The organism is Mycobacterium syngnathidarum (assembly GCF_001942625.1).
Lineage (GTDB): Bacteria > Actinomycetota > Actinomycetes > Mycobacteriales > Mycobacteriaceae > Mycobacterium > Mycobacterium syngnathidarum.
The window spans coordinates 54,923-167,573 of record NZ_MLCL01000001.1 but is presented as its reverse complement, the minus strand read 5'-3'; the positions used below and the strand labels follow the sequence as shown (position 1 = coordinate 167,573).

The window sequence follows — 112,651 nt, the reverse complement described above, 5'->3', positions numbered from 1 at the left end:
TCACCGAAGCGCTGTAACCCTTTTCGACCAGCTCACGCCTGCGCTCGACCTGAGCGCGGGCCGCCGACAACCGGCACAGTGCCACGATCTCGTCGGCCAACTGCGCAGGCGGCTTCTGCAACTCGACGGGGTCGAGGCGGAGCGCGACGGGCAGACCGCGTTCGGTGGTGCGCACCGAAATCGTTCCGCCAGCTGACTGCACCGGCTGTGCCATTCTGCTCAACTTAGTACACTCGCGGGCGAATCGCGGCTGACCGTGTAGTGAGGAGATGTGTCACCTCCGATGAGTGGATCCACCGATGCGCAGCGGGTTTTCGATGCCGGAGTGCTGTCGCTCGGCATTCCCATCGACGGGCTGGAGACTGAGCGCGACCTGCCGTACGCCGCGCTGGCGTTCCGGCGGGCCACAGAATACGACCCGGATATGTGCGACGCGTGGCTCGGCCGCGCAGCCACCGGCGACACCAGCCCCGAGGTCGTCTACCACCTGTACCGAACCAGCACACTCTCGTTGTTCCGCGAGCAGCGCCGACTCGGCCTACCGCAACGAGCGCTGAGCGGGCGCTTCCAGACCGGGCTGTACCTCGACTATCCGTTGAGTACCAAGACCGAGATGTGGCTTGCCTACGCGGCCAGCATGATTGGCGCCAAAGATTTCGACGAGGCTGAGCAGGTGCTCGACAAGCTGGAACAGGTCACGACGGCGCACGACGGCGACACCGGTGAGATCCGGGCCTACATTCGCGGCGTACTGCACTTCACCACCCAGCGCTGGCCGGACGTCCTCAGCGCGCTGAGCAAGTCGGGATCGTTCACCGACAGCTACATCGGCGCAGGCGCCGATCTGATGGTCGGATCGGCCTGCGCGCAGATGGGCCTGTTCGGGGAGGGCATCCGCCGGCTCGACCGGGCAATCGAAGGTCCGGTCCCCGGAGCGCGACGGGCAGCGGAGTTCTGCAAAGGGCTGACCCTGCGGGAGATGGGCGAAGAGCAGGACGCCCGGGTGATCTTCGAACGGATCTACAGCGAGGATCCCGGATTCGAGGCGAACGCAGCGGCCCTGGCCGATCCGAAGTACCGCCTGGTGATCACGTCGAAAGAGATCGTCGACTCGCGCTCCGAGCGCTGGGACCCGGCCAGCGTGCCGTCCGCGGAAGACCTGATGGCCGAGGACCTGTCAGAGCGTGGCAACGAATACCTGCGGGCAGCGCAAGAGGAACTGGACCGGCAGATCGGCTTGTCGGAGGTCAAACTTCAAGTCGCCAAACTGAAATCGGCGGCGATGCTGGCAAAGGTCCGTGGTGACAAGGGTCTCAGTTCCGCAGCGCGCAGCCTGCACCTGGCATTCACCGGACCGCCCGGAACCGGCAAGACCACGATCGCCCGGGTGGTGGCGCAGACGTACTGCGGGCTGGGATTGCTGCGCACGCCGAACATCGTGGAGGCCAAACGGCACGACTTCGTCGGCCAGCATCTCGGCAGCACCGCGATCAAGACGACCGCGCTGATCGACTCGGCGATGGACGGGGTGCTGTTCATCGACGAGGCCTACACATTGATCCAGACCGGGCTGTCCGGCGGCGACGCCTTCGGCCGGGAAGCGGTCGACACCCTGCTGGCCCGGATGGAGAACGACCGTGACCGCCTGGTCGTGATCATCGCCGGTTATGACGCCGAGATCGATCGCTTCCTGGCTTCCAACGACGGTCTGGCGTCACGGTTCACCAAGCGAATCCGGTTCGGCTCGTACGGTCCTCATGAACTCGGAGACATCGGAAAGCTGGTCGCCCGCACCAGGGACTCGGAACTTTCGGAGGCCGCCTACGACGAGCTGGTCAGTTCGTGTGTCGCGCTGTGCCAGAGCGAGGCCCTCGACCAATCGGGGCAGCTGCGCCCCGGGATCGATCTGGCCGGCAACGGCCGCTTCGTGCGCAACGTGATCGAGGCGGCCGAAGAGGAACGCGAATACCGGCTCAGCGAGGTCCACGGTACGAACCTGTCGGAGCTGGACGAGGCGCAGTTGATGCGGATCGAATTGCCCGATATGCAGGCGGCGCTCAAACAGGTACTCGGCATGACGGCATCGAGCTGACGGAGGGAAGTAGCCATGAACGACCGCGATGACGAGCGGCTCACGCTCGGCCCGCCGGAGCAGACCCCGTTCACATCCATCACGCCGGAAAGCGCCGCCGGCCAACGACCCTCGGTGGTGGTGAGCAATGGCGACCTCGGCCTGATCCGTGCGGCACCCACCCCGAAGTCGGGTTGGCGTAAGGCCGTGTACCGGGCCACCGGCATCAACCCGGGAGTATCCGAGCAGGAAGCCAGCCGGAAGTCACTCATCGACCGGGTCAACCAGCCGGTGGTCGGCGGGCCGTTCAACATCGCCCTGCTGTCCCAGAAGGGTGGGGTGGGCAAGACCACCACCACGGTCGGGCTGGGGGCCACCCTGGCGGCGACCCGCGGCGATCGGGTGATCGCCGTGGACGCCAACCCCGATTTCGGCACCCTCGCCCAGCGCGGACCCAATGAATGCGAGTCCACGGTGCGGGACGTGCTTCTCGACGACGGAATCTCGCGATACTCCGACATTCGGCGCCACACCTCGCAAAGCACGAGCCGGTTGGAGATTTTGGCGTCCGAGCGCGACCCGGCCACCTCGGAAGCCTTCTCGGAGTACGACTATCGCGGAGTGCTGAGCGTGTTGCAGCGCTTCTACAACATCATTCTGACCGACTGCGGCACCGGGCTGGTGCACTCGGCGATGGCGGGAGTGCTCGACGCCGCGGACGCCATCGTGATCGTGGCCTCGCCTGCCATCGATTCGGCACGCAGTGCCCTCGCCACATTGGATTGGCTTGAGCGCAATGGCTATTCACACCTGGTGCCCAAGGCGGTGGTGGTGGTCAGCGCCTCACGACCGGGTGCGCTCGGTCTCGACATGGGGCAGTTGTCGAGCCATTTCCTGCCAAGGGTGCGCGCCCTGCACGTGATCCCGTTCGACGATCACCTGGCCGAAGGTGCCGAGGTGGACCTCGGTTTCCTCAGTGGCCCGACCCGCCAGGCCTTCCTGGAGCTGGCTTCCAGCGTGGCCGACCTGTTCTCGGTGGCGCCGCAGGTCAAAAAGCGCGCCTGACCCGATTCACCTTGCGCGCCTGGCGATCACGATCTGCGGCAGGCTCAGCCCGTTGCGCAGGGTGACTTCGATCGACGGATCGGCGTGGCGGGCCAGGGCACGCAATGCCGACGGGCTGTAGCTGCGCAGCGAGCTGATGACGCCGTCGTGGGCGAACGGAAGCACCAGGGCCGCGGGCAACATCGTGGCCAGGCGCAGCAGGTGCAGTGGCGCCGGCGGTCGCGGTAGGTCGATGATCAGCAGGGTGTCGGCGACCCGCGTGCCCTCGGCGAACACCTGCGCGGCCTGCGCCGGGGGCAGGTGATGGAAGGACAAGGCGAACAACACCAGGTCGTAACTGCCGTCGGCGGCGTCGATCGCGGTGGCGTCCATCTGGCGGACCTCGGCCCGGGGATGGCTGCCGAGGTCGCCCGCAGCGATCCGGGCCACCGATTCCGGGTCGAGGTCGGTGACGGTGACATGCGCGGACGGATGGTCGGCCAGCAGTTGGCGCGACACTCCGCCGTGCCCGGCTCCCAACTCCAGGATCCGCGGATCGGGCACATCGGCCACCAGATCGAGCGCGATCGCCGCGAACCGCTGATGGTTCTTGAAGAACCGGCCGGTCCAGTCCAGGGCGCCGATCACCTGTCGTTTGGTCGAATCATCGACATCGTCGCGGTCGAGATACTCCAGCCGGTCGGTCTCCAACAGCCGGTCAAGGCACGAGGCGTCCGGCCCGCCACGGGGCATGCGATCGATATCGGTGGAGTCGGTGGCCATGTAAGCCATGATGGACGTTTCGGCGGGCAGGAGCGACAGCGACCCGGGAAAGGGGAACAGTGGCCGACTTCGTAGCTGCAATCGACCAGGGCACCACCAGCACTCGGTGCATGATCTTCGACCACGACGGCGCCGAGGTGGGTCGCCACCAGCTCGAACATCAGCAGATCATGCCGAGGGCCGGCTGGGTGGAACACAATCCGGTCGAGATCTGGGAACGCACCGCCTCGGTGATCATGACCGCGCTGAACAGGACGAACCTGGTGGCCGGGGATCTGGCCGCGCTCGGCATCACCAACCAGCGCGAGACCACGCTGGTGTGGAACAAACACACCGGCCGGCCGTACCACAACGCCATCGTCTGGCAGGACACCCGCACCGACCGGATCGCGGCCGCTCTCGACCGTGACGGGCGGGGCGACGTGATCCGGCGCAAGGCCGGGCTGCCCCCGGCGACCTATTTCTCGGCCGGCAAGATCCAGTGGATCTTGGAGAACGTCGACGGGGTGCGGCGCGACGCGGAGAACGGCGACGCGATCTTCGGCACCGCCGATTCCTGGGTGACGTGGAACCTCACCGGCGGCTATCGCGGCGGTAGCCACGTCACCGACGTCACCAACGCCAGTCGCACCATGTTGATGAACCTGGAGACCCTGGACTGGGACGACGAACTGCTGTCCTTCTTCTCGATTCCGCGGCAGATGCTTCCCGAGATCAAACCGTCGTCGTATCCGGAGTCCTTCGGGATCACCCGCGACGATGGGCCGCTGGCCGGACAGGTGCCGGTGACGGGGGTGCTCGGTGATCAACAGGCCGCCATGGTCGGTCAGGTGTGTCTGGAGCCAGGTGAGGCCAAGAACACGTACGGCACAGGAAATTTTCTGCTTCTCAATACCGGCGAGAAGATCGTGCGCTCGGACAACGGGCTGCTGACCACGGTCTGCTACCAGTTCGGCGACGCGAAACCCGTTTATGCGCTTGAGGGTTCGATTGCGGTGACCGGGTCGGCGGTGCAGTGGCTGCGCGATCAGCTGGGCATCATCAGCGGTGCGGCGCAGAGCGAGGCGCTGGCCCGGCAGGTGACCGACAACGGTGGCGTCTACTTCGTCCCGGCGTTCTCCGGCCTGTTCGCGCCGTACTGGCGTTCGGATGCCCGAGGCGCGATCGTCGGGCTGTCGCGCTACAACACCAACGCGCACCTGGCGCGGGCGACACTGGAGGCGATCTGTTACCAGAGCCGCGATGTGGTCGACGCCATGGACGCCGATTCCGGTGTGCACCTTGAGGTTCTGAAGGTCGACGGCGGCATCACCGCCAATGCGCTGTGCATGCAGATCCAGGCCGACGTGCTCGGGGTCGATGTGGTCAAACCCGTCGTCGCCGAGACCACCGCCCTGGGTGCGGCCTATGCCGCCGGTTTGGCGGTCGGGTTCTGGGAGAACGCCGACGACCTACGGGCCAACTGGCAGGAAGGGCAACGCTGGAGCCCGCAGTGGGATGACGAGGCGCGACAGTCCGGTTACGCGGGTTGGCGCAAAGCCGTTGAGCGCACGTTGAACTGGGTCGACGTCTAGCGACCCACTGAGATCTCGCACTTCTTGAGGATGGGCCGAAGTTCGTCTTCGTACTGCTTGCCGAGCAACACGTGCTGGGCCTTGTCGTTGTTGCGGACGGATTCGGCGATCTGCCCGGCCAGCTCACCCATTCGGTGCGCGTGCTGAGCGACCTCGCCGTCGGTCACCTGATCGGCCTGCTCGCGGATGATCTTGGCCCAGTCGGCGAAATCGCCCACTGTCGGTCCCTGGTTGCCCTGCATGGTCGGCATGAGTGCGCCCCAGCTGTCGAGGCTGGCCTGGACCAGCGGGTCGACCTGACGGCAGCCCTTGTTGCCGGTGTAGGTCAGCGCGGTCATCCCGACGATCACCAAGACCGAGCAGGCGGCCGCGGCAGTCGCGATGGCCTGGATCCGGGGCTCGGCGTCGGGGACGCGTCGGCGCCACATCACATGGGCGAGCACCACGGCGGCCACGCCGACCACCGTCATCACGGTGGCTTCCACCCAGCTGCCGACACCGGACGCCGAGCCGATGGCGCCCAGCGTCGCGGCGGCGGCGAGCAGGACCAGAAGCCACTGCCAGATGCCGCGCCGACGCTCGTAGGCGTCGGCGTCACGGAATTCGAGTCCGATCACCGCGCCGGCCGCGGTCAACACTGCAACGACGGCCGGCGCGAGGGTTGTGACGAGGCTGCTCACGAGGGCAGCCTACGGGCTGCTAATCCTCGCCGAGGATCTGGTAGATCTCGCGGCGGGCGTTGTTGACCACGTCGAGGATGCGTTGCTGCTGGTCCTCGCCGGCGGCGAAGGCGGACTGGCCGACCGCAGCCATCAACTGGCTGACGGCGGTGTGCAGGTTGACCGCGGCGGGATCGGCGTCATCGGTGATCTGCGCCCACGGCGGGGTCTGGATCTGTTCTGCGGCCTGCCGACCCTCTTCGGTCAGCTCGAACGTCTTTTTGCTGCCCTCGGATTCGGTCGGGACGATCAGGCCCTCGTCGACCAGCAATTGCAGCGTCGGATACACCGAGCCGGGGCTGGGCTTCCACAGGTTGTTGCTGCGGCTCGCGATTTCCTGCGTCATCTCGTAGCCGTGCATGGGCCGTTCGGCCAGCAGGGTCAGGATGGCGGCACGGACGTCGCCGCGTCGCCCGCGTCGTCCGCCGCGGCCACGATGGCCGCCGAACGGTCCGCCCATGGGGCCGCCGAGCGGTCCCGGTCCGAAACCGAAGCCGAATCCTCGCGCGCCGCGCGGATCGAAGTTGAAGCCGGTCTGGCAATTGGGGTCGATGCTCTGCTCGCGGACCGCTTCTGCCTGTGCGCGCATCTGCTCGCGCAGGTCGCGGCGCGCGGCGCGGGCCTGGCGGAACATCGTGCGGGCTTCTTCGCGTCCGAGAGGTACGAAACCGAAGCCGCTTGGTGAATTGAATGGGTTGGTCATCGGGGTGATTCCTTCGTTGTCGTAGAGGTGCGCTGTCCGCGTTTCCGATGCGTCAACGATATATCGGAATCTATCGCTTGTCGATAGTCTGCCCACCGCTAGAGCGGCGCTGCGGTCGTTGTGCGTTGCCAATCGCGACCGCAGCGTCACTTTCGCGATCAAACCGCCCGATGCTCATTCGGGCTGATCCCATATGAGCGTTTGAACGCGCTGCTCAACGCAAACGGTGTGGAGTAGCCGACCTGCCGGGCCACGGCGGCGATCGTTGCCCCGCTGTCGCGCAACAGGTCGGCCGCCAGCGCCAGGCGCCACCCGGTGAGAAACGCGATCGGCGGCTCGCCGACCTGCTCGGTGAACCGCCGCGCGAACACCGCGCGCGAACAGCCCACTGCTGCCGCCAGATTCGAAACCGTCCACGGGTGGGACGGATTGTTGTAGATCAACTTGAGCGCGGGGCCGACCACCGGATCCCGCTCGGCCTGCCACCACGCGGGCGCATTGCCGTCCCGGTCGAACCATGTCCGCAGCACGCCCATCAGCAGCAGGTCGAGTAGGCGATCGAGGTAGGCCTCCTGCCCGGCGCCGTCGCGACCGGCCTCGATCGACAGCACATCGATCAGGGGCGTGTCCCACTCGGCGGCGCGCAGCACCAGCACGGCGGGCAAGGCATCGAGTAGGCGCGCGCTGACCTCGCTGCGGCCCTCGTAGGCGCAGACGATCGACTCCGATGATCCGATCGCGCTGTTGCCCCAGCTGCGCAGGCCCAGCGACATCTCGAAATGCAGGTCTTCACCGGACCGGGTGGTGCAGCGCTGACCGGGATTGATGACGATGCTCGGGGGAGTGGCCGGATCGTCTGCGAACACATAGTTTTCGGTACCGCGCGTGAGTGCTACGTCGCCCTCGCCCAACCGGAAGGTGCCGCTGCGCTCGGCGACGATGACGGCTTCACCACGGGTTTGGCAGATCAGCGCCAGCGGTGCCTCGTCGCGGATGGCGAGCGACCACGGTGGATCCATGCGCAGCCGCAACACGAACGCGCCGCGCGCGCGTACGCCGTCGAGCAGTCCGACGAGGGCGTCCACGACCGTAGGGTAACGCTCAGCCCGGTTTGCGGGCCTCGATCAGGTGCCGCGATGAGTGCGCGACGAACACGCCGTCGGCCTGGATCTGGCGATGCAACGCGGCGAGTTGGTCTCGATAGGCCGCGACGGTGAACCCGGGCACGATCCAGATCACCTTGCGCAGGAAATACACCACGGCGCCGATGTCGAAGAACTCCATCCGCAGCCGCTCGGCACGCAGGTCGACGATGTCGAGGCCGGCATCACGGGCGGCGGCGCACTCGACATCGGGGTCGCGAGCCCGCCGCGCCTGCGGCTGCGGGCCGAGAAAGAACTCGGTGAGCTCGAAAACGCTTGCCGGACCCACATGTTGGGCCAGGTAGGTGCCGCCGGGGGATAGCACTCGGGCGATCTCGCCCCACCACACGGTGGCCGGGTGCCGACTGAGGACCAGTTCGAACGCCGCATCGGCAAAGGGCAGCGGAGGCTCGTCGGGGTCGGCGACCACGACGACACCGCGTGACCCCAGCAGCCGTGTCGCACGCGCGAGGTTGGGCGGCCAGGACTCGGTGGCCGCCATGGTCGGTGGAAACACCGCGGCTCCGGCGAGCACCTCACCGCCACCGGTCTGGATGTCCAGCGCCGAGGACACCGTCGCCAACCGATCGCTCATCAACCGCTGATAACCCCAGGACGGCCGGGCTTCGGTGGCTCGGCCGTCCAGCCACGAGAAGTCCCAGCCGTCCACGCAGGCCGCGTCGGCCTCGGTCACCAACTCGTCGAACGTCATCAGCCCATCCTGGCAGGGGTGACCGGGCGAGACGCTCACGTATGAGATCGGGAGTCTCGACCATGGAACGTCTCGCCCCAGCGTCGTTGACTCAAGCCATGACCATCAACCCAGTCGTCGTCCTCGCCGCCGCAGCAGCCATCGGCAGCGCCGCCGCCGGTGGAGTCGTCTACGCGTTCTCCACCTTCGTGATGCGCGGCCTCGACCGCGCCGGTCCGGTTGACGCCGTCACCGCCATGCGCGGCATGAACGCCGAAGCGAATGCCAACGCGCCCTTCCTGCTATTCCTGCTCGGTTCGGCGCTGCTGTCGCTGATCGTCGGGGTGACCGCGGTCGCCCAGATCGGCCGGCCGGGCAGTTGGCTCTTGTTAGCCGGCGCGATCTTCGGCGTCCTCGGCGTACTCGTCACGATGTTGTTCAACGTGCCGCTCAACAACCACCTCGACCAGATCGATCTGGCCGACGCGGCCGCCGAATGGCAGACCTACTTCACCAACTGGACCGCCTGGAACCACGTGCGCACCGCTTCGGGGTTCATCAGCGCTGTGCTGTTGCTCGGCGGGCTGGTTCACCGTTGAACGCTGGTCAACCCGCGCAAGCCGTATGGCCAGTTTTCACACGCAATTTTGCCGATCACGCGTCATAACTGGCCGCCGGGCGTCAACTCCGGTGAGCCTGCCTGCGGAACGCCGCCGCCACGATCGCGGCCGCCGTCAGCGCCAGTGTCGCCGCGATGACCGCGGTCGGGGCGATGCCGGAGTCGAACGCCGTGCGGGCCGAATCCAGCAGGTGCTGCCCGATTTCCGCGGGAAGATCCGCGGCCACCGAGGTGGCACCGCCGATGCTCTCTCCGGCGTCGGCGGCCTGCGTGGGAGTCAACCCGACGGGCACCCGGATGTTGTTGCGGTAGAACGCCGTGAAGATCGTACCCAGCGTGGCGGTACCCACCACTGCGCCCAACTCATACGCGGTCTCCGAAACCGCCGACGCTGCACCGGCTTTCGCCGCGGGCACCGAAGCGACGATGGTGTCGTTGGACACCGTCTGCGAGACGCCGACACCGAGCTCGAGCACCACGAACGATGCGATCACCGCGGCCACCGACAAATCGTGACGGAAAGCCAGGATCAAGACGAATCCGGCCGCGACGAACACCAGGCCGAAGATCATCAGCTTGTCCGGGGCAAACCGCCTGGCGGCCTTGACCACCGCCAGACCGGCGATCATCGACACCACCGCACCGGGCAGCGTCACCAGACCCGCCGCCAGCGGCGACAGGCCGAGCACCAACTGCAGATGCTGCGAGATGAAGAAGATGAACCCGATCAAGCCGACGATCGACAGGAAGTTCGCCAGGATCGAGGCGCTGAACGGAGCATACGAGAACAGCCCCATGTCGAGCATCGGCGTGGCACTGCGGTTCTGCCGGCGCACGAAGAGCACGCCGGAGACGATGCCGATCACGAACGCCGCCACGACGCCGCCCGAGAACCCGTCGTGGGCCGCGGTCTTGATCGCCCATACGAACGGCAGCATCGCGGCGAACGAGAGCGTGACGCTCAGCAGGTCCAGCGGGCCCGGATTCGGGTCACGAGATTCCGGCACCAGCCGCGGCCCCAACACGAGCAGCGGCAACAGAATCGGCACCGCCACGAGGAACACTGAGCCCCAATGGAAATGCTGCAGCAGTGCGCCGCCGACGATCGGCCCCAGCGTCGAGCCTGCCGTGAAGCACGAGGCCCAGATCGCGATCGCGAGCCGGCGTGACGACGCCTCGGTGAAGATGTTGCGGATCAGCGACAGTGTCGAGGGCATCAGCATCGCGCCGAAGACGCCGAGCGCCGCGCGGGCCGCGACGAGGTAGGCCGCGCTGGGAGCGAAAGCCGCGGCGGCCGATACGACGGCGAAACCGCTGGCGCCGATGAGCAGCAGGCGGCGCCGTCCGAACCGGTCACCGAGGCCGCCCATGGCGACCAGCAGCGCGGCCAGCACCAGCGAGTAGACGTCGACGATCCACAGCTGGGTGGATGCCGCGGGACGGAAATCTTCGGCGATCGCCGGCAGCGCGAACGCCAGCACGGTGTTGTCGATCGCGATCAGCAGCACCGGCAGCATCAAGACCGCGAGCGCCATCCAGGCACGTTTCGGGGTCGGCGTCACAGCCGGGCCGCCGTCGAGGCAGGTAGACATTTGGGGTTCTCCAGGCGAGAGAGGGATCAGCCGCGCGGGAGTTGGATGGTGCCCGCGGTCAGGCTGGTCATGATGGCGTCGACGATTTGGTGGCGGGGGGTGCCGTCCTGCTTGGCAGCTTCATAGCCGGCCAGCAGCAGCGCCCAGAACACCCGCCGGGCCCATCCTGGGGGGTATTCGGGCCTGTCGACCGAGGCTCGGTTGAGCACCTCGACTATCGCCTCATCGCCGGTGTCCAGGTAGGCAGCCAGCTCGGGGTCGGCCAGGATCGTCGGCTCGCTGTAGACGAACAGCACGATCGGGCCGAGGTCGAGCTGGCTTTCCACCACCCGGCGCAGTGCCGCATCGACGGGACCGTGCATCGGGTCCGCGCGGTCGATTTCGGCATTGCTGAGCTCGTGGACGTGCCGGGCCAGGGCGCGCAACAGGTCGGTGCGCTCCGGGTAGTACCGGTGCACGGTGCTGCGGCCGACATCGGCGGCGGTCGCGATATCGCTGAGCGAGGCCGTTGCATTGTCGGCCAGGACCGTCATCGCGGCATCGAGGATCGCCTTGCGGGTGCGCTCACGCGGCCCGCTGTGCGTCGATGCCGAACTGGTCATGGATCAAAATGTAGCACGGACGGGCCAAAATGAGACAGTGATGTCCCACACGCTAGCTGGGTGGAGTGAACCCACTGCTCGGAGGTGGTGGTGAGTAGCTCGGGTGGGGCGCCGGATACGCCACAGTGGCGGCGTGTGGCATCAGCCGGGCCAACGCGCGACGGTGCCGTTCGGCCAACACCGCGGCCAACACATATTCGGCCGGCGCGCCGGGCGGAGGTGGGGGTGAGATGCACGAGACGACCTCACCGAAGATCCGCTGCCCCATCTCCTGGCGTATCCGCGGATCGAGCTGCGCCGACCGCGACAGGAATTGCCTGGCCAGCTCGGCCCGGTCCGGGCCGAGGCCAGACAACTCCAGCGACGCGGCCCACCACGCCAGCGCCGGCGGCATGACCGGCGGCGGTTTCAGCTTGGGTCCGCGCTCACTGATCACCACGGTGCCGGCGAAGATGTCGCCGAGCCGCTTGCCCTTGGCCGACAACAGGCTGCAGATCACCGCGGGGCCACCGGTGAGCATCCAGATCTCGACGAATCCGGCCAGCCCGCGAAACAGGGCCTGGCGAAATCGTTCCGGCCCGCCGTCGTCGGCCACCACCCGCAGGCCCAACGCCATCTTGCCCAGCGACCGGCCCCGGGTGGCGGTCTCCATCACCACCGGATAGCCCACCAGGGTCAGCACCGTGAAGATGATCAGGATCGCCGCCGACAGCGCGTCGTCGAACTGGGTCAGGGTGATCGACCACAACAGCACCCCGACCACGTACCCGACGGCGATCACCACGATGTCGATCAGGGCGGCCAGCGTGCGTACCGGCAACTGGGCGATCGCCACATCGAGGACGACGGCGTCCCCGGTGACCACCGGCGCGGGTTGCCAAACCATACCGACACACGCTACCCACTACGCTTTGCCAGGTGGATGTCGATGCGTTCGTCGTGGCCCATCGCCCCACCTGGGACCGGTTGGAGCAGTTGGTGAAACGGCGCCGACGGTTGACCGGCGCCGAGGTCGACGAGCTCGTCGACCTCTATCAAAGGGTCTCCACCCATCTGTCCATGGTGCGATCGGCCTCCCAGGATTCGGTCCTGGTCGGGCGCCTGTCGGGGCTGGTGGCCCGGGCTCGCGCCGCGGTGACCGGTGCGCACGCCCCGCTGTGGCGGGAATTCGTCCGCTTCTGGACGGTGTCCTTCCCCGTGGTGGCCTACCGTTCCTGGCGCTGGTGGCTCGGCTCGGCGGTGGCCTTCTTCATCGTCGCCGTGGCGGTGGCGTTGTGGATATCGGGCAACCCCGCCGTGCATTCCGCCATCGGAACCCCCAGCGAGATCGACGAATTGGTCAACCACGACTTCGAGTCGTATTACAGCGAGCACCCGGCCGCGTCGTTTGCCTTGCAGGTCTGGGTGAACAACTCCTGGGTGGCTGCGCAGTGCATCGCCTTCGCGATCCTGCTCGGACTACCCATTCCCTACGTGTTGTTCCAGAACGCGGCCAACCTCGGGGTGAACGCAGGGCTGATGTTCAGCGCGGGCAAGGGCGATCTGTTCCTCGGCCTGATCACCCCGCACGGTCTGCTCGAGCTGACCGCGGTGTTCCTGGCCGGCGCGGTGGGGATGCGGCTCGGCTGGACGGTGATCGCCCCCGGCGACCGGCCACGCGGGCAGGTGCTGGCCGAACAGGGCCGGGCAGTGGTCGCGGCCGCGATCGGACTGGCCGTGGTGCTGCTGGTGTCCGGTCTGATCGAGGCATTGGTGACGCCGTCGCCGCTGCCGACCTGGATGCGGATCGGCATCGGCATCCTCGCCGAACTGGCCTTCCTGGGCTACGTGATCCATTTCGGACGCAAGGCCGTGCGGGCCGGCGAGACCGGCGACCTCGACGACGCCCCCGACGTGCTCCCCGTGGCGTAGCCCGTTAGTTCGCGAACGACTCCACGTGGTCGATGGCCGCGGTCAAGGCGTTCTTCAGTGGGGTGACGTCTCGCCGGGCCTGAGTGAGCAGCATTCCGCCCTGGAACGCGGCCAGTAGGAGATCCGCCAGCTGCGTGGGGTCCGCGTCCGCGTTGATGCGACCGAGGTCCCGCATGCGTTGCAGTCCATCACGGAAGATGTCGCGCCACCGATCGAACGCGCGGGACAACTCATCGTGAACGTCCAAGTCCGACTTGATGATTTGGCTTGCGAGGGATCCCAGCGTGCAGCCGTCCCGATAGGCGCCTTCATGGCCGACGTAATAGTCCACCCAGGCGCGAAGTGCGTCGATGTTGTCGAAGCCGGCGAACTGTTCACTGCCGTAGAAATTCATCACCCGCTCGGCCTGCCATTCGATCACAGCCAGGACGAGGCTCTCCTTGGTCGGGAAATAGTGATTGAGCTGTGAGCCGCTGATGCCCGAGATGCGGCGAAGTTGTTCGTTGTTGGTCGCAGCGACCCCGTTGGCGTGGATGAGTTCCGCAGCGTTCTCGAGGATGCGCGCCCGGGTCGCCAGCCCCTTGCTGGTGAGTTTTTTCGGCTCCTGCGCTGCGGTTTCCGCTCTCATGGGCACGATCATATCAAAAATGGGCTTGACAGCCCACTATTGCATGCTGTTCACTTCGGAAGTGGGCTGCGCAGCCCAAAAAATACATCCATTGGAGGTTGATCTGCCATGACACGCCTGACCACTCCCGCCCCCGAAGACATCACCGCTGCCGCGCAGAGCACCCTGGACAGGGTCGGCAAGCAGTTCGGCTTCGTCCCGAACATGTTCGAGATGCTGGCGTCGAATCCCGCGGTCCTGGAGATCGTCACCACGCTGCAGGGTGCTCTGGGGCGGGTTCTGGACGCCAAGACCCGGCACACCATCGCGCTGGCCGTGTCCGAGGCCAACGGCTGCGAGTACTGCCTGGCCGTGCACTCGTACATGTCCGCCGAACTCGGCGGACTGTCGAGCGACGACATCGCTCTGGCTCGCTCCGGCGGCTCGGTCGATCCCAACCGTGCCGCCGTCGCCCGGTTCGCACAGCGGCTGATCGAGACCCGCGGTCGGGTTGCCGACATCGACCTGACCGCCGTGCGAGGTGCCGGGTACAGCGACTCCCAGATTCTGGCAATCGTGGCCGTGACCGTGCAGACCCTGCTGACCAACTACATCAACAACGTCAACCAGACCGTCATCGACATCCCGACAGCCGCCGCCTGACTCCCAAACCCTGTGCGCAGAAAGCGAATAAACATGAACCTCGACAACCTGATGGGCAAGCACCTCACGCGGTACTTCGACAACAGCAGGACCATCCCCGACGAATCACTGCAACAGCTGCTGAAGTTCCTGCGCTCTACGCCGTCATCGGTGAACATCCAGGCCAGCCGGTACCTGGTACTGGCCACGTCCGAGGCCAAGGAGTTGCTCGCGAACAATCTCGGTGAGCGATTCAAGGACAACGGCGAGAAGATCACCAGCGCTTCGCACGTCATCGTCTTCACCACCAAGGCCGACACCTCCGACGGCCACCTGGAGGAAGTGTTCGCCAAAGAGAAGGCCGACGGCCGATTCGCCGACCCGGCAAAGCAGGCGCAGTGGGAATCGATGACCCGCGACTTCCTCAACCTACGCACCTACGGCTACAAGGATCTGAGCCACTGGATGGAGAAACAGGCCTACCTGGCGCTGGGTATGACGATGATGGCGGCCGCCGAACTCGGCTTCGACGCGACGCCGATGGAAGGGTTCGATCCGGCCAGCGTGGACACCGCATTCAAGATCCGCGAATCCGGATACACCACCACGGTACTGCTGGCGCTGGGCTACCCGGACCCGGCGAAGACGTACTCCAATGCGATATCGCGCCTTGGTGCCGACCGCATCTTCACCTTCCTCTGAGCCATACCCCTTCCCCCGAAAGGAATCTGAAATGACCGCCAAAACCGACGCCTTGACCACCTTGTGCCAGAACAACGTCCCGATCGTCAGGGCGACCGCACACATCGTCGCCCGCTACGGACTGGCCATCGTCATCGGCTGGATCGGAATCTTCAAATTCTGTTCGTACGAAGCACTCAACATCCAACCGCTGGTCGCCAACAGTCCCTTCATGGGTTGGCTCTACAACGTGTTCAGTGTTCAGACATTCTCATCCATCCTCGGTGTCGTGGAGATTGCCACCGCCATCCTGCTGATCGTCAAACCGTGGTATCCGAGGATTTCCCTGCTGGGGAGCGCGCTGGCGATTGTGCTCTTCGTGACTACGTTGTCGTTCGTACTCACCACGCCGGGCGTGGGCGAAGGGTCGGCCGGAGGCTTCCCGCTGTTGTCCATGACCGGGCAGTTTCTGATCAAGGACATTGTGCTGCTGGGAGTTTCGATCTTCACCCTGGCAGATACCATGGAGGCGATATCCCGGCGTGCGGTACGCGCCGGACGGTGAGAAATCGAGCGATGAGGGCGTCCCGGCAAGCCTAGAGCTTGCCGGCCGCTTTCATCGCCAGATAGTGGTCGGCCAGGGCCGGCGCCAGATCCTCGGGACGGGCATCGACCACGTCGACGCCGTGTCCGCGAAGCCGCGACGCGATCGCCCTGCGGTCATTGCGGGCCCGCTCGGCAGCGGCGGCGTCATACACCTGCGCGGCGTCGGAACGGCCGGCCGCCAACTGATCCACCCGCGGATCGGCGACCGCGGCCAGCAGCACCTGATGACGCGCCGACAGTTGTGGCAGCACCGTCATCAACCCCTCATCGAGAGCCGAGGCATTGAGATCGGTCAGCAGCACCACCAGCGCCCGGCCCCGCACCCGTCGCAACAACGTCGAAACCATCGCGGTGGCATCGGATTCCACCAGCGCCGGCTGCAACGGTGCCATCGCCGCGACGAGCGAGGCCAGCAGCTCGGTGCGTGACGCGCCCCAGACCCCGGCGCGGGCCGCCCGGTCGATGGCCAGGAAATCGACATGGTCCCCCGCCCGCGAGGCCAGCGCCGCCAACAGCAGCGCCGCGTCCATCGACCAGTCCAGTCGCGGCCACCCGCCCGGATCCAGTGCCGTCGGGTCCACCCCGACCCGGCCGGCCGAGGTACGGCCGGTGTCGAGCACGATCACCACGCGCCGGTCGCGTTCCGGGCGCCAGGTGCGTACCACCACGTCGGCACGCCGCGCGGTAGCCCTCCAGTCAATCGATCGGACGTCGTCGCCGACGACATACTCACGCAGCGAATCGAATTCAGTGCCCTGGCCACGGATCAGCACCGGGATCGCCCCGTCCAGCTGCCGCAGCCTGGCCAGCCGCGACGGCAGATGCTTACGCGACAGGAACGGCGGCAGGATACGTATCTGCGCGGGCAGCGGCTGCGAACGTTGACGGCCGGCCAGGCCCAGCGGGCCGACCGAACGCACCGTGACCAGCTCGCTGCGTTGGTCGCCGCGGCGGGCCGGGCGCAGCCGGGTGGACAGGGAAAGCTGCTGCCCGGCACCGATGTCCACCTGATGCGCGCGGGGCTGCGCCGTCGCGCTGGGCGGCCAGCCGTCGCGAATCGCGCCGCGCAGTGTCCGCCGTCCGGTGTTGTGCACGGTGAGCACGGCATCGACGGTCTGCCCCAGGCGTGCGGTCGAATCACCGCCACGGGCCAGCTGCAATCCCCCGATCCGGCCGGCCAGCGCCACATCGGCAGCCACGGCTGCGGCCAACAGTGCCGCCAGCGCCGCGAAAGCCGTTGCCGGCCAGGGGGCCAACCCGATCGGCAGCACACAGATCAGTGCCACCAGACCAGCGCGGCCGGTGAGAACCATCAGCGCGGCACCGGAACGGCGGCCAGGATGCCGTCCAGCACCCCGTCGGCGGTAGCGCCCTCCAACTCGGCCTCCGGGCGCAGCGCCACCCGGTGGCGCAGCGTGGACCGCGCCATGGCCTTGACGTCATCGGGGGTGACGTAGTTGCGTCCGGACAGCCACGCCCACGACCGTGATGTGCCCAGCAGCGCGGTCGCGCCGCGCGGTGACACACCGAGCTGCAGCGACGGGGAATGCCGGGTGGCCCCGACGATGTCGACGATGTAGCCCAGCACCTCGTCGCCGGCCAGCACCTGGCGTACCGCATCGCGACCGGCCGCCAGTTCGGCGGCGCCGGCCACCGGCTGAACGGCCGACAGGTCACGCGGATCGAAGCCGTGCGCGTGCCGGCCCAGGATCGCGATCTCCTGATCCCGCGGCGGCAGCGGCACCGTGAGTTTGAGCAGGAAGCGGTCGAGCTGCGCCTCGGGCAACTGGTAGGTGCCCTCGTACTCGATCGGGTTCTGGGTGGCCGCCACGATGAACGGGTCGGGCAGCGGCCGCGGGGCGCCGTCGACGCTGACCTGACGTTCCTCCATGGCCTCCAGAAGCGCCGCTTGGGTTTTCGGTGGCGTCCGGTTGATCTCGTCGGCCAGCAGCAGGTTGGTGAACACCGGCCCGGAGCGGAATTCGAACTCCGCGGTCCGCGCGTCGTACACCAGCGACCCCGTGACGTCGCCGGGCATCAGGTCCGGGGTGAACTGCACCCGCTTGAACTCCAGCTGCAGGGCCGCGGCCAACGTGCGCACCAGCAGGGTCTTGGCCACACCGGGCACCCCCTCCAACAACACGTGCCCGCGGCACAGCAACGCCACCACCAGGCCGCTGATCACCGCGTCCTGGCCGACCACCACCTTGGCGATCTCGTTGCGCAGGGCCAGCAGGGCTTCACGGGCATTCTCGGAGGTGGGCTGAGTCACGAGTGGGCGACCTGCCTTTCGATGTCGTCGAGTTGGTTTGCGAGATGGACGAGTTCGGCATCGGTCGCCGGTGGCGGGCCGAACAGGATGTGGCCGGCCGAGCCGGCAGACGTACCGGAGCCGGCTGAGCCGGCGGGCGTGCCGCAGCGCGCGGCGACGGCAGCTGCGACGGCGTGCGGCGGCGCCGCCGTGTTCAAGCCGAGCCTCGGCAGCAGTCGGCCCAGCGTCGCGGTGCGCAGCGCGTCGGCGGCCCGGCCACGTGCCCGCCGTGAGCGGTACAGCCGCCCACGGCCCTCGACAGTCTCCGAGGCGCGGACCACGACCGGCAGGGATTCGGCGACCAGCGGACCGAGGCGCCGGGACTGCGCCACCGCCAGCAACGCCACCACCAGACACAGCTGCAGGACGATCCACCTGACCTGCGGCGGAACCAGATCCGACAGCGTGCCGTCACTGCTTGAGCTGGACTCGAAATGCTGGGGTGCGTACCAGACCACCCGCGGCGCGGCGCCGGCCAGATTCATCGCCAGAGCGGCATTGCCCTCTTTGAGCAGGCGCGAGTTCGTCATGAAATCACCCGTGCCGACCACCGTGACGGTCCGGGACCCATCGTGGTAGCGGGCCAGCGCGCCGCCGTAGCAGAGGGTCACCGGGGTATCGCCGGCCGCTTCGTAGGTATCGGTGGTGCCCAGCTGCGTCCTGCCGGCCCGGTTTGCCTCGGGCAGTTCACAATCCGGCTCGCCGCCGCCGAATTGCGATGGCGTGCCTGCCCGCAGTCGCGGGGCCAGTTTCTCCCGAGTGAGTCCGATGGGCGCCACGAGCAGCAGGTCACCGGGCAGATGAGTCAACCTGCTGACGGTCTTGTCGCTGGCCAAAAACATCGTCTGCACCACCACCAGCAGGGTGTCGGGCCGGGCGGCACGCTGCACCTCGTCGACGTCGTCGGCGACGATCACGTCGACACCCTGGTCGCGCAACAGGCTGACCAACGCGTGCGTCCCCTCCGGTGAGGTGGACTCGGGATCCATCGCCCCGCCCGGGCGCGGTGCGGTCAGGTACACCGTCGCAACGGCCACCGCGACGACCACGGCCAAGGCCAGCAGCACCCAGCGCACGGTGCGGAAGTGCCCCCTCATGCGGGTACGACCTCGTCAAGGGTCGCGATCGCCCGATAGGCCGATTCGGTTCCCGGCTGCTCACCGTACGTGACGTCGTTGAAAGTGGTTGCCGCGCTGTGCAGTTCGGACGACAGAGCAGGTAGCGCGGTCGCGGCGTCGCGGGCGAGTTCGGTGGCGGTGCGACCCGGAACCGCGTTGAGTACTCCGGTCTCCTCAAGGTGGCGGGCCAGCGCACGGACCCGGTGCCGAATCGCGGCGGACCAATCACCTTGTGCGGCATGTCGTTCAGCGATCGCACGATGCTGTGCAGCGCTGAGTTCCTGGTCGCCGAACAATGCGGGATCCGCGGTGCGGGAGGTATGCATCGTGCGCCGAGCGATCCGCACCGCGGCCACCACGGCCACCACGGCCAGGATCACCAATACTGAGATGGTGAACCAGCCACCGGGAATCGTGGAGCCGGCGGCCGTGATCCGGTACAGCAAGTCGTTGAGCCACTCACCGATCTGATCGGTCGGTGAAGCCCGAGGGTAGATCGGCTTGGCCAATTCGTTCTGCGCGGCGTCGTGCGCGGCGTCACGGTCGATGTCGATGCTCGTCACCTCAGATGTACCGCGGTAGCCACAGTTGATCGGCGGTCTCGACCGGTGCATCCGCGCCCGTCTGCAGCATCAGATCGAACGCCTCGGCCCGGAACCGGCGGTCGGTGTACAGCAGCACCACCACGCCCGCGCTGAACGGTGCGGTGACGATCTGACCGATCGCGGCGCCGACGGCACTCAGGATCAGGGCCGGCAGCGTTGGGCCATCGGCGACCATCGTGACGATCTGCCCCGCCACGTTGAACGGCGCGCCGACTCCCCACCCGATCACCGCGGCCACGATCGTGGCCAGCACCCAGATGCCGAACACTCGCCAGAAATCCTTGTTCACCAACGTGAACGAGCGCTTGATCGCCGCGACGATACCGAGATGCTCCAACACGATCACCGCTGGGGCGAACAGCAGAACCGTCGACACATAGAGCACGCCGAGCAACGCCAGTGGCAGCGACACCGCGCCCACCGCGAACGCGGCGAGGCCACCGACGAGGGTGCCCGCCCCGGCGATCGCGATGACGACGCCGGTGATGACGACGCCCAACGCCAGGGCCTGCAACGCGGTCAGCCCGATCAGTGTGGGTAACCGGCCGCGCAGCCGGCGCCAGGCCTCACCCACGGTGATGCTCGCACCGAACACCGAACGGCCGATCACCACCGTGAGCATGCCGCTGAGCAGCAATGAGGCCAGCGTCGTCACCACGATGCCGCTGAACGCAGCGGCGGCGAACACCGCGATGCTTCCGGCCGACGGGGACTCACCCTGCAACGTGGAGTCGAATTCGCCGAGCGCCGACAGTGGCCCGACTTGCAATGCGAGCGTGACGATCTGCGAAGCGAGCACGACCACGGTCGCCAGCCCCAGCGTGGCCTTTGGGTTGGTGCGGATATAGGCGACCGCGCCGTTGAAGATGTCGGTCAGGCTCAACGGACGTAGCGGGATGACGCTCCCTGCCGAAAAGTGCGCAAGGTGTGGCCGACCGCTCGTCATGCGCTCCATCCTGTCCTCCCACGTCGCCGGTCAGCAACTACGGTGAGGACATGCCGACCGAGATCATCGTGCGTGGATCGTTCTCCGCCTACCGGCCCCCCGAGCGTGCCACGGTCCACGCCACCCTCGGCTACGAAGGGCCGGCCATCGAGCCGGTGTACGAGCGGGTGGTCCGCGACCTGGACACGGTGAAATCCTCGATCACCCCGCTGCACGACCCCGACGCCGGCCCGGTCACCAGATGGTCGACCGGCCAGGTGCGCACCTGGGCCAACCGGCCCTGGAACAACGAGGGCAAGCAGCTGCCGCTGGTGCACCACGCCAGCGTCGACATCGAGGTCAGATTCAGCGATTTCACCGCGCTGTCGCAGTGGGTCGGCGGCCATGTCACCGAGACCGGTGGGTTTTCGTTGTCACGGATCGAGTGGGCACTCACGGCCAAACACCGAGACGAACTCGTCGTCGAGGTCCACACGGCGGCCGTGGCCGACGCCGTGATCCGCGCCCAGCGCTACTCCGATGCACTGGGCCTCGGACAGGTCCGGCCGGTGGCGATCGGCGATGCCGGCATGCTGGCCCGCCCACCCGAGGATGCGTCGTCCCCGCGGGCCCTGCATGCGATGGCAACCCGGGGCGGCGGCGCCCCCGAACTCGACTTCGCACCCGCCGATATCGAGGTCGCGATGTCGGTCGACGCGAAATTCGTGGCGGGCGAGGGCTGATCACGGCGTAGGTTGACGCTATGGCCGAGCTCAAGGACAAGCTGCGCGCGGATCTGACCGGCGCGATGAAGTCGCAGGACAAGTTGCGTACCGCGACGCTGCGGATGCTGTTGGCCGCGATCCAGGCCGAGGAGGTCTCGGGTAAGCAGGCCCGAGAGCTGTCCGACGCCGAGGTGATCGCGGTACTGGCTCGCGAATCGAAGAAGCGCGGCGACGCGGCCGAGATCTACACCCAGAACGGTCGAGGCGAGCTTGCGGCCAACGAGCACGCGGAAGCCCGTGTCATCGACGAGTACCTGCCCACCCCGCTGACCGACGCCGAACTCGCCGATGTCGCCGACACTGCCATCGCACAGGTCGCCGAACAGCTCGGGGAGCGCCCGGGCATGCGTCAGATGGGCCAGGTGATGAAGGCCGCCACGGCCATTGCGGCGGGCAAGGCCGACGGCGCGCGGTTGTCGGCCGCGGTAAAAGCGCGCCTCTGACGGACTCCGGGGAGTTTGAGGCGGTCGGCGGCGGGTATCTCAGGCGTATGCCAACCGGTAAGGGGATCTACGACGAAGAGCACCGCAAGAACAGCGGTGACGGCACCGACAAGCATGATCGGGTCAAGAACGTGCCGGAAGACACCCCGGACGTCGACGCCACCGAGAGCACCACCCAGGAACCGCCCGATTGAGCGCTACACACCGGCCGGGTCACTCGGCATCGCGCCCGACGCGGCTGCTGTGATAGGCGGCGCGGCGGACGTCGGCCAGCCAATGAGGTGCCAGCTGTACCCCGTCAGCCTCGTGCAGCGCGGGGTCGAAGGACACGTCGCGACCGTGCGGCAGCCTCTGGCGAAGCGACAGTCGAGCCAGAGGTTCGAATTCGCCGGTGGCGGGGGACTGTTCGATGTCGAACTGCAGCCCGCCACGCTCCAGTTGCCGGTTCACACTGTCCAGCGAAAGCCCGGCGCCGTCGAACTCGGTGGTGAGGCGGGCCCGCAGCCACCACAATTGGCCCTCGAATCGCAGTGGCATCACGCTCGAGAACGTGATCCCTGTCCAGGAATTGGCCGGCCACAACACAAACCGGTTCCCGGCCAGGGTCGAGGCCAACAGCACATCCCATGGCGTACCGGACAGTTGCGGTGGCATCCGCCAGGCCAGGCCGGCGATGTCCGGCACTGAATCCGGCGTCCCGATTCCTTTCGACAATCTCCCGACGATGTCGCAGGAGTAGAGCGGCAGGCCCCAGCCGGCGGGGGCGGTGCGCTCGAGACTGCCTCGCGCCAGCACGCCACTCGGGTGGAACAGGCGCCGGTGCCGAACCGCGGCACCGAGCTCGACCGGCAAGGACGCAATATCGGAGAATCTCATGCCACCGGCTGCCCGCGATGGCGGAGTTGCAAACGCGGCGGACTAGATTCGCCAGAGCGCTTCCTGGGTGACGCTGGCGATCAACGTGCCCGCGGCGTCGTAGAGCGAGCCACGCGCCAGGCCGCGGGAATCGTTGTGGTTCGCCGACTGCAATTCGTAGCGGTGCCAGCCATGGGGTGAGAACGGCCGGTGGAACCAGATCGAGTGGTCCAGGCTGGCGGCGAAACCGAGATCGGACCGCAGCGCCACCGTGGGCGGAAGCGCCGAGGGAACCGGCCCGAGATCGGACAGGAACGTCAGGGTGCAGGCCCGGATCAGCGGGTCGTCCTCGATCTCGGCCTGCGTGCGGATCCAGAACGGTGAGATCGCGAACTCGGAGTCATCGGAGGGCATGGTGCGCAGGTCGAACTTGTCACCGAAATCCATGATGTCGTGCTTGGGGGCGGCGGCGTCGAACTCCAGGACCGGCGGGGCGTCGGGGGACCAGTCCAGGCCGGGCTCGGGCTGATGGAATGACGCCATCATCTCCAGGATGACCTTGCCGTCCTGGCTGGCGGTGACGTGGCGGGTGGCGAACGCGCGGCCGTCGCGGGTGCGGTCGACGTGGAACTCGACGTCGGCGTCGTAGCTGCCGCCCCGGACGAAGTACGCGTGCAGCGACTGCGGCAGCTTGCCGTCGTCCACGGTGGCGCCGGCCACCGCCAGCGACTGCGCCGCGATCAGGCCGCCGAACAGCCGCCCAGTCGCGCCTCTGCGCGGTTCCCGAATGCAGAAGTCATCGCCGTCACGTTTGTACTGCAACAGTTCGGCGATCCAGCTCAGCGCGGCCATCGGCCGACGCTATCAACTGCTTGGTTGGGAGCTCGATCACACTCGGGCAAAATAGCGTTGGCCGTCGGATGCGAGCCGCCCGAACGCTGCCCTGACCACCGGCGCCAGGCCCTTGAACGGGATCGCGAACAGCGGCTTCGGCTCGATCGCCACGATCCAGGTGAACTGCGTCTGCCCGTCACCGGCGGGCTCCACCAGGTAGTCCTCGGCGAACCGGCGCAGCGACGGAATGTTCGCGTGATCAACGGCGAACGAATAACGACGGCCCTCCTCCCAGCGGAAAAAGGTCTCATGCACCCGGACCAGGCCGGGCGCCAGCGTCACCTCACGGGAGCTGCCGACGCCGAACGGCCTCGGGGTCACCCAGTTCACCTTGGTGACCGACGGACCCCACGCGGCCAGGGACTCGTCGGATACCAGCGACTCCCACACCTTCTCCGGCGGTGCGGCGAAGCGCTTGTGATAGGTGAAGATGTGCGGGGCAGTCGTGAAGAAATCGGCGTCGGCGGTTTCCAACGTGAACCGGGGCATGGTGACAGCATGCCTCAGCACGGCACTGCGGGATACTAGGTTGCAAGCCCATTCCGGAGAGGGGACCTATGACGGCGGCGCTCGGCGGCCGCTACGAGCTACGCGGCGTGCTCGGCCGCGGCGGCATGGCCGAGGTGCACGATGGCTGGGACACCCGGCTGTCGCGTCCGGTCGCGGTCAAGTTGCTCAATCCGGCGCTGGCCGCCGACGAGGTGACCCGTCGGCGCTTCGAGAACGAGGCGCGGGCCGCCGCGTCACTGAACCACCCGAACATCGTCGCGATCCACGACAGCGGCGAAGACCGCGGCACGCCCTACATCGTCATGGAGCGACTGCCCGGCCCCACCCTCGCCGAGGAGATCGCTGCCGGACCGCTCTCGGCCGAGCGCGTGCGCTGGGTGCTGAACGACCTGCTCAGTGCATTGTCGGCCGCGCACGGCGCAGGCATCCTGCACCGCGACATCAAGCCCGGCAATGTCCTGATCACCACGTCCGGCGCCGCCAAACTCGCCGACTTCGGCATCGCCAAGACCGACGGCGCCGCCCACACTCGCGTCGGGATGGTCTTCGGCACCGCGAATTATCTGAGCCCACAACGGATCACCGGCCGGCCGGCGTCGCCGTCAGACGATCTGTACGCCCTCGGTGTCCTGGGATACGAGGCACTGACCAGGCGGCTTCCCTTCGAGCGCGACAACCCGGTGGCCACCATGCGGGCAGTACTCGACGAACCGCTGACACCGATCAGCGTGCTGCGACCCGATGTCGATCCGGTGCTGATCCACGTGATCGAACGCGCGATGGCGCGGGACCCGGCGTACCGCTTCGCCACCGCCGCCCAGATACGGGCCGCGTTGCAGGCGGCGCAGCCAGTGCCGGCCGTGCCGCCACCGCCGCCGACACGACCGGCGACCCTGATGCTGCCCCCGCCACCAGAGCCCCGGCGGTCCCGCGCCCGGATGGCACTGCTGACCGGAGGCCTGCTGGCCGGTGTCGTCTTGGCCGCATTGCTGTTGATCTCCGATCCGCCGCCGCAGCACACCCCCGTCACCCCGGTGATCACCTCGGTCGAGCCCACGGCGCCGGCCACCAGTGTCCCGACCTTCTCACCGCCGACCGTGCCCGAGGACGAATGGGCCGAGGGCCCCGGCAAAGGGAACGGCAACGGCAAGGGAAACGGCAAGGGCCATGGGAAGAAAGCCCATCCACATGAGTGACGGCGGGGCTACCCCGATAAGAGACAAGGCCCAAACCGGATTTCTCTGGTCTGGGCCTTGCTTGCACTGTCGGGGTGGCGGGATTCGAACCCACGACCTCTTCGTCCCGAACGAAGCGCGCTACCAAGCTGCGCCACACCCCGCGTGAAGCTTCGACAGCCTATCGCACCGGGTACCTCGAAAGCCAAACGGCCACCTCTGCGCCAGCGGCGGCTTAGACCTGTACCGCTTTCTACCGCAGGGTCGTGCGCAGTCGCGAACCACAGCCCAGGTGTGCAAAACGGCGCACTGGTTTGGCGCGCCGAAAACGCCACCGCGGGAAGCAATCGGTGCGTCGGTGGCGTTATACGACGCATGACCGTACTGGGCGCCTCCGTCTACTTGGGCTTCTTCGCCCTCGCGGCGTTGTGGCTGTTCCTGACGGCCGAGACAGATGCCGAAGCGGATCAGGACCAGCTGCCCGAGCACTCGAACTCCGAGAGCACCTCCGCGGATGCCGAGGTGTCCAGCCCCTGGGCGTTGAGCCAGTCGGTATCGAAGTAGGTGTCTGCGTAGCGGTCACCGCTGTCGGCCAGCAGGGTCACCACCGACCCGCTGCGGCCGTGCGCGATCATCTCGGCCAGTAACTGGAACGCGCCCCACAGATTGGTTCCGGTCGACGGCCCGACCCGACGGCCCAGCACCCGGCTCGCGTGATGGGCGGCGGCCACCGACCCGCAGTCGGGCACGGCGATCATGCGATCGACCACACCGGGCAGGAACGACGGCTCCACCCGCGGCCTGCCGATGCCCTCGATACGTGAGGACGCGGCGGTGACGACGTCATCGCGACCCTGCTCGTAGCCCGGGAAGAACGCCGAATTCTCCGGGTCGACGACGCACAGCTGAGTGGCATGCCTGCGGTAGCGGATGTAGCGGCCGATCGTCGCGCTGGTACCCCCGGTGCCCGCCCCCACCACGATCCACTCCGGCACCGGATGCGGTTCCAGTCGCATCTGTTCATAGATCGACTCGGCGATGTTGTTGTTGCCACGCCAGTCGGTGGCCCGCTCGGCGTTGGTGAACTGGTCCAGATAGTGCCCGCCGGTCTCCTCGGCCAACCGGTGCGCCTCGGCGTACACCTGCGACGACTCGGCGACGAAATGGCAACGGCCACCCTGGGCTTCGATCAGCGCGATCTTCGAACCGCTGGTCGAGGCCGGCATCACCGCGATGAACGGCAGACCCAGCAGCGCCGCGAAGTAGGCCTCGGACACCGCTGTCGAGCCCGACGACGCCTCGATGATCGTGGTGCCCTCACCGATCCAGCCGTTGCACAAGCCGTACAGGAACAGCGAACGGGCCAGCCGGTGTTTGAGGCTGCCGGTGATGTGGGTGGACTCGTCTTTGAGATACAGCTGCACGTCGATGTCGCTGCACCAGGCCGTCGGCAGCGGATAGCGCAACAAATGCGTGTCGGCGCTGCGTTTGGAATCGGCCTCGATCAGCCGCACCGCATTGTCGACCCACCGGCGCGGCCGGGGATGCGCGGCAGTGCCGGCAGTACTGGCCGGCCGGCTCACCGGGCCGAGACGGCCGGGCTGGATTGTCCGGCCCTCGTCCCGACGTGCCCGCCACCGGTCGGTGCCGCGACGAGCGTGAGCAGGGTGGCTTCCGGGCGGCAGCAGAACCGCACGGGCGCGAACGGCGACGTGCCGATACCGGCCGACACATGCAGCTGCATGTGCGAACCCCACTTCGAGGCGCCCTTGGCGCGGGACCGGTCCAGCTCGCAGTTGGTCACGATGGCCCCGTAGAACGGCAGGCACAACTGCCCGCCGTGGGTGTGCCCGGCCAACACCAGCTGATAGCCGTCGGCGGCGAAACGGTCCAGCACCCGGGGTTCGGGGGAGTGGGTGAGTCCCAGCGTCAGATTCGCCGCGCCGTTGGCCCGCCCGGCGACAGTGTCGTAGCGATCGCGCTTGAGATGCGGATCGTCGACGCCGGCCACGGCGATGTGAAGCCCGGCCACCTCGACGTCGCGACGGATGTGGGTCATGTCCAGCCAGCCGCGCTCGGTGAATGCCGCGCGCAGGTCCTGCCAGGGCAGCGGCTCACCGTGTGTCCGGTGCTGCGGGTTGGTGATGTAGTTCAGCGGGTTCTTCAGCCGCGGCGCGAAATAGTCGTTGCTGCCGAACACGAACAGGCCGGGTGCCGAGAGCAGGTCACTCAGGGACTGCACGACGGCGGGCACGGCCTTCGGATGAGCCAGATTGTCGCCGGTGTTGACCACCAGATCTGGCTCGAGGCGTGCCAGATCCCGTAGCCAGGCCTGCTTGCGGCGCTGGTTGGGGCGCATGTGCAGATCGGACAGGTGCAGCACCCGCAGGGGTGAGGAACCCGGGGCGAGCACCGGCATCGTCGCCTCCCGCAGCACGAACGCATTGCGCTCGATCAGGGACGCGTAGCCGATCCCGGCAACCAACGAACCGGCGGTGACGGCAGCTGCCTTGTTCACTGACATGCAGGCAAGCCTACTGCGAACCGGTTCTCACGGGGGTGGTGGAGGCCCGAGCACCGGGACGGTGATCGGCGGGAGGCCCGGGATCTCGACCACAGTCTGGCCGATCTCGGGCGGTGGCCCACCCGGCATCGGGAACGCGACGGGGGGCGGCGGCGGGGCCGGCGGGATCCCGTTGCTCACCTGGATCGTGATGATCGAGCCCGGAATCGTCTGGCCGCTGGGCGTGGTGCCTACCACGGTGCCGGCACGCGAGCTGCTGTTGACCGAGGCGGCGCCGTCGGCCACCTGGAATCCGGACTCCTTGAGTCGCAGGCGCGCGGCTTGCTCATCGAGTCCGTTGACAGTCGGCACCACCGAGCCGGGGCCGCCGTCGACGTAACGCGGATCGGTCGGGGGCAACACGACCGGACCGAAGTTGTTGGCGATCGGCTTCAGCGCGGTGAACCAGGTGCGCGCCGGTTCGTTGCCGCCGAACAGGTCGCCGTCTCCGCATTGGCGCAGGGGGAACGAGCACAGCTCACCGGGGCTGCTCGAATCGTCATAGATGTAGTTGGCCGCGGCGTACTGGTTGGTGAAGCCCAGGAAACCCGACGAACGGTGCGCCTCGGTGGTGCCGGTCTTACCCGACATCGGCAGATCCCAGCCCACCGAACCGGCCGATCCGGAGGCGGTACCGCCGGCCTGGTCGTCCTTGCTCATCGCATTGGCCAGGGTGTTGGCCAGGCCTTCGGGCACTGCCTGATCGCAGGTCTCGGTGGTCACCGACACCTCGTTGCCGTTCCGGTCGAGTACCTGTGCGATCGGGTTGGGTGGGCACCAGGTGCCGCCCGAGGCCAGCGTGGCCGCCACATTCGACAACTCCAGCGCGTTGACCTCGATGGGGCCCAGGGTGAAGGAGCCGATGTTCTGGCGCTTGATGAAGTCGGCCAGGCTCTCGTTGCTGTCCGGGTCATAGTCGCGGGCGGTGCCGGGCAACGCGTAGGACCGCAGCCCCAGCTTGACCGCCATGTCCACCGACCGCTGCACACCGATCTGCGAAATCAGCTTGGCGAACGCGGTATTGGGCGAGGTGGCCAACGCGTCGGTCACGCTCATCGACCCCCGGTAGCCACCGGCGTTCTTCACACACCAGGTCTCCTTCGGGCATCCCGGGGTGTCGCTGCTGCCCAGCCCCTTGGCCTGGAAGAACCCAGGCACCGGCAGCTGGGTGTTGATGCCCATGCCCATGTCCATGGCCGCGGCCGTGGTGAAGATCTTGAAGATCGACCCGGCGCCGTCACCGACGAGGGAGAACGGCTGCGGCTGCATGGTTTCACCGGCGTCGGTGTTCAGGCCGTAGGTGCGGTTGCTGCCCATGGCCAGGACAGGATGAGATTCCTTACCTGGTTTGATCACGCTCATCACACTGGCGATCCCGGGTGCGTCCGGACGGGCGATGCTGTCGATCGCCGACTTCACCGAGCCCTGCACGTCCGGATCCAGTGTGGTCTTGATCAGATAACCGCCCTTGGCCACTTGATCCTTGGACAGTCCAGCGCGGGCCAGGTACTCCAGCGCGTAATCGCAGAAGAACGCCCGGTCGCCGGCGGCGATGCAGCCTCGGGGCAGCTCGTTGGGCTGCGGCAGGACGCCCAGCGGCTGTTGTTTGGCGGCCCGCAGCGCCTCGGCCTCCTGCGGGATGTTGTCGATCATGGTGTCCAGCACCAGGTTCCGCCGCGCCAGCGCACCGTCGGGGTTGGTGTAGGGATTGAGCGCGCTGGTCGACTGCACCATGCCGGCCAGAAGGGCGGACTGCTGCCAGTTCAGCTCCGAGGCGTTGATGCCGAAATATGTCTGGGCGGCGTCCTGAACGCCGAACGCGCCGTTGCCGAACGACACCAGGTTCAGATAACGGGTCAGGATCTCAGGCTTGGTGAATGTCTTGTCCAGCGTGAGCGCCATCCGGATCTCACGCAGCTTGCGGGCCGGTGTGGTCTCGATCGCGGCGCGGCGCTCGGCATCGGTCTGTGCGACCACCAGCAGCTGGTAGTTCTTCACATACTGCTGCTCGATCGTCGAACCGCCGCGGGTGTCCGTGTCGCCGCGCATGTAGCCGGTCAACCCGGTGAGGGTGCCCTGCCAGTCCACGCCGTTGTGTTCGGCGAACCGCTTGTCCTCGATCGAGACGAGAGCGAGCTTCATGGTGTTGGCGATCTGATCGCTGGGCACCTCGAAGCGGCGCTGCGAATACAGCCAGGCGATGGTGTTGCCCTTGGCGTCGACCATGGTCGAGACCTGTGGAACCTCGCCCTCCACCAGGGCGGCCGAGCCGTTGGCCACCACGTCGGAGGCCCGGTTGGACATCAACCCGAATCCACCCACGACCGGGAACATGAAGGTGGCCACCAACACGCTGGCCAGCAGGCAGCACCAGGCGAGTTTGATGATGGTGACCGCTTGGGGTGGCTGCGCGGGCGGTCGAGTCGGCTGCTCCGGCATGGGTACAGAGTAGCTATCTCGTTCTTGCCCGCTTCCTGCGAGCGGGGCTCACCGGCACAACCCGCTTGCCTGCAGAAATACCGCATTGCGTCAATAAGACGGCCAGACGGCACGGCCGTCCCAAAAAAGTGGATCGCAAACTGTTGCGTTAATACCCTCTGACCACCTAGCTTGGACACACAGTGCGATCCAGGTAACACCCGCTGGCGCAATGTGGCGTAGATCGCAACGGCGTTCTACACCGGAAGGTTTCAACGCCCGCCATCTGGGGAGATGGCTGGAACGAAGGGATCGCTGGTGTCAGGTACACGAACTGTCGCAGACAAGATGAACGCTTCCGCCCCAGCCACCAACTTGGTCCACCGAGGCGAGGGCGAAGCCCGGATCGCCTGGGTTTCCCAGGCGCGATGCCGTCAGACGGATCCGGACGAGCTGTTCGTCCGCGGCGCTGCGCAACGCAAGGCCGCCGTGATCTGCAGGCACTGCCCGGTGATCCTCGAATGCGGCGCCGACGCTCTCGACAATCGCGTGGAGTTCGGGGTGTGGGGCGGAATGACCGAACGTCAGCGTCGTGCGCTGCTCAAGCAGCATCCGGAAGTCATCTCCTGGGCTGAGTTCTTCGCCGCCCAGCGCAAGCACCATCGCAGCGCCGTCTGAGCCTGCGCTCATCATCCGGCCTGGCTAGACAGGCTCCCCGACGCCGGTGATCTGATCGGCGATCGCGCGCAACGCTTCCAGGTCGGATACGTCGAACGGCAGCGACGGCACGCCGACGATCGCCACATGCGGGTTGGCGCCCGTGAATCGGGACAGCAGCCGTACCTCGCGCTTGGCGGTTTGTGCCCGGTCAGCATGGACGCGCAGCACCGCAGCGGTCAGCGAATCCGGGTCCTCGGCCGCCAGCTCATCGGCGGCCTCCTCGGCCTTCTCGGCGTGCAGATCGCACAGCGTGGGATGGGTGCGGTTCAGGATCAGCCCGGCCAGCGGCATGTGCTCGTTCGACAGCCGGTCGACGAAGAACGAAGCCTCACGCAAGGCATCGGGCTCGGCCGCCGAGACCACCACGAACTGGGTGCCGCGCCGCTTGAGCAATTCGTACGTCCGGTCGGCCTTCTCGCGGAACCCGCCGAAGGTGGCATCCAGTGACTGCACGAAACCTGCTGCGTCGGAAAGCATTTGCGATCCCAACACGGTGGACAGGGCCTTCATCGCCAACCCGACGGCGCCGGTGACCAACCGTCCGATGCCGCGGCCCGGCGCCAGCAGCATCCGCCACAGCCGGCTGTCCATAAAGCTTCCCAACCGCTTTGGCGCGTCGAGGAAGTCCAGGGCGTTGCGCGACGGCGGGGTGTCCACCACCACCAGATCCCACTTGTCCTCGGCCAGCAGCTGGCCGAGTTTCTCCATGGCCATGTACTCCTGCGTGCCCGCCAACGAGGTGGCCACTGTTTGGTAGAACTGGTTCTCCAGGATGGCGTCGGCGCGGTCTTCCCCGGAGTACTGCAGCACCATCTCGTCGAACGTGCGGCGCATGTCCAGCATCATCGCGTGCAGTTCACCGGTGACCTCGGGGGCCAAGGGAACCCGCTGCGGGGTGTTGCCCAGATCTTTGATGCCCAGCGCCTGGGCCAGTCGTTTGGCCGGGTCGATGGTGAGCACCACGACGGTGCGGCCGTATTCGGCGGCCCGCAGTGCCATCGCAGCCGCGGTGGTGGTCTTGCCGACTCCGCCTGCGCCGCAGCAGACTACGACGCGGTTGGCGGTGTCGGACAGGATCGCTTCCATGTCGAGGGCGGGCGGTTTGGCGCTCATGATTGTCTCCTCTTCGCGCAAGCGCTCATCGCTAACGCACCCCTTGCGCTTCGAGTGCTTCGGCAAGTTCATACAGGCTGCCCAGATCGACACCGTCGGTCAACGCCGGCAACTCGAGGCGGGGGATGTCGATGGCGTCGAGCAGTTCGGCGCTTTCGGCGCGGGCCGCGATTCGGGTGGCGTGCTGGATCGACTCGGTGAGTAAACCGGCGAAATCGTTGTCCGTCAACGTGATTCCAACCTTGGCCAGGCCCGCGCGGACGGTGTCGGCGTCGATGTCGCCCTCGGCGGCCTTGGACAGATCCTCGGCGGGCAGGTACGCCGGGATGTTGCGGTTGACGATGACGCTTCCGATCGGCAGCCCCATCTCGGTGAGCTCGTCGATCGCCTCCAGCGTCTCCTGGATCGGCAGGGCTTCCAGCAGCGTCACCAGGTGGATGGCGGTCTGCTCGGAATGCAGCAGCTTGACCACGCCATCGGCCTGCGAGTGCACCGGCCCGCCCTTGGCCAGGTCGGAGACCGCCTTGGTGACATCCAGAAAACGCGGAATACGGCCCGTGGGAGGAGAATCCACCACCACGGCGTCGTAGACACCACGCTTGCCCTTGGCGTCCTTTTTCTCGCGGGTCACGATCTCTTTGATCTTGCCGGTGAGCAACACGTCACGCAGACCGGGTGCGATGGTGGTGGCGAACTCGATGGCGCCGATGCGGCGCATGGCCCGACCGGCGATGCCGAGGTTGTAGAACATGTCGAGGTATTCCAGGAACGCGGCCTCGATGTCGATCGCGAGCGCGTTGACCTGACCGCCACCGTCGGCGGTGGCGACCTTGACTTCTTCGTACGGCAGTGGCGGCACGTCGAACAGCTGGGCGATGCCCTGGCGTTCCTCCACTTCGACCAGCAGCACCTTGCGGCCCCCGGCGGCCAGGGCCAGGGCCAGTGCTGCGGCGACGGTGGACTTGCCGGTGCCGCCCTTTCCGGAAACGAAGTGCAGCCGGGCTTTGGTCAGCCGCGACGGCCAGCCGACGTGTTTGGCGCCGCTCTCAGTGGTTGCCACCAGTGCATGCTAACCAAGCCTGAGTGTTCGACCGATAGGCTCGGGCCATGAGTGAACCAACCCGGTGGGAATACGCCACGGTGCCGTTGTTGACCCACGCCACCAAACAGATTCTCGACCAGTGGGGACAGGACGGCTGGGAGCTGGTCTCCGTGCTTCCCGGGCCGACCGGCGAGCAGCACGTCGCGTACCTGAAGCGGCCGAAATGACCGTAGGCGCACGGCTGACCGAACTCGGCATCGAATTGCCCGACGTGGTCGCGCCGCTGGCGGCCTACGTGCCCGCGGTCCGGACCGGCAACTTGGTTTATACCGCTGGTCAACTGCCGATCCAGGGCGGCGAGTTGCAGGCCGCGGGCAAGGTCGGCGCCGAGATCAGCCCGGAGCAGGGCAAGGAACTCGCCCGGATCTGCGGTCTCAACGCGCTGGCCGCAGTGCACGCGTTGGTGGGCATCGACTCCGTGGTCAGGGTGGTCAAGGTGGTCGGGTTCGTGGCGTCGGCCTCCGGATTCAGCGGGCAACCCGGCGTCATCAACGGCGCCTCGGAATTGTTCGGTGAGATCTTCGGTGACGCGGGTGCGCACGCCCGTTCGGCCGTGGGCGTGTCGGAGCTGCCGCGCAACGCGCCGGTCGAAGTCGAGATCATCGTCGAGGTTTCGTGACCTCTGGGGCGAGCCTGCAGCACCCGGCGTACGGGCTGCTGCGGCCCGTCGTCGAAACCGACACGGTTTCGGCCTCGGTGCTCCTGTGCGACAACCCGGGGCTGATGACGCTCGAGGGCACCAACACCTGGATCCTGCGCGCCCCGAACAGCGACGAGATCGTCGTCGTGGACCCCGGACCCGATGACGAGGCGCACATCGCCCGCATCGCCGACCTGGGCACCGTGGCGTTGGTCTTGATCAGCCACAAGCACGAGGACCACACCGGCGGAATCGACAAGCTGGTCGATGCCACCGGCGCGGTGGTGCGGTCGGTCGGCAGCGGATTCCTGCGCGGCCTCGGCGGCCCGTTGACCGACGGCGAGGTGATCGATGCCGCCGGCTTACGGATCAAGGTGATGGCCACTCCAGGGCACACCGTCGATTCGTTGTCGTTCGTGGTCGACGATGCGGTACTGACCGCAGACACCGTGCTGGGCCGCGGTACCACCGTCATCGACACCGAGGACGGCAGCCTGCGTGACTATCTGGAATCGCTGCGCCGGCTGCAAGGCCTCGGCCCCCGTGTGGTGCTTCCCGGGCACGGACCGGACCTTCCCGATCTGCGCGCAGTGACCGCGATGTATCTGGCCCACCGCGAGGAGCGGTTGGATCAGGTGCGGGCGGCGCTGGCCGAACTAGGGGACGACGCCGGGGCGCGGCAGGTGGTCGAGCATGTCTATACCGACGTCGACCAGAAACTCTGGGATGCCGCCGAAAAGAGCGTTCAAGCTCAACTGGACTACCTGCGGGCCTGACCCGAAAACGCCGAAACGGCATTCCGACAGCTGGTTACTCGAACAACCGCTGTCGGAATGCCGTTTCGGCGTAGTTGGCGGGCGCTATCGTGCGCGGCGCGCCAGACGCTCCGAGTCGCTGATCAACACGCTCTTGCCCTCCAGCCGGATCCAGCCGCGGTGGGCGAAATCGGCCAGCGCCTTGTTGACGGTCTCGCGGGACGCGCCGACGAGCTGGGCGATCTCTTCCTGCGTCAGATCGTGCGTGACCCGCAGCGCCCCGCCCTCCTGGGTTCCGAACCGCTGGGCCAGCTGCAGCAGCTGCTTGGCAACCCGGCCTGGAACGTCGGTGAAGATCAGGTCGGCCAGGTTGTTGTTGGTGCGACGCAGACGGCGAGCGAGCACGCGCAGCAGCTGTTCGGCGATCTCCGGACGGTCGGCGATCCACGCGCGCAACGCGTCACGGTCCATCGACACCGCGCGCACCTCGGTGATGGTGGTGGCGCTCGAGGTGCGGGGCCCCGGGTCGAAGATCGACAGCTCGCCGAACATGTCCGACGGACCCATGATGGTCAGCAGGTTCTCCCGGCCGTCAGGCGAACGGCGGCCGATCTTCACCTTGCCGGAAATGATGATGTACAGGCGGTCGCCGGGCTCGCCTTCGGCGAAGACCGTATGCCCGCGCGGGAAGTCGACGGGCTGCAACTGCTTCGTCAGCGCCGAAACGGCGGTCGGTTCGACGCCCTGGAAGATTCCGGCCCTGGCCAGGATCTCGTCCACGTTGCCCCTTAAGCTATTGGGTGGTGTTGTCCTCTTACTGATACTTCCTGCTCAGTCTAGAGGTACGCGGTTTCGCGACTAGCTCACGCTACACACGATTGACAGGTCGAGACGCAGGAAACCCGGTATTTATGGCCTGCGGTTCGTAGTAGCGCGTCGGCAAACGCTCAGTATCGAGGTCGATCGTCACCGGCTTGACCCTCGGCGGGAGGGCGGCCGGGGCGGGCTCTCGGGCCAAACCCGATTCGAGTCGCTCGAGCCCAACCGCCGCCAGCATGAGCAACCCCGGGATGAGTGCTACCAGCAACCACGACACAACGCAGTAGTTAACACGGCGTAGGTCTCAGTGGGGTCACGAATCATCACCGGTCCGCGCAGGAGATTGTCTGTCGAGGTCAGTACGCTGATTGTCGTGACTGAGGCTGCCGCCCCGACAGGGAAGACGCGCCGGTCCAAGAAGTGGGACTCCGAAACCCACCTGGGCCTGGTCCGTCGGGCTCGACGGATGAATCGTGAACTGGCCCGGGCTTTTCCGCACGTGTACTGCGAACTCGACTTCACCAACCCGCTGGAGCTCACGGTGGCGACCATCCTGTCGGCGCAGAGCACCGACAAGCGGGTGAACCTGACCACGCCCGCGCTGTTTCTCAAATACCGCACCGCGCTGGACTACGCGCAGGCCGATCGCACCGAGATGGAGGAGCTGATCCGGCCGACCGGGTTCTACCGGAACAAGACCAACTCGCTGATCCGGCTGGGCCAGGAACTGGTCGCCCGGTTCGACGGCGAGGTGCCCGCCACCCTCGATGACCTGGTCACGCTTCCCGGGGTGGGGCGCAAGACCGCCAATGTCATCCTCGGCAATGCCTTCGACATCCCGGGAATCACCGTCGACACGCACTTCGGGCGGCTGGTGCGGCGCTGGCGGTGGACGGCCGAGGAGGATCCGGTCAAGGTCGAGTTCGCCGTCGGCGAGCTGATCGAACGCAAAGAGTGGACCCTGCTCAGCCACCGGGTGATCTTCCACGGCCGCCGCGTCTGCCATGCCCGCAAGCCCGCCTGCGGGGTGTGTGTGTTGGCCAAGGACTGCCCGTCGTTCGGGCTCGGACCCACCGACCCGGAGACCGCTGCCGCCCTGGTCAAAGGCCCCGAGACCGAGCATCTGCTGGCGCTGGCCGGCCTGTGAAGGTGAGCGTTTCCGCGCGCTGGACCGTGGTGGTCCTGGTGATCCTGGTGGCGCTGGGCACCGCATTCTGGATGGAGCTGCGCGACGAGCCGGCACCGCAGGCCGAGGCGGGGCAGTCCACATCGCGCGACCACCGCGACGCCGACACCCCCGAGGCCTTGGCCGGCCCCCGGGCCCGGGCCGATCTGCCGCCGTGCCCCGCGCCCGGGAAAGGAGAAGGTCCCGCGGCGTTGCGTGGCATCACCCTGGACTGCGCGGGCGACGGAAAACCCGTCGACGTGGCATCCGCACTCGCCGGCCGGACCGTCGTGCTCAACCTCTGGGCATACTGGTGTGGGCCGTGCGCCGACGAGCTGCCGGCGATGGCCGAGTACCAACGCCGGGTCGGTGACGATGTGCTGGTGGTGACCGTGCATCAGGACGAGAACGAGACGGCGGCGCTCGTGCGGCTGGCCGAACTCGGAGTGCGGCTGCCGACGCTGCAGGACGGCCGGCGGCTGGTCGCGGCCGCGCTCAAGGTGCCCAACGTCATGCCTGCGACGGTGGTCCTGCGCGCGGACGGTAGCGTGGCCGGGACCCTGCCCCGCTCGTTCGTCAGCGCCGACGAGATCGCGGCGGCGGTCGACGAGAAGATCCGCTCTAGCCGATAGGAGCATCCGGGGTGAGATCGACGCGCGACGGGCTGTTCCCGGATGCCGCCCCGGCCTGGCTCAAGCCACTGGTCGACAACCTAGACCGGGTACCGGACGCTTACCGTCGGCGGGTACCCCCCGAGGTGCTGGCCGGCATCGTCGAAGCCAACAATCAGGCCGCCCTCGCGGGTGCCCGGCGCGACGCCGCAGTCCTCGTGTTGTTCTCGGGTCCGACCGACGGTGCACCCCCGACCCCGCCCGAGGAGACCGACCTGCTGGTGACGGTCCGCGCCTCGTCCCTGCGCCACCATGCCGGCCAGGCCGCGTTCCCCGGCGGCGCCGCCGATCCCGGTGACGAAGGGCCGGTCGGCACGGCCTTCCGCGAGGCGTGGGAGGAGACCGGTATCGACACCAGCCGGCTGTACCCGCTGGCCACCATGGAGAAGATGTTCATCCCGCCCTCGGGGTTCCACGTCGTCCCCGTGCTGGCGTATTCGCCGGACCCGGGCCCGGTGGCCGTCGTCAACGAATCCGAGACCGCCGTCGTGGCGCGAGTTCCGGTGCGGGCCTTCATCAACCCGGAGAACCGCCTCATGGTCTACCGGGAGGCCAACACCAGCCGATTCGCCGGCCCGGCCTTCTTGCTCAACGAGATGCTGGTGTGGGGTTTCACCGGCCAGGTCATCTCGGCGATCCTCGACGTCGCGGGCTGGGCCAAGCCGTGGAACACCGAGGACGTCCGCGGACTCGATGACGCAATGGCCCTCGTCGGGCATGACAACGGTTACGGTGAAGCCCCATGTTGAAGTGGATATAGATGACACCCTCGGTCTGGCTCGATTTCGCAATCCTCGGCATCGGCTTCGTCGCAGCCATCTCAGGCTGGCGCTCGGGCGCGCTCGGCTCCCTGCTGTCGTTCATCGGTGTGGTGCTCGGCGCTGTCGCGGGCGTGCTGTTGGCGCCGCACGTCATCCCGCACATCAGTGGTGACCGCACCAAGCTGTTCGCGACGCTGTTCCTGATCCTCGCGCTCGTGGTGATCGGTGAGATCGCCGGTGTGGTGCTGGGCCGTGCCGTCCGCGGCACCATCCGCAACCCGCTGTTCCGCGCGCTGGACTCGGTGGTCGGAGTCAGCCTGATGCTGGTCGCCGTGCTGGTCGCGTCCTGGCTGTTGGGCAGCCTGCTGACCTCCGCTGATCAGCCGAACCTTGCTGCCGCAGTAAAGAATTCGCGTGTATTGACCGAAGTCGACAAGGTGGCGCCGGACTGGATGCGCTCGGTGCCCAACCGGTTGTCGACCCTGCTGGACACCTCGGGGCTGCCCGATGTGCTCGAACCCTTCGGTCGCACCCCGATCGTCAACGTCGACGCCCCGGATGCCTCGCTGGCCATCGATCCCGTGGTGACGACGAGCCGCGCGAGCGTGGTCAAGATCCGTGGCGTCGCGCCGAGCTGCCAGAAGGTGTTGGAGGGCAGCGGGTTCGTGATCGCGCCCAACCGCGTGATGTCCAATGCCCACGTGGTGGCCGGTGCAGACAGCGTGACCATCGAAGCCGACGGCCAGACCTACGACGCGGGCGTGGTGTCGTACGACCCCAACGCCGACATCTCGATCCTCGACGTGCCGGACCTGCCGATCACCCCTCTGCAGTTTGCCGAACAACCGGCGCCGAAGGGCACCGACGCGGTGGTGATGGGCTACCCGGGCGGCGGTGACTTCCTTGCCACCCCGGCGCGCGTGCGCGAGATCATCGAGCTCAACGGGCCTGACATCTACCGGACCGCCACCGTCACCCGCGAGGTTTACACGGTGAGGGGCACGGTGCGGCAAGGCAATTCCGGTGGGCCGATGATCAACCGGGCCGGCAAGGTGCTCGGCGTGGTGTTCGGCGCGGCAGTCGACGACGCCGATACCGGGTTCGTGCTGACCGCCAAGGAAGTCGAGCACCAGTTGGCCAAGGTCGGCAACACCCAGCGGGTGGCGACCGGAACCTGCATCAACTCCTGATCAGCTAGGCATTCAGCTGGGCCAAGAACCGGTTCAGCTGCTCATTGACCGCTCCGGGCTGTTCTTCGTGGCCGAAATGCCCTGCACCCGTGATCGATACGTAGCGGCCGTGCGGCACATAGCGTTGGGTCCGGTGCACCGGATCGGTGAGCACATAAGGGTCGGCGTCGCCACGCATGTGTAACACCGGCACGCTGATCGGACGCTTCATCGAACGCATGAACCGCAGGCCCTCACTGCGTAGCTGGCTGCGCACCGCCCACCGCTGGTATTCGAGGGCGCAGTGCGCGGCTCCGGGAATCTGGATGGCCTGACGCAGATGGCTCATGGTTTCGGAGAAGTCGTGAGTGCCCTGCCATTCGGCCCCCGCCCGGCTCCGGACCAGGCGTTCCAACTCGGCGCCGTCGTGGCGGGTCAGCGCGTGCTCGGGCCAGACGGGCAACTGGTAGCGCAACATCGACGGCAACAAGGCTCGACCCTGGTCACGGCGGCTCAAGGTGGCGGTCCGCAGCGCCACCGGGTGCGGTGAGCTGACTAGGGCGATCGCGTTGACCACACGAGGGTGCAGGACCGCAGTCGCCCAACACACCAGGCCGCCGTCGGCATGACCGACCAGCGTCGCGGTCTTGTGGCCCAACGCGCGCACCAGTCCGGCGGTGTCCCCGGCCAGGGTCCAGCCGTCATAACCTCGCGGTGGTTTGTCGCTGTCGCCATAGCCGCGCAGGTCGACTGCCACGACCCGGGCACCGGTCAGCGCGGTGAGTTGGTGACGCCACGACCACCAGAACGAGCCGAACCCGTGCAGCAGGATGACCAGCGGCCGATCCGCCGGGTCGGGCTGCGAGCTCTCGCCCTCGGTCCCATGGTCGGGCTGCGAGCTCTCGCCCTCGGTCCCATGGTCGGGCTGCGAGCTCTCGCCCTCCACGACATGGAAGCGGATGCCGTTGGCATGCACCTGCAGATGCCGCCATGGCCCCTCGATCCTGGTGATCGACGGGGCGGGTGGGGGCATTACCAGCCTGACGGATCGGTGGCCGGCCGGACCGGGACCGCAGGCATGGCGCCCTTGTCGTGGCCGGGTGTCAGCGCCTCGCGGGTCTCCTTGACCGATTCGATGGTCTGCTGCGGACCCTTGATGCGTCGCACCTTCAGGAAGCCGAACAACGCCAGCGCCCCCGTGGTCAGCACCATGAGGCCGAACACGATCAGGAAGGCCACCCACCGCCAGAGCCAGGTGTCGAGCAGCTCGGCCAGGAAGAAGAAGAAAAAGAAGGTCGAGTAGAACAGGACCACCAGCGCGGCGATGAAGAACACGCTGCCGGTCAAGCCCTTCTTCACATCCCGGGTGATCTCGGCCTTGGCCAGCTCCACCTCGGCCCGCAGCAGCGTGGAGACCTGCGCGGTGGCGTCCTTGACCAGGTCGCCGATCGAGGGGTCCGGCTTGGGGGCATGCGGGTCGACGAGCGGAATCGAGGTCACCGTCGTCGGAACGCCGTCCCTGCGGTCGCCTGTGCTCATGGCGTTCATGTTGCCATGCGGCGAACCCGTTAACGATCCCGGCCGACATCCGCGTCTTAGTAGACTGACCGCATTCTTGAGTTGCGCGGGTCGGGCGCGTCGATTGGAGGACACTTGACGAGCAGACACCGCTGGCAGTGGCTCATCGGCGCACCGGTCATCGCCCTGGCGGCGATGCTGACTCCGGCTCCGGCGCATGCCGATCCACCGGTGGTACTCGGCGGCGGGTCAGGCATCGTGGTCAACGGCGATGCGTTCTGCACGCTCACCACGATCGGGCACGACAATGCCGGCCGCCTGATCGGATTCACCTCGGCGCACTGCGGCGGGCCAGGTGCCACGGTGTCGGCTGAAGGCGCCAACGGTGCCGGGGTGCTGGGCAAGATGGTGGCCGGCAACGACAACCTCGACTACGCCGTGATCCAGTTCGACCCGGCCAAGGTGACTCCGACCAACAACGTCAACGGGTTTCAGATCGACGGGCTCGGCCCGGACCCGGCATTCGGCGAGATCGCCTGCAAGCTGGGGCGCACCACAGGCTATTCGTGCGGCGTCACCTGGGGGCCCGGACAAGACCCCGGCACCATCGTCAACCAGGTCTGCGGTCAGCCCGGCGACTCCGGGGCGCCGGTCACCGTGAACAACCGGCTGGTCGGCATGATCCACGGCGCGTACACCGAGGAACTGCCGACCTGTGTGGTCAAGTTCGTGCCGCTGCACACCCCGGCCGTGACGATGTCGTTCAACACGCAGTTGGCCGACATCACCGCCAAGAACCGACCGGGAACGGGTTTCGTCCCGATTTCCTAGCCCGAGCAGACACAAACCTGCCCCTCTTCCGAAGAAAAGGGGCACGTTTGCGTCTGCACGGCGGAACTACTTGCTGGCGCGGATCGCCTCGAACACGCTGGGGTCGACCAGGGTTGAGGTGTCACCGAGCTCGCGGCCCTCGGCCACGTCGCGCAGCAACCGGCGCATGATCTTGCCGCTGCGGGTCTTGGGCAGCTCGGGCACCACGTGGATCTCGCGCGGCTTGGCGATCGGGGAGATCTCGGTGGCCACCTGGGCGCGCAGTTCGTCGATCATGGTGGCGGCACCGCCGTGCGCGCTGGCCTTGAGGATGACGAATGCGCAGATGGCCTGACCCGTGGTGTCGTCGCTGGCGCCGACCACGGCCGCCTCGGCCACCCCGGAGTGCCCGACCAGGGCGGACTCCACCTCGGCGGTGGAAATGCGGTGTCCGGAGATGTTCATGACGTCGTCGATGCGACCCAGCACCCAGATGTTGCCGTCCGAGTCGTAGCGGGCGCCGTCACCGGCGAAGTACCAGCCCTGCTCGGCGAAGCGCGACCAGTAAGTGTCCTTGAACCGCTGCGGGTCGCCCCAGATGCCGCGCAGCATCGACGGCCACGGCTGGTCCAGCACCAGGTAACCGGTGACGTGCTCGGCCTCATCGGCACCGGGCACCAGCTCGTTGCCGTCGTCGTCGACGATCTTGGCCGAGATGCCGGGCAGCGGGGTCATCGCCGAGCCCGGCTTGGCCGCGGTGACACCGGGCAGCGGGGAAATCATGATGGCCCCGGTCTCGGTCTGCCACCAGGTGTCCACGATCGGAGTCTTGCCCGCGCCGATGGCTTCCCGGTACCAGCGCCAGGCCTCGGGGTTGATCGGCTCGCCGACCGAGCCCAACAGCCGCAGGCTGGACAGGTTGTGCTCGGCGGGGATCTGCCGGCCCAGCTTCATGAAGGTGCGGATCAGCGTGGGCGCCGTGTAATAGATTGTGACACCGTACTTTTCGATGATATCGAAGTGTCGATGTTCGGTCGGCGAGGTGGGGGTGCCTTCGTAGACCACCTGGGTGGCGCCGTTGGCCAGCGGGCCGTAGACGATGTAGGTGTGCCCGGTCACCCAGCCGATGTCGGCGGTGCACCAGTACACGTCGGTCTCGGGCTTGAGGTCGAAGACGTTGTAGTGCGTGTAGGCCGACTGAGTGAGGTAGCCGCCCGAGGTGTGCACGATGCCCTTGGGCTTTCCGGTGGTGCCCGAGGTGTACAGGAGGAACAGCGGCTGCTCGGAGTCGAACGCCTGCGGGGTGTGCTCGGTCGACGCCTTGTCGACGGTCTCGTGCCACCACAGGTCGCGGCCGTCGGTCCAGTTCACGTCGATTCCGGTGCGCCGGACCACCATCACATGCTCGACCGAGGGCTGATCGGAGACGGCCTCGTCGACGGCGTCCTTGAGGGAGGCGGCCTTGCCGCGGCGGTACTGGCCGTCGGTGGTGATGACGAGCTTGGCCTGGGCATCCTCCACGCGGGCCTTGAGTGCGCTGGCCGAGAACCCCGCAAAAACAACACTGTGCATGGCGCCCAAACGGGCGCAGGCCAGCATCGCCACGATGGCCTCGGGCACCATGGGCATGTAGATGGCGACCCGATCGCCGGCGGTCAGGCCGAGTGCGCTCAGCGCGTTGGCGGCTTGGGAGACCTCGTCTTTGAGCTGGGCATAGGTGATGTCGCGGGCGTCGCCGACGGGCTCGCCCTCCCAGTGAATCGCGACCCGGTCGCCGTTGCCGGCCTCGACGTGGCGGTCGACGCAGTTGTAGGCGACGTTGAGCTTGCCGCCCACGAACCACTTCGCGAACGGTGCCTCCGACCAGTCGAGTACCTCGGTGAACGGGGCCTGCCAGCTCAGGCGGTCGGCCTGGGCGGACCAGAACGCCAGCCGGTCTTTCTCGGCCTCGGCGTACAACTCGCCCGTCGCGTTGGCGTTGGCCGCGAAATCGGCAGGCGGCGGATAGGCTGACGGAACTTCGGTAGGCGTCGATGGCGCGTTTGACATGGGTGTGAGCCTAGTCACCAAAGGTTGCAGCGGCGTTGGGAGCTCACAAGAGGTTGTCGGGCGGCGGTCCAGATGCGCCCAACGGTCGGCGAGAAGACGTTCAGCGGTCGGCTAGCGTTCTGGGGTATGACGACCGATCCACTCGCACCGCTGGTCGATCTGCCCGGTGTTTCCGCGGCCAGCGACGAGGCGCGTGAAGCCCTGGGCCGGGCGCATCGACACAAGTTCAATCTGCGGGGCTGGCCGCAGACCGCGGCCGAAGCCGCCCTGCGTGCGGCACGGGCCTCGGCGGTGCTCGACGGCGGCGCCGTGCAGTGGTCTGCCGACGGTGAACCGGATCCGGTGACCGCCGGTGCCATCCGGGTGGCCGAGGCGCTCGACGGCGGCGCCACCGCGCTGGTCGGGGTATGGCAGCGAGCCCCGATGCAGGCATTGGCCCGGCTGCACGCTCTGGCCGCTGCCGATCTCACCGACGATGAGCACCTGGGCCGGCCACGCACCGATCCCGACGTCGGTCGCCGCCTCGAGCTGCTGACCGAGATCTTGGCCGGGGGCTCCAAGGTTCCGGCCCCGGTACTGGCCGCCGTCGGGCACGGCGAACTACTCAGCCTGGCTCCGTTCGGCACTGCCGACGGCGTCGTCGCCCGCGCGGTCTCGCGTCTCGTGACGATCGCCAGCGGCCTGGACCCGCACGGCCTCGGGGTTCCCGAGGTGCATTGGATGCGCAAGTCGGGGGAGTACCGGGCTGCGGCACGGGGATTCGCCTCGGGCACGCCCGACGGGCTCACCGCATGGCTGCTGCTCAGCAGTGAAGGACTCAAGGGCGGCGCGCGGGAAGCGCTGCAGATCGCCCAGTCCGCAGCAGGTTGAGGTTCCCGGTCGAAACGCTTTCAGCAAACGAAAGCGGGCGACGGTCCGAAACGTGTTCGGCTCGTCGCCCGCTAGCACGGATACCGGTTACCAAGCGTGCCAATGTGGGTTGCGTGGGTGGCCTCGGCGTCCTTGCGATGCGCTTCGGCTGCAACCCCACCCAAAGGGCCGTCGTGGCCGTCCGCTCTTCGCAATCACGCAGGCCCGCAACACTTTTGCCTATTCCGCGGCATGTGCTCCGCGTGGGTGCCGGGACCCGTGCTGGGGAGCCTGGTTCGGGAGATTTAGCCTTCTCTTCCGGCTAAGCCTTGGCCTCATCCAAGCTTCCGTGGTTCCTTTGTACTACGTGACCACGGTCACAGCAAGGGTGAAATATGCCCCGACTTCTGATCGTTACGCCGCGGTGTCAGCTACTACGTGCGGTAGGTCAGGAAGTAAAGCGGCGCAGGAGTGAATACGTCAGTGCACCCGCCGCCAACGCGCTGATTCCGACGGCTGCGGTGGTGGCCACCGCGGCCCCGGAGGGCGCGGGAATCCGGTCCCGCAGCGACACCGGCCTGGTGAAGGTCAACACGGGCCAGCCGCGGGAGGCGGCTTCCTTGCGGAGTCCGCGATCAGGGTTGACCGCGGTGGGGTGCCCCACGGATTCGAGCATCGGAATGTCGGTGATCGAGTCCGAATAGGCGTAGCAGTGGTCCAGGGCGTAGCCCTCACGTGCGGCCAGGGCGCGGATCGCGGCGACCTTGCCCTCGCCGTAGCAGTAGAAGGCGATCTCGCCGGTGTAGCGGCCCTGTTCGACCACCATCCGGGTGGCCATGGCGTGGGTGGCTCCCAGCGCTCTGGCGATCGGCGCCACGATCTCCTCGCCCGAGGCCGACACCACCACGACGTCGCGGCCGCACAGCTTGTGGTCGGCGATCAGCTCGGCCGCCTCGGCGAACACGAGCGGGTCGACGATGTCGTGCAAGGTCTCGCCGACGATCGACTTGACCTGTTCGACATCCCAGCCGGTGCACATGTTGGTGATATAGCTGCGCATCCGGTCCATCTGGTCGTGGTCGGCACCTGACATCAAGAACAAGAACTGGGCATAGGTCGACTTGAGGACGGTGCGCCGGTTCAGCAATCCCTGGTCGAAGAAGGGTTTGCTGAAAGCGAGGGTGCTGGACTTGGCGATGACGGTTTTGTCGAGGTCGAAGAAGGCCGCGGTGCGCACTGGCCGACCGTCCTGCGGCCCGGATTGCTGTGCGCTCAACTCCCCGGCAGCCTGATCGGATGCGGTCACAAGCGCCAGCATAGAGGCAGGTGCATCGCCATATCCGACTGCCAACCCAAAATGGCAGTTCAAGACACATTCGTCCGGACATCGCTCCCGGCCTCCCGCTTGGTAGCCCGCACAGGTGTCTCTTGCATGTTTTGGCAGTTCCGTGTGTATAGTGAGCATTACTCGGCTTATGCCGAGGGTGTATCAGCCCGACCCCCCGGGGCTGATACACGACGACCTCCGCCTCCTCCCCCCCTGGCGGGGGTCGTCCCTTTTCTGGGGGAAGAATCCTCGGCGGCCCGACCTCGTTGGTTGCGGAACCGTATTTTCACTCGATCTGTGCGGTACGTTCGCGGACCGCCGTTCATCCACAGCGCGCGGTTCATCCACAATCTGCGAATTGGTGATGGCGGGGGCCCAGCGGTTGCCCGCAGGGTGAAGACATGGCCCCGAACTCCACCGCGACCGGCACGGTGCTGGCGCTGATCGGTGATCCACTGCTGCGTGAAGACGTGTCGCGGGTGGCTGCCGCGGCCGGGGCCGGCCTCGTCATCGTCGACGACTCCGCTGGGCGGAAAGCGTGGATCGCGGCGTCGGCGGTGCTGCTCGATGCCGCGGCCGCACAGCGCTGCGCCGCCCGGGCGCTACCCCGGCGCCCCCGGGTCATCCTGGTCGGTCACCAGGACCCGCGACCCCGCGATTGGCAGGCCGCGATCTCCGTCGGCGCGCAACATGTCGTGACTCTTCCCGCCCAGGACGCCGATCTGGTGGCGGCCCTGTCCGAAGCCGCCTGGCACGACGACGCCGGCCGTGGTCCGGTAGTGGCGGTGGTCGGTGCCCGTGGGGGAGCGGGCGCATCGGTGTTCGCGGTGGCGCTGGCGCAATCGGCACCGACCGCGCTGTTGGTCGAGGCGGATCCGTGGAGCGGCGGGATCGACCTGGTCGCGGGCAGTGAGGACCTGCCCGGCTTGCGCTGGCCGGACTTGGCGCTGCAGGGCGGCCGGCTGGGTTACCCGGCGCTGCGCGACGCGCTGCCCCGTCGGGACGGGGTCAGCGTGCTCTCCAGCGGGCGTTCGGGCACCGATATCGAAGCGGGGCCGCTGGGTGCCGTCATCGACGCCGGGTGCCGCGGGGGTGTCACGGTCGTGTGCGATGTCCCGCGTCGCAGTACCCCGGCAGCCGAAACCGCTTTGGATGCAGCCGATCTGGTGGTCTTGGTGACACCCGCCGATGTGCGGTCATGTACCGCGGCGGCGGCCGCACGGCCATGGGTGCTGGCCTGCAACCCGAATGCCGGTGTCGTGGTGCGAGGCCCGTCACCCGGTGGTCTGCGGGCAACCGAGGTGGCCCGCATCGTCGACCTGCCGCTGCTCGCCGCGATGCGACCGCAGGCCGGCATCGCCGAGGTGTTGGAGCGCGGCGGGTTGCGGGTGCGGTCCCGGTCACCACTGGGTTCGGCGGCGCGGCGGGTGCTTTCGGTGCTGGCGGCCCATCCTGCGCAGGACGCGGGGGCCGCATGAGCGCATCGCTGATCGACCGGGTACGGGAACGTCTCGTGGCCGAGATATCGGCGTCCACCCACGGTGCCCTGAGTCCCGGTGTGGTGGCCGCGGCGATCCGCGCCGAGTCCGGCGGCCTGCTCGGCGACACCGAGGTGCTGAGCAATCTGCGGCTGCTGGAGACCGAACTGACCGGAGCGGGCCTCCTCGAGCCGCTGCTGTGTGCGCCGACCACTACTGACGTTCTGGTGACCGCCCCTGACGCGGTGTGGGTGGACGACGCCAGTGGGTTACACCGCAGCACAGTGTGTTTCCCCGATGAAGGCGCGGTCCGCCGGCTGGCCCAGCGGTTGGCGCTGCTGGCCGGACGCCGGCTGGACGAGGCGCAGCCGTGGGTGGATGGTCAGCTCACCGGCGTCGGACCGTGCGCCGTCCGATTGCACGCCGTGCTGCCGCCGGTCGCGGCCGCGGGTACCTGCCTGTCCCTGCGGGTCTTGCGTCCGGCCACCCAGAATCTCGATACCCTCACGCGGTCCGGGGCCATTCCACCGCCAGCTGCCGACCTCGTGCACGCGATCATCCGGGCTCGGCTGGCGTTCCTGATCTCAGGCGGCACAGGGTGCGGGAAAACCACCCTGCTGGCTGCGGCGCTGGGCGCGGTCCCGGGACATGAACGCATCGTGTGCGTCGAGGACGCCGCCGAACTGGCGCCGCCGCACCCACATCTGGTCAAGCTCGTGGCTCGGGGTGCCAACGTCGAAGGCGTCGGCGAGGTGACTGTGCGCGATCTGGTGCGTCAGGCATTGCGGATGCGTCCGGACCGGATCGTCGTCGGTGAGGTTCGTGGGGCCGAGGTGGTGGACCTGCTGGCGGCGCTGAACACCGGGCACGACGGCGGGGCCGGTACCGTGCACGCCAACAGCCCGGCGGAGGTGCCAGCCCGGCTGGAGGCCCTCGGCGCGCTCGGCGGCTTGGACCGCGCCGCGCTGGTCAGCCAACTGGCCGCGGCCGTGCAGGTCCTGTTGCACGTGGGCCGTGACGGCGCCGGGCGGCGCAGGCTCGCTGAGATCGCCGTGCTGCGCCGGGACGACCGCGGGGATCTGGAGGTCGTGACGGCCTGGCATGCCGATACCGGATTTGGTTGTGGCGCAGACGCTCTCAATGCGCTCGTCGACCGGCGCGGGGCATCGTGACCGTGAGCGCCCTGGCATTGGCAGCCGCACTTGTGCTCTGGCCGGCCACACCCAGGCGGACCGCAGCACTGCGGCGGGTGGATTCACCGGTCCGGCGGCGGGCGCGGGCGGCACCGGCGGTGGTGCTCGTTGGTGTCGTTCTGGCCTGGTTGATGCCGCTGCCGGTCGCGCTGGCGGGGGTGGTCGTGGCGGGCACCGTGGCGATAAGCCGCCGGCGCCGTGTCGCCCGGCGGCTACGGCAGCGGGAATCCGCGGCACTACAGGCCGCCCTCGACGTGTTGGTCGGTGAGTTGCGTACCGGAGTGCACCCGGTCACAGCTTTCGCGACCGCCGCCGGTGAAGTTTCCGGCCCGGTGCGTCAGGGCATGGGCGCGGTGGCGGCCCGGGCCCGTCTGGGAGCCGACGTCGCTGCCGGTTTGGACGACGTCGCGCAATCCTCACAACTTCCGGTGCACTGGGAACGGCTCGCTGCCTGCTGGCGCTTGGCGCACGCGCACGGACTCTCGATCGCCACCCTGATGCGCACGGCCCAGCGCGACATCGTCGAGCGCGAACGCTTTTCCGCACACGTCGACGCGGCGATGGCCGGGCCACGGGCAACGGCGGCGGTGCTCGCCGGACTGCCGGTCGCCGGGATGGCGCTGGGCCAGCTGATCGGTGCGCGGCCCCTGGCGTTCCTCTTCGGCACGGATGTCGGCGGCACGCTTTTGGTGGTTGGAGTCCTGCTGGCCTGCGCCGGTTTGATGTGGTCGGACCGGATCACCGAACGGGCGCTGAGATGAGTTGGGCAGCATTGTTTCTCGCCGCTGCTCTGTTGGTCGGATCCGATCCCGTCCGGGTGCGCAACCGTGCTGCGCCAACGCCACGTCGGCGCTCTGACCTCCAGCGGGTACCGGCAGACGGGCCGCTCGCGGCCGCCTCGACGTTCGATCTGTTCGCTGCGTGTCTGTCCGCGGGCCTGGCTGTGTCCACGGCAGCTGCGGCGGTCACCGCGTCGGCTCCGCAGTCGCTGGCGCCGTTGTTGCGCCGGGCGGCTGAACTGCTGGCGCTCGGGGCCGATCCGGCACGAGCGTGGGCCGGCGGTCAAGACGGGAATGCTGTTGTGCCCCAGGATAAGAACGCCGAGGCGCTGTTGCGTCTGGCCCGCCGGTCCGCCGCTTCCGGCAGCGCCTTGGCCGACGGTGTGGCGGAGCTGGCCGCCCAGACGCGACACGAGGCCGCCACGTCCGCCGATGCGGTGGCAGAACGTGCCTCGGTTCTGGTCGCCGGCCCGCTCGGGCTGTGCTACCTGCCGGCATTTCTGTGTCTGGGTGTCATACCTGTGGTCGTCGGTCTGGCCGGCGACGTACTGGGCTCAGGACTGTTGTGAACACACACCGCAAAGGAAGGAAAGATCATGGCAGGAAACATGATTCAGCGTGCGAACGCCAGGGCGGCACTGCTGATGCTCGACGAATCAGGGATGAGTACCGTCGAGTACGCGATCGGCACCATCGCCGCCGCGGCGTTCGGTGCGATCCTGTACACCGTGGTCACCGGGGACTCGATCGTCACGGCGCTGACCAACATCATCAGCCGGGCGTTGAACACCAACGTCTAGATGACCGGGGTGCGGTCACGGTCGAGGCTGCGATTGCGCTCGCATCGCTGGTGGCGGTCCTGGTGTTGTGTGTCGGCGGCCTCAGCGCGGTGGGCACGCAGATTCGCTGTATCGACGCGGCACGTGAAGCGGCCCGGCTGGCCGCACGTGGGGAGGGCGAGGCGGCCACCGCCGCGGCTCGCCGGGTCGCACCATCGGGTGCGGTGGTGCATGTCGGCCGGGACGGCGATTTGGTGGTGGCCCGGGTCAGCGCAGGCACGATGTTGCCGAGGCTCACGCTGTCCGCCGAGGCGGCAGCGGTTCGCGAGCCCGGCGTCGGGTGAGCGAGGATCGGCCACCGTGCTGGCCGCGGCCATGATCGCGATGCTGATCGCGTTCGCCACGGGCGCTGCATACCTGGGCGCCGCGGTGACGGCCCGGCACCGGGCTCAGGCCGCGGCGGACCTGGCCGCCCTGGGTGCTGCAGGTGCTGTGGTTTCCGGCCCGGATGCGGCGTGCCGGCAGGCCACCGAAATCGCGGCTCGAATGCGGTCGGTCGTCGCGAGCTGCCGGATCGAGGGGCTGGATGTGGTGCTCGAGGTGACGATCCCGGTGCGCCTCGGGCGCTGGGGAGCCGGGCCGGCCCGAGCATCGGCCCGGGCTGGGCCGGTGGACGCCGCGATCTAGTCGATGGGGTCGAGGGCCGCCGCGGCAACCTCGTCGTCGGTGGGCAGCCGCATCGATATCAGCCCCGCGAAGACGTTCTCGTCGAGCTCGACCCGGTTGATCGTCATGTGTACGGGTCGCCAGTCGCCACCCTCGGCACGCATCCGCAACACGGCGGTGGTGGTACCGCCCGAGAACTCCGTGGTCATCCGGGCCATGTGGCGGGCGTCGGCCGGGTGGACGCGGGCCTGCCCGCCGTCGCGGTTACGCCAGTCGAAGAACGGTGCGGGCTCGTCGAGCCACTTCAACAATTTCCAGTTGGCCAGATCGACCAGGGCCCGGTGTACGCCGGGTTGCGCCAGCCCGTTGAGAATGCGCTGGGCCAGGCTGTCGGGCTGTTCGACGGGCGCTTCCCGTTCACTGCGCCAGTTCATCGCCCGGGAGAGCAGTTTCTCGGAGCCGTCTTCCTGTGGTTCCAGCAGGACGCGGGCCACGAATCCGACGGTGATGGGTTCTCCGTGGTGGTCGGTGACGTCCCAGGTGGTGCACAAGGTGTGGCCGACGACGGGCTTGATCGTCATCGCCAGGACCCTGGCCTCGGTGCCGTTGAGGTACTTCGCCGGTAGGTCGTCGGCGAACGTCCGGTCGTGGGTGGCTTCGGTTTCCGGATTCATGCCGCTGTTGAGCAGCGATTCAGGGGTATCGGTGGCCACGCCTGCGGTCAGATCCCAGACCAGCGGGCCCGGAACGGGGCGTTGCGGCGGTTCGGCGTCGCGCGGCCCGATCCAGATGTGCACGCCGTGGATGTGTCCGTCGGACATCCGCACCACCTCGGTGCGGATTACGCGGTCATTCTTGGGTGTGATGGTGCTGAGGCCCTGGCCGGCCTGCACGGTTTCCCTGATGGCGCTCTGTATTGCCATCAGGTGCGGATTTCGGCGCAGAAACACACTGATCGGGACGAGGTTCTTTGTCTGAAGACCTCGTGCGACGACCACAGGCTCGCTCCCCAGTGTCTCCACGAGCAGCCAGTCGTGGTTCATGTGCGGCATTTTACCGGCGGAGTGCCCACCTACCTGCACACCCGACTGCGCAGCCGACGACGAGCTGACGACGACGGAATCCGTACCGCAAACTGCGGATCGCGGTCGCGGGTGGGCGAACCCTGCGGCCGTCGGGTTGCAAACATGGGTGAGTTCACGTAATTTGCCACTGCGCCCGGCCTCCGGGATTGGGAACGGATCGCGTTGTCCGACCGTTCGTCGCAACGTCTGTGTGTTCGGCGTGGCCGAATGCAGCCACGTGGTTGTCGATCCGCGGAGTCGGCCGTCGAGGGGTCGGTCGTCAACGCGGTCGGGGGATGGACGCTGAGGACGTACTCAGCGCGCCGAGCACCAGGCGGAGCACCTTCACCGCGCCCGATTTGTCCAATGGATCATTGCCGTTGCCGCACTTCGGTGACTGCACACACGAGGGGCAGCCCTGTGGGCAGTCGCACGCCTCGATCGCATCGGCTGTCGCGCCCCACCAGGTACTGAGATTGCGGAATCCGCGGTCGGCGAAGCCGGCACCACCCGGATATCCGTCGTAGACGAAGATCGACGGTAAACCGTCCACCGGGCCGACGGCCGTAGACACCCCGCCGATGTCGCCGCGGTCGCAGCTGGCCACCAGCGGCAACAGCCCGATCGACGCGTGTTCGGCGGCATGCAGGCTCCCCGGCACCGAAAGTGGGTCAATACCGCTGTCCTGTAAGGCTTCCGGAGTGATCGTGCACATCACGGCCATGGTGTCCAGGGTGCTCGGCGGCATGTCCAGTTCCACGAAATCGATCACCTCACCGTCGAGGCGGCGGCGCAGGTAGCCGACCACGGTGTTGGTGACCGTCACCGGAACCAGGCCGACGGTGACCGGACCGAACGTGGCGCGCTCGCCGGGACCGGTGACCGATATGTCGGTGAGCTCCCTGGCGAATGTGCTGTAGCCGGGGTCCGCGGCGTACACGAACGCGACACCGTCCTCGAACGACAACGAGTCGACCAGATATGTCTCGCCCTGGTGCAGGTACACCGCACCGGGGTGCAGCGAGGCTGCCGCCCGGCCGGCGCCGGTGCTTCCCAGCATCCGTCCGGTGTCGACTTCCAGGATCGCGATCTGGCCGCCGCTGGAGCCGCGGATGTCGACCGCGGGATGCGGATCCACCCCGGGGGCGGGGAAGTAGCCGCCCGGACGTTTGCGCAACAATCCGTCGTCGACGAGGGTGGCGGCCACCGACTCGGCGTCCCACAGCCGCACCTCGGCCTCGGTGAGCGGCAGCTCTGCTGCGGCACAAAGCAATTGCGGGCCGAGCACGTGCGGATTCGTCGGGTCGATCACCACCCGCTCGATCGGCTTGTCCAACAACGCCGCCGGGTGGTGCACCAGGTAGGTGTCCAGCGGATCGTCCCGGGCGATCAACACGATCAGCGCACCCTGCCCGCGCCGGCCAGACCGGCCCGCCTGCTGCCAGAACGAGGTGACGGTGCCGGGAAACCCGGCCAGCACCACCGCATCCAGCCCGGCGATGTCGATGCCGAGTTCGAGCGCATTGGTGGTGGCCAGCCCGCGCAGCTGTCCGTCGGTCAGGGCGTGTTCCAGCTCGCGGCGGTCCTCGGCAAGATAGCCGGCTCGGTAGGAGGCCACCTGGTGGGCGATTTCGGGTGCGGTGTCCTCCAGCCGGGCTCGGGTCCCCAGCGCGGTCAGTTCTGCGCCGCGCCGGGACCGGACGAACGTCAAAGTGCGTGCGCCCTCGGTCATCAGGTCGGCCATCACCCGGGCCGCTTCGGAACCGGCCGAACGGCGCACCGGCGCCCCGTTCTCCCCGGTGAGATCCTCCAGCAGCGCCGGCTCCCACAGCGCGATGGTCCGCGCCCCCTGCGGGGAGCCGTCTTCGGTCACCTCGGCCACGGTCTGCCCGATCAACTCGGCCGCGGTCTCGGCCGGCGATGCCGTGGTGGCACTGGCGAAGATCACCGTCGGCGTGGACGGGTCAGCGCCGTCGGCCGAATATCTTGCACACAGCCGCAGCAGCCGGCGCAGCACCATCGCCACGTTGGAACCGAAAATGCCGCGGTAGTAATGGCATTCGTCGACCACGATGTACCGCAGGTGGCGCAGGAACACCGCCCAGCGGGCATGGTTGCGCAGCAGCGACAGATGGATCATGTCGGGGTTGGAGAAGATCCAGCGGGAGCGCTCCCTGGCGAACCGGCGCACCTCGGTGGCGCTGTCACCGTCGTACGGTGCGGGTGCCACATCGCGCAGCGCGGCCACGGTCTCGGTCAGATTCTGTGCCGTGCGCAACTGGTCGTGGCCAAGCGCTTTCGTCGGCGACAGGTAGAGCACCCGGGCCTGCCGGTCCTCGGCCAACGCCGACAGGATGGGTAGTTGGTAGGCCAGAGACTTGCCCGAGGCGGTTCCGGTGGAGACGACCACGTGGCGTCCGTCGTGGGCCAGCTCGGCGGCGGCCAGTTGATGTGACCACGGTGCGGTGATTCCGCGGTCGGTCAACGCCTGAACGACCTCCGGATGGGCCCATTGTGGCCACTGTTGCGGTTTGCCGTGTCGCGGAGGGATATCCGCAACATGGCGTAGCGGATCTTCGCCGGCCGGGGTGCCCTCGACAGCGCAAGCGAGCAGCTCACGGCCGAAATCTGACCCCTGATCCAGCACTGTTTGTCCTCCTGCGATCTACCCCGCCGACGTCGGCCCGGATTTATAAACGAATTGTTCACCACGCGCCGCACGCCAAGACTGTCGCAGTCGACCCGAACATGGTTGACTGATCACGGTCGCAGCTTCTGTGTTTGTACTCGCACTCGCAGGATCGTCGTTGCGATCGCGGTTCCTGCGAGGGTTGTAGGTCGGGTCAGTTCCGGGCGACTCCACGAAGGATGGCGGTCGGAACGGGCCCGGTACATCGGAAGTCGGTGGACCGCACCCGGTTGAAAGAGAAGGAAAGAACAAAAGATGCCACAGGGAACTGTGAAGTGGTTCAACGCGGAGAAGGGCTTCGGCTTCATTGCTCCGGAGGACGGCTCTGCCGACGTGTTTGTCCACTACACGGAAATTCAGGGCAGCGGATTCCGCACCCTGGAGGAGAACCAGAAGGTTGAGTTCGAGGTCGGCCAGAGCCCCAAGGGGCCGCAGGCCACGGGTGTACGGGCCATCTGAGCCAAGCAAACCCAACGGGACACCCCCGCGTGAGTCCACATCGGACACCGCGGGGGTGTTCTCGTTTTTGCGGCTCGAGCTGGCCTAGTGTCGATTTGTGAGCCAGCTGTCCTTCTTCTCGGCTGAGTCGGTGCCGCCCGCGGTGGCCGACCTGACCGGGGTTCTCGCCGGCCCGGGGCAGGTGGTGCTGGCGAGCGTCGGCGGCCGGCAAGCGGCCCGGATTTCGGTAGTCGTCGACGAGCTCTGGCGCGCCCACGGCCTGGCCGAGATGATCAGCGATGCCGGGCTGGTACCAGAAATCTCCCGGACCGACGAGGACAACCCGCTGGTGCGAACCGCACTGGATCCGCAGTTGATGCTGATCGCACGGGCGTGGACCAGGGGCGCGGTCAAAACAGTCCCGGCCGACTGGCTACCCGGTTCCCGCGAGCTGCGGGCCTGGACGCTGGCCGCCGGCACGTTCGAGGCGGACGACCGCTATCTGCTCGGATTGGACCCGCACGCGCCTGACACCCACGCGGCGCTGGCCGAGGCGATGATGCGGGTGGGGATTGCGCCGACATTGATCGGGACCAGAGGCTCGCATCCCGCGCTGCGGATCAGTGGGCGCCGACGCCTATCGCGCCTGGTGGAGAACGTCGGGGAGCCGCCTGGGGATGCCGCGGCGGTGGCGCACTGGCCTCGTATTTAATGATGCACACGCGGAGAGCCGGTTTGCGTAGGCTCGCGCGTAATGCGAAATTGTCAGTTGCCGGGCTTGGCGCGGCGACTAAAGAAGTGGAGCGTAGGCACAGTTGGCTGGCGATAGCGGCAGCGGTAGCAAGGGCAATGTCCGGCGACTCGTGATTGTGGAGTCGCCGACGAAAGCGCGCAAGATTGCCGGCTACCTGGGCTCCGATTATGTGGTGGAATCTTCCCGCGGGCACATTCGTGACCTGCCGCGCAATGCCGCTGACGTGCCCGCGAAGTACAAATCCGAGCCGTGGGCGCGCCTCGGGGTCAACGTCGACGACAACTTCGAACCGCTCTACATCGTCAGCCCTGACAAGAAGAGCACCGTCACCGAACTCAAAGACCTGCTCAAAGGTGTCGACGAGCTCTATCTCGCGACGGACGGTGACCGCGAGGGTGAGGCGATCGCCTGGCATCTGCTGGAGACCCTGAAGCCGAAGGTGCCGGTGCGGCGGATGGTGTTCCACGAGATCACCGAGCCGGCCATCCGGGCCGCCGCAGAAAACCCGCGTGACCTGGACATCGCTCTGGTCGACGCGCAGGAAACCCGCCGCATCCTCGACAGGCTCTACGGCTACGAGGTGTCGCCGGTGCTGTGGAAGAAGGTGGCACCGAAGCTGTCGGCGGGCCGGGTGCAGTCGGTGGCCACGCGCATCATCGTGCAGCGCGAGCGGGAGCGCATGGCGTTCCGCAGCGCCGGCTACTGGGATGTCAGCGCCGAGCTGGACGCATCGGTGTCCGATCCGCAGGCCACTCCGCCGCGGTTCACCGCCAAGCTCAACACCGTCGACGGCCGCCGGGTCGCCGCCGGTCGTGATTTCGACTCGCTGGGGCAGCTGAAGAAGCCCGACGAGGTGCTGGTGCTCGACGAGGCCAGTGCCGGAGCGCTGGCTGCCGGGCTGCGCGGCGCCCAGTTGGCCGTCAGCTCCGTCGAGCAGAAGCCGTACACGCGCCGCCCCTACGCGCCCTTCATGACGTCGACGCTGCAGCAGGAGGCCGCTCGCAAGCTGCGGTTCTCCTCGGAGCGCACCATGAGCATCGCGCAGCGGCTGTACGAGAACGGCTACATCACCTACATGCGTACCGACTCGACGACGCTGTCGGAGTCGGCGATCAACGCCGCGCGTAACCAGGCGCGGCAGCTCTACGGCGACGAGTACGTGCATCCGTCGCCGCGGCAGTACACCCGCAAGGTCAAGAACGCCCAGGAGGCGCACGAGGCGATTCGCCCCTCTGGTGACGTGTTCCAGACCCCGGGCCAGCTGCATGCCCAGCTCGACACCGACGAGTTCCGGCTCTACGAGCTGATCTGGCAGCGCACCGTGGCCTCACAGATGGCCGACGCCCGCGGCACGACGCTCTCGTTGCGGATCGCCGGAGCCGCTGCCGGTGGCGAGCAGGTTGTGTTCAACGCGTCCGGCCGCACGATCACCTTCCCCGGCTTCCTCAAGGCCTACGTCGAGAGCATCGACGAGCTGGCCGGCGGTGAGTCCGACGATGCCGAGAGCCGGCTGCCGAACCTGACCCAGGGGCAGCGCGTCGACGCCGCCGACCTGACCGCCGACGGCCACCAGACCAGCCCGCCGGCCCGCTACACCGAGGCCTCGCTGATCAAGGCCCTCGAAGAGCTGGGTATCGGCCGCCCCTCGACGTACAGCTCGATCATCAAGACCATCCAGGACCGCGGCTATGTGGCCAAGAAGGGCAGCGCACTGGTGCCGTCCTGGGTTGCCTTCGCCGTCGTCGGCCTGCTGGAGCAGCATTTCGGCCGGCTGGTCGACTACGACTTCACCGCGGCCATGGAGGACGAACTCGACGAGATCGCCACGGGTCAGGAGCAGCGCACCAACTGGCTGTCGAACTTCTACTTCGGTGGTGAGCACGGTGTCGAGGGCTCGATCGCCCGTTCCGGTGGGCTCAAGCATCTCGTGGGTGGCAACCTCGAAGGCATCGACGCACGAGAAGTCAACTCCATCAAGCTTTTCGACGATGACGAGGGTCGCGCGATCGTGGTTCGGGTGGGCCGCAACGGGCCGTACCTGGAGCGCATGATCATTGATCCTGAAGCTCCGGACGGCGCCTTGAAGCCGCAGCGCGCCAACCTCAAGGATGCTCTGACACCCGATGAGCTGACCCTTGAGCTGGCTGAAAAGGCTTTCGCCACACCGCAAGAGGGACGGGTGCTCGGTGTCGACCCGGCAACCGGACACGAAATCGTCGCCAAGGACGGGCGATTCGGCCCCTACGTCACCGAGATCCTCCCGGCGCCTGAGGAGGGCCCCGACGACGGCACAGCGGGGACTCCGGCCAAGAAGGGCAAGAAGCCGACCGGGCCCAAGCCGCGCACCGGATCGCTTTTGCGCACAATGGATCTGGAGACGGTGACGCTCGACGACGCGCTCAAGCTGCTGTCGTTGCCCCGGGTGGTGGGGGTGGACCCGTCGAACAACGAGGAGATCACCGCACAGAACGGGCGCTACGGCCCATATCTCAAGCGCGGCACCGACTCTCGCTCACTGGCCACCGAGGAACAGATGTTCACCATCACCCTCGATGAGGCGCTGAAGATCTACGCCGAGCCGAAACGCCGTGGGCGCCAGGCCGCTGCGGCCCCGCCGCTGCGTGAGCTGGGCACCGACCCGGCCTCGGGCAAGCCGATGGTGATCAAGGACGGTCGATTCGGCCCGTACGTCACCGACGGTGAGACCAACGCCAGCCTGCGTAAGGGCGACGACGTGCAGTCGATCACCGACGAGCGGGCTTCGGAACTGCTGGCCGATCGCCGGGCCCGCGGGCCGGCGAAGAAGGCCGCCAAGAAGGCACCTGCGAAAAAGGCTGCCGCCAAAAAGACCGCAGCCAAGAAGGCCCCGGCGAAGAAGGCTGCCGCCAAGAAGGCGTGAGCCCGCTAGCTGGAGACGTCGCTTTCGGTTTCGCGTTCCAGATCACGCGGCAGCACCAGGTTCATCGGGCGGGCCAACTGAGTGGGCACGGTGCGTCCGCGTAGTTCGACGATCTCGCCGACGTCCCAGCTCAGCGCCTCGGCGTCGAGTGCGCCGCTCACCGCGATGGCGGAGGCCAGCACATGGCCTTCCTCGAGTTTGGCCAGCTCGGTCAGGCGGGCGGCCTCGTTCACCGGGTCACCGATCACGGTGTATTCGAAGCGGGCCTGAGCGCCGATGTGCCCGGCGATCGCACGCCCGGCTGAGACACCGATACCGAACTCGATATCGCTGCCCAGCACGCTGAGCAGCTCATCGTGCAGCTCGCGGGACGCGGCCAGCGCGCCACCGGAGGCGTCGGGATGCTCGATGGGGGCACCGAAGATGGCCAGCGCCGCGTCGCCCTGGAACTTGTTGACGAACCCGCCGTGACGGTTGACGGTGTCGACGATGACGCGGAAGAACTCGTTGAGCAGGTTCACCACGTCGCCGGCCGGGATCGTCGATGCCAGGTGTGTCGAACCGACCAGGTCCACGAACAGCACCGCCACGTCGCGTTCCTGTCCGCCCAGCTCGGTGCCGCGCTCCAAGGCGCGACGGGCCACGTCCTCGCCGACGTAGCGGCCGAACAGGTCACGAAGGCGTTGCCGCTCGGCCAGCTCGCGCACCATGTCGTTGAAGCCGGCCTGCAACAGACCGAGCTCGCTGGCGTCGTAGATCTGCATGTGGGCGTTGTAGTTGCCGCGCTGCACCTCGCCCAGCGCCCAGCGCAGCTGGCGCAGCGGGTCGGCGATCGACATCGCGACCAGCACCGTGCTGGACAATCCGATCACCAATGCGGCGATGGCGAGCAGCAGCAGCGGCGTGATCAGCCGGTCCGCCGATGCGGTGAGGATCGAAAACTTGCTGGCCACCAGGGCCAGCACGATGGCCAGGACCGGAACACCCGTCGACAGCACCCAGGTGAGCACCTGGCGCAGGATCACCCCGGGGGCGCGGAAGTTCTCCGGCACCCCGCCGCGCAGTGCGGCCACCGCGACCGGCCGCAGCACCCGCTCGGACTGCAGGTAGCCGATGATCGCGGTGGCGGTCGCGCCCAGTGCGGTGGCGACCAGGACAACGGGCGCGGACTTACTGGCCACCGGCCAGCTGGCCACGATGAACACGATCGAGCCGAGGAACCAGTTGGTGACGCTGATCAGGGTGCGGTAGAAGGGCATCTTCAGCGCGCGCACGCGGGCCAACTCGGTGATGGCCGGGTCCGACTTGGACAGCAGGGTGTCGCGGCGCTGCCAGCGGATCACCGGGATGAGCAGCCGCAGCGCCAGGTAGGCGCCGATGGTGAACGAGATGAACAGGTAGCCCAGGAAGATCGCCAGGTTGAACACCGGCAGGTCCTGGAGCTGGATGCGGTCCTCGGGCGGCAGGCCGAAGCGCAGGAAGCCCAGCACGAACAACGCGCCGATGATGTCGGCCTGCAGCATGCCCAGCGTGAACACCGGCCACGGGGTGCGCGCCACCCATCGCGCGAATGCACCGATTCGCGCGATGGGGATGGGCTCCGTGGTCACCCGTTCACCGTATCGGGCCGCGGGGACGTTCAGCGCCTGCTGTGACGTGGTTGTGTCGGCTTGACCACTACTGTTGGGGACGATGAGCGGGGTGTTTTCGCGGCTGGTGGGTCAGCATGCGGTGGAACAGGAGCTGGTGGCGGCCGCATTGGCGGCCCGGGGTGATTCGCCACACAGTGGTACCACCGTCGGGACCATGACGCATGCCTGGCTGGTCACCGGTCCGCCGGGCTCCGGGCGTTCGGTGGCGGCGCTGTGTTTCGCGGCGGCCCTGCAGTGCACGTCAGGGGGGACACCGGGGTGCGGTGAATGCCGCGCGTGTACGACGACGATGGCCGGTACCCATGCCGATGTACGCCGCATCGTGCCCGAGGGCCTGTCGATCGCGGTCAAGGAGATGCGCGAGATCGTTCAGATCGCGTCTCGGCGGCCCGGGACCGGGCGTTGGCAGGTGGTGGTGATCGAGGACGCCGACCGGCTCACCGAAGGCGCCGCGAATGCCCTGCTCAAGGTGGTGGAGGAACCGCCGGCCTCGACGGTGTTCCTGCTGTGCGCGCCGTCGGTGGATCCCGAGGACATCGCCATCACCCTGCGCTCGCGCTGCCGGCACATCGCGTTGACCACGCCGTCGGTGGATGCGATCGCCGACGTGCTGATTTCCGGCGACGGGCTGCCCGCCGACGAGGCCCGCTGGGCAGCGTCCGTCAGCGGCGGCCATGTGGGCCGGGCCCGACGACTGGCCACCGACCCTGAGGCCCGGGAGCGCCGTAAACGCGCGTTGGGGCTGGCCCGGGATGCCGCGACACCAGCGCGGGCCTTTGCGGCCGCCGAGGAGATGGTCGCGGTCGCCGAGGCCGAAGCGCTGGCCTTGACCGCCGGACGCAACGAGACCGAGACCGAGGAACTCAAGACCGCGCTGGGGGCCGGTGGCACCGGGAAAGGCACCGCGGCCACCACCCGCGGGACCGCCGGCGCGCTCAAAGAGCTGGAGCGGCGGCAGAAGTCCCGTCAGACCCGGGCCTCACGTGACGCGCTGGACCGGGCGCTGATCGACCTGGCCACCTATTTCCGTGATGCGCTTTTGGTGTCATCCGGAGCGTCGTCGGTGACCGCGAATCACCCGGACATGGCCGAGAAAGTGCAGGCCATGGCCGACCACGTGCCGCCGGACCGGCTGTTGCGCTGCATCGAGGCAGTGCTGGAATGCCGTGAAGCGCTGGCCATCAACGTCAAACCGAAGTTCGCGGTCGACGCCATGGTGGCCACCGTCGGGCAGGCGCTGCGAGGGTGACTTTGGAGGCTCGGGCACGGCTGTCGTAGACTCGTGCCGCCCGGTTCGCCGAGCGTGCCACCTTAGCTCAGTCGGTAGAGCAATTCACTCGTAATGAATAGGTCAGGAGTTCGATTCTCCTAGGTGGCTCTCTTTTTTGGCGTACGTCTGTGCCCGCTACGCCAGCAGGCCGACGGCAAGAGTCATGCCGACGAACAGCACCAGCTGATACGCGCTGTTGATCACGGTGAGCTGAGCCGGCTTCAACTCGAACGCGTTGTGCTGTGCCAGCGTGGACAGCGACAACCCGAGCCAGGCCGCAACTCCGACGGCCACCGCGAGCCAGAGCGAATCACTGCCGAAGAATGCGAACGTGATCGAGCAGGTGACGGCGAGCGCGAGCGCCGTGACGACCAGTGACGCCAGCAGAATTGCGAAGGGGCGCTTGCCGACTCGCTCCGAGTCAGCCTTGGTCACCCCGGTCAATTTCCGCCAGGCGCTGCCGGCCAGGCCCCAGTCGCTGTACCAGACGAACGCTATCGCCATTCCGACTGCGGTTGCGACGACCACTGCCAACCAATCGATGCTCAATTCCATGCGGATCGCTCTCCTTGTTCGGCATTCACGAGGTAAGTTGATAAAATCAAGTATGGTTGAAAATATCAATCAACGCGGCAAGAATCCCCGTTCCTACGGGCAGTTCTGTGCTCTCGCTCGGTCGCTCGACGTTGTGGGCGACCGTTGGACGCTCCTGATCGTGCGAGAACTCCTTCCTGGGCCGATGCGCTACGGCGAGTTGAAGACCTCGCTCGCCGGGATTGCCACCAACCTCCTGGCGGACCGGCTTCGCACCATGGAGGCGAACGGTGTCGTCGAACGGCGCCTTGACGACACCGGGGTCGTTTACGGACTCACGCCTTGGGGGGCAGCCCTCCGTGAGCCGATGGAAGCTCTGGGACGGTGGGGCGTTCCACTGCTGGAGTCGGGGCGCGGCGACGACGCGTTCCGGCCTCGCTGGCTCACGCTCGCTCTGCCTGCGCTGCTTCGCGGTGTCACGGCCGCACCGGCCGTCGAGCTCGGGATCGAGACCGACGGCTTCCTCATGACCTTGCGCATCGATGAAGACGGCCCGAGCGCGTATGTCCCAATGGAGCGGCCCGGCACGGTCCTGACCGCCTCGCCCGATGGCGTCGTCGCACTCGCAGTCGGAGCGATCACCGTGGACCAAGTGCTCGCCGACGGCGCCTTCCATGGGGACGTGAAAATCCTGCGTTCGGCGTTCCCGCCGGGCCGTTAGGCTCACCGCTATGGCGCGGATCGTGGTGGGCGCGGCCCTCGTGGCAGCGGTTTCGCTGACATCCCCGGCGGCGGCGGCCGACCCGGGGCACATCCCGGATCTGAGCGGCTACACCGCCGTCGATGTCCACGACTACAACACGTACTACAACTACCCGACGACGAACGGCGCGCAGTTCGTCACTCCGGGCGGGTACCGATGCCGGATCACCTATACCGGCCGTGCCAATCCGCCCATGAAGCAAGCCTTTTGCTGGGGTGAGCTGCCCGGTACTTCAAGCAACTCGGTCAACGTATTCGCGGCCATGGACCTCGATCCGGCGACCTTTTCCACCGTCGATCTCGCGGCCATGGAGAAGTACACGGACTACAAAGAGCCGCGGGACCGCACGGTCGACCCCGCCGATTACAAGTTGCTTTCCGCCGGCAGCAAGCTCGACCACCCCGATACTGGGACGTGCGCGGTCACCGAAGTGAGCACAGTGTGCGTGATCGGTGACCACGGCTTCGAGCTCTCGGCGAAGGGCAGCCGCGTCTTCTAGCTAGTCCTTGCTCAGCGCTTCACGCGCCACGTTGCGGGCGGTGTTCGCGGCAGGGAATCCCGCATACCCGCTGGCGTGGTAGATCACCTCGGCGATCTCGTCCTCGGTGAGGCCGTTTCGGAGGCCGATCCTGACGTGCGACTCGAACTCATCGGTGGCCCGCAGGGCGATCAGAATGCCCATGGTCACCAGGCTGCGATCACGTCGGCTCAGCCCGTCACGGCTCCACAACCGGCCGAAGACATTGTCGACGCCGATGGCCATCAGCTCGTCGCCGAATCTTCCGTCGGGTTCGACAACATTCGACGGCAGGTGCGGCACCATCTCTTGCAGGACCCGTAGACCTTGTTCACGTACGTCGTCAGTCATGCCTGCCAGCTTGGCATGAGGTTCGGGCCTACTCCCCGGTGGCGGTGATGACGATGATCGGTGCGTCCTCAGCCAGGAATGCCTTGGATTTGATCTTGGAGCTGGTGAATGCCGCATCGAGTTGATCACTGGCAAGGAAGCCGCCTTGCGGCAGCGAATCGTGCAACGACTCCCAGACCCCGGGCCGGTTGGTAGTCGGAATCGGACGGTACCTCGTCTTCAGATCCTCGGCGACGGACGGAGTCAGCTCGACGATGCTGTCGATCCAGTATAGGGACGGCCCAGGTACTTCGGGATCGCCCATGTCTCCGCTGACCCACGATGCGGCGACAGGCGACCCGAGCGCGGGGAACCGTTTGGTCAGCGGCTCCAGCTCATGTCGGACTGGATTGGACGTGGTCTTGGCGGCGGGAGCGGTCACGGTTCTCTCCATCTGTTGCCCATTGTTTGAACTGGCGGCACATGCTGAAAGCGCGAAGACGGCGGCCAATGTCAGCGGCAGGGCCACAGCGCTTATCCTTCTCATCCCAACAGAATTCGTCACGGCAGTGTCACTCCTCCGGTGTTGCGATTGTTGTCGGGCGGCCGTACGCCGCCTGGACTGCCTCTGCCGTCCACACGGTCCTCACGGCCGGGATTAAACTGTGGCTGGCCTCCCTGATCAGCGCTTGGCGCACTGCCCAATTCCCAGGTGATGGTTCGGGTGACTTCCCCGTGGGAGTCGAATGGCTTGGCCCATCCCAGTTCGGTGAACCTACCGTTTTCGTTGTCAGATGCTCCGGTGCCGATGTCCGCCTGGCCTCGATTGAAGTTGTAGTGGTCTTCGGCGTGCACCGTGACTGTCATCGTGACTTTGTTGCCGTCAACCTTGACGTCCGCGCTGCTCCACTGTTGGTATCCACCAACGGCTTTTTGCCAGTTTTCTGTGGTGGGGTAGTTCGTCGTCGGATTCGGATCGCCGGTCATCGAGAACGATGTGTTGCCTGCCCGGATCAACTCCTCGGCTCCGCGCTGCGCTCGGCTGATCTGATCGTCGACGTTGGCGCGGATGCCCGGATCCTCGCGGTAGGCCTCCTCGTAGTCGAATTCGATTGGCTTACCGTCGTTATCCCAATAATGCCGGTACATTTGGGTTGCGTCATCGAGGTCCCCACGCAGCAATCTGCCGCCTGCGAGCTTTGCCTCCCATTCGGCCCGCTTCAGGTAATCATGTAGACCGGGCTCTGCGGAGTTGTACTCGAAGTCCTCGTCCCAACTGATATCGGGTTTCGTAGGGGGGCCGATAACAAACTCCGGTCCGCCGGGCTCTCCCGGTCCAGACCCTGGCTCGCCCGGCTTGTCATTGGGTTTCTTCTCATCCTCGGGCTTGTCCTGCGGTGAGTTGTCCTCCCCGTCCCGCGCGAACTTTTGATTTGTCAGACCCTCGTACTCGTTCTTTATCCCACTGACGCGCAGGCCGATCTTGAGCATGTCCCCATTGGCGGTGCTGACGGTGTTGTTGACCTGCGTGATGCCTTCTTTGGCTATCGGGATCAGGCTTTTCTCGCGGGCTTGGGCGCTGAGTGAGCTGGGCAGGGAGTTGACCGCGCTATCCACCCAGGACTTCGTGTTGTCGAGTTGCGTGCGTCCGTTGGTGACGATGTTGGCCGCGTTCGTGATCTCGGCAGACATCTTCTTGTCGAGTTCAGCAAGCTTGCCGTACACCGCGGCATGTTGTTGGTTGGCTGCGGCGTAAGCCTCGGCGCCCTTGCCTTGCCAGCCATCATGCTGGGCGGCCGATTCGACCATGCCCTTCATCTTCAGCAACTGGGAGCTGCCGTCATGTTGGCTGCCGTCGGTAGGTGTGCCGACTCCGAAGGTTTCCCGCGCTTTGTTCCACGTCGAATAGAAGCCATCCAGCGCGCTCACAGAACGTCCCCCTCGGCAGGATCCCGATAGTCAACGCTCAGTATCTCAGCACTTGAACTACCTCGGTGCCAGGAATCCCACAGGCCCGGGGGAAATGCACACCGACAGTGCGGCGGTGTTGGCCTGCACGGAGATCGACTGCCCGGCTCCGGGCAGTCGGACGAAGACGCGGTTGAGGCCGGGCCGTACCGGCACTTTCACCTCGGGGCCTTCGGCCAGGGCCATGGTCAACGAACCGTCGCTGTTGGCCAGGTAGTTGATCTCTGCGGTCCAGTCGGCCGGCAGGAGTGGCCCGTCCAGTGGCATCACGGAGGGTTCGTCGGGCTGCACCAGGAATCCGCATTGGGGTGCGGGACCCTCGACGATGGTGCGCACCCAAGTCACCTTGGCGTCGACCAATTTCCCGGACCGGTCGAACATGCGCAGATCGGTTGTCGCCGAGGCGAACTCGGGGCGCGGTGACGCCAGCGCGAACATATGGCTGGCCAGGTTCTCCGGGGCGGCCACGCGTTGCAGGATCAGCGGGTCGACCTCTTGATCCAGCAGGGGAGCGGCTGCAGACGTAGACGCCAGTGACGCGCGGGCGTTGTTCAGATAGGCCGGCACGGGATTGTCTTGCCACACCTTGAGGAAGGTGAAGGTCGAGTACAGGCTGCTTGCCACGAAAAGCGCTGCTGCGCTGACACATACAACCGACCGCGTGGGGGATGCGGAAAAACGCGAACTTCGGTTGGGTGCACAGAACCCGACCGCCGCCAGTAGCGCCAGCACCACCACCAGGTCCGGTAGATAGCGCAGCGTCTGTGCCAACTCCAATGCGGTGAACCGCGACGAGCGCATCAGGTAGATGGGGATCTGGCAGGCCACCGCGTAGCCCAACGCCACGACCAGCACCGGCCAGATGCGAGTCTTGCGCACCAGCACCACCGCCACGGCGACAGCAAGCACCACCCAGCCCAGCACCATCACGGAGATGGGAGGCGTGGCCCACGGTGAGGCCGGCGCCCAGCGCTGCCAGGACCACGGACCGCCGACGATGCCCGGCACGATGCCGTGAGTGAACGAGCGGCTCAGCAGGTCCCAGGTCATCGACACGTCGAAGCTCCACCGCTTCTGATCCACGACCAGCAGGTACACGCCGATCCAGGCCACCAACAGCGCCAGAGACCCCACCCACAGATGAAGACCCCGTCGCCACACGTCGCGCACGGAAAAAGTCCCCGTCACGTACCCCAGGAGAGTCACCACCGCGAACGCCACGAACGGGATCACCGCGGCCTTCTCGAAGAACAGCAGCCCGCCCAGAAAGACGAGCACACCAACAACCGCGTGCCGCGATGACCCGGTCCGCACCAGCAACACGGCCTCACCAACCACCCAAGCCAGGGCTGCTTGCATCGGCAGTGTGTTCAGCCCCGCCGCCCACCAGGCGAACCCGGGTAGAGCCAGGGGGGTGAACAACGCGAAGGTCAGCGGGATCAACAAGACCGGGCGCCAGCCGAGGATCACCCACAAGGCCCGCAGCAAGGCAAGCGAGGCCAGTAGCTGCATCACCACCAGGCTCACGGCAGCCAGCACCCAGGAGAACGGGGCAAGTCGGGTCACCGCGCCAGATACCAAGAACGCCGCGGGCATGACGTGACCGTCGTGGTCGTCGAACAGGAAGGACGGCGACAGCAGATTCTGCGTTCCGGCCCGGCCGATCAGGATCAGATCGTCCCAGTAGAAATAGCCGCCGAATGCGAGTATCGCCCGGATCGCCAGGTGCAGCGCGATGAGCGCGGCGGCAATGCGGGCGATCTTGTTCACTCTTGCCGACTGTACGGACCCAGCGGCGGGCAACCCGCCGTCGGTATGGTGAGGCAGTGCGAACACTGGTGACAGGAGCGGCAGGTTTCATCGGATCGACGCTGGTCGATCGGCTGCTGGCAGACGGGCACAGCGTTGTCGGGCTCGACGACCTGAGCTCGGGACGGGCAGAGAACCTCAGTAGCGCCGAGAACAGCAAGGACTTCGAGTTCGTCAAGGCCGACATCGTCGACGCGGATCTGCTGGGCCTGTTCAAGGACACCCAGCCGGAGGTGATCTTCCACCTGGCCGCCCAGATCTCGGTGAAGCGTTCGGTCGATGATCCGCAGCTGGACTCCACGGTGAACGTGGTGGGCGTGGTCCGGTTGGCCGAGGCGGCTCGTCAGGCCGGTGTCCGCAAGGTGGTGCACACATCTTCGGGCGGTTCGGTGTACGGCACCCCGCCGACCTACCCGACGAGTGAGGACGTCCCGACGAATCCGGCGTCGCCGTATGCGGCGAGCAAGGTGGCCGGCGAGGTCTACTTCAACATGTTCCGCAATCTGTACAACCTGGATTGCTCGCACATCGCACCGGCGAACGTCTACGGGCCGCGCCAGGATCCGCACGGCGAGGCCGGTGTGGTGGCGATCTTCGCCCAGGCGCTGCTGGCCGGGCGGCCCACCAAGATCTTCGGTGACGGCACCGACACCCGTGACTACGTGTACGTCGATGACGTGGTCGACGCCTTCGTGAAGGCGTCCGGGACAGCCGGCGGGGGCCAGCGATTCAACGTCGGCACCGGAGTGGAGACCTCGACCCGCGAAATGCACACCGCAATCGCGCTGGCCGTCGGTGCGGCCGATGAGCCGGAGATGCACCCCGCGCGGCTGGGTGACCTGCGTCGTTCCCAGCTCGACATCAGCCGGGCCCGAGACGTGCTGGGTTGGCGGCCACAGGTGGACCTGGCCGCGGGCATTCCCCAGACGGTCGAATTCTTCCGGGGTAATTCGCACTAAAAGATTGTGAGTACTCACTTTCTGCTCTAGCGTTGCGTCATGTCCTACGACGTCATCGTTCGCAACGGCTTGTGGTTCGACGGCACCGGCGCCCCGCCGCAGGTCCGTACCCTGGGGATTCGCGACGGGGTGGTGGTCGCGGTATCCCCCACCCCGCTTGACGAGACCGACTGCCCGGATGTCATCGACGCCGGCGGCAAGTGGGTGCTGCCGGGTTTCGTCGACGTGCACACGCACTACGACGCCGAGGTATTGCTGGATCCGGGTCTGCGGGAATCGGTGCGTCACGGCGTGACCACCGTGCTGCTCGGCATGTGCTCGTTGTCGACGGTCTACTCCGACACCGAGGACGCAGCCGATCTGTTCAGTCGCGTCGAGGCGGTTCCGCGTCAGTTCGTGCTGGGCGCCCTGGAACAACACAAGACCTGGTCGGGTCCGGCCGAGTATGTGAAGGTCATCGACGACCTGCCGTTGGGGCCGAATGTCGCCTCGCTGCTGGGGCATTCGGACTTGCGGGCTTCGGTGCTGGGCTTGGACCGGGCCACCACACGCGGGGTCACCCCGACCGACGCCGAGCTGGAAACCATGGCGGCCAAGCTCGATGAGGCCCTCGATGCCGGGATGCTCGGCCTGTCCGGGATGGACGCGGCGATCGACAAACTCGACGGGGACCGCTTCCGGTCCCGTGCCCTGCCGTCGACGTTCGCGACCTGGCGTGAGCGCCGACGTCTGATCAAGGTGCTGCGCAAGCGCGGCCGGATGCTGCAGAGTGCGCCCAGCACCGCCAAAGCCTATGAGGCACTGAACTTCTTCCTGGAGAGCAGTGGCCTGTTCGGCCGGCGCAAGGGCGTTCGGATGAGTCTGCTGGTCTCGGCCGACGCCAAGTCTGCGCCCGGCGCGGTGCACGTGCTGGGGCCGGGTGTCCGGTTGCTCAACCGGATCCTGGGCGCCAAGGTGCGCTTCCAGCACCTGCCGGTGCCGTTCGAATTGTATTCGGACGGAATCGATCTGCCGGTGTTCGAGGAATTCGGTGCGGGCACCGCAGCCCTGCACCTCAAAGACCAGTTCGAGCGCAACAAGCTGCTCGCCGACCCAGAGTACCGCCGCCGGTTCCGTAAGTCCTTCGACCGGCGCGTTCTCGGACCGACGCTGTGGCACCGTGACTTCCACGACGCCACGATCGTCGAATGTCCCGACAAGACGTTGATCGGCAAGAGCTTCGGGCAGATCGCCGACGAGCGCGGTATCCACCCGCTCGACGCCTTCCTCGACGTGCTCGTCGACAACGGCGAGAGAAATGTGCGATGGACGACCATCGTTGCCAACAACCGGCCCAGGTACCTCGACCGGCTGGCCAAGGATCCTTCAGTGCACATGGGCTTCTCGGATGCCGGTGCGCACTTGCGCAACATGGCGTTCTACAACTACCCGGTGAAGCTGCTCAAGCGGGTGCGCGACGCGCAGCTGACGGGCCGGCCGTTCATGACCACCGAGCACGCCGTGCACCGTCTCACCGGCGAGGTGGCCGATTGGTTCGGCGTTTCCGCCGGAACCCTGCGGCAAGGCGATCGGGCCGACTTCGTTGTGATCGACCCGGCCGGCCTCAACGACACCGTGGAGGCCTACCACGAAGAGTCGGTGCCGTTCTACGGCGGGCTGAGCCGCATGGTGAACCGCAGCGACGAGGCCGTGGTCGCCACCGCCGTCAACGGTTCAGTGGTCTTCCGCAACGGCCAATTCCGTGACGGCTACGGTGAATCGGTGAAATCGGGGCGCTACCTGCGGGCCGGTGCTGAGAAGCTGGCCCACACGCCGGTCTGAGATGGCCAGGACTCAACAGCAGCGCCGCGCGGAAACCGTCGCACGCTTACTCGATGCCGCGATCGACACCATCATCGAGGTCGGCTACGCCAAGGCCTCGGCGGCAGTGATCGCCAAACGGGCAAGGGTTTCCGACGGCGCGCTGTTCCGGCATTTCCCGACGATGAGCGACTTCATGGCTGCCACAGCCCACGAGGTGGCACGCCGTCAGCTGGAGTTGGGCAGCAAGCTGGTCGCGGAGATCCCTGCCGAGCAGCCACCGCTACCGGCGGTGCTGACGATCCTGCGTGACATCGCGGGCAGTGAAACCAACACCGTGTGGCACGAGCTGATGATGGCGGCCCGCACCGACGAGAAGCTGCGGGGTCCATTGCAGACTGTGCTCGCCGAATACATCGACAACATCTACGAAACGGCCAAGAGCGCGCCGGGGGCGGACCAGATTCCCGAGGATGTGTTCGCCGTGCTGCTGACCATCGTGATCAACACGTTTGACGGCGCGGCGATGGTGCGACGCGTGCTGCCCCTGCCAGAACTCGAGGACGCCCGGATCGCCATGCTGGCGGGGCTGCTCAGCCGTTAGGTGGTCCCCTCGACCGGATTGTCCTGACCGGGGACCCGCACGTTCTGCAGTGCTACGGCTCGGGCCAGCCGGGCGTAGCGCAGCTCAATGTCCTTGAGGCGCAAGTAAGTCGACAGGGTCACGAACACGAACGCGATGATGAGCACATACTCCATCAGGTCCGTACCGCGATCCACCCCAAGCCAATTGGCCACCACGGTGGTGTCGTCGGGACGCAGGATCGCATAGATGCCTGCCGCCACGAACAACACGAAGCCGACCTTGACCCATGCCTTGGACCGTGCACTGCGGCGTGACCCCAGCAGGTAGGCCAGCAGCACCAGCACCGAGATGATCAGCAGCGCCTGAATCCAGTTCATCGGGACAGCCTCCTGCGTAACAACCCGTCGAAGACGATGTTCACCCCGTTGAGCAGCGGTTGCCCTTTTGACTTCGAATAGTCGGTGTAGAGGATCTCGACCGGCTCCTCGACCACACGCCAACGGCTTTCGTACGCCAGGTCGATGAACTCACCGGCGTGGCTCATGCCGTTCATGGTGAGGTCCAGCTGGTCGGCCACCGTCTTGTTGAACACCCGCAGGCCGTTGTGCGCGTCGGTGAGTCCGAGAGCCCGGCTCTGCGGGCTCAGAAACGCCGCGGCGCGCAGGATGATCCGCTTCAGCGGCGGGGTGTGCGTCACCGCGTGTGCGTCGCGGCTGGCGAACCTGGTGCCCACCACAAGATCGGCGCCGTCGGCGTCGAGGCGGTCGATCATCCGCACCACGTCCTTGACCTGATGCTGACCGTCGGCATCGAAGGTGGCGAAGACGCGGGCCCCGGGGCGGCTACGCGCATACTCGACGCCGGTCTGGATCGCCGCACCTTGACCGAGATTCACCGGGTGCGGGACGACGCGTGCGCCGGCCTGCAACGCCAGCTCGGCGGTAGCGTCGCGGCTGCCGTCGTCGACGCAGATCACGTTCGGAAAAACCGAGCGCACGTCGGAGATGACGTCGCCGATGATGCTCGCCTCGTTGAAGGCGGGGACGATGATCCAAACGTCCTGAAAGCGCATGTCGATGGGCACTAAACTACACGGTCATCGCAGGGCCAGTTTGGCCAGAGCCACCAGGTGAACTGCGATTCCCACCAGCGGTCCGCACAGCAGTGCGATGATGGTGCGCTCCTCCAAACCCATCGGCAGCAACAGCAGCGCCACCGCGGCCACCGTCGCGATGATCCAGCCCAGCGCGTAGGCCCGGTGCTGGGCCGCTGCGACAGTCGCAGCGCCGGTCAGCGTGAGCATCGCAATGGCGACGGCCGCAGCGGTCAGCCAGGCCAGCAGGGCGCCACCGGCCCGGTACTCCTCGCCGAACCCCACCCGCAGCAGCCAGGGGCCGAGCCACCCGGCCGCGGCTACGCCGACGGCGCCCAGCCCGGCCACTGCGGCGGCCGGCGCCAGCAGTGCCCGCAACCGTCTGTCGCGCTGATCGACGAAATGCGCGATCAGATTGCCCTGCATCGCGGTGAGCGGAACCAGCAGCGGGGCACGGGTCAGCGTCACGGCCAGGATCACCACACCGCCGGCCGCGCCCAGATCGCCCGAGGTGGCCTTGAGCAGCACCGGGAAACCCATCACCAGAACGGCGCTGGCCCCGGCCGCGGCGATCGAGTGGGCAGCCCCCCGCAGGAACGTCGAGGGACTGCCCGCGCTCAGCAGTCCGGCAGCCATGCGCGCAGCCGGTGCGGCGATCAGCATGATCAGCCAGGCCACCGCACCGGCCACGGTGGCCCACAGGAACCCGGCCAGACCCCAGCCGATGACGAACGTCGCGGCGGCGACAGCCACCCGGATACCGGCATCGGTGACCATCAGTGCCCCGTACTCGGTCCACCGATTCACGCCGGCGAGCATGCCGAGCAGCGTGGCGTGCAGACAGAATCCGGCCAGGCCCACGCTGAGCAGGATCACGCTCAAGGCGCGGGACTCGGCGAACACGTGCGCGCTCCACAGCGGCGAGGTGGCCGCGATCACCACGGCGGCGGCGACGCCGACGAGCCCCGCGATCCGCATCGGGTGCGTGGTGGGCCGGCCGGTGAGGTCGACGTGTCGAGACGACCGCACCTCACGGGTGGCCTCTTGCAGCAGACCGTTGGCGGCCCCGGTCACCAGGCCGAATGCCCCCCAGAACACGCTGAACACCGAGAACCCGGCGGGTTCGAGGTCGCGGGCGGCCAGGTACAGCACGGCATAGCCGCACAGCGCGCTGATCGCGGTCGCCAGGCCGACGCGGGCGACGCTGCTGCGCGTGATGGGTCCTGTCGCGGGGGCGCCGCCGCCGGCGTCGGTCACAGCTCCGGCAACTCTTTGGAATACAGCCAGGCCTGCCACAGCGGTTGCAGCGGTTCCTCGGTGTAGCCGGCGGCCAGTCCGGTGAAATCGCCGGTGAAGGCCGTGCTGTGACGGTAGCGGGCCGTCCAATCCCTCAGTAGCGCAAAGAAACTCCTGTCACCGATCCGATTGCGTAACGCGTGCAGGGTCAGGGCGCCGCGCTTGTACACCCGGTCGTCGAACATGTCCTGCGGTCCCGGATCGGACAGCAGAAGATACTGGGGCTTGTCGCGCAGGCGCGTGTGGTAGTGCTCTGCCCACTCCGCGGCGCTGCGGCCGCCGCTGTGTTCGGACCACAGCCATTCGGCATAGCAGGCGAATCCCTCGTGCAGCCAGATGTCGCGCCAGCGCCGCGCGGTCACCGAGTTGCCGAACCATTGGTGGGCCAATTCGTGAGCGATGAGCCGTTCGGCGCTGCGATGCCCGTCGCAGTGGTTGGCCCCGAAGATCGAGATGCCTTGGGCCTCCAGCGGTATCTCGAGATCGTCATCGGTGACCACCACGGTGTAGCCGGTGGCCAACGGATACGGTCCGAACAACTTGATGAACAGCTTCATCATCTGCGGCTGGTGCTCGAAGTCATGGTCGAAATTGCGTCGCAACCGGGCGGGCAACACCGCGTGCATCGCTACCGGTGTCTTGGTCAGCCGCTGACTCTCGTACTGGCCGATCTGCAGGGTGATCAGATAGCTCGACGTCGGCTCGGACTGCTCGTAGGTCCACACGGTGTGTCCGGCGCGGGCTTTGCGAGAGATCAACTCACCGTTGGCCAGCGCGTAGTACGGGCTGTCGGTGCTGATCTGGATCCGGTAGCTGGCCTTGGAGCTGGGATGGTCGTCGCACGGGAACCACGAGGCCGCTCCGTTGGGCTGACCGGCCACCAGCGCCCCATTGGTCAGTTCTTCGAAACCGACATCTCCCCAATAGGATTCGATCGGACGCGGGGTTCCGCTGTAGCGGACGACGATGGTCATCGCGGCGCCGGCCGGCAATGCCGAGGGCAGGGTGACCGACAGCTTTCCACCCGAACATCGGTACTGGGCCGGACGGCGGCCGTTCACCGAGACCCGCGACACCGTCAGGGCGTCGGACAAGTCGAGGGTGAAGTTGCGCAGCGCCGCCAAGGTCACCGCGGTGATCGTGGCTGTCCCGGCCAGCCGGTTGATCGCCACCTTGTACTCGAGGTCGAGTTCGTAGCGCGACACCCGATACCCGAAGTTGCCGTTGCGCGGCAGGTACGGGTCGATGGCGGGTGGGGAGACCAACTTCTTTGCGGCTTTCTTCGATCGCGTCACGCGGCAGGGTCTTCTGTCTTCTTGGTGGCGCTGGCGGACTTTTCGGGGGACTTCTCGGACGCGCGCTTCTTGCCGAGCATGTTCCACGGCGCGATCGGGTTGCCCTGCCAGCGTGTCGACGGCGGTACTTCGTCGCCGCGCATCACCAGCGAGCCGGGGCCGACGGTGGCGCCGGTGCCCAGCCGGGCCGCGGGCAGCGCCACGCAGTGCGGGCCCAGCGTCGAACCTTCTTCGAGCACAACGCTGTCCAACCGCATGATGCGGTCGTGGAACAGGTGCGTCTGTACGACACAGCCGCGGTTGACGGTGGCGGCGGCGCCCAGTGTCACCAGATCGGCTTCGGGCAGCCAGTAGGTTTCGCACCACACGCCGCGGCCGATCGAAGCGCCCAGCCCGCGCAGCCACAGGTTCATCACCGGTGTGCCGCTGGCGGCCCGGGCGAACCACGGGGCGGCGACGGTTTCGACGAAGGTGTCCGACACTTCGTTGCGCCAGACGAACGACGACCACAGCGGGTGTTCCACCGCACGAATCCTGCCGACCACCAACCACTTCGCGATCACCGCGATGGTGCCGGCCACCAGTCCGGCGATCAGCAGCACCACGCCTCCGGACAGCACGGCCCACAGGAAGCCGAACCGGATCGTCACGGCCTGCAGTGCCCCCAATACCGCGATGCCGATCGCGAAGGTGACGATCACCGGGATCAACCGGCAGGTCTCGACCGCCGAGCGCATGATCTTGAGCCGCAGCGACGGATGGAAGGTACGCAACGCGTCGGCGGCGGTGGCGTTGCGGCGCAACCGAACCGGTGGGCTGCCCAGCCACGACGAGCCGGCCTTGGCCTTGTGCGGCGTGGCCGACAGCACGGCCACCAGGCCGTCGTTGGGAACCTTGCGGCCGGGCTGGGTGATGCCGGAGTTGCCGAGGAAGGCACGCTTGCCGATGGTGGCCTTGGCGACGTGGATCCAGCCGCCGCCCAGTTCGTAGGACGCCACCATGGTGTCGTCGGCCAGGAACGCGCCGTCCTGGACCTCGGTGAACTTCGGGGTGAACAGCGCTGTCGAGATCTCGGTGTCTTTACCGACTTTCGCTCCGAGAAGCCGCAGCCACCATGGGGTGAGCAAGCTGGCATAGATCGGGAACAGGTAGTTGCGGGCGGCGTCCATCAGGCGTTCGGTGGTCCACAATTGCCAACCCACCCGGCTGCGGACCGGGTGGTAGCCCTCCGACAGGCGCACGGACAGGACGCGCACGCCGATCACGGTCAGCGCGGCGTAGGTCAGCAGCGCCACCGCGGCAGCGGCCGGAGTCCACGCGAGCGCGGGCAACAACGCGTCGGCCGGGGTGGCGCTGCCGTGCACGCCCCAGACGATCACCGCGAGGCCGGCGGCCAGTGCCACCAGCGGCAGCCCGGCCAGCAACAGCGAGGACACGCCGTAGACGGCGACCCACAGCGGGGCGCGGGGCGGGCGGTGGTCGGGCCACGGGTGGCGGGCCTTGCCGGACTTCACGGCGGGAGAGCCCTTCCAGTACTGACCGTTCTTGACCTTGCCGGTCACGGCCGAGCCAGGTGCGACGTCGGCGTTCTTGCCGACGCTTGCGCCGGGGAGCAGGGTGGTGCGGGCGCCGATCGTGGCGTCGTTGCCGATGGTCACCGGCCCGACATGGAACAGGTCGCCGTCGATCCAGTGCCCGGTCAGATCCACCTCGGGTTCGACGGAGGCACGGTGGCCGATCTTGAGCATGCCGGTGACCGGCGGAGCCGAATGCATGTCGACGCCCTTGCCGACGCTGTTGCCCAGGGCGCGGGCGTAGTAGACCATCCACGGCGCCCCGGCCAGGTTCTCGGCGCCGCTGGCGGCGGCCAACCGCTCGGCGATCCAGACCCGCAGATGGACTAGGCCGCCGCGGCGGTAGGTGCCGGGTTCCAGCCCGGTCAGCAGCATCCGGGCGAACAACACCGCGATGCCCATGCGGCCCAGTGGCGTGACGAACAGCAGGAACCCGGCCAGCACCCACCACCAACTGAGCGGATGGGCCCAGGAAACGATCCCCGTCTGGGCGGCGACGTTGTTCAGCAGGGCCAGCCAGACCACCCACTGCATGCCGGTCAGGGTGGCCAACGGCAGCGACAACGCGACCTGTGCGGCCTGGGTGAGCAGCGGTGTCGGTTTGACCTCGCGGGATTGGATCTGCGGCGGTGGCTTGAGTTCGTCGAGGTAGCCGGCCAGCGAGCCGAGGCGGGGATGATCGTAAAGGTCGGCGACGGTCACCAGCGGGTAGCGCCGGCGCAGCGCGGCCACCAGTTGTGCAGCGGACAGCGAACCGCCGCCCAGCGCGATGAAATCGGCCTCCGGCCCGTCGACCGGTGTGCCGAGTACGTCGCGCCACAATCCGGCGAGCCAGCCCATGGTGCCGTCGAGTTGTGGTGCGTCCTGATCGGAGTCTCCGGGCGGGGGCCACGGCAGTGCATTGCGGTCCACCTTGCCCGACGTGCGGGTCGGGAGCTCGTCGAGCAGCACCAGCCGGGGTACCAGCGCGGCCGGCAGCGACTCCGACAACGCGGCCCGTGCCGCAGCCAGATCGAAGCCGGGATCCGTGCTTGCGATGTAGCCGACCAGCAGCGGGGTGCCGCTGGCTGTCTTGCGTACCGCGGCGGCGCCGCCGCTCACGCCGGGCAGGTGTACGAGCGCGTTGTCCACCTCGCCGAGCTCGATACGGCGCCCGCCGACTTTGACCTGATCGTCGGCCCGGCCCTGGAAATACAGGCCGTCCGCCTCCAGACGCACCAGGTCACCGCTGCGATAGGCGCGGTTCCAGCCCAGCGTCGGCATCGGGGCGTACTTCTCGGCGTCCTTTTCCGGATCGAGGTAGCGGGCCAGGCCCACCCCGCCGATCACGAGCTCGCCGACTTCGCCCAGGGAGACCGGCTGGCCGTCTTTGTCCACTACCGCCAGGTCCCAGCCGGCCAGCGGCAGGCCGATGCTGACCGGGCCGTCCCCGTCCAGCTGTGCGGCGCAGGCCACGACCGTCGCCTCGGTGGGGCCGTAGGTGTTCCACACCTCGCGGCCATCCACGGCCAGGCGCGCCGCCAGTTCAGGCGGGCACGCCTCGCCCCCGAAGATCAGCAGCCGCACCGCTTCGAGCGCCTCGGCCGGCCAGAGCGCGGCCAGCGTGGGCACGGTGGACACGACGGTGATGTCTCGGCTCACCAGCCAGGGGCCCAGGTCCATGCCGCTGCGTACCAGTGACCGTGGGGCGGGCACCAGGCAGGCGCCGTGCCGCCAGGCCAGCCACATCTCCTCGCACGACGCGTCGAAGGCCACCGAAAGCCCGGCCAGGACTCGGTCGCCTGGTCCAATCGGGTTGTCCTGCAAGAACATTCGTGCTTCAGCATCGACGAATGCCGCGGCGCTGCGATGGGTGACGGCCACCCCTTTCGGGGTGCCGGTCGAACCCGAGGTGAAGATGATCCACGCGTCGTCGCGCCCGAGCGGGGCGGCGGCGCGCCAGCCCCGCGACGAACCCGGCCCGCGGATGAGTCCTTGCTCGGTGATCACTCCGACCACATTGGCTTCGCCGAAAACCAGCTCGGCGCGCTCGTCGGGGTCGTCGGCGTCAACCGGGACGTAGGCTGCCCCGCAGGCCAGGACCGACAGGATCGCCACGTACAGCGCATAACTGCCCGAGGGCATCCGGATTCCGAGCTTGTCCCCGCGGCCGATACCGCGGGCGGCCAGCCACGCCACGCTGTCGGAGACGTCGGCGATCAGCTCGGAGTAGGTGAGCTGGACGGTGCCGTCGTCGAGGGCGGGGGCGTCGGGGAAACGCCTGGCGGTGTCGTTCAGGATGTCGACGAGGGTGCGCGGCTCGGGTGCCAGTGGGGATAACGCGTACTGCGGGGGGATCTCGTGCGGACTGGCGGGAGCTGTCACGAGTACAAACTACTAAGCCCCCGCCGGGACGGCTCGGTGGTCCGAGCGGCGTGCCGGTTCGATTTCGATTCGCGGGGCCGGTCAGGCAGACTGGTCGGCGGAGGGGAGTATTCCTTCGCTGCGATGTCGTCATCACGTCGGTCGTCAATCGATCGATCGGTGTCGCGGGCCGGTGCGTGTTTCCGGTGGAAGAGACCTCCGGCGTTGTGACGACCGGAGGAATCTCGATGCAGGTAAGCCAGCTGGAATGGATCATCACCCTGGCGGTGACGATTGCCGTTCTGCTGTTCGACGTCGTCGTGATCGGGCGGCGCCCGCACGAACCCAGCACCCGCGAGACCGCGACCGCACTATCGGTCTACATCGGCCTGGCCGTCGCGTTCGGCGTGTTCGTGTGGATGTTCCACGGCAGCCAGTTCGGGCTGGAGTTCTTTGCCGGCTGGCTCACCGAATATTCACTCTCGGTGGACAACCTGTTCATCTTCTTGATCATCATGGCCAGCTTCAAGGTGCCCAGGGTTTACCAGCAGCAGGCCCTGCTGGTCGGCATCATCCTGGCGCTGATCTTCCGCGGCATCTTCATCGCACTGGGTGCGGTGGCCATCAACCAGTTCTCCTGGGTCTTCTACATCTTCGGCGCCTTCCTGGTCTACACCGCGATCAACCTGGTTCGCGATACCGACCACGACGACGACGGCGACAACGGGGTGGTGCGCTTCGCCCGCAAGCACCTGCGCACCACCGACAAATGGGATGGCCTCAAGCTGTGGATTCACGAGAACGGCACGCGGCTGATGACGCCGATGTTCCTGGTGATCGTGGCTCTGGGCACCACCGACCTGCTGTTTGCGCTGGACTCGATCCCCGCGATCTACGGGCTGACCCAGGAGCCGTACCTGGTGTTCACCGCCAACGTGTTCGCGCTGATGGGTCTGCGTCAGCTCTACTTCCTGCTGGGAGACCTGCTCAAGCGGCTCGTCTACCTGTCGCAGGGGCTGGCGTTCATCCTGGCCTTCATCGGCGTGAAGTTGGTGCTGCACGCGTTGCACGAGAACGAGTTGCCGTTCATCAACGGTGGCGAACCGGTGCACGTTCCGGAGATCCCGACGCTGGCCAGCCTCGGCGTGATCGTCGTGACCCTGGCCGTCACCACCGTCGCGAGTCTGTACAAGACCCGGGTGCGTGACGCCCGGTAGTCCGTTGGCTTTCTGGACCAGTGCTGGATTGATCGGTCGCGGGAGTATTGACGCGTACGCATAGGTAGTCTCAAGGACGTCGTCACTAAAGCAGAGGGTCAGCGCGACCGGGGTGGCTTCAGTTGAGTGAAGGACGTGATCCCATGCGCGCGGAGCAACCGTATCCCTCTGCCACCCTCGCCGGCCCGGCGTTGGGGCGACGCTTGTCTTTGTTGCTGGTCGAGGACGACCGCGGTGACGCGCTGCTGGTCGAAGAACAGATCGCCGACGTAGCCGACACTGCCGATATCGACCTGGTGTGGGTGCAGTCCATGGCGGCTGCCGAGCGCGCGTTGATCGACGATCACCCCGACTGCGTCCTGCTCGACCTGAATCTTCCCGACGCCCAAGGCATTGATGCGCTGCACCGGTTGGGCCTGCTGGATCCCGCTGTTCCGGTGATCGTGCTCACCGGTTTGAACGACGAGCATTTCGGCGTTTCCGCGGTCGCTTCGGGCGCACAGGACTACCTCGTCAAGGGGCGGGTCGAGCCGGAGATGCTGCGGCGTGCGGTGGTCTATTCCATCGAGCGCAAACGCGCCGAGCTGACGGCGGTGGACCTGCATGCCAGCAAGCTGCGTGAACGGGAGAACGCGCGACTGGAGCGCGGTCTGCTGCCGTCCCCACTGCTGTTGGACGATCCGGGTGTCGAGATCGTCACCAAGTCGCTGCCGAGTAGGCGGGAAGCGCTGCTCGGCGGGGATTTCTACGACATCGTGCAGACACCCGATCGGACCGTGCACGTGATGATGGGCGATGTCGCGGGTCACGGTCCCGACGAGGCCGCGCTCGGAGTGGCGCTGCGGATCGGTTGGCGTGCACTGACATTCGCCGGTCTGCGGGGAAACGAGCGGATGCGTCAGCTGGACCGCATCCTGACCACCGAACGCCATGGACCGGGAATCTTCGCGACCCTGCTCAGCGTGGCGCTCGACCCCGACAGCGGGCAGTTCGACGTGGTCCGCGCCGGGCATCCGGGTCTGCTGGTACACGGTGACAATGCGGTGCGCTGGATCGAGCCCACCGCGGGCGCCGCGCTCGGCCTGGGGGCCACCGAGTGGCCGGTCAACAGACTGGAGTTGCCCGAAGGACACGGGTTGCTCCTGCTCACCGATGGCTTGTTCGAGGGGTATTCGGGGCACGGTGGCGAGCGCCTCGGCGAAGAGGGCCTGCTCGAGCTGGCCAACTCCGTTGCGGCCCTGCCGGGGCGCGACTTCGTCGCCGCACTCATCGACGACGTGGAATCCCGAGCGCGTCCGCACGGTGGTCTGAGCGACGACATCGCGCTGATCAGGGTGGAGCGGTCCGCGGTATGAAGCTCACGGTCCAAGGCTGGCAGAACCTGCTGGTGTCGGTGATGTGCGTGATCGTGCTGACCGGCGCGATCGCCGGCATCGCCCTGGTGGGCCGGACTGACGCGGTAACCCGTGAGCTGATCGACGACGTGCAACCGGCCCGGGTGGCCGCCTATCAGCTGCAAGGGGCGCTACGCGACCAAGAGACGGCCGTTCGCGGCTATGCGATCGCCGCAGACCCCCGGTTCCTCGAGCCCTATCGTGCCGGCCGGCGTGCCGAAGCGGCTGCGGCCGAAGAGCTCCGCAGCTATCTGGCCGGCCACGCCGGTCTGTTGTCCGACCTTGACGCGATCGAGAACGCCGCCGCGGCATGGCGATCCACCTACGTCGAACCTCTCGTCGACAGCGTCGCGGTGCGTCGGCCGGCGATCCTCGACGCCGGAACCGCGGATCGCGACAAAGACGAGTTCAACCGTCTGCGTGAGCTTTTCGACGTACAGAATGCCCATCTCAGCCAGGCCAGGCAGGGTGTTGTCGACGCACTGGCCGACGTTCGGAGGTGGCGCGACGGCGTGGTGATGGCGATGGTCGTGGCCTTCTTCGCCATGGCGGTGTTGATGACGGTTCTGGTGCGTAGTGCCGTCACCCGCCCGCTGGCCACGCTCGCGGCATCGTGCCGCAGGATCACAGAGGGTAACTTCGCCGAACGAATCGTTCCGAAGGGGCCCAAAGATATTCGGGCGATTGCCACCGATGTCGAGGACATGCGCCAACGCGTCGTCGAGGAACTCGAGGCGTCCCGGTCGGCCGAGGCGGCTCTCGATCAGCAGGCCGAGGAGCTACGTCGCTCCAACGCCGAACTCGAGCAATTCGCCTATGTGGCATCGCACGACCTTCAGGAGCCGCTACGGAAGGTCGCCTCGTTCTGCCAGCTGCTGGAGAGACGCTACGGCGACAAACTCGACGAGCGCGGTATCGAGTACATCGGCTTCGCGGTCGACGGCGCCAAGCGCATGCAGGTACTGATCAACGACCTGCTGACCTTCTCCCGGGTGGGGCGGCTCAACGCCACTCACACCGAGGTGGACCTCAATGGTGCACTCGACGTCGCGCTGAACAACCTGTCCACCGCGATCGCCGAATCGGGTGCCGAGATCCAGCGGCCCGGTGAGCCGTTGCCTTCCATCGACGGAGATCCCACGCTGATGGCGATGGTGTGGCAGAACCTGATCGGCAATGCCGTGAAGTTCCGCCGGGACGGTGTGGCGCCCCGCATCGTGATCGACTGCCGGGACGGTACGGATGAACTGGCCGACAACTGGGTATTCAGCGTCTCGGACAACGGCATCGGGATCAGCGAGGAGTTCGTGGACAAGGTTTTTGTCATATTCCAGCGTTTGCACGGTCGCGATGCCTTCAGCGGAACGGGTATCGGCTTGGCGTTGTGCAAGAAGATCGTCGAACACCACGGCGGTTCGATCTGGATCGACACGACCTATACCAGCGGCACCAAATTCATGTTCACCTTGCCCACAACACCCACCACCGTGCCCAACGGTGTCCCAGAAGCGCAGTTGGAAGGAACGTCTGAATGACATCATCGGAGAGCCGAGCGATTGACATCCTGTTGGTCGAGGACGATCCCGGTGACGAGCTCATCACTCGGGAAGCGTTCGAACACAACAAGATCAAGAACAACCTGCACGTGGCCCGGGACGGTGAGGAAGGCCTGGACTTTCTGTACCGGCGCGGCGCCTTCGAAGGTGCGCCGCGGCCGGACCTGATCCTGCTCGACCTCAACCTGCCGAAGTACGACGGCAGGCAGCTGCTGGAGAAGATCAAGTCGGACGATGACCTGTGCCACATTCCGATCGTGGTGCTGACCACCTCGTCGGCCGAAGAGGACATCCTGCGCAGCTACAAGCTGCATGCCAATGCCTACGTCACCAAACCCGTTGACCTCGACCAGTTCATGAGTGCGGTCCGTCAGATCGACGAGTTCTTCGTTCAGGTGGTGCGGCTCCCGCAGTTCTGATCGATGTGGTCCCACTGCAGGCGGACTTCGGTGCCCGCGTGGTTCGAGTCGATGACGGCCCGGTCCGTGAGTGCCCGCATCAGCGGGATCCCACGGCCACGGGCCGGGTTCTTGTGGTCGGTCTGGGCGATCCGCCACGCGCCCTCATCGGTGACGGTGACCGTCAGTACCGCTGCGTCGCTGTCGTAATCGGCGCTCAGGTGCATCACCCCGGGCGCCGGGGCATCCACGTAGGCGAACTCCGCGGCGTTTGCCAATGCTTCGTTCACGGCCAGCACGACATCGCTGGCCTTGGTCGAGTCGAGGGTGAGGTGCGTGCTCAGCCAACTGGTGAACTCACGGCGCATCTGCGCCGCCTCTTCGGGGGCAGCGGTGACATGCTTCGTGAAGTGAGCTGACTGGCCTGCGTTCGTCATGTCGACCCGTTGGCTACCCCGTCGTCGCCGGTGTTATGTCTTCAGTGCGGCCAATGCCTCGTCGAGTGTCGCAAACAACTCGACGACTTCGGTGATCCCCACCAGCTTGAGCGGCCGGCTGGTCGCCGGTCCGTCGGCGACCACCGCGAACCGCGCCGCGTCGCCCAGCTGTTCCCGTGCCGCCACCAGCACACCCATTCCGGCTGACGCCAGGAACTCCACCGCGCTCAAGTCGACAACCACGGCCGCCGGCGAGCTCTTGACGGCCGAGTTGATTGCCTCTTCGAGTTTCGGTGCGGTGAGCATGTCGACCGTTCCGGTCACTGTCACCAGGCCGATGTCACCGACACGGCTCTCTTCCGCCGAGCAGCTTGCCGGGTCCGGTTGGCTAGTCATCGTCACCTCCGACGTGATTCGTGCGCCTATGGAGACGTCGACAAATGATAACGGTGTAAACCGCGATCGCTGGGGGCGCCCTGTATTGGAGATCCATGTCGGCCCAACTGATACTGATAGTGCATCAGTGTGCCGCAAACTTGACTTGGACATGTATTTATCGATCACCGTACGGTGCCAGTATGGCAACCACGGTGCAGACAACAGACCTGACCGGGCAGATGTTGATCGCGGGCGCACCGGTACGCGGCGCCGGCAACGAGATTCGGGGCATCGACCCGCAAACCGGCAGCCCCATCGAACCCGCGTATGCATACGGCGACCGCTCCCATGTCGAGGACGCTTGCGCCGCCGCCGCCGACGCCTTCTCGCCGTACCGGTCGGCCCCGATCGAGACACGGGCACAGTTCCTGGAGGCGATCGCGACCAACCTCGAGTCGCTCGGTGACGCCCTGGTGGACCGGGCACATCTCGAGACCGGCCTGCCCCGGCCGCGGCTGACCGGCGAGGTCGGGCGTACCGCCGGCCAACTGCGGTTGTTCGCCGCAGTACTGCGCGAGGGCGGCTGGAACCAGGCCCGGATCGACCCCGCGCAGCCGGACCGCACCCCACTGCCACGTCCGGACATCCGTCAGCGCAGCGTGCCACTCGGCCCCGTCGCGGTGTTCGGTGCCAGTAACTTCCCGCTGGCCTTCTCGGTGGCCGGCGGCGATACCGCATCCGCGCTGGCTGCCGGTTGTCCCGTCGTGGTCAAGGCCCACGATGCCCACCCCGGCACCTCCGAACTCGTCGGGCGTGCCATCACCGAGGCCGTCGCGTCGTCCGGGCTGCCGGCCGGGATCTTCTCCCTGCTGTACGGCTTCGGCCCGGAACTGGGCACCGCACTGGTCACCGATCCCCGGATCAAGGCGGTCGGATTCACCGGTTCCCGTGCAGGCGGCATGGCATTGGTCGCAGCCGCTTCAGCTCGTCCCGAGCCGATCCCGGTGTATGCCGAGATGAGTGCCGTCAACCCGGTGTTCCTACTCGGCGGTGCACTGGCTGACCGCGGTGCCGAGTTGGCCCGGGCCTTCGTCGGATCGCTGACGCTGGGCTCCGGACAGTTCTGCACCAACCCCGGTCTGGTCATCGGGGTCGATGGGCCCGAGCTGGAAACCTTCGTCGCCGCGGCACGCGAAGCGGTCACGGCCAGTACCCCGACCGTGATGCTGACCACGGGCATCGCCGACAACTTCCGCGGTGGAGTTGCGGCGCTGGAGGCCGAGGCGGCGCTGATCGCCCGCGGCTCGGAGGCCGACGCCCCGGCGGCACCGTGCCGTGCCGCACTGTTCGCCACGGACGCTCCCACCTTCCTGGGCTCGGCGGCGTTGCGGTCCGAGGTGTTCGGCGCCTCCGGCGTTGTCGTCAGGTGCTCGGACGCCGCCGAGATGCTGCGGCTCGCCGACAGCCTGGAGGGCCAGCTGACCGCCACCATCCACGCCGACGAGTCCGACCACGGTCAGGCAGGTGAACTGCTGGACGTCCTCGAGCTCAAGGCGGGACGAATCCTGTTCAACGGCTGGCCCACCGGCGTCGAGGTCGGCCATGCCATGGTGCACGGCGGGCCGTTCCCCTCCACTTCGGATTCGCGCACCACCTCGGTGGGGGCGCGTGCCATCGAGCGATTCCTGCGGCCGGTGTGCTATCAGGACGCCCCGAAATCCCTGCTGCCCAGTGCCATTGCCGACGGAAACCCGGACGGCCTGTGGCGCCGTATCGACGGCAATCTCACCCAAGACTGACCTGATCCAATCAAGGAGTACACATGCTTGACGGTGTCCTGTTCTTCCCGGTAACCCCACTCACCGTTGCCGGTGAGGTCGATGTGGACCTGCTCGCGCAGCACGTAGCCAAGGGCGTCGACGCCGGACCCGGTGGCGTGTTCATCGGCTGCGGCACTGGAGAATTCCATGCTCTCGACCCCGAGGAAATGCGCACCGTGGTGCGTACCGCCGTCGAGACCGTCGGCGGCCGGGTCCCGGTGTACGCCGGAGCGGGCGGCTCGATCGCAGCGGCCAAGGCCTTCGCCCAGGTGGCCGCCGAAGCAGGCGCCGACGGACTGTTGCTGCTGCCGCCGTACCTGGTCGAGATGCCACAGGCCGGACTCGTGGCCTACACCCGTGAGGTCAGCACGGTCACCGACCTTCCCGTCGTGGTCTACAACCGCAACAACGCCCGCTACACCGAGGTGTCGGCCGTCGAGGTCGCCCAGCTGCCCAACGTCGTCGGATTCAAGGACGGCACAGGCGATCTCGATCAAGTGTCGCGTATCGTGCGCGCTGTCACCGATGCACTGGAGCCGCTCGGCAAGCCGTTCCAGTTCTTCAACGGGCTGCCCACCGCCGAGGTGTCGCAGCAGGCTTACCGCGCAATCGGCGTCACGCTGTACTCGTCGGCCACTTTCGCATTCGCGCCCGACGTCGCACTCGCCTTCTATCAAGCTCTGGAGACCGGCAACGAGCCGTTGATCGCGGCCCTGACGCGCGAGTTCTTCCATCCGCTGGTGCGCCTGCGGGACACCGTTCCCGGCTACGCGGTCTCGTTGATCAAGGCCGGGGTCAGCATGGAGGGGATCCCCGCCGGGCCGGTACGCCCCCCGTTGGTCGATGCCACGCCCGACGATATCGCTGAGCTGCAACGCATCCTGGCGGCCGGTCGCGCGGTGCTGGCCGACGCCCTGGTGCACTGATGCCGGCGGTCCGCATCGCCGGCGCGCGCATCACTCCCGTTGCGTTCGCCGACCCGCCGTTGCTCAACACCGTCGGCGTGCACCAGCCGTTCGCGCTGCGGGCGATCATTCAACTGGACACCGATGCGGGCCTGACCGGACTCGGCGAGACGTACGCCGACACCCGGCACCTGGAGCGCCTCCGCGCCGCCGCCGATGCGATAGTCGGGCAGGATGTGTTTGCGCTCAACGCTATCCGTGCGGCCATTGCCCGGGTACTGCAAGGTGACACCGCAGCGGTCGGGACCGCCGGCATGATCACCACCGCCAGTGCGGTCGACCAGGTGTTCTCGCCGTTCGAGGTGGCGTGCCTCGACGTCGCGGGCCAGGCCACCGGCCGGCCGGTGTCGGATCTGCTCGGCGGTGCGGTGCGTGATGCGGTGCCGTTCAGCGCCTATCTGTTCTACAAGTGGGCCGGTCACCCCGGTGCTGGGCCCGACGGCTGGGGCGAGGCGCTCGACCCGGACGGCATCGTGGCCCAGGCTCGCCGCATCGTGGACGAATACGGTTTCACCGCTATCAAGCTCAAGGGCGGAGTGTTCCGGCCGGAGGAAGAGGCCGCCGCGATCGAGGCACTGCGGGCCGCGTTCCCCGACCATCCGCTGCGGCTGGATCCGAATGCCGCTTGGACTCCCGAGACGTCGTTGAAGGTGGCAGCGCGACTGTCCGGGGTGGTCGAGTACCTGGAGGATCCGACTCCGGGGTTGGACGGTATGGCCGACGTGGCTGCACAGGCGTCGATGCCGTTGGCCACCAACATGTGCGTGGTGGCGTTCGAACAGCTCGCGCCTGCCGTGGCGAAAGGCTCGGTGCGCGTGGTGCTTTCCGATCACCACTACTGGGGCGGGCTGCAGCGCTCCCGGCTGCTGGCCGGCATCTGCGACACCTTCGGGCTGGGGTTGTCCATGCACTCCAATTCGCATCTGGGCATCAGCCTGGCCGCGATGGTGCATCTGGCCGGCGCCACGCCGAATCTCACCTACGCCTGTGACACCCACTGGCCGTGGAAGACCGAAGACGTGGTGCGACCCGGCGCTCTCGAGTTCCGCGCCGGATCGGTGCCGGTGCCGACCGGCCCCGGACTCGGCGTGCAGATCGACGACGACGCGTTGGCTGCGCTGCACGAGCAGTACGTGCGCTGCGGGATCACCGACCGCGACGACACCGGTTACATGCGCACGGTCGATCCGTCATTCGAGGCCGTCAGCCCGCGCTGGTAGTGCGATCCTGGAGATCCAACCATCCGGGAGCGCGCCATTGGAACCTTCACGCAGCTACCGCCTACTCCAGATCGCCCTCGTGGTCTCCAGCGTCGTGCACGCGGCGATCATGGCTGTGCAGTCGTTCGGGGACGGCCATCACTTGGGGCATCTGTGAGGTGACGTTCCCACTCTGCTCATCGCCGCCGTCGTATTGGCGGCAACAGGTCCGGGCTGCCGGAATCGGACACGAGCCCGCCTAAAAGGGCGGAGGCTTGTCGAGTTCGGTGTTGAGTCTGCGTTCGGTATTGATGCGTTGGGTGCGGGTTTGTTGGCGGGTTTGTTGGCGGAGCGGCATTTTGAGGTGCCGGTCGGTGGTGGTTGTGGTTGGTGTGGATGCTGTGGGTGGGGCTGGACTGTGGGTGGCCCAGTCGGGGAACAGGATTTGGCTGAAGGGTGTGGTGTGGTAGGTGTGGCCGGTGGGTGAGGTCCAGGTGTGGCTGCCGTCGGGGTGTTGGATGTCGGTCCAGCCGTTTTCGCCAGTGTGAAAAGTTTTGAGCAGGTGGTGGGTTCGGCATTTCGGGCCGAGGTTGCCGGGGTGGGTGGCTCCGGCCGGCCACGGGGTGGAGTGGTCGAGGTCGCAGTTGGTGGCGGAGACCCCGCAGCCGGGGAACATACATACGAGGTCGCGCATTTGGATGAAGGCGGCCAGTTTTGCTGAGGGTCGGTAGCGGGTTTCGGTGGTGAGGTCGTCGGACCCGGAGATGGGTTTGACGGCGGCGCCGGTGGCTATGAGCTCGGCGAGCAGGGGTGCGGGCACGATTCCGCCGCCGAGGATGACTGCGGGAGGTCCGGTTACGGCGGGTGTGCGGTCTTTGCGGTAGTCGCCGAGGGGAGGTGCACCGTGGATGCGCGGGTCCCGGGGTGGTTGCATCGGGTTTGTGGGTGTCGCCTTGGGTGGTTCCACGGCGGTTTCAGGCTCGGTGTTGTCGTCGACTTCATGCCCGAGTGAGTGGTCGGCAGCGTCGTTTCTGTTTTCGCTACTGTCGCGGTCCTCGAGACCGTTGTCGTCCTCGGTGTCGGTTGTGGTTTCAGCGGCCGGCTCGGGCAGGGTTTGTGCGAGGAGGTGGATGACGACGGCGCGGGAGCGGGGGTCGACTCCGGCGGCTTGGCAGTCCGGGTTGCCGCATTGGCAAGTGAGGTAGTTGGCTCCGGCACCGATGGCGCCCAGCGCGTCGGAGCGGCGCTGTCCCACGGTGCGGGGATCGTCGTCGCAGACGCCTCGGGCCATGTGGGTTAGCAGGTTTTTGAGCAGGGCGGCGTCGGTGGCCAGCAGTCGTCCCCAGATCGAGACGGTGCCGTTGGGGTCGTCGGGGTCGCCGAAGTGGATGTCGCGATCGCGGGCGGCGGTGCGGGTTCTGCGCACGGCGGCGGGGTCGAACTTCTCCACCCAGACATCGATGGCTTGTTCGGTTTTGGTGGCGGTCAGGGCACCATACGTCGTTGCGGCGCCGGCCAGGGCGGCGTCGACGAGTTGCAGCGCTTCGTCGTCGTTGATGAGTTGGGTGCGCCAGGTGATGGTAGAGATGATTTTTGCCGAGATGTCGCCGCGGGCGAAGACGGCGGCGACTTTGGGGAGGCGTTCGCGCAAGGCTTGGGCGATGCGCATCTGGGCGGAGGCGGCGCCGCGGCTGAGGTTGCAGGCGGCGCTGATGGCGGCGGCCGCGGTTTCCCAGCCGTCGATAGCGCGGTAGGCGGAGGCGTCGTCTTCGTCGTCGCAGTGCCGGGCCACGACCTCGGCGATGACGGACAGGCGTGCGGCGGCTTCGATGGCTTCGGCGCGGGTGTGGTGTTCGAGGGTGTCGATCAGCGCGGCGTCGGTGAATACACCGAGCGCCGGCCGATCAAGCAATTCGAACATATATTCTATAATAGTCCTGAACAAACAGGCGGGCAACGTTTTCCGGGTTGTCGCTGAATTGTCGCTCGCTAGGCGGGCAAATCTTGGCGGCGTCCTCGGGGTGGTCACAGGATGGTCATGCAATTAAATGCGCAGCTAAGTAATCTGTCGGGCATATTCATGCGGTTCGGGCATTTATCACGACATTGGCCGATAGGCTGCACCGGTGTTCTCGCTGTCGAGGCTGTCGTGCTTCATCGCCGTCGCCGAGGAACTGCACTTCGGCCGGGCCGCCGAACGGCTGCACATGACCCAACCGCCCCTGAGCCGCCAGATTCAGCAGTTGGAGAGCGAACTCGGGGTGAGTCTGATCGACCGCACCACCCGGTCGGTCACGCTGACGCCCGCGGGCGTGGCATTCCTGCCCGATGCCCGCCGTATCCTGCAGTTGGCCGAGGGGGCGGCACTCAATGTAAAACGTGTTCCCGCAGGCGATCTCGGGACCGTGGTGATTGGATTCACCGCGGCGTCGGCGCACCCGGTGTTGCCCAGGCTGTTCGATGCTGCACGGCAACAGATGCCCGACGTAACACTCGAGTTGCGGGAGATGGTGACGGCCGCCCAGATCGAAGCGCTCATGACGGGCGAACTGGATCTCGGTATGGCGCGGCCACCGCTCAAACGTCCCGGCCTGGTATCCCGGCCGCTGCTGCATGAACAGCTCATCGCCGCATTGCCGGCCGCGCATCCGCTGGTCGAGGTGCGCCGTCAGCTCACGCTCAACGATCTCGACGGCCAGGACATGGTGATGTATTCCCCGGTGCAGGCCCGCTACTTCAACGAACTGTTGATCAGCACGTTCACCATCGCCGGCGCCACACCGCGCTACGTCCAGTACGTCACCCAGGTGCACACCATGCTGGTACTGGTGCGCTCCGGGATCGGCATCGCCCTGGTGCCCGCATCGACGGCCACCATGCATCCCGAGGGAGTGGTGTTCCGGTCGATCGGCGCATTCCGGGAACGGCCGGTCGAATTGGATGCGGTCTGGCGTGGGGACAGTACTAATCCTGCGTTGCTGCGACTACTGCGCGACGTGCTGCCGCCACGGGAGTGGACCACCGACGATCTCATCGAGGATTTCGTCGGTTGAACGGTCCATCCGGGCATAGCCTGATGTGCATATGACGCCGACCTCGAGGAGGTCCTCACCATGCCACGACGCGACCGCCCGAACAGGGACCGAGACCGGGACATCTACTATCCGCCGCAACCAGTGGTGAGACCACAGGCCAAGATCGCCTGCGGGTGCCATTGCGGCTCATGCGGTTCCGGCGCGCACTGTCACAACATGAGCACCGGCTGTAACGTCCGCTAGGCCCTTTGACCTGACCCGGCCGGAGTCGGCATGGGCACCGGAGTGACGAGGTCGCCCGTCTCCAGGAACCTGTCCAGGTTGGCCAGGGTGAGGGCCTCCATCGCGGCACGAGTCTCGACGGTTCCACTCCCGACGTGCGGCAACAGCACCACGTTGTCCAACGACAGCAGTGCCTCGGGCGCATTCGGTTCGTCGGTGAACACGTCGAGTCCGGCACCGGCCAGCCTGCCTCCGGTCAGCGCATCGACAAGGGCTTGTTCGTCCACGACGCTGCCGCGGGCGATGTTCACCAGGTAGCCGTCGGGACCGAGCGCGTCCAACACATCCCGGTCGACGAGGTGCCGCGTCCCGCTGCCGCCGGCCGCGGCGACGATCAGGGCATCGACCTGCCGGGCGAGCTCGACGGCCGACGTGACGTAGGTGTACGGACTACCCGCGACCTCACGCCGATTGTGGTAGCTGATGGGGCAGCCGAATGCGACGAGCCGGGTGGCGATCGCCTGGCCGATCCGGCCCAGCCCGATGATGCCGACGCGCGCTCCCGAAACCTTATGGGTCAGTGGGTAGTTGCCGTCGCTGATCCAGCGGCCGGCCCGTAGGTAACGATCGGCGGCCGAGAACTGCCGCATGGTGTCGATCAACAATCCGACGGCGGTGTCGGCCACGCAGTCACTGAGTACATCCGGGGTGTTGCTGACCATGACGTTTCGGGCGGCAGCAGCTTCGACGTCGGTGGTGTCGTAGCCGACCCCGAAGTTGACCACCGCGCCGAGATTGGGCAGCGCCGACATCAGCTCGGCGTCGACACCGGTGCGTCCCGAGGTCACCACCGCGGCAATCGTGGCGCCGTGCTCGGCGAGGAACGCCGCGCGTTCGGGGCCGTCGGGCAACGCGAAGGCGTCATAGCTGGTCCGCAGCGTTTCCGCGAGCGACGGCTTGAGCGGACCCACCTGCAGGACGCGGCGGCTGGAATCGGAATCGGGCACACGTACTCCTCGGTCGGGATGCAGCTACGGTAAGCCTGCCTGCAAATACCCGTCCAACACGGAAATAGCATGGGTTGATACGCAAGCTGCATAATTGTCTCTGCGGCATTGCTGCAGGCGTATCGATGGCTTGCCCTACTCGCCAAATTCGCAGCTCAGTCTCCCTTTTCACCGTTCCCGCCATGGGGCGCGCACCCCCGATGCGAACCGTTTCCGCCGATTTCAGTGGGTTGACGAGCATCTCGGGCCGTTCTTAGCGTGTGTCTGCGGTCACAACCGGCATCCACATACGTGGACATCACACCCTGGAGGATTCATGAGGCGAGCCATCGCCGCTTCGGCAGTCGCTCTGGCCGCCTGCACGCTCACCGCAGGGTGCACCGTCGCCAACACTGCGCACGGCGGCTACGACCCCGACACCCTACGGATCGTCATCCCCCAGGAGCCGCCGACTCTGGAGCCGTGCGAGAGCTCGCTGACGTCCACCGGCATCGTGGTGCGGTCCAACATCACCGAACCGCTCATCGAGCGTGATCCCGACACCGGCGACCTGCAACCGCTGCTGGCCACCGCTTGGCGCCAAACCGCGCCCGACCAATGGACTTTCGACATCCGCAAAGGGGTCGCCTTCTCTGACGGTGCGCCGTTCACTGCCAGGGACGCTGCCTATTCGATCGACCGGGCGGTGAACTCCGATCTGCAGTGCAACGTCGACGGCTACGTGTTCGGCGATGACAGGCTGGACGTCAGGGCGTCAGACGAGAACACCGTGGTGATCGGCACCCCGAAACCGGATCCGATTCTGCCGCTACGTATCTCGTTCGTGGAGATTGTGCCGTCGGGAACCAGCCTCAGCGAGAAGGTGCGCGAGCCCATCGGCACCGGCCCGTACGCGATCGAAGACTGGGAGTACGGCCAGAAGCTGCTGCTCAAGCGCAACGATCGCTACTGGGGCGCCAAGCCGGCGTTCGCCCGCGCCGAATACCAGTGGCGCAGCGAGGGCAGCGTGCGCGCCGCCATGATCACCAACGACGAGGCCGACATCGCCACCTCGCTCGGGCCCGAGGACGGCGCCGGCGATCGGGGAGTTCCGTTCCAGAACAACGAGACCACCGCACTGCGCATGCAGGCGGGAGAGGCGCCGCTCAACGACATCCGGGTCCGGCAGGCCATCAACTACTCGGTCAACCGGACCGGCATCGTCAAAGCACTGTTCCGCGGGCTCGGGGAGCCGGCGTCGCAGCTCATCCCGTCCGGTGTCGTCGGGTACAACGACCACCTCCCGTTGTGGCCGCACGACCTCGACAAGGCCAAGGAGCTGATCGCCGAGGCCAAGGCGGACGGAGTGCCGGTGGACCGCCAGATCCGGCTGATCGGCCGCACCGCGCAGTTCCCGAAGATTTCGGAGACCATCGAGGTGCTGCAGAGTGAATTCGCCGAGATCGGTCTCAACGTCAAGATCGAGATGATGGACACCGCCGGCCAGTTGCAGTACCAGCTGAGGCCCTTCCCGGCGGATACCGGTCCTTATCTCCTGATGATCATGCATGGCAACCAGGCCGGTGACGCCGCGTTCACCATGGACCAGTACATGCTGTCCGAAGGGCCACAGAGTGCCTACGGCACACCGCAATTCGACGCCAAGATCCGCGCCGCGGAAGCACTCACCGGCCAGGCCCGCCAGGACGCGTTCGCCACACTGTTCGCCGAGGAACCGCAACAGATCATGCAGTTCGCCTACATCGCCCACATGAAGGGCATTCTCGGCAAGTCCCCGCGCGTGGACTACACGCCCAATTCCGCCACCGGCGACGAAATGCGGCTTTCGGAGATGACGCCCGCTGCGACCGACCGCACCGACAGGAGCTGAGCCCGATGTTCCCCTTCCTCCGTCGCCGGATGTACACCAGCGCCATCCCGTTGATCATCGTGCTGCTTGGTGTATTCCTGCTGGCCCGGCTCACCGGCGACCCGACCAACCTGTACCTGCCCGAGTCCGCCACCGCCGACCAGCGTGAGGCGTTTGCCCATCAGCACGGATTCGACCGGCCGCTCGCCGTCCAGTTGCTCGACTACTTCAAGGGCGTGATCCACCTCGATTTCGGAACCTCGCTGCGCACAGGTGAATCCGCATCGGCAATGGCCCTGCGGGCCTTCCCGGCGACACTGCAACTGGCCTTCACCACCATGCTGCTGGCGATCATCGGCGCCGTCATCGTGGGATGCTGGGCGGCCTACCGGCCCAACTCGCTGGCCGACCGGTTCTCCAGTCTCCTGTCGATGACCGCCGCCAGCATTCCCGATTTCTGGTTCGCCATCACCGGGGTGTGGCTGTTCTCCGTGCTGATGGGATGGCTGCCCACCTCGGGCACCGACGATGGCATGCTGTCCTGGATCCTGCCGATCGCCACCCTGATGATCCGGCCGCTGGGCGTACTCACCCAGGTGGTCCGAGGCGCCATGGTCTCGGCACTTTCGGCGCCTTACATCAGGCTGGCCCGCAGCAAGGGCGCCGGCGATCTGCGAGTGGTCAGCCACCACGCGCTGCGCAACGCGGCAGCACCCGCGCTGACGGTGGCAGGCGATCTCGCGGTCGGTCTGATCAACGGTGCGGTGGTGGTGGAGGCCATCTTCGGCTGGCCCGGCATCGGCAAGCTCATGATCGACGCCATCCTGCAGCGTGACTTCGCCGTCCTGCAGGCGGCCGTCCTGCTCACCGCGGTGAGCATCTTCGTGCTGAACATCATCATCGACGCCTGCTACGCGCTGCTGGATGCACGCGTACGGGAACCGGCAAAGGTCTAGGGGTACACATCGTGAGCACTCAAATCGACCTGGTACCAGTCAAGCCCACCACCGCTATCGTTGGCGAACCGGAGGCTGAACCGACCCGCAGACGCTCGGTGTGGTTCCGGCTGCTGGTCAACGACCGGGTCGCCGCCGCCGCTGTCGTGGTGCTGGGCCTGGTGATCCTTACCGCGGTGTTCGGGCCGATGCTGGTCGGCAACCTCGCCACCCAGATCGACCTCGACAATTCGAACCAGGCGCCGTTCACGCTTGCGCACGGCTGGGCGAACGTTCTCGGCACCGACCCCCTGGGCCGCAGCATGCTCGCCCGTTTGATCGTCGCGTGCCGCACCACGCTGTCGGTGGCCGTCCCCGCCGTGGTGATCTCGGCGGTCGCCGGATCGCTGATCGGGATGTGGGCCGGCTACTACCGCGGCTGGCGGGAAACGCTGGCGATGCGGGTGGCCGACGTCATCATGAGCTTCCCCTCGTTGCTGCTGGCCGTGGTGGTGCTCTACGTGTTCTCCCCGAGTGCGGCCAATATCGTTGCGGTGCTGGCCATCACCCGCATTCCGGTGTACCTGCGCACCGCCCGCGCCGAGTCGGCCGAACTGTCCAGCCGGGTGTTCGTGGATGCCGCCCGCACGTTCGGGGCCAGTGGACGGTCCATCATCGTCCGGCACGTGGTGCCGATCGTGCTGCCCACCCTGCTCACCGTGGCCACACTGGACTTCTGCTACGTCATGCTGGCCGAATCCTCGCTCAGCTTCCTGGGTATCGGCATCCAGCCGCCGGATGTCAGCTGGGGCCTGATGGTTTCGCAGGGCCGCACCTACCTGCACACCGCGTGGTGGCTCTCGTTCTTCCCGGGGCTGGCCATCGTCATCACCACGGTCTCGGCCACCATCCTGGCCGCCTGGGCCCGGATCGCCACCGACCCCGGACAGCGCTGGCGGCTCACCGTCCCGCAGAAACGCCTGTCGCGCTTCACCAAATCCGGAAAGGCCCTCGGATGACTTCCCAGTTGAGCAACAGTGTCGCCGAACAGCCGACCATCTCCGAGCACTTCGACACCGAACCCGCGCTGGTGGTGGACGGGCTCACCGTCGACATCCGCACCATCACCGGAACGGTGCGCGCCGTCGACCACGTCAGCTTCGCGGCGCGCCGCGGCCAGACCCTGGCCCTGCTGGGTGAATCCGGTTGCGGTAAATCGATGACCGCCACCGCGCTGGTCGGGTTACTCGAACCGGTCGCCGAGGTGGTCGAAGGTACCGCGACCTTGGCCGACGTGGACATCCTCGCCGCCGACCGCAAGACCCGGCGCAAGCTGGCCGGACCCGAGCTGGCCATCGTGTTCCAGGACGCCTTGACCGCACTCAACCCGCTCTACACCGTCGGCACCCAGTTGGCCGAGCCGTTCCGCATCCACCACGGCATGAACGCCAAGGACGCCAAGCGAAAAGCGGTGGAACTGATGGCGCGCGTGGGGATTCCGCAGCCGGAGGAGCGGATGAAGTCCTATCCACACCAGTTCTCCGGCGGGATGCGGCAGCGGCTGCTGATCGCGATGGCCGTCGCTCTGAACCCGCGGGTGCTGATCGCCGACGAACCGACCACCGCACTCGATGTCACCGTGCAGGCGCAGATCATGGCGCTGCTCAAGAGCCTGCGTACCGAGTTCGACATGGCCGTCGTGCTGATCACCCACGATCTGGCGCTGGTGGCCGAGGAAGCGGATCAGGTCGCGGTGATGTACGCCGGCCAGGTTGTCGAAACCGGCCCGGTGGCAGAGGTTTTCGCCAATCCCAGGCACCCCTACACCAAGGGACTGCTCGACTCCGTCCCGGTGAGCGCGGTCCGCGGCGAGACGCTCAAGTCCATCGGCGGTGCCCCGCCCGACCTGCACTCGATCCCGGCCGGCTGCGTTTACCAGGACCGTTGCCCGTTGGCCCGCGACCTTTGCGTCACCACCAGGCCCGTGCTCGAGGGCGACGTACGGCGCAGCGCCTGCCACTTCGCCGACGAGGTCGACGCCCGCTCGCGAGGAGATGTAACAGATGTCTGAAAACCTGCTCACCGTCCGTGATCTGCGCAAGTCGTTCCGCGTGGGCAAGAACCAGCTGGCCGCCCTCGACGGCATCAACCTCGACCTCGGCCGCGGTGAAACGCTCGGCCTGGTCGGTGAATCCGGTTGCGGCAAGTCCACCTTGGCGCGGACCCTGATGATGCTCGAGCGCCCGGATTCGGGCAGCGTGACCTTCGACGGTATCGACCCGTTCCGGCTGCGTGGTGCCGAGCTGCTGAAGTTCCGGCGCCGCGTCCAGATGGTGTTCCAGGACCCCTACGCGTCGCTGAACTCCCGCATGACCGCGGGCGACATCATCGCCGAGCCCTGGCACACGCACAAAACCCTGCACCCCAACCGCAAGGACCGGGAGATGCGGGTGCGTGGTCTGCTCGACATGGTCGGCCTGGGCCCCAAAGCCGCGGGCAAGTACCCGCAGGAGTTCTCCGGTGGACAACGGCAACGCATCGGCATCGCCCGGGCCCTGGCGCTCAACCCCGATGTCATCATCTGCGACGAACCGGTCTCGGCACTCGACCTCTCGGTCCAAGCTCAGGTACTCAACCTGCTCAACGACCTGCAACAGGAATTGGGCATCTCCTACATCTTCATCTCGCACGACCTGTCGGTGGTCCGCCACGTCGCCGATCGCGTCACGGTGATGTACCTGGGCCGAATGATCGAGAGCGGCCGCACCGAGGACGTCTACCGGAACCCGCGGCATCCCTACACCGCGGCACTGATGTCGGCCGCACCGAAACTCGATGCGGCCCAGCGCAAAGACCGGATCCTGCTCAAGGGTGAGGTGCCGTCGCCACTGAATCCCCCGTCGGGCTGCCGGTTCCGCACGCGATGCTGGAAAGCCACCGAGATCTGCGCGATGCAGGTGCCGACGCCAACCGCGGACGTCGACGGCCATATCTCCGAGTGCCACCACCCGTTGGAGCCGGCGATGCCGGTGTCGGCGTGAGCATCGCCGGCTACGGGATCGTCGCCGCCGCCATCGTGCTGGCGTCCTGCATGCAGGCCTCCATCGGATTCGGCATGGGCATGCTGGCGGCGCCGATCGTGGCGATCGTGGATCCCGGGTTGATCCCGGGCACGCTCATCATGCTCGCCACCATCGTGACGCTCATGGTGGTGATCCGCGAGCGTGAGGATGTCGATCTCGCCGGAACCGGATGGGCCTTGGCGGGACGGCTTCCCGGCACCGTGGCCGGGGCACTGCTACTGATGGTGATGCCCAAGCAGGTGTTGGCGTATGCGCTGGCGGCGGTGGTTCTGGGCGGCGTGGCGCTGACGAGTATGGGCTGGATCCCCGCGCCGCACCGGCGCAATCTGGTGCTGGCCGGCGCCACCTCGGGCCTGCTCGGCACCGCGACCTCCATCGGTGGGCCGCCGATGGCGCTGGTGTGGCAGAACAACACCGGTGCCCGGTTGCGCGGCACGATGAGCGGGTTCTTTCTCGTCGGCTCGGCCCTGTCGCTCGTGGTGCTCGCGCTCACCGGTTCCGTCGACCACCACACCGTCGTGGTGTTCGCGATGCTGGTCCCGGCGTGCATCGTCGGCTATGCGCTGTCGCGGTGGGCCAACCGGCACTTGGATCGGCAGCGTCAGCGGTGGACGGCCATCGCGATATCCACCATCGGGGCCGTGGTGTTGATCGTCCGTCAGTTGATAGGAGGGTGAATTGACCGGCGATGACAGTGTTTCGGTACGCAAGGTCAAATCGGCCGTGCGCACGGTCGAGCTGCTGGAGTTCCTGGCGGCGCGCCCTGACGAGCCCACTCGCATCCGGGAAATCTGCGCCGCACTTGAGATGCCGCGCAGCTCGGCCCATGCCCTGCTGCGGACTCTGGTGGCCCAGGGCTGGGTGCGGTCCGACGATGTGGGTACGCAGTACAGCATCGGCATGCGGGCGCTGCTGGTGGGAACCAGCTACCTCGACGCCGACCCGTACCTGCCGATGATCGCGCCCTTCCTCGAAGACCTGCGCGGTCAGCTCGACGAGACGTTCCACCTCGCCCGGCTCGACGGCCACGACGTCGTCTACCTGGCCACCCGGGAGTCCCGCCAGTACGTGCGCACCCACAACAAGGTGGGACGCCGCCTGCCGGCCTATGCCACCGCACTCGGCAAGGCTCTGCTCGCCGAGCGGTTCGGCGCCGAACTCGATTCGCACATCCCGGACCCGCTGACACCGCTGACCCCCCGCACGTTCACCGACCGGACCGCTCTCGATGCGGCTCTCGACGAGGTCCGGGTTCGGGGCTATGCCACCGACGACGAGGAAAACACGCAGGGCATCAAGTGTTTCGCGGTCACGCTGCGCTACCGGCATCCGGCGCAAGACGCGATCAGTGCGTCAGTCCCGCTGTCGCGTCTGACGGCGGAGCGGGAACGCGAGATCGTCGACGCCCTGCGGCTGGTGTGCGACAAGGTATCGCGGGTGGTCCGCCCGGTTGCGAACGGGGACAAATGGTTCGCGTGACTTTGTCAACGAGATTGGAGCACCGATGAGTACGCAGAGCTCGACGCCTGTGGTGACCGAACTGACCGTGATACCGATCGCCGGTCATGACAGCATGCTGCTGAACCTCAGCGGCGCGCACGGACCGTTCTTCACCAGAAACCTGTTGATACTCAGGGATTCCGACGGCAACACCGGGGTCGGGGAGGTGCCGGGCGGTGAGGCGATCCGGCGGACCCTCGACGATGCCAGGCCGCTGGTGGTCGGCCGGTCCCTGGGCGGGTATCACGCCATCCTGGCGAGCATCCGCCGCGAGTTCGCCGGCCGCGACAGCGCAGGCCGGGGCGCCCAGACCTTCGATCTGCGGGTCATGGTGCACGCCGTCACCGCCGTGGAGTCGGCGCTGCTGGACCTGCTGGGCAAGCACCTGGGCGTGCCGGTCGCTGCGCTGCTGGGCGACGGCCAGCAGCGCAAGCGCGTTCAGGCATTGGGCTATCTGTTCTTCGTGGGCGATCGCAACCGTACCGACCTGGAGTACCAGTCCGCGGCCGATGAGCCGGACGGCGCCGATGAATGGCAGCGCATCCGCCACGACGAGGCGCTTTCGCCCGAGGGTGTGGTCCGGCTCGCCGAAGCTGCCCGCGCCCGCTACGGCTTCCGCGACTTCAAACTCAAGGGCGGCGTGTTGCCCGTGGCCGACGAGGCCAAGGCGGTCACCGCGCTGGCCGAACGGTTCCCCGATGCACGGATAACGTTGGACCCCAACGGTGGCTGGCTGCTGGCCGACGCCATCGACACCTGCCGTCAGCTCACCGACGTGCTGGCCTATGCCGAGGATCCGGTCGGACCCGAAGGCACGTTCTCCGGGCGTGAGGTGATGGCGGAGTTCAAACGGGCCACCGGACTCCCGACAGCGACCAACATGATCGCCACCGACTGGCGGGAGATGGGGCATGCGATCCGGGCTGGCGCCGTCGACATCCCCCTGGCCGATCCGCACTTCTGGACCATGAGCGGCTCGGTCCGGGTCGCTCAGCTCTGCGATGCCTGGGGTTTGACGTGGGGGTCGCACTCCAACAACCACTTCGACGTTTCCCTGGCCTTGTTCACCCATGTGGCGGCGGCCGCGCCGGGTGACATCACGGCCATCGATACCCATTGGATCTGGCAGGACGGCCAGCGGATCACCAAGGCGCCCTACCGAATTGTCGACGGCTATCTCGATGTGCCTGAAGCGCCGGGGCTGGGTGTCGAGCTCGATGAAGAGCGGGTCGCCGCGGCGCACGAGCTGTACCTGGCCAAGGGGCTGGGCGCCCGGGACGACGCGGTGGCCATGCAGTACCTGATCCCCGGTTGGAAGTTCGACAGCAAGCGACCTGCGCTGCAGCGGGATTGACATGTTGATCGTCGTCGTGGAACCCAACCTGCTGGCTCACCGCGAGCGCTTCGAAGCCGCGCTGCCGCCGGGGGCCGAGGTGATCTGGAACGGCAGCATCGATGACCTGCGGGACGCCGACGTGTTCGTGGGCGGCCGGTTCACCGCCGAGATGGCGGCCGCGGCCGAGAAACTGCGCCTCGTGCACGTCGCGGGGGCCGGCACCGACAAGATCGACTTCTCCGCGTTGCAGCCAGAGACATTGGTGGCCAACACCTTCCACCATGAACGGTCCATCGCGGAGTATGTGCTCGCGGCTGCGGTGTTGCTGCGCCGCGACTTCCTGGCGCAGGACAGGGCACTGCGCCGAGGGATATGGGCCAGCTCGGTCTACGACTCCGACCTGCCGCAGTTGCCTGCCATCGGTGCGGCCCGCGTCGGTCTGGTCGGGTTCGGCCACATCGGCCGACGCGTCTGGGAATTGTTCCGGAGCCTCGGCTCGACCGGGGCCGCGGTGACCGGATCGGGGCGGGTCGACGCCGTGGCGAACGGCCTGTCCTGGGCGGGCGACACGGCCGCGCTGAACCGGCTCATGACGGAGTCCGATGTGGTCGTGGTGTCGGCGCCGCTCACCGCACAGACCGAAGGCATGATCGGCGCCGAGCAGCTTCGGGCACTGGGTGCCGATGGTGTGCTGATCAACGTCGGGCGCGGGCCCCTGGTGGCCGAGCGCGCGCTCTACGATGCGCTGCTGGAGGGCTCGATCAGGGCTGCCGCCATCGATGTCTGGTACCGCTACCCCGGCCCGGGCGGGCAGGGGGTGCCGAGTGAGCTGCCGTTCGGTGAACTGGCCAACGTGTTGATGACGCCGCATTCGTCGGGCGTCACCACCGACACGTTCGGCGGCCGGGCCGAGGAGATCGCCGCCAACATCGGCAGGCTCGATCGCGGTGAGCCACTGACTCACCAGTTGTAGTAGCCGCCCTCGGGGCCGAGCATGCGTTCGAGCCGGGCCCGGTTGATCCGGGCCAACTCGTTGCGGACCACCTTGCGTTCGGTCTCACGGTCGTTGTGCAACCGGTCGGTGATCCCGGCCAGGGCTCTTTGTGCGCAGCAGTCCTCGACGAACATCACGAAGCCGAACCCGAAGCGCTGGGTGTAGTGCTGCACCTCGGTGTTGAGCTGTGTCATCACGGTGGGATCGTCATCCCAGACCGAGCACTGCTCGCAGACCGACTTCGGGCTGCGCGGACGCCTGCCGATATGCGGATAGGCCTGCAGCGCGCGGTCGATGGAATCCTCACCGAGGCTGAACAGCAGGGCGTCGGCCTGCCGGAACAGCGAGTTGTGGTCGGCGAACGGGCGCCCGCCGGCCAGATCGGTCGCCAGCACCACGCTGTAGCAGCATTCGTACACAGCGTGCACCGCACGGCGCGTGGGCAATGCGTTGTACGCCTCAAGTCCCATGCCCTGATGCATCAACACCTGCTCAGCATGAGAGGCGCAGAGCACAGGGGAGTTACCCCGTGTTACGGCGAGGCTAACTCTCGGGGATCTAGTGGCCTTCGGCCTTGAACCGCTCGACCGAACGCTGCAACTCGGCCTCGGCCTCTTCGCGACCCACCCAGTCGGCGGTCTTGACGAACTTGCCCGGCTCCAGGTCCTTGTAGTGCACGAAGAAGTGCTTGATCGCGTCGAGCTCGAACTGCGACACGTCACCGAGGTCCTGGATGTGGTCCCAGCGCGGATCACCGGCAGGCACACACAGCAACTTGTCGTCGCCGCCGGCCTCGTCGGTCATCTTGAACATGGCGACCGGGCGGGCCTCGACGGTGCAACCGGGGAACACCGACTCGGGCAGCAGGACCAGCGCATCCAGCGGGTCGCCGTCTTCGCCGAGGGTGTCCTCGAAGAAGCCGTAATCGGCGGGGTAGCCCATCGGGGTGTAGAGGTAGCGGTCGAGCTTGACCCGGCCGGTCTCGTGGTCAACCTCGTACTTGTTGCGCGAACCCTTCGGGATCTCGATGACGACGTCGAACTTCACCGTCGTGGCTCCTTCGCATGTGCGGTCGGTCTTGGGTCGTCGGGCGACGACGCGGGTCAACCCTAATGGAGCGTTAGTCTGGCCTAAACGGGTGGCTCGTCCCCACCACCGGCAGAGCAGGAGAAATATGCGGCCCACACGGTGGCGGCAGTCCACCCATGTGGCGGTTGGCGTCGTGGTCCTGGTGCTGGTCGCCGCTGTCGTCGCGGTTGCCGCCGTGTTCACCGGGCACCGGTCCAGCGACGCCGAGGCGGCCCCGCCCGCACCCCCGCCGGCGACCGCCAGCCCGGGGGTTGTCCCGGTGGACATGTCCGCGCCGACACCGACCGTGAGTGGCCTGGCGTCCGCGTTGGCGCCGGCCCTGGCCAATCCAGACCTCGGCGAGGTGACCGGCCGGATCACCGACGCCGAAACCGGCGCCGAACTGTGGGAACAGAATTCCGGGGTGCCGATGCAGCCGGCCTCGGTCAACAAGGTGCTGACCACCGCGGCCGCTCTGCTCACGCTCGACCGCAATGCCCGGTTGGCCACCACGGTCCTGGCCGTGGATTCGCAGCCCGGTCTGGTGGTGCTCAAGGGCGGCGGCGACACCACGCTCTCGGCGGCGCCTGAGGACACCGACACCTGGTACAAGGGTGCGGCCCGGATCAGTGACCTGGCCGAGCAGGTGCGCAACACCGGCATGACCGTCACCGCGGTCCGGGTCGACACCAGCGCCTACAGCGGTCCGGCGATGGCGCCGGGCTGGGATCCGGCCGACATCGAAGGCGGTGACATCGCACCGATGGAACCGGTGATGCTCGACGGCGGGCGGATCCAGCCGACGACGGTGGAATCCAGGCGGTCGACCACGCCGGCCCTCGATGCGGGCCGCGCCCTGGCCACCGCGCTCAAGGTGGATCCCGCGTCGGTGACGGTGCTGGCCAGCGCGGTCCCGGGCGCCAGGCAGATCGCCGCGGTGCAGTCCGCGCCGCTGATCGAGCGGTTGCGCCAGATGATGAACGAGTCCGACAACGTGATGGCCGAGTCGATCGCCCGTGAGGTTGCCGCCCAACTGAACCGGTCGCAGAGCTTCGACGGCGGAGTCGACGCGGTGCTGAGCCAACTGAAGGGCATCGGCATCGACGTGTCGGCCGCCAGGCTGGTCGATTCCAGCGGCCTGTCGACCGAAGACCGGTTGACCGCGCGGATCCTCGACGATGTGGTCAACATCGCGGCGGGCAACACCGAACCGGCCGTCCGTCCGCTGGTGGACCTGCTGCCCATCGCCGGCGGCAGCGGCACGTTGTCCAACCGGTACCTCGACACCGATTCCGGGCGTGACGCCGCGGGCTGGCTGCGGGCCAAGACCGGATCGCTGACCGGCACCAATGCACTGGCCGGGATCGTCACCGACGACAGCGGGCGGGTACTGACATTTGCGCTGATCTCCAACGACGCCGGGCCGACCGGGCGCACCGCGATCGATGCGCTGGCCGCGGTGCTGCGGTCGTGCGGATGTGGCACGTGAGCGAGCGGGTCGCCGTCACCGCGGGACGCGCCGTCGACTGGGATTTCGCCGCGACGGTCGGGATGAAGCTGGCCAGGCCGGCCCCGCTGTCCACCGACTACACCCGCGACCAGGTGATCGAGCAGCTGTCGGAGAGTTCCAAGGCTGCCGAGCTGCCCGTTCGGGAGGTGACGGGCCTGATCGAGGGCGCCGTGGTGCCCGACGCCCGGGTGGTGGACCGGCCGGCCTGGATCCGCGCGGCCACCCGATCGATGCGGGTGATGACCACCGGCGCCCACCCTGGCGACGAAAGTGATACGCAGAAGCCGGGATTCATCACCGGCAAGGTGACCGGCGCGCAAACCGGCGCGGTGCTGGCCTTCATCTCCTCGGGCATTCTCGGCCAGTACGATCCGTTCGGTCCCGACGGCGGCGAGCTGTTGCTGGTGTATCCGAACGTGATCGCGGTGGAACGCCAGTTGCGGGTCACCCCAGCCGATTTCCGGCTCTGGGTGTGCCTGCACGAGGTCACCCACCGGGTGCAGTTCCGGGCCAACCCCTGGCTGACCGACCACATGTCGCAGGCGCTGGCCGTGCTCACGCAGGACGCCGGCGACGATGTCAACGAGATGGTGGGCCGGCTCGCCGAGTTCGTCCGCAACCAGCGCAACGGGTCCACGCCCGACCCGAACTCGTCCGGTGTGCTTGGGCTGATGCGCGCAGTTCAGGCCGAGCCGCAGCGCCGCGCGCTCGATCAGCTGTTGGTGCTGGGCACCCTGCTGGAAGGGCATGCCGATCATGTGATGGATGCCGTCGGTCCGGCGGTGGTTCCCACGGTCTCGACCATCCGGCGTCGCTTCGATGAACGCAGGCAGCGCAAGCAACCACCACTGCAGCGCGTGGTCCGCGCGCTACTGGGCTTCGACGCCAAGATCAGCCAGTACACCCGAGGCAAGGCGTTCGTCGACCATGTGGTGTCGAGGGTCGGGATGGCCCGGTTCAACACGATCTGGACGAGCCCCGACACCCTGCCGCAACCCGACGAGATCGACGAACCGCAACGATGGATCGAACGGGTGCTGTAGCCGCGCTGCGGCAAGCCGTGGCGGTCGCGGGGGAGCGAATCGACGGTGAGAGCTGGTGTGTGGCGCTCTCGGGTGGCCCGGACTCGGTGGCGCTTACCGCGGTCGCGGCGGCGCTGCGGCCCACCACCGCACTGATCGTCGACCATCGGCTGCAAGCCGGATCGGATACCGTCGCCGATGCGGCGCGCCGGCAGGCTCTGGAAATGGGATGCGTTGGGGCGCAGGTTCTTTCGGTTGAGGTGGGTCGCGCCGGTGGTCCGGAGGCGGCGGCACGTCGGGCCCGCTACGAGGCACTCGATTCGGCCCGCGACGGCGCGCCGGTACTGCTCGGCCATACGCTCGACGACCAGGCCGAGACGGTGCTGCTGGGACTCGGCCGCGGATCGGGCGCCCGCTCGATCGCGGGGATGCGTCCTCACGACCCGCCGTGGCACCGGCCTTTGCTGGGTGTGCGTCGCGCGCTGACACACGCGGTCTGCGACGAACTCGGCCTCCACCCGTGGCAGGACCCACACAATGCCGACCGCCGGTTCACCCGGGTTCGGCTGCGGCAGGAAGTGCTGCCGGTTTTGGAGGACGTGCTCGGCGGCGGGGTAGCCGAGGCGCTGGCTCGCACCGCGACGGCGCTGCGCGAGGATGTCGACACGCTCGACGCGATGGCCGCCGAAGCGTTGGCCGGGGCGCGTACCGAGGCCGGTTGTCTGGACACCGCTCGGTTGGCTCCGTTGCCCGATGCGTTGCGGCGCCGGGTGGTCCGGGCCTGGTTGCTGGCCGGCGGCGCGTGTGATCTGACCGACATCCAGATCCGCGGGGTGGATCGGCTGGTGACGGCTTGGCGCGGGCAGGGCGGTGTGGCCGTCGCGTCCGGGCTGCGCAAACAGCGGTTGTTCGCGGTACGGCGCGGCGGAGTGCTGACGATGCACACCGAACCGGTCTAGCGATCCGCGTTGGAATGCGGCCGCCTCGCATGGCACGCTGTTCGGTGTGGCTGTCGACTCTGCCGAGCTGTACGCGGGAGACATCAAATCGGTGCTGTTGTCCGAGGAGCAGATCCGGACCCGCACCGTCGAACTCGCCGAGATGATCGCCGAAGAGTATCGAGACAATCTGGGTAACGACGACCTGCTGTTGGTGACCGTGCTCAAGGGTGCGGTCATGTTCGTCACCGATCTCGCGCGCACGATCCCGCTGCCCACGCAGCTGGAGTTCATGGCGGTCAGCTCGTACGGCTCGTCCACCTCGTCCTCGGGTGTGGTGCGCATCCTCAAAGACCTCGACCGCGACATCAACGACCGCGACGTGCTGATCGTCGAGGACATCATCGACTCGGGGCTCACCCTGTCCTGGTTGCTGCGCAACCTGGCCACCCGCCACCCGCGTTCGCTGCGGGTCTGCACGCTGCTGCGCAAGCCCGAGGCCGTCAAGACCGAACTCGACGTCGCCTACGTCGGTTTCGACATTCCCAACGAGTTCGTCGTCGGCTACGGTCTGGACTTCGCCGAGCGCTACCGCGACCTGCCCTACATCGGCACCCTCGAACCGAAGGTGTACGAAATGCCGTGAGCCGGAGGCTTACAAAAGGCGGGTGTCCGGCGCAGAATCTTGAGGCATGGCTGATACCTGCACGGCCCTTCGGATCTGCCCCTTCTGCGAGGCCACCTGCGGCCTGACGCTCACGATCTCCGACGGTCGGGTGACCGGCGCGCGCGGCGACCACGACGACGTGTTCAGCGCGGGATTCATCTGCCCCAAAGGGGCCAGCTTCGGCGAACTCGACAACGATCCCGACCGGCTGTCACAGCCCCTGATCCGGCGAGACGGCGTGCTGCGCGAGGCCACCTGGGACGAGGCCTACGCCGTCGTCACCGAGCGCCTCGGCGCGGTGATCGCCGAGCACGGCGGCGCCTCGGTCGGGGTGTATCTCGGCAACCCGAATGCCCACACCATCGCCGGCAGCCTGTACGCGCCGCTGATCGTCAAGGGCCTGGGCACCCGTCAGGTGTTCAGCGCCAGCACGCTGGACCAGATGCCCAAGCACGTCGCGCTGGGCCTGATGTTCGGCAGCCCGGTCGCATTCACCGTGCCCGACCTCGACCGCACCGACTACCTGGTGGTCATCGGCGCCAATCCGATGGTGTCCAACGGCAGCCTGGCCACCGCCGCCGACTTCGGAGGCAAGCTGCGCGCGTTGCGTAAACGCGGCGGCCAGCTCGTCGTCATCGACCCGGCCCGCACCCAGACGGCCAAACTCGCCGACCGGCACCTCGCACCGCGGCCCGGCACCGACGCGGCACTGCTGTTCGCGCTGGTGCACGTGCTGTTCGAGGAGGAACTGGTCGACCTCGGGCGGCTCGGCGAGCACGTCACCGGTGTCGAGGAGGTCCGCACCCTGGCCGACGAGTTCTCACCCGAAGCGGTAGAGGCGGCATGCGGCGTGGATGCCGACGAGATCCGGGAACTGGCCCGCGAACTCGCTGCGGCCCCCACCGCCGCCGTCTACGGCCGGATCGGAACGTCGACGGTTGAGTTCGGGACCGTCGGCAGCTGGCTGGTCGATGTGATCAACGTGCTCACCGGCAACCTCGATCGCCCCGGCGGGGCGATGTTCGCACTCGGAGCCGCCGCACCCGCACCGCGCCCGCCGAAACCTGGACGCGGCTTCAAGACCGGGCGGTGGACCAGCCGAGTCTCGGGCTATCCCGAAGTGCTCTCCGAGCTGCCGGCCGCCGCCCTCGCCGAGGAGATCGACACCGCCGGTGCAGGACAGATCAAGGCGATGATCACCATCGCCGGCAACCCGGTGCTGTCCGCACCCGACGGCGACCGGCTGGACAAGGCGCTCGACCGCGTCGACTTCATGCTTTCTGTCGACCCGTACCTCAACGAGACCACCCGGCACGCCGACGTCATCCTGCCGCCGCCTCCGCCGTCGCGCAGCGCTCACTTCGACGTCGCACTCAACAACCTCGCGGTGCGCAACAACGCGCGGTACTCGTCGCCGGCCCTGCCGCTGGACGGACGGCCCGACGAGCCCGAGATCCTGTCCCGGCTCGCGCTGATTCTCTACGGTGTCGGGGCCGCCGGTGACCCCGCGCTCGTCGACGCCCAGGTGATCGCGACGACCTTGGCCAAGGAGATCGCCAACCCCGATTCGCCGGTGGCGGGACGGAACGCCGACGAGCTCACCGCCATGCTGTATGACGGCCCCGGCTATGAACGCCGCCTGGACCTGATGCTGCGGCTGGGCCCCTACGGCGACGCCTTCGGCGCGAAGCCCGACGGACTCACCATGGAGCGGTTGAAGGCCAACCCGCACGGCATCGACCTCGGACCGCTGCAGCCGAGGATCCCCGAGATCCTGCGAACCCCAAGCGGGCGAATCGAACTCGCGCCGGAACCGATCGTCGCCGATGTGGCACGACTGCGCGACGCACTCGACCGCGCGGCCGGCGGGTTCTTGCTGATCGGGCGGCGCCACCTGCGGTCCAACAACAGCTGGATGCACAACCTGCCGGCGTTGTCGGGCGGCTCCAACCAGTGCACGCTGCAGATCCATCCCGACGATGCCGCCGATCTGGGGCTCACCGACATCGCGGTGGTCAAGGGACCCGGCGGCGAACTGCTGGCCCCGATCGAGGTGAACGACGGCATGCGACGCGGCGTGGTCTCGCTACCCCACGGCTGGGGTCATGACCGCGAGGGCACCGGGCAGCGGCTGGCGGCCCGCCGCCCCGGCACCAACGTCAACCAACTCAACGACGGCACGCATCTGGATCCGCTGTCGGGCACCGCGGTGCTCAACGGCATTCCCGTCGACATCGCGCCGGCTGGCTGAGGCCGGCCGCGGTCTCGTCGTTGACTTTGAGCTGAGGCCGGATTTTTGCGGGTAGCGGTGTGCGTGGTTTCAAAGTCAATGGGAACCCCGCTGCGGTTAGGTCAGCTCCCAGACCACCGTGACCGAGAAGTCCACGGTCTGCTGACCGGGCTCCAACGGGACGGCCTGCATCGTCGCCCGCGGCATCGGTGTAGGCGAGGGTGGGGTCGAGCCGCCGGACTGCTCGGAAATCGAGATCACCTTGCCCAGGTGCAGCCCGGACAACCCGGCGTACTGCTCGGCGCGGTTCTTGGCATCGTCGAAAGCGCGGGTGCGGGCGTCGCGCACCAGGTCCGAGTCGTCTTCGATCGAGTAGTCGACCGAGTTGATGCGGGTGGCGTCGCCTCCGGTGCTCGCGATCAACGCCAGGGTTTGCGAAGCCTTGGCGGTGTCGCGGATCTTGACCTTGATGGCATTGCTGGCCCGGTAGCCCGAGATGGTGTTGTCGGTGAACTGCGGCTGCACGCTGACCTGCGTGGTGCTGATGTCTTTGCGGTCGACACCCGATCCGACCACCGCGTCGATCACGGCCTGCTGCCGTTGGCTGGACTGATTGAGCGCACCCGAGACGTCCGGGGCGGTGAACTCCATGGCCACATCGGCGGTCAAGGTGTCCGGCACGCCCTGGACCTGGCCGGATCCGACCACGGTCACCTCGCGGGCGCCGTCGGGCGCGCTCCCGGCGGGACCGGAGGTGGTGTCGCACGCGCTGGCGCTGACGGCGATCAATCCCGCCGCGGCAACGCCGAGGACCCGCAATTTCGCATTCCCAGCGATCGGCATGACCGCACCCTACCGGGACATCACGGTGTCACCAGGACTTTGCAGTGCCGATCCGGCGAGGCGAGTTCGTCGAACGCGGAGGCCACGCCGGCCAGGCCCACGGTCCCGGTGATCATCGGTGCCACGTCGATGTCGCCCTCGGCGATCGCACGCAGCGAGTTCGCGAATTCGCCCGGGTCGTAGCCGAAGACGAACTGGATGTTGATCTGTTTGGTGATCGCATAGAACGGGTGCACGGTGTCGGGTTGCATGCACACCCCGGCCACCACCAACCGGACGCCCGCGGGTGCACGGCGCAGCACGTCGTCGATGATCCCGGGGGCGCCGACCGCCTCGAACACCACCGCGGGTTGGCACTGATGGAACGGAGAATCCACGGCCGGATCCAGTGTGGTGTGGGCGCCCATGGTCGCGGCCAGTTCGCGCCGGGTGGCCGAGAAGTCCGACGCCACAATGGTTTCCACGCCACGTAGTTTCAGGGCGGCGATGATGGCGATGCCGACGGGTCCGCAGCCCACGACGAGTGCAGCCTCGCCCGGTTCGATGCGCGACGCGTTGACCGCGTGCAGGCCGACGGCCATCGGTTCGGTGAGCGCGGCGTGCTCGGCGCTCAGCCCGTTGGGCACCGGCAGCAGCAACGGTGCCGAGAGCAGCATCTTCTCGGCGTAGCCGCCGACCGCGGTGTTGCTGTACACGATCGGTGCGATCCCGTCGGCCGAGATCAGCACCGGGACCGAGGTCACCAGGGTCCCGGCGGCGGGGGCTTCGGTTCCCGGTCCGGCGTCGAGGATCTCGGCGCTGAACTCGTGGCCCATGTAGACGTCACCAGCCAGGTCGATGTCCATGTCGGGCACGCCCTCCATATCGGCGCCGGCCGCCAGCATGTCCGCACCGTGGCTGGCGAAATGGAGGTCGGACCCGCAGATCCCGCAGGCTTTCACCTCCACCAGAACCTGCCCCGGACCGGGCACCGGTTCGGGCACGTCGTCGCGGACGATCATGCGTCCCTCGCGCAGGACCGCGGCGCGCATCAGCCCTTTCCCTCGGTGGAGTCTTCGGTGGTGGCTTCGGTGATGGCGTTGACGATCGCCTGACCGGCCCGGCCCAGCAGTTGATCCCGCATGCCTTTGGCCCATTCGTGTGAGGCCCGAGCCGCAGTGAGTTGCCCCTTGAAATGCGGGATCACCTCGCGGGCGAACAGTTCATAGGAATGGAAGGTGGCGGCCGGTGACGCCCAGTCGTGGCCCAGGAGTAGCAGGGTGCCGAATCCGCCGGAGCGGTCCAGCAGATCCTGAATATATGCGATCGCGTCGGCCGTGGTGCCGATGCAGCAATTGCCCTTGGAGGCATAGTTTTCCACGAATTCGTATGCGGAGCCGGTGTCCTCGGTCTTCTCCGACAGCGGCACGAATCCGGCGGCGCCGAAGTAGTTGGCGAAATCCTGCAGGCCGTAGGTGCAGTCCTCGATCGCCTGTTCGCGTGTGTCGGCGAGGTGGATGACGCCCAGCACTCGCCAGTTCTTCCGGTCCGGTTCTTCCCGGCCGGATTTGGCGGCCTGATCACGGACGGTGTCCCAGGTGGTCTCGATCGCCGCGTAGCCGCCGGGCACCGACATCGACAGCGACAGCAACGAGGTGCCCAACGCCCCGGCCAAGCGCGGTCCGGACGGGGAAACCATTGCCGCGGTCGAGATCTCGGGATACGGCCAGGTGTAGGGGCGGATGTGCAGTGCGGCGTCGCGCAGGGTGAACCAGTCGGTCTTGCGGTCGATCCGCTCGTCGGGGGCGGCGCGGAACAGGGCCAGGATCGCCTCGAGGGACTCCTGCATCATCGGCCGCTGGTCCACCGGGTCGATGCCCATCATGTAGGCATCCGAGGGCAGCGCGCCCGGTCCGGTACCGAACATCACCCGACCGCGGGTGAGGTGGTCGAGCAGCACCCACCGGTCGGCCACCATGAGCGGGTGGTGATACGGCAGCGACACCACACCGGTGCCCAGCCGGATGTGTCTGGTCCGTTCGGCCGCGGCGGCGATGAACACCTCCGGGCAGGCGATGAGTTCGTAACCGCCCGAATGATGTTCGCCGAACCAGGCCTCGTCATAACCCAGCCGGTCCAGCGCCTCCACCCGATCCATGTCGTATTGCAGTGCGGTGGTGGGTGATTGGCCGACCGGATGGAACGGCGTGATGAAAACGCCGAAGTTCAATGGATTCACTTGAGCCCTCCCAGGAATTCGAGCAGTGCCGCATTCACCTCGTCGCGCCGCTCCTGCTGCAACCAGTGCCCGGCGCCCTCGATCAGGATTTCGCGGTAGTCGCCGGTGACCACGTCGCGCACCCGGTCGCGCGGGGTGAAGCCCAGCACCGGGTCTGCGGTGCCGGCCAGGAACAGGGTGGGCACGGTGATCGTCGGCGCGGGAGTGCTCTCGGTCAGCTCCCAGTTCCGGTCGAAGTTGCGATA

Annotated in this window: 109 protein-coding genes, 2 tRNA genes and 3 pseudogenes (2 of these 114 cut by a window edge); 62 read left to right on the top strand and 52 right to left on the bottom strand. The window is 67.1% G+C overall.

What is annotated here, in order from left to right; all coding sequences use genetic code 11:
* Positions 1 to 214 carry the 5' portion of a hypothetical protein gene (locus BKG60_RS00870; protein ID WP_070943806.1) on the bottom strand. It extends 104 nt beyond the left edge of the window, so 214 of the gene's 318 nt are visible here — the first part of the coding sequence; its start codon is at positions 212 to 214; the stop codon falls past the left edge of the window.
* Positions 215 to 283: 69 nt separating this feature from the next.
* On the opposite strand from BKG60_RS00870, the gene eccA reads away from it, so the two are divergent.
* Together eccA and BKG60_RS00860 are read left to right on the top strand one after the other, a co-directional pair.
* Positions 284 to 2,092, top strand: coding sequence for a type VII secretion AAA-ATPase EccA (eccA, locus tag BKG60_RS00865; protein WP_070943807.1), 1,809 nt, complete (start codon positions 284 to 286; stop codon positions 2,090 to 2,092).
* 129 nt (positions 2,093 to 2,221) lie between these two features.
* Positions 2,222 to 3,136, top strand: a pseudogene (locus tag BKG60_RS00860) (MinD/ParA family ATP-binding protein); the annotation flags it as partial.
* A 6-nt stretch (positions 3,137 to 3,142) separates the two neighbouring features.
* On the opposite strand, the gene BKG60_RS00855 reads toward BKG60_RS00860, so the two are convergent.
* Complete coding sequence (locus BKG60_RS00855; RefSeq protein WP_070943808.1) at positions 3,143 to 3,907, bottom strand: class I SAM-dependent methyltransferase; 765 nt, start codon at positions 3,905 to 3,907, stop codon at positions 3,143 to 3,145.
* A gap of 101 nt (positions 3,908 to 4,008) precedes the next feature.
* Here BKG60_RS00855 and glpK point away from each other — a divergent pair, with 101 nt between their 5' ends.
* Complete coding sequence (gene glpK, locus BKG60_RS00850; RefSeq protein WP_239252124.1) at positions 4,009 to 5,472, top strand: glycerol kinase GlpK; 1,464 nt, start codon at positions 4,009 to 4,011, stop codon at positions 5,470 to 5,472.
* On the opposite strand, the gene BKG60_RS00845 is transcribed toward glpK, so the two are convergent.
* From BKG60_RS00845 to BKG60_RS00830, 4 genes are all read right to left on the bottom strand, one after another.
* Positions 5,469 to 6,152, bottom strand: a complete 684-nt coding sequence (locus tag BKG60_RS00845) for a hypothetical protein (protein ID WP_070943810.1) — start codon at positions 6,150 to 6,152, stop codon at positions 5,469 to 5,471. The genes glpK and BKG60_RS00845 overlap by 4 nt on opposite strands.
* Positions 6,153 to 6,171: 19 nt before the next feature.
* The gene (locus BKG60_RS00840) at positions 6,172 to 6,894 is read right to left on the bottom strand and encodes a PadR family transcriptional regulator (RefSeq protein ID WP_070186411.1); all 723 of its coding nucleotides are present in this window, start codon (positions 6,892 to 6,894) and stop codon (positions 6,172 to 6,174) included.
* A gap of 158 nt (positions 6,895 to 7,052) precedes the next feature.
* The gene (locus tag BKG60_RS00835; RefSeq protein WP_070186410.1) at positions 7,053 to 7,979 is read right to left on the bottom strand and encodes an AraC family transcriptional regulator; all 927 of its coding nucleotides are present in this window, start codon (positions 7,977 to 7,979) and stop codon (positions 7,053 to 7,055) included.
* Between the two features lie 16 nt (positions 7,980 to 7,995).
* The gene (locus tag BKG60_RS00830) at positions 7,996 to 8,748 is read right to left on the bottom strand and encodes a methyltransferase domain-containing protein (RefSeq protein ID WP_070943811.1); all 753 of its coding nucleotides are present in this window, start codon (positions 8,746 to 8,748) and stop codon (positions 7,996 to 7,998) included.
* 98 nt (positions 8,749 to 8,846) lie between these two features.
* Between BKG60_RS00830 and BKG60_RS00825 the strand changes: the two genes are divergently transcribed.
* Entirely contained in the window at positions 8,847 to 9,326 is a 480-nt protein-coding gene (locus BKG60_RS00825; RefSeq protein ID WP_070943812.1) for an anthrone oxygenase family protein, read from the top strand.
* 82 nt (positions 9,327 to 9,408) lie between these two features.
* Here BKG60_RS00825 and lfrA read toward each other — a convergent pair whose 3' ends face one another.
* The 3 genes from lfrA to BKG60_RS00810 are packed head-to-tail and all read right to left on the bottom strand — an operon-like array spanning position 9,409 to position 12,426.
* Positions 9,409 to 10,938, bottom strand: coding sequence for an efflux MFS transporter LfrA (gene lfrA / locus BKG60_RS00820; protein ID WP_070943813.1), 1,530 nt, complete (start codon positions 10,936 to 10,938; stop codon positions 9,409 to 9,411).
* Positions 10,939 to 10,964: 26 nt separating this feature from the next.
* On the bottom strand, positions 10,965 to 11,540 hold the full coding sequence (locus BKG60_RS00815) for a TetR/AcrR family transcriptional regulator (RefSeq protein WP_070186406.1): 576 nt from the start codon (positions 11,538 to 11,540) through the stop codon (positions 10,965 to 10,967).
* 52 nt (positions 11,541 to 11,592) lie between these two features.
* A complete protein-coding gene (locus BKG60_RS00810; RefSeq protein WP_070943814.1) occupies positions 11,593 to 12,426 on the bottom strand; it encodes an RDD family protein in 834 nt (277 codons plus the stop codon).
* 32 nt (positions 12,427 to 12,458) lie between these two features.
* Here BKG60_RS00810 and BKG60_RS00805 point away from each other — a divergent pair, with 32 nt between their 5' ends.
* Positions 12,459 to 13,451: a stage II sporulation protein M gene (locus tag BKG60_RS00805; protein WP_070943815.1), complete on the top strand. Its 993-nt coding sequence runs from the start codon at positions 12,459 to 12,461 to the stop codon at positions 13,449 to 13,451.
* 4 nt (positions 13,452 to 13,455) lie between these two features.
* Here BKG60_RS00805 and BKG60_RS00800 read toward each other — a convergent pair whose 3' ends face one another.
* A complete protein-coding gene (locus BKG60_RS00800; RefSeq protein ID WP_070943943.1) occupies positions 13,456 to 14,079 on the bottom strand; it encodes a TetR/AcrR family transcriptional regulator in 624 nt (207 codons plus the stop codon).
* Between the two features lie 108 nt (positions 14,080 to 14,187).
* Between BKG60_RS00800 and BKG60_RS00795 the strand changes: the two genes are divergently transcribed.
* Genes BKG60_RS00795 through BKG60_RS00785 form a run of 3 tightly spaced genes read left to right on the top strand, consistent with a single transcriptional unit; the run spans position 14,188 to position 15,946 of the window.
* Positions 14,188 to 14,721, top strand: coding sequence for a carboxymuconolactone decarboxylase family protein (locus BKG60_RS00795; protein ID WP_070186403.1), 534 nt, complete (start codon positions 14,188 to 14,190; stop codon positions 14,719 to 14,721).
* 33 nt (positions 14,722 to 14,754) lie between these two features.
* Entirely contained in the window at positions 14,755 to 15,402 is a 648-nt protein-coding gene (locus tag BKG60_RS00790; protein WP_070943816.1) for a nitroreductase family protein, read from the top strand.
* Positions 15,403 to 15,433: 31 nt separating this feature from the next.
* A complete protein-coding gene (locus BKG60_RS00785) occupies positions 15,434 to 15,946 on the top strand; it encodes a YkgB family protein (RefSeq protein WP_070186401.1) in 513 nt (170 codons plus the stop codon).
* Positions 15,947 to 15,977: 31 nt separating this feature from the next.
* Here BKG60_RS00785 and BKG60_RS00780 read toward each other — a convergent pair whose 3' ends face one another.
* The 5 genes from BKG60_RS00780 to BKG60_RS00760 are packed head-to-tail and all read right to left on the bottom strand — an operon-like array spanning position 15,978 to position 20,967.
* Positions 15,978 to 17,300 carry a DUF58 domain-containing protein gene (locus BKG60_RS00780; RefSeq protein ID WP_070943817.1) on the bottom strand — a complete coding sequence of 441 codons (1,323 nt, stop codon included), beginning with the start codon at positions 17,298 to 17,300 and terminating at the stop codon, positions 15,978 to 15,980.
* On the bottom strand, positions 17,300 to 18,259 hold the full coding sequence (locus BKG60_RS00775) for an AAA family ATPase (RefSeq protein ID WP_070186399.1): 960 nt from the start codon (positions 18,257 to 18,259) through the stop codon (positions 17,300 to 17,302). Before BKG60_RS00775 ends, BKG60_RS00780 begins: the two co-directional genes overlap by 1 nt.
* A complete protein-coding gene (locus BKG60_RS00770; protein WP_070186398.1) occupies positions 18,256 to 19,395 on the bottom strand; it encodes a DUF4350 domain-containing protein in 1,140 nt (379 codons plus the stop codon). The genes BKG60_RS00775 and BKG60_RS00770 overlap by 4 nt, the downstream gene beginning before the upstream one ends.
* Positions 19,392 to 19,979, bottom strand: coding sequence for a DUF4129 domain-containing protein (locus BKG60_RS00765; RefSeq protein WP_070943818.1), 588 nt, complete (start codon positions 19,977 to 19,979; stop codon positions 19,392 to 19,394). The genes BKG60_RS00770 and BKG60_RS00765 overlap by 4 nt, the downstream gene beginning before the upstream one ends.
* A 1-nt stretch (position 19,980) precedes the next feature.
* A complete protein-coding gene (locus tag BKG60_RS00760; RefSeq protein WP_075909020.1) occupies positions 19,981 to 20,967 on the bottom strand; it encodes a DUF7847 domain-containing protein in 987 nt (328 codons plus the stop codon).
* A gap of 50 nt (positions 20,968 to 21,017) precedes the next feature.
* Between BKG60_RS00760 and BKG60_RS00755 the strand changes: the two genes are divergently transcribed.
* The 3 genes from BKG60_RS00755 to BKG60_RS31805 are packed head-to-tail and all read left to right on the top strand — an operon-like array spanning position 21,018 to position 22,368.
* The gene (locus tag BKG60_RS00755) at positions 21,018 to 21,689 is read left to right on the top strand and encodes an SIMPL domain-containing protein (protein WP_070943820.1); all 672 of its coding nucleotides are present in this window, start codon (positions 21,018 to 21,020) and stop codon (positions 21,687 to 21,689) included.
* 20 nt (positions 21,690 to 21,709) lie between these two features.
* Entirely contained in the window at positions 21,710 to 22,174 is a 465-nt protein-coding gene (locus BKG60_RS00750) for a GatB/YqeY domain-containing protein (protein WP_070943821.1), read from the top strand.
* Between the two features lie 47 nt (positions 22,175 to 22,221).
* Complete coding sequence (locus tag BKG60_RS31805) at positions 22,222 to 22,368, top strand: hypothetical protein (protein ID WP_165617744.1); 147 nt, start codon at positions 22,222 to 22,224, stop codon at positions 22,366 to 22,368.
* A gap of 19 nt (positions 22,369 to 22,387) precedes the next feature.
* On the opposite strand, the gene BKG60_RS00745 is transcribed toward BKG60_RS31805, so the two are convergent.
* From BKG60_RS00745 to BKG60_RS00735, 3 genes are read right to left on the bottom strand one after another with little or no spacing between them, the layout of a single operon-like run.
* Positions 22,388 to 23,050: a phosphodiesterase gene (locus BKG60_RS00745; protein WP_070943822.1), complete on the bottom strand. Its 663-nt coding sequence runs from the start codon at positions 23,048 to 23,050 to the stop codon at positions 22,388 to 22,390.
* A 42-nt stretch (positions 23,051 to 23,092) separates the two neighbouring features.
* Positions 23,093 to 23,881 (bottom strand): acyl-CoA thioesterase, encoded by a 789-nt coding sequence (locus tag BKG60_RS00740; protein ID WP_070943823.1) that lies wholly within the window; start codon positions 23,879 to 23,881, stop codon positions 23,093 to 23,095.
* Between the two features lie 36 nt (positions 23,882 to 23,917).
* The gene (locus BKG60_RS00735) at positions 23,918 to 24,412 is read right to left on the bottom strand and encodes an SRPBCC family protein (protein WP_070943824.1); all 495 of its coding nucleotides are present in this window, start codon (positions 24,410 to 24,412) and stop codon (positions 23,918 to 23,920) included.
* A 68-nt stretch (positions 24,413 to 24,480) separates the two neighbouring features.
* Here BKG60_RS00735 and BKG60_RS00730 point away from each other — a divergent pair, with 68 nt between their 5' ends.
* On the top strand, positions 24,481 to 25,629 hold the full coding sequence (locus tag BKG60_RS00730; protein ID WP_070943825.1) for a serine/threonine-protein kinase: 1,149 nt from the start codon (positions 24,481 to 24,483) through the stop codon (positions 25,627 to 25,629).
* Positions 25,630 to 25,698: 69 nt separating this feature from the next.
* Here the strand turns inward: BKG60_RS00730 and BKG60_RS00725 are convergent.
* The 4 genes from BKG60_RS00725 to ponA2 all read right to left on the bottom strand — a co-directional run bounded on the left by BKG60_RS00725 (position 25,699) and on the right by ponA2 (position 30,610).
* Positions 25,699 to 25,772 (bottom strand) — tRNA-Pro (locus BKG60_RS00725).
* Positions 25,773 to 26,075: 303 nt separating this feature from the next.
* On the bottom strand, positions 26,076 to 27,191 hold the full coding sequence (gene cds1, locus BKG60_RS00720; RefSeq protein ID WP_070943826.1) for an L-cysteine desulfhydrase Cds1: 1,116 nt from the start codon (positions 27,189 to 27,191) through the stop codon (positions 26,076 to 26,078).
* Positions 27,188 to 28,132, bottom strand: coding sequence for a metallophosphoesterase (locus BKG60_RS00715; protein WP_070188789.1), 945 nt, complete (start codon positions 28,130 to 28,132; stop codon positions 27,188 to 27,190). Before BKG60_RS00715 ends, cds1 begins: the two co-directional genes overlap by 4 nt.
* 27 nt (positions 28,133 to 28,159) lie before the next feature.
* Positions 28,160 to 30,610: a transglycosylase/D,D-transpeptidase PonA2 gene (gene ponA2, locus BKG60_RS00710; protein WP_070188788.1), complete on the bottom strand. Its 2,451-nt coding sequence runs from the start codon at positions 30,608 to 30,610 to the stop codon at positions 28,160 to 28,162.
* Between the two features lie 327 nt (positions 30,611 to 30,937).
* Here ponA2 and BKG60_RS00705 point away from each other — a divergent pair, with 327 nt between their 5' ends.
* Positions 30,938 to 31,267: a WhiB family transcriptional regulator gene (locus BKG60_RS00705; protein WP_070188787.1), complete on the top strand. Its 330-nt coding sequence runs from the start codon at positions 30,938 to 30,940 to the stop codon at positions 31,265 to 31,267.
* Positions 31,268 to 31,291: 24 nt separating this feature from the next.
* Here the strand turns inward: BKG60_RS00705 and bagB are convergent, their stop codons facing one another.
* On the bottom strand, positions 31,292 to 32,422 hold the full coding sequence (gene bagB, locus BKG60_RS00700; RefSeq protein WP_070188786.1) for an ATPase BagB: 1,131 nt from the start codon (positions 32,420 to 32,422) through the stop codon (positions 31,292 to 31,294).
* Between the two features lie 31 nt (positions 32,423 to 32,453).
* The gene (gene bagA, locus BKG60_RS00695) at positions 32,454 to 33,485 is read right to left on the bottom strand and encodes an ATPase BagA (protein ID WP_171054868.1); all 1,032 of its coding nucleotides are present in this window, start codon (positions 33,483 to 33,485) and stop codon (positions 32,454 to 32,456) included.
* Positions 33,486 to 33,529: 44 nt separating this feature from the next.
* Between bagA and sp36 the strand changes: the two genes are divergently transcribed.
* Genes sp36 through BKG60_RS00680 form a run of 3 tightly spaced genes read left to right on the top strand, consistent with a single transcriptional unit; the run spans position 33,530 to position 34,940 of the window.
* Positions 33,530 to 33,691, top strand: coding sequence for a Sp36 family protein (sp36, locus tag BKG60_RS31260; protein ID WP_075908995.1), 162 nt, complete (start codon positions 33,530 to 33,532; stop codon positions 33,689 to 33,691).
* Positions 33,688 to 34,143: a RidA family protein gene (locus BKG60_RS00685; protein WP_070188784.1), complete on the top strand. Its 456-nt coding sequence runs from the start codon at positions 33,688 to 33,690 to the stop codon at positions 34,141 to 34,143. Before sp36 ends, BKG60_RS00685 begins: the two co-directional genes overlap by 4 nt.
* A complete protein-coding gene (locus BKG60_RS00680) occupies positions 34,140 to 34,940 on the top strand; it encodes an MBL fold metallo-hydrolase (RefSeq protein ID WP_070943827.1) in 801 nt (266 codons plus the stop codon). Before BKG60_RS00685 ends, BKG60_RS00680 begins: the two co-directional genes overlap by 4 nt.
* Positions 34,941 to 35,024: 84 nt before the next feature.
* Here the strand turns inward: BKG60_RS00680 and crp are convergent, their stop codons facing one another.
* On the bottom strand, positions 35,025 to 35,699 hold the full coding sequence (crp, locus tag BKG60_RS00675) for a cAMP-activated global transcriptional regulator CRP (RefSeq protein WP_003883807.1): 675 nt from the start codon (positions 35,697 to 35,699) through the stop codon (positions 35,025 to 35,027).
* A gap of 505 nt (positions 35,700 to 36,204) precedes the next feature.
* Here crp and nth point away from each other — a divergent pair.
* Genes nth through marP form a run of 4 tightly spaced genes read left to right on the top strand, consistent with a single transcriptional unit; the run spans position 36,205 to position 39,525 of the window.
* Entirely contained in the window at positions 36,205 to 36,885 is a 681-nt protein-coding gene (gene nth, locus BKG60_RS00665; protein ID WP_070943828.1) for an endonuclease III, read from the top strand.
* A gap of 2 nt (positions 36,886 to 36,887) precedes the next feature.
* Positions 36,888 to 37,535, top strand: coding sequence for a TlpA family protein disulfide reductase (locus tag BKG60_RS00660; RefSeq protein ID WP_070188792.1), 648 nt, complete (start codon positions 36,888 to 36,890; stop codon positions 37,533 to 37,535).
* Between the two features lie 11 nt (positions 37,536 to 37,546).
* A complete protein-coding gene (locus BKG60_RS00655; RefSeq protein WP_070943829.1) occupies positions 37,547 to 38,323 on the top strand; it encodes an NUDIX hydrolase in 777 nt (258 codons plus the stop codon).
* An 11-nt stretch (positions 38,324 to 38,334) separates the two neighbouring features.
* A complete protein-coding gene (marP, locus tag BKG60_RS00650; RefSeq protein WP_070188780.1) occupies positions 38,335 to 39,525 on the top strand; it encodes an acid resistance serine protease MarP in 1,191 nt (396 codons plus the stop codon).
* 4 nt (positions 39,526 to 39,529) lie between these two features.
* Here the strand turns inward: marP and BKG60_RS00645 are convergent, their stop codons facing one another.
* Positions 39,530 to 40,537, bottom strand: coding sequence for an alpha/beta fold hydrolase (locus BKG60_RS00645; protein WP_070943830.1), 1,008 nt, complete (start codon positions 40,535 to 40,537; stop codon positions 39,530 to 39,532).
* Positions 40,537 to 41,043, bottom strand: coding sequence for a phage holin family protein (locus BKG60_RS00640; RefSeq protein ID WP_070943944.1), 507 nt, complete (start codon positions 41,041 to 41,043; stop codon positions 40,537 to 40,539). The genes BKG60_RS00645 and BKG60_RS00640 overlap by 1 nt, the downstream gene beginning before the upstream one ends.
* Before the next feature lie 174 nt (positions 41,044 to 41,217).
* On the opposite strand from BKG60_RS00640, the gene BKG60_RS00635 reads away from it, so the two are divergent.
* Positions 41,218 to 41,853, top strand: coding sequence for a S1 family peptidase (locus BKG60_RS00635; protein ID WP_110765174.1), 636 nt, complete (start codon positions 41,218 to 41,220; stop codon positions 41,851 to 41,853).
* 66 nt (positions 41,854 to 41,919) lie between these two features.
* Here the strand turns inward: BKG60_RS00635 and acs are convergent, their stop codons facing one another.
* Positions 41,920 to 43,881: an acetate--CoA ligase gene (acs, locus tag BKG60_RS00630; RefSeq protein ID WP_070943831.1), complete on the bottom strand. Its 1,962-nt coding sequence runs from the start codon at positions 43,879 to 43,881 to the stop codon at positions 41,920 to 41,922.
* 126 nt (positions 43,882 to 44,007) lie between these two features.
* On the opposite strand from acs, the gene BKG60_RS00625 reads away from it, so the two are divergent.
* Entirely contained in the window at positions 44,008 to 44,751 is a 744-nt protein-coding gene (locus BKG60_RS00625; RefSeq protein WP_070185950.1) for a Fic family protein, read from the top strand.
* 427 nt (positions 44,752 to 45,178) lie between these two features.
* Here BKG60_RS00625 and BKG60_RS00620 read toward each other — a convergent pair whose 3' ends face one another.
* Positions 45,179 to 46,036 carry an HAD-IB family hydrolase gene (locus BKG60_RS00620; RefSeq protein ID WP_374243092.1) on the bottom strand — a complete coding sequence of 286 codons (858 nt, stop codon included), beginning with the start codon at positions 46,034 to 46,036 and terminating at the stop codon, positions 45,179 to 45,181.
* Positions 46,037 to 46,458: 422 nt separating this feature from the next.
* Between BKG60_RS00620 and ssd the strand changes: the two genes are divergently transcribed.
* The 7 genes and pseudogenes from ssd (at position 46,459) to BKG60_RS00585 (ending at position 50,973) form a co-directional block, all read left to right on the top strand.
* Positions 46,459 to 47,535 carry a septum site-determining protein Ssd gene (gene ssd, locus BKG60_RS00615; protein WP_070185948.1) on the top strand — a complete coding sequence of 359 codons (1,077 nt, stop codon included), beginning with the start codon at positions 46,459 to 46,461 and terminating at the stop codon, positions 47,533 to 47,535.
* Positions 47,532 to 48,707 carry a TadA family conjugal transfer-associated ATPase gene (locus BKG60_RS00610; protein ID WP_070943832.1) on the top strand — a complete coding sequence of 392 codons (1,176 nt, stop codon included), beginning with the start codon at positions 47,532 to 47,534 and terminating at the stop codon, positions 48,705 to 48,707. The genes ssd and BKG60_RS00610 overlap by 4 nt, the downstream gene beginning before the upstream one ends.
* Positions 48,704 to 49,489 carry a type II secretion system F family protein gene (locus BKG60_RS00605; RefSeq protein WP_070943833.1) on the top strand — a complete coding sequence of 262 codons (786 nt, stop codon included), beginning with the start codon at positions 48,704 to 48,706 and terminating at the stop codon, positions 49,487 to 49,489. Before BKG60_RS00610 ends, BKG60_RS00605 begins: the two co-directional genes overlap by 4 nt.
* Positions 49,486 to 50,076 carry a type II secretion system F family protein gene (locus BKG60_RS00600; RefSeq protein WP_070185945.1) on the top strand — a complete coding sequence of 197 codons (591 nt, stop codon included), beginning with the start codon at positions 49,486 to 49,488 and terminating at the stop codon, positions 50,074 to 50,076. Before BKG60_RS00605 ends, BKG60_RS00600 begins: the two co-directional genes overlap by 4 nt.
* Positions 50,077 to 50,103: 27 nt before the next feature.
* Complete coding sequence (locus tag BKG60_RS00595) at positions 50,104 to 50,307, top strand: DUF4244 domain-containing protein (protein WP_070185944.1); 204 nt, start codon at positions 50,104 to 50,106, stop codon at positions 50,305 to 50,307.
* Positions 50,308 to 50,309: 2 nt separating this feature from the next.
* Positions 50,310 to 50,630, top strand: a pseudogene (locus BKG60_RS00590) (TadE family type IV pilus minor pilin); the annotation flags it as partial.
* Complete coding sequence (locus BKG60_RS00585) at positions 50,536 to 50,973, top strand: Rv3654c family TadE-like protein (protein WP_075909018.1); 438 nt, start codon at positions 50,536 to 50,538, stop codon at positions 50,971 to 50,973. The pseudogene BKG60_RS00590 and the gene BKG60_RS00585, both read left to right, overlap by 95 nt.
* Here BKG60_RS00585 and BKG60_RS00580 read toward each other — a convergent pair.
* Positions 50,970 to 51,995, bottom strand: a complete 1,026-nt coding sequence (locus tag BKG60_RS00580; protein ID WP_070185941.1) for a PAS domain-containing protein — start codon at positions 51,993 to 51,995, stop codon at positions 50,970 to 50,972. The two genes, BKG60_RS00585 and BKG60_RS00580, sit on opposite strands and share 4 nt — an antisense overlap.
* A 301-nt stretch (positions 51,996 to 52,296) precedes the next feature.
* Entirely contained in the window at positions 52,297 to 54,663 is a 2,367-nt protein-coding gene (locus BKG60_RS00575; RefSeq protein ID WP_070185940.1) for a DEAD/DEAH box helicase, read from the bottom strand.
* Between the two features lie 297 nt (positions 54,664 to 54,960).
* On the opposite strand from BKG60_RS00575, the gene BKG60_RS00570 reads away from it, so the two are divergent.
* The 3 genes from BKG60_RS00570 to topA all read left to right on the top strand — a co-directional run bounded on the left by BKG60_RS00570 (position 54,961) and on the right by topA (position 58,796).
* On the top strand, positions 54,961 to 55,164 hold the full coding sequence (locus BKG60_RS00570) for a cold-shock protein (RefSeq protein WP_003882601.1): 204 nt from the start codon (positions 54,961 to 54,963) through the stop codon (positions 55,162 to 55,164).
* Between the two features lie 97 nt (positions 55,165 to 55,261).
* The gene (locus tag BKG60_RS00565) at positions 55,262 to 55,855 is read left to right on the top strand and encodes a hypothetical protein (protein WP_070185939.1); all 594 of its coding nucleotides are present in this window, start codon (positions 55,262 to 55,264) and stop codon (positions 55,853 to 55,855) included.
* A 103-nt stretch (positions 55,856 to 55,958) separates the two neighbouring features.
* Positions 55,959 to 58,796 carry a type I DNA topoisomerase gene (gene topA, locus BKG60_RS00560; protein WP_070185938.1) on the top strand — a complete coding sequence of 946 codons (2,838 nt, stop codon included), beginning with the start codon at positions 55,959 to 55,961 and terminating at the stop codon, positions 58,794 to 58,796.
* A 5-nt stretch (positions 58,797 to 58,801) separates the two neighbouring features.
* Here the strand turns inward: topA and BKG60_RS00555 are convergent, their stop codons facing one another.
* On the bottom strand, positions 58,802 to 60,439 hold the full coding sequence (locus BKG60_RS00555) for an adenylate/guanylate cyclase domain-containing protein (RefSeq protein WP_171054872.1): 1,638 nt from the start codon (positions 60,437 to 60,439) through the stop codon (positions 58,802 to 58,804).
* Between the two features lie 49 nt (positions 60,440 to 60,488).
* On the opposite strand from BKG60_RS00555, the gene BKG60_RS00550 reads away from it, so the two are divergent.
* Both BKG60_RS00550 and BKG60_RS00545 read left to right on the top strand, forming a co-directional pair.
* The gene (locus BKG60_RS00550; RefSeq protein WP_070943835.1) at positions 60,489 to 61,697 is read left to right on the top strand and encodes a DNA polymerase III subunit delta'; all 1,209 of its coding nucleotides are present in this window, start codon (positions 60,489 to 60,491) and stop codon (positions 61,695 to 61,697) included.
* 56 nt (positions 61,698 to 61,753) lie between these two features.
* Positions 61,754 to 61,826: transfer RNA gene (locus BKG60_RS00545), tRNA-Thr, on the top strand.
* Positions 61,827 to 61,853: 27 nt separating this feature from the next.
* Here BKG60_RS00545 and BKG60_RS00540 read toward each other — a convergent pair.
* Positions 61,854 to 62,273: a DUF1761 domain-containing protein gene (locus BKG60_RS00540; RefSeq protein ID WP_083339185.1), complete on the bottom strand. Its 420-nt coding sequence runs from the start codon at positions 62,271 to 62,273 to the stop codon at positions 61,854 to 61,856.
* Positions 62,274 to 62,325: 52 nt separating this feature from the next.
* Between BKG60_RS00540 and BKG60_RS00535 the strand changes: the two genes are divergently transcribed.
* On the top strand, positions 62,326 to 62,973 hold the full coding sequence (locus BKG60_RS00535; RefSeq protein WP_070943836.1) for a winged helix-turn-helix transcriptional regulator: 648 nt from the start codon (positions 62,326 to 62,328) through the stop codon (positions 62,971 to 62,973).
* Positions 62,974 to 62,983: 10 nt separating this feature from the next.
* Complete coding sequence (locus BKG60_RS00530) at positions 62,984 to 63,514, top strand: hypothetical protein (RefSeq protein WP_070943837.1); 531 nt, start codon at positions 62,984 to 62,986, stop codon at positions 63,512 to 63,514.
* Here the strand turns inward: BKG60_RS00530 and BKG60_RS00525 are convergent, their stop codons facing one another.
* The 4 genes from BKG60_RS00525 to BKG60_RS00510 all read right to left on the bottom strand — a co-directional run bounded on the left by BKG60_RS00525 (position 63,515) and on the right by BKG60_RS00510 (position 67,600).
* Positions 63,515 to 63,883 carry a carboxymuconolactone decarboxylase family protein gene (locus BKG60_RS00525; RefSeq protein ID WP_070943838.1) on the bottom strand — a complete coding sequence of 123 codons (369 nt, stop codon included), beginning with the start codon at positions 63,881 to 63,883 and terminating at the stop codon, positions 63,515 to 63,517.
* 28 nt (positions 63,884 to 63,911) lie between these two features.
* Complete coding sequence (locus BKG60_RS00520; protein WP_131823363.1) at positions 63,912 to 64,304, bottom strand: hypothetical protein; 393 nt, start codon at positions 64,302 to 64,304, stop codon at positions 63,912 to 63,914.
* 119 nt (positions 64,305 to 64,423) lie between these two features.
* Positions 64,424 to 65,791 carry an EspA/EspE family type VII secretion system effector gene (locus tag BKG60_RS00515; RefSeq protein WP_070943840.1) on the bottom strand — a complete coding sequence of 456 codons (1,368 nt, stop codon included), beginning with the start codon at positions 65,789 to 65,791 and terminating at the stop codon, positions 64,424 to 64,426.
* A 57-nt stretch (positions 65,792 to 65,848) separates the two neighbouring features.
* Entirely contained in the window at positions 65,849 to 67,600 is a 1,752-nt protein-coding gene (locus tag BKG60_RS00510) for a hypothetical protein (RefSeq protein ID WP_070943841.1), read from the bottom strand.
* 56 nt (positions 67,601 to 67,656) lie between these two features.
* Here BKG60_RS00510 and BKG60_RS00505 point away from each other — a divergent pair, with 56 nt between their 5' ends.
* The 3 genes from BKG60_RS00505 to BKG60_RS00495 are packed head-to-tail and all read left to right on the top strand — an operon-like array spanning position 67,657 to position 71,002.
* A complete protein-coding gene (locus BKG60_RS00505; protein ID WP_070943842.1) occupies positions 67,657 to 68,598 on the top strand; it encodes a GDP-mannose 4,6-dehydratase in 942 nt (313 codons plus the stop codon).
* 39 nt (positions 68,599 to 68,637) lie between these two features.
* Positions 68,638 to 70,419 (top strand): N-acyl-D-amino-acid deacylase family protein, encoded by a 1,782-nt coding sequence (locus BKG60_RS00500; protein WP_070943843.1) that lies wholly within the window; start codon positions 68,638 to 68,640, stop codon positions 70,417 to 70,419.
* 1 nt (position 70,420) lies between these two features.
* Positions 70,421 to 71,002, top strand: a complete 582-nt coding sequence (locus BKG60_RS00495) for a TetR/AcrR family transcriptional regulator (RefSeq protein ID WP_070185929.1) — start codon at positions 70,421 to 70,423, stop codon at positions 71,000 to 71,002.
* Here BKG60_RS00495 and BKG60_RS00490 read toward each other — a convergent pair.
* Genes BKG60_RS00490 through BKG60_RS00470 form a run of 5 tightly spaced genes read right to left on the bottom strand, consistent with a single transcriptional unit; the run spans position 70,999 to position 78,606 of the window.
* The gene (locus BKG60_RS00490) at positions 70,999 to 71,361 is read right to left on the bottom strand and encodes a DUF2304 domain-containing protein (RefSeq protein ID WP_070185928.1); all 363 of its coding nucleotides are present in this window, start codon (positions 71,359 to 71,361) and stop codon (positions 70,999 to 71,001) included. The genes BKG60_RS00495 and BKG60_RS00490 overlap by 4 nt on opposite strands.
* Positions 71,358 to 72,056 carry a glycosyltransferase family 2 protein gene (locus tag BKG60_RS00485; protein ID WP_070185927.1) on the bottom strand — a complete coding sequence of 233 codons (699 nt, stop codon included), beginning with the start codon at positions 72,054 to 72,056 and terminating at the stop codon, positions 71,358 to 71,360. The genes BKG60_RS00490 and BKG60_RS00485 overlap by 4 nt, the downstream gene beginning before the upstream one ends.
* 24 nt (positions 72,057 to 72,080) lie before the next feature.
* A complete protein-coding gene (locus tag BKG60_RS00480) occupies positions 72,081 to 73,334 on the bottom strand; it encodes a hypothetical protein (protein ID WP_070943844.1) in 1,254 nt (417 codons plus the stop codon).
* Positions 73,331 to 74,668, bottom strand: coding sequence for a M1 family metallopeptidase (locus tag BKG60_RS00475; protein ID WP_070943845.1), 1,338 nt, complete (start codon positions 74,666 to 74,668; stop codon positions 73,331 to 73,333). The genes BKG60_RS00480 and BKG60_RS00475 overlap by 4 nt, the downstream gene beginning before the upstream one ends.
* On the bottom strand, positions 74,665 to 78,606 hold the full coding sequence (locus tag BKG60_RS00470; protein ID WP_070943846.1) for a Pls/PosA family non-ribosomal peptide synthetase: 3,942 nt from the start codon (positions 78,604 to 78,606) through the stop codon (positions 74,665 to 74,667). The genes BKG60_RS00475 and BKG60_RS00470 overlap by 4 nt, the downstream gene beginning before the upstream one ends.
* Positions 78,607 to 78,833: 227 nt before the next feature.
* On the opposite strand from BKG60_RS00470, the gene BKG60_RS00465 reads away from it, so the two are divergent.
* The 4 genes from BKG60_RS00465 to BKG60_RS00450 all read left to right on the top strand — a co-directional run bounded on the left by BKG60_RS00465 (position 78,834) and on the right by BKG60_RS00450 (position 83,171).
* Entirely contained in the window at positions 78,834 to 79,802 is a 969-nt protein-coding gene (locus tag BKG60_RS00465) for a TerC family protein (RefSeq protein WP_070185954.1), read from the top strand.
* Positions 79,803 to 79,945: 143 nt separating this feature from the next.
* Positions 79,946 to 81,157 (top strand): PP2C family protein-serine/threonine phosphatase, encoded by a 1,212-nt coding sequence (locus BKG60_RS00460; protein ID WP_070943847.1) that lies wholly within the window; start codon positions 79,946 to 79,948, stop codon positions 81,155 to 81,157.
* Positions 81,154 to 82,731, top strand: coding sequence for a sensor histidine kinase (locus BKG60_RS00455; protein ID WP_070943848.1), 1,578 nt, complete (start codon positions 81,154 to 81,156; stop codon positions 82,729 to 82,731). Before BKG60_RS00460 ends, BKG60_RS00455 begins: the two co-directional genes overlap by 4 nt.
* Positions 82,728 to 83,171, top strand: a complete 444-nt coding sequence (locus tag BKG60_RS00450; protein ID WP_070943849.1) for a response regulator — start codon at positions 82,728 to 82,730, stop codon at positions 83,169 to 83,171. Before BKG60_RS00455 ends, BKG60_RS00450 begins: the two co-directional genes overlap by 4 nt.
* On the opposite strand, the gene BKG60_RS00445 is transcribed toward BKG60_RS00450, so the two are convergent.
* Both BKG60_RS00445 and BKG60_RS00440 read right to left on the bottom strand, forming a co-directional pair.
* Positions 83,144 to 83,587 (bottom strand): ATP-binding protein, encoded by a 444-nt coding sequence (locus BKG60_RS00445; protein WP_070943850.1) that lies wholly within the window; start codon positions 83,585 to 83,587, stop codon positions 83,144 to 83,146. The two genes, BKG60_RS00450 and BKG60_RS00445, sit on opposite strands and share 28 nt — an antisense overlap.
* A gap of 33 nt (positions 83,588 to 83,620) precedes the next feature.
* The gene (locus BKG60_RS00440) at positions 83,621 to 83,983 is read right to left on the bottom strand and encodes an STAS domain-containing protein (RefSeq protein ID WP_070943946.1); all 363 of its coding nucleotides are present in this window, start codon (positions 83,981 to 83,983) and stop codon (positions 83,621 to 83,623) included.
* Positions 83,984 to 84,165: 182 nt separating this feature from the next.
* Here BKG60_RS00440 and BKG60_RS00435 point away from each other — a divergent pair, with 182 nt between their 5' ends.
* From BKG60_RS00435 to BKG60_RS32750, 4 genes and pseudogenes are all read left to right on the top strand, one after another.
* On the top strand, positions 84,166 to 85,764 hold the full coding sequence (locus BKG60_RS00435) for an aldehyde dehydrogenase (NADP(+)) (RefSeq protein ID WP_070943851.1): 1,599 nt from the start codon (positions 84,166 to 84,168) through the stop codon (positions 85,762 to 85,764).
* Between the two features lie 23 nt (positions 85,765 to 85,787).
* Positions 85,788 to 86,711, top strand: coding sequence for a 5-dehydro-4-deoxyglucarate dehydratase (locus tag BKG60_RS00430; protein WP_070943852.1), 924 nt, complete (start codon positions 85,788 to 85,790; stop codon positions 86,709 to 86,711).
* Complete coding sequence (locus BKG60_RS00425; protein ID WP_070943853.1) at positions 86,711 to 87,970, top strand: glucarate dehydratase family protein; 1,260 nt, start codon at positions 86,711 to 86,713, stop codon at positions 87,968 to 87,970. Before BKG60_RS00430 ends, BKG60_RS00425 begins: the two co-directional genes overlap by 1 nt.
* Before the next feature lie 79 nt (positions 87,971 to 88,049).
* Positions 88,050 to 88,124, top strand: a pseudogene (locus tag BKG60_RS32750) (DUF6632 domain-containing protein); the annotation flags it as partial.
* Between the two features lie 84 nt (positions 88,125 to 88,208).
* Here BKG60_RS32750 and BKG60_RS00420 read toward each other — a convergent pair.
* On the bottom strand, positions 88,209 to 89,870 hold the full coding sequence (locus BKG60_RS00420) for an HNH endonuclease signature motif containing protein (protein WP_070943854.1): 1,662 nt from the start codon (positions 89,868 to 89,870) through the stop codon (positions 88,209 to 88,211).
* Positions 89,871 to 90,075: 205 nt separating this feature from the next.
* Here BKG60_RS00420 and BKG60_RS00415 point away from each other — a divergent pair, with 205 nt between their 5' ends.
* Positions 90,076 to 91,002 carry a LysR family transcriptional regulator gene (locus BKG60_RS00415; RefSeq protein WP_070943855.1) on the top strand — a complete coding sequence of 309 codons (927 nt, stop codon included), beginning with the start codon at positions 90,076 to 90,078 and terminating at the stop codon, positions 91,000 to 91,002.
* 221 nt (positions 91,003 to 91,223) lie between these two features.
* Here BKG60_RS00415 and BKG60_RS00410 read toward each other — a convergent pair whose 3' ends face one another.
* Positions 91,224 to 92,213 carry a 2-hydroxyacid dehydrogenase gene (locus BKG60_RS00410; RefSeq protein ID WP_075908992.1) on the bottom strand — a complete coding sequence of 330 codons (990 nt, stop codon included), beginning with the start codon at positions 92,211 to 92,213 and terminating at the stop codon, positions 91,224 to 91,226.
* A gap of 316 nt (positions 92,214 to 92,529) precedes the next feature.
* Here BKG60_RS00410 and BKG60_RS00405 point away from each other — a divergent pair, with 316 nt between their 5' ends.
* Genes BKG60_RS00405 through BKG60_RS00365 form a run of 9 tightly spaced genes read left to right on the top strand, consistent with a single transcriptional unit; the run spans position 92,530 to position 101,889 of the window.
* Positions 92,530 to 94,083, top strand: coding sequence for an ABC transporter substrate-binding protein (locus BKG60_RS00405; protein WP_075908991.1), 1,554 nt, complete (start codon positions 92,530 to 92,532; stop codon positions 94,081 to 94,083).
* A 5-nt stretch (positions 94,084 to 94,088) separates the two neighbouring features.
* Positions 94,089 to 95,018, top strand: a complete 930-nt coding sequence (locus BKG60_RS00400; protein WP_070185422.1) for an ABC transporter permease — start codon at positions 94,089 to 94,091, stop codon at positions 95,016 to 95,018.
* Between the two features lie 11 nt (positions 95,019 to 95,029).
* Positions 95,030 to 96,016, top strand: coding sequence for an ABC transporter permease (locus BKG60_RS00395; RefSeq protein ID WP_075908990.1), 987 nt, complete (start codon positions 95,030 to 95,032; stop codon positions 96,014 to 96,016).
* On the top strand, positions 96,013 to 97,068 hold the full coding sequence (locus tag BKG60_RS00390) for an ABC transporter ATP-binding protein (protein WP_083650180.1): 1,056 nt from the start codon (positions 96,013 to 96,015) through the stop codon (positions 97,066 to 97,068). The genes BKG60_RS00395 and BKG60_RS00390 overlap by 4 nt, the downstream gene beginning before the upstream one ends.
* Positions 97,061 to 98,038, top strand: coding sequence for an ABC transporter ATP-binding protein (locus tag BKG60_RS00385; RefSeq protein ID WP_075908989.1), 978 nt, complete (start codon positions 97,061 to 97,063; stop codon positions 98,036 to 98,038). The genes BKG60_RS00390 and BKG60_RS00385 overlap by 8 nt, the downstream gene beginning before the upstream one ends.
* Positions 98,035 to 98,757 carry a sulfite exporter TauE/SafE family protein gene (locus tag BKG60_RS00380; RefSeq protein ID WP_075909016.1) on the top strand — a complete coding sequence of 241 codons (723 nt, stop codon included), beginning with the start codon at positions 98,035 to 98,037 and terminating at the stop codon, positions 98,755 to 98,757. Before BKG60_RS00385 ends, BKG60_RS00380 begins: the two co-directional genes overlap by 4 nt.
* A gap of 1 nt (position 98,758) precedes the next feature.
* A complete protein-coding gene (locus BKG60_RS00375; RefSeq protein WP_075908988.1) occupies positions 98,759 to 99,559 on the top strand; it encodes an IclR family transcriptional regulator in 801 nt (266 codons plus the stop codon).
* 25 nt (positions 99,560 to 99,584) lie between these two features.
* Positions 99,585 to 100,934, top strand: a complete 1,350-nt coding sequence (locus BKG60_RS00370) for an enolase C-terminal domain-like protein (RefSeq protein ID WP_075908987.1) — start codon at positions 99,585 to 99,587, stop codon at positions 100,932 to 100,934.
* A gap of 1 nt (position 100,935) precedes the next feature.
* Positions 100,936 to 101,889, top strand: a complete 954-nt coding sequence (locus BKG60_RS00365) for a 2-hydroxyacid dehydrogenase (RefSeq protein WP_070185427.1) — start codon at positions 100,936 to 100,938, stop codon at positions 101,887 to 101,889.
* On the opposite strand, the gene BKG60_RS00360 is transcribed toward BKG60_RS00365, so the two are convergent.
* Positions 101,877 to 102,392 carry a 2-oxo-4-hydroxy-4-carboxy-5-ureidoimidazoline decarboxylase gene (locus BKG60_RS00360; protein WP_075909014.1) on the bottom strand — a complete coding sequence of 172 codons (516 nt, stop codon included), beginning with the start codon at positions 102,390 to 102,392 and terminating at the stop codon, positions 101,877 to 101,879. The genes BKG60_RS00365 and BKG60_RS00360 overlap by 13 nt on opposite strands.
* A gap of 76 nt (positions 102,393 to 102,468) precedes the next feature.
* The gene (locus tag BKG60_RS00355) at positions 102,469 to 102,957 is read right to left on the bottom strand and encodes an inorganic diphosphatase (protein WP_054603540.1); all 489 of its coding nucleotides are present in this window, start codon (positions 102,955 to 102,957) and stop codon (positions 102,469 to 102,471) included.
* A gap of 127 nt (positions 102,958 to 103,084) precedes the next feature.
* On the opposite strand from BKG60_RS00355, the gene dacB reads away from it, so the two are divergent.
* The 5 genes from dacB to BKG60_RS00330 are packed head-to-tail and all read left to right on the top strand — an operon-like array spanning position 103,085 to position 109,366.
* The gene (dacB, locus tag BKG60_RS00350; protein ID WP_070185428.1) at positions 103,085 to 104,467 is read left to right on the top strand and encodes a D-alanyl-D-alanine carboxypeptidase/D-alanyl-D-alanine endopeptidase; all 1,383 of its coding nucleotides are present in this window, start codon (positions 103,085 to 103,087) and stop codon (positions 104,465 to 104,467) included.
* Positions 104,455 to 105,531, top strand: coding sequence for a zinc-dependent metalloprotease (locus tag BKG60_RS00345; protein ID WP_070185429.1), 1,077 nt, complete (start codon positions 104,455 to 104,457; stop codon positions 105,529 to 105,531). The genes dacB and BKG60_RS00345 overlap by 13 nt, the downstream gene beginning before the upstream one ends.
* Complete coding sequence (gene tilS, locus BKG60_RS00340; protein ID WP_070185430.1) at positions 105,510 to 106,469, top strand: tRNA lysidine(34) synthetase TilS; 960 nt, start codon at positions 105,510 to 105,512, stop codon at positions 106,467 to 106,469. The genes BKG60_RS00345 and tilS overlap by 22 nt, the downstream gene beginning before the upstream one ends.
* 46 nt (positions 106,470 to 106,515) lie before the next feature.
* Entirely contained in the window at positions 106,516 to 107,094 is a 579-nt protein-coding gene (gene hpt / locus BKG60_RS00335; protein WP_070185431.1) for a hypoxanthine phosphoribosyltransferase, read from the top strand.
* Positions 107,095 to 107,140: 46 nt separating this feature from the next.
* A complete protein-coding gene (locus tag BKG60_RS00330) occupies positions 107,141 to 109,366 on the top strand; it encodes a molybdopterin-dependent oxidoreductase (protein ID WP_070185432.1) in 2,226 nt (741 codons plus the stop codon).
* Positions 109,367 to 109,462: 96 nt separating this feature from the next.
* On the opposite strand, the gene BKG60_RS00325 is transcribed toward BKG60_RS00330, so the two are convergent.
* The 4 genes in view from BKG60_RS00325 to BKG60_RS00310 are tightly spaced (at most 20 nt apart) and all read right to left on the bottom strand, a layout consistent with a single transcriptional unit that may run on beyond the window.
* Entirely contained in the window at positions 109,463 to 110,188 is a 726-nt protein-coding gene (locus BKG60_RS00325) for an SIMPL domain-containing protein (protein ID WP_070185433.1), read from the bottom strand.
* Between the two features lie 20 nt (positions 110,189 to 110,208).
* A complete protein-coding gene (locus BKG60_RS00320; protein WP_070185434.1) occupies positions 110,209 to 111,219 on the bottom strand; it encodes a zinc-binding dehydrogenase in 1,011 nt (336 codons plus the stop codon).
* A complete protein-coding gene (locus tag BKG60_RS00315) occupies positions 111,219 to 112,406 on the bottom strand; it encodes an LLM class flavin-dependent oxidoreductase (protein WP_075908986.1) in 1,188 nt (395 codons plus the stop codon). The genes BKG60_RS00320 and BKG60_RS00315 overlap by 1 nt, the downstream gene beginning before the upstream one ends.
* Positions 112,403 to 112,651, bottom strand: the 3' end of a protein-coding gene (locus BKG60_RS00310; protein WP_207553854.1) for an alpha/beta fold hydrolase. It continues 675 nt past the right edge of the window; 249 of the gene's 924 nt are visible here — the last part of the coding sequence; the start codon falls outside the window, past its right edge — the gene reads right to left on this strand; its stop codon occupies positions 112,403 to 112,405. Before BKG60_RS00310 ends, BKG60_RS00315 begins: the two co-directional genes overlap by 4 nt.

Bases quoted from the DNA above. Each gene is read 5' to 3' on its own strand.
- eccA (WP_070943807.1), top strand. From the start codon at position 284: ATGAGTGGATCCACCGATGCGCAGCGGGTTTTCGATGCCGGAGTGCTG.
- BKG60_RS00855 (WP_070943808.1), bottom strand. From the start codon at position 3,907: ATGGCTTACATGGCCACCGACTCCACCGATATCGATCGCATGCCCCGT.
- glpK (WP_239252124.1), top strand. From the start codon at position 4,009: ATGATCTTCGACCACGACGGCGCCGAGGTGGGTCGCCACCAGCTCGAA.
- BKG60_RS00840 (WP_070186411.1), bottom strand. From the start codon at position 6,894: ATGACCAACCCATTCAATTCACCAAGCGGCTTCGGTTTCGTACCTCTC.
- BKG60_RS00830 (WP_070943811.1), bottom strand. From the start codon at position 8,748: ATGACGTTCGACGAGTTGGTGACCGAGGCCGACGCGGCCTGCGTGGAC.
- BKG60_RS00825 (WP_070943812.1), top strand. From the start codon at position 8,847: ATGACCATCAACCCAGTCGTCGTCCTCGCCGCCGCAGCAGCCATCGGC.
- lfrA (WP_070943813.1), bottom strand. From the start codon at position 10,938: ATGTCTACCTGCCTCGACGGCGGCCCGGCTGTGACGCCGACCCCGAAA.
- BKG60_RS00815 (WP_070186406.1), bottom strand. From the start codon at position 11,540: ATGACCAGTTCGGCATCGACGCACAGCGGGCCGCGTGAGCGCACCCGC.
- BKG60_RS00810 (WP_070943814.1), bottom strand. From the start codon at position 12,426: ATGGTTTGGCAACCCGCGCCGGTGGTCACCGGGGACGCCGTCGTCCTC.
- BKG60_RS00800 (WP_070943943.1), bottom strand. From the start codon at position 14,079: ATGAGAGCGGAAACCGCAGCGCAGGAGCCGAAAAAACTCACCAGCAAG.
- BKG60_RS00795 (WP_070186403.1), top strand. From the start codon at position 14,188: ATGACACGCCTGACCACTCCCGCCCCCGAAGACATCACCGCTGCCGCG.
- BKG60_RS00790 (WP_070943816.1), top strand. From the start codon at position 14,755: ATGAACCTCGACAACCTGATGGGCAAGCACCTCACGCGGTACTTCGAC.
- BKG60_RS00785 (WP_070186401.1), top strand. From the start codon at position 15,434: ATGACCGCCAAAACCGACGCCTTGACCACCTTGTGCCAGAACAACGTC.
- BKG60_RS00780 (WP_070943817.1), bottom strand. From the start codon at position 17,300: ATGGTTCTCACCGGCCGCGCTGGTCTGGTGGCACTGATCTGTGTGCTG.
- BKG60_RS00770 (WP_070186398.1), bottom strand. From the start codon at position 19,395: ATGAGGGGGCACTTCCGCACCGTGCGCTGGGTGCTGCTGGCCTTGGCC.
- BKG60_RS00760 (WP_075909020.1), bottom strand. From the start codon at position 20,967: ATGACGAGCGGTCGGCCACACCTTGCGCACTTTTCGGCAGGGAGCGTC.
- BKG60_RS00755 (WP_070943820.1), top strand. From the start codon at position 21,018: ATGCCGACCGAGATCATCGTGCGTGGATCGTTCTCCGCCTACCGGCCC.
- BKG60_RS00750 (WP_070943821.1), top strand. From the start codon at position 21,710: ATGGCCGAGCTCAAGGACAAGCTGCGCGCGGATCTGACCGGCGCGATG.
- BKG60_RS31805 (WP_165617744.1), top strand. From the start codon at position 22,222: ATGCCAACCGGTAAGGGGATCTACGACGAAGAGCACCGCAAGAACAGC.
- BKG60_RS00745 (WP_070943822.1), bottom strand. From the start codon at position 23,050: ATGAGATTCTCCGATATTGCGTCCTTGCCGGTCGAGCTCGGTGCCGCG.
- BKG60_RS00740 (WP_070943823.1), bottom strand. From the start codon at position 23,881: ATGGCCGCGCTGAGCTGGATCGCCGAACTGTTGCAGTACAAACGTGAC.
- BKG60_RS00735 (WP_070943824.1), bottom strand. From the start codon at position 24,412: ATGCCCCGGTTCACGTTGGAAACCGCCGACGCCGATTTCTTCACGACT.
- BKG60_RS00730 (WP_070943825.1), top strand. From the start codon at position 24,481: ATGACGGCGGCGCTCGGCGGCCGCTACGAGCTACGCGGCGTGCTCGGC.
- BKG60_RS00715 (WP_070188789.1), bottom strand. From the start codon at position 28,132: ATGTCAGTGAACAAGGCAGCTGCCGTCACCGCCGGTTCGTTGGTTGCC.
- ponA2 (WP_070188788.1), bottom strand. From the start codon at position 30,610: ATGCCGGAGCAGCCGACTCGACCGCCCGCGCAGCCACCCCAAGCGGTC.
- BKG60_RS00705 (WP_070188787.1), top strand. From the start codon at position 30,938: ATGAACGCTTCCGCCCCAGCCACCAACTTGGTCCACCGAGGCGAGGGC.
- bagB (WP_070188786.1), bottom strand. From the start codon at position 32,422: ATGAGCGCCAAACCGCCCGCCCTCGACATGGAAGCGATCCTGTCCGAC.
- sp36 (WP_075908995.1), top strand. From the start codon at position 33,530: ATGAGTGAACCAACCCGGTGGGAATACGCCACGGTGCCGTTGTTGACC.
- BKG60_RS00685 (WP_070188784.1), top strand. From the start codon at position 33,688: ATGACCGTAGGCGCACGGCTGACCGAACTCGGCATCGAATTGCCCGAC.
- nth (WP_070943828.1), top strand. From the start codon at position 36,205: ATGAATCGTGAACTGGCCCGGGCTTTTCCGCACGTGTACTGCGAACTC.
- marP (WP_070188780.1), top strand. From the start codon at position 38,335: ATGACACCCTCGGTCTGGCTCGATTTCGCAATCCTCGGCATCGGCTTC.
- BKG60_RS00645 (WP_070943830.1), bottom strand. From the start codon at position 40,537: ATGCCCCCACCCGCCCCGTCGATCACCAGGATCGAGGGGCCATGGCGG.
- BKG60_RS00640 (WP_070943944.1), bottom strand. From the start codon at position 41,043: ATGAGCACAGGCGACCGCAGGGACGGCGTTCCGACGACGGTGACCTCG.
- BKG60_RS00635 (WP_110765174.1), top strand. From the start codon at position 41,218: ATGCTGACTCCGGCTCCGGCGCATGCCGATCCACCGGTGGTACTCGGC.
- acs (WP_070943831.1), bottom strand. From the start codon at position 43,881: ATGTCAAACGCGCCATCGACGCCTACCGAAGTTCCGTCAGCCTATCCG.
- BKG60_RS00625 (WP_070185950.1), top strand. From the start codon at position 44,008: ATGACGACCGATCCACTCGCACCGCTGGTCGATCTGCCCGGTGTTTCC.
- ssd (WP_070185948.1), top strand. From the start codon at position 46,459: ATGGCCCCGAACTCCACCGCGACCGGCACGGTGCTGGCGCTGATCGGT.
- BKG60_RS00610 (WP_070943832.1), top strand. From the start codon at position 47,532: ATGAGCGCATCGCTGATCGACCGGGTACGGGAACGTCTCGTGGCCGAG.
- BKG60_RS00600 (WP_070185945.1), top strand. From the start codon at position 49,486: ATGAGTTGGGCAGCATTGTTTCTCGCCGCTGCTCTGTTGGTCGGATCC.
- BKG60_RS00595 (WP_070185944.1), top strand. From the start codon at position 50,104: ATGGCAGGAAACATGATTCAGCGTGCGAACGCCAGGGCGGCACTGCTG.
- BKG60_RS00580 (WP_070185941.1), bottom strand. From the start codon at position 51,995: ATGAACCACGACTGGCTGCTCGTGGAGACACTGGGGAGCGAGCCTGTG.
- BKG60_RS00570 (WP_003882601.1), top strand. From the start codon at position 54,961: ATGCCACAGGGAACTGTGAAGTGGTTCAACGCGGAGAAGGGCTTCGGC.
- BKG60_RS00550 (WP_070943835.1), top strand. From the start codon at position 60,489: ATGAGCGGGGTGTTTTCGCGGCTGGTGGGTCAGCATGCGGTGGAACAG.
- BKG60_RS00540 (WP_083339185.1), bottom strand. From the start codon at position 62,273: ATGGAATTGAGCATCGATTGGTTGGCAGTGGTCGTCGCAACCGCAGTC.
- BKG60_RS00535 (WP_070943836.1), top strand. From the start codon at position 62,326: ATGGTTGAAAATATCAATCAACGCGGCAAGAATCCCCGTTCCTACGGG.
- BKG60_RS00530 (WP_070943837.1), top strand. From the start codon at position 62,984: ATGGCGCGGATCGTGGTGGGCGCGGCCCTCGTGGCAGCGGTTTCGCTG.
- BKG60_RS00525 (WP_070943838.1), bottom strand. From the start codon at position 63,883: ATGACTGACGACGTACGTGAACAAGGTCTACGGGTCCTGCAAGAGATG.
- BKG60_RS00500 (WP_070943843.1), top strand. From the start codon at position 68,638: ATGTCCTACGACGTCATCGTTCGCAACGGCTTGTGGTTCGACGGCACC.
- BKG60_RS00495 (WP_070185929.1), top strand. From the start codon at position 70,421: ATGGCCAGGACTCAACAGCAGCGCCGCGCGGAAACCGTCGCACGCTTA.
- BKG60_RS00490 (WP_070185928.1), bottom strand. From the start codon at position 71,361: ATGAACTGGATTCAGGCGCTGCTGATCATCTCGGTGCTGGTGCTGCTG.
- BKG60_RS00485 (WP_070185927.1), bottom strand. From the start codon at position 72,056: ATGCGCTTTCAGGACGTTTGGATCATCGTCCCCGCCTTCAACGAGGCG.
- BKG60_RS00465 (WP_070185954.1), top strand. From the start codon at position 78,834: ATGCAGGTAAGCCAGCTGGAATGGATCATCACCCTGGCGGTGACGATT.
- BKG60_RS00460 (WP_070943847.1), top strand. From the start codon at position 79,946: ATGCGCGCGGAGCAACCGTATCCCTCTGCCACCCTCGCCGGCCCGGCG.
- BKG60_RS00455 (WP_070943848.1), top strand. From the start codon at position 81,154: ATGAAGCTCACGGTCCAAGGCTGGCAGAACCTGCTGGTGTCGGTGATG.
- BKG60_RS00450 (WP_070943849.1), top strand. From the start codon at position 82,728: ATGACATCATCGGAGAGCCGAGCGATTGACATCCTGTTGGTCGAGGAC.
- BKG60_RS00445 (WP_070943850.1), bottom strand. From the start codon at position 83,587: ATGACGAACGCAGGCCAGTCAGCTCACTTCACGAAGCATGTCACCGCT.
- BKG60_RS00440 (WP_070943946.1), bottom strand. From the start codon at position 83,983: ATGACTAGCCAACCGGACCCGGCAAGCTGCTCGGCGGAAGAGAGCCGT.
- BKG60_RS00435 (WP_070943851.1), top strand. From the start codon at position 84,166: ATGGCAACCACGGTGCAGACAACAGACCTGACCGGGCAGATGTTGATC.
- BKG60_RS00430 (WP_070943852.1), top strand. From the start codon at position 85,788: ATGCTTGACGGTGTCCTGTTCTTCCCGGTAACCCCACTCACCGTTGCC.
- BKG60_RS00425 (WP_070943853.1), top strand. From the start codon at position 86,711: ATGCCGGCGGTCCGCATCGCCGGCGCGCGCATCACTCCCGTTGCGTTC.
- BKG60_RS00420 (WP_070943854.1), bottom strand. From the start codon at position 89,870: ATGTTCGAATTGCTTGATCGGCCGGCGCTCGGTGTATTCACCGACGCC.
- BKG60_RS00405 (WP_075908991.1), top strand. From the start codon at position 92,530: ATGAGGCGAGCCATCGCCGCTTCGGCAGTCGCTCTGGCCGCCTGCACG.
- BKG60_RS00400 (WP_070185422.1), top strand. From the start codon at position 94,089: ATGTTCCCCTTCCTCCGTCGCCGGATGTACACCAGCGCCATCCCGTTG.
- BKG60_RS00390 (WP_083650180.1), top strand. From the start codon at position 96,013: ATGACTTCCCAGTTGAGCAACAGTGTCGCCGAACAGCCGACCATCTCC.
- BKG60_RS00385 (WP_075908989.1), top strand. From the start codon at position 97,061: ATGTCTGAAAACCTGCTCACCGTCCGTGATCTGCGCAAGTCGTTCCGC.
- BKG60_RS00370 (WP_075908987.1), top strand. From the start codon at position 99,585: ATGAGTACGCAGAGCTCGACGCCTGTGGTGACCGAACTGACCGTGATA.
- BKG60_RS00365 (WP_070185427.1), top strand. From the start codon at position 100,936: ATGTTGATCGTCGTCGTGGAACCCAACCTGCTGGCTCACCGCGAGCGC.
- BKG60_RS00360 (WP_075909014.1), bottom strand. From the start codon at position 102,392: ATGCATCAGGGCATGGGACTTGAGGCGTACAACGCATTGCCCACGCGC.
- dacB (WP_070185428.1), top strand. From the start codon at position 103,085: ATGCGGCCCACACGGTGGCGGCAGTCCACCCATGTGGCGGTTGGCGTC.
- BKG60_RS00345 (WP_070185429.1), top strand. From the start codon at position 104,455: ATGTGGCACGTGAGCGAGCGGGTCGCCGTCACCGCGGGACGCGCCGTC.
- tilS (WP_070185430.1), top strand. From the start codon at position 105,510: ATGGATCGAACGGGTGCTGTAGCCGCGCTGCGGCAAGCCGTGGCGGTC.
- BKG60_RS00330 (WP_070185432.1), top strand. From the start codon at position 107,141: ATGGCTGATACCTGCACGGCCCTTCGGATCTGCCCCTTCTGCGAGGCC.
- BKG60_RS00325 (WP_070185433.1), bottom strand. From the start codon at position 110,188: ATGCCGATCGCTGGGAATGCGAAATTGCGGGTCCTCGGCGTTGCCGCG.
- BKG60_RS00320 (WP_070185434.1), bottom strand. From the start codon at position 111,219: ATGCGCGCCGCGGTCCTGCGCGAGGGACGCATGATCGTCCGCGACGAC.